93 protein-coding genes and 2 tRNA genes are annotated in these 102,589 nt (G+C 70.3%); 37 read left to right on the top strand and 58 right to left on the bottom strand.

Going from position 1 to position 102,589, the window contains the following annotated elements; all coding sequences use genetic code 11:
- Together A3G1_RS0112120 and A3G1_RS40500 are read left to right on the top strand one after the other, a co-directional pair.
- Positions 1-233, top strand: a 233-nt coding sequence (locus A3G1_RS0112120) for a transposase family protein (RefSeq protein ID WP_018349739.1), incomplete at its 5' end; no start/stop codon positions are given.
- Between the two features lie 270 nt (positions 234-503).
- The gene (locus tag A3G1_RS40500) at positions 504-674 is read left to right on the top strand and encodes a hypothetical protein (protein WP_157641082.1); all 171 of its coding nucleotides are present in this window, start codon (positions 504-506) and stop codon (positions 672-674) included.
- Between the two features lie 18 nt (positions 675-692).
- Here A3G1_RS40500 and A3G1_RS0112130 read toward each other — a convergent pair whose 3' ends face one another.
- Positions 693-1,982, bottom strand: a complete 1,290-nt coding sequence (locus tag A3G1_RS0112130; RefSeq protein WP_018349741.1) for a DUF4434 domain-containing protein — start codon at positions 1,980-1,982, stop codon at positions 693-695.
- A 359-nt stretch (positions 1,983-2,341) separates the two neighbouring features.
- Between A3G1_RS0112130 and A3G1_RS0112135 the strand changes: the two genes are divergently transcribed.
- Positions 2,342-2,824: a hypothetical protein gene (locus A3G1_RS0112135; protein WP_157641084.1), complete on the top strand. Its 483-nt coding sequence runs from the start codon at positions 2,342-2,344 to the stop codon at positions 2,822-2,824.
- Positions 2,825-3,119: 295 nt separating this feature from the next.
- Here the strand turns inward: A3G1_RS0112135 and A3G1_RS0112140 are convergent, their stop codons facing one another.
- The 6 genes from A3G1_RS0112140 to A3G1_RS0112165 form a co-directional block, all read right to left on the bottom strand.
- The gene (locus A3G1_RS0112140; protein ID WP_018349743.1) at positions 3,120-3,530 is read right to left on the bottom strand and encodes a hypothetical protein; all 411 of its coding nucleotides are present in this window, start codon (positions 3,528-3,530) and stop codon (positions 3,120-3,122) included.
- 271 nt (positions 3,531-3,801) lie between these two features.
- Positions 3,802-4,161, bottom strand: a complete 360-nt coding sequence (locus A3G1_RS34500) for a P-loop NTPase family protein (protein ID WP_169437568.1) — start codon at positions 4,159-4,161, stop codon at positions 3,802-3,804.
- A 148-nt stretch (positions 4,162-4,309) separates the two neighbouring features.
- Complete coding sequence (locus A3G1_RS40505; protein ID WP_157641085.1) at positions 4,310-4,525, bottom strand: hypothetical protein; 216 nt, start codon at positions 4,523-4,525, stop codon at positions 4,310-4,312.
- A 63-nt stretch (positions 4,526-4,588) separates the two neighbouring features.
- Complete coding sequence (locus A3G1_RS34505; RefSeq protein ID WP_018349746.1) at positions 4,589-6,742, bottom strand: peptidase domain-containing ABC transporter; 2,154 nt, start codon at positions 6,740-6,742, stop codon at positions 4,589-4,591.
- Positions 6,736-8,802 carry a type 2 lanthipeptide synthetase LanM gene (gene lanM, locus A3G1_RS0112160; RefSeq protein ID WP_083936888.1) on the bottom strand — a complete coding sequence of 689 codons (2,067 nt, stop codon included), beginning with the start codon at positions 8,800-8,802 and terminating at the stop codon, positions 6,736-6,738. The genes A3G1_RS34505 and lanM overlap by 7 nt, the downstream gene beginning before the upstream one ends.
- Positions 8,720-10,006, bottom strand: coding sequence for a recombinase family protein (locus A3G1_RS0112165; RefSeq protein WP_083936889.1), 1,287 nt, complete (start codon positions 10,004-10,006; stop codon positions 8,720-8,722). The genes lanM and A3G1_RS0112165 overlap by 83 nt, the downstream gene beginning before the upstream one ends.
- 155 nt (positions 10,007-10,161) lie before the next feature.
- On the opposite strand from A3G1_RS0112165, the gene A3G1_RS40510 reads away from it, so the two are divergent.
- The 5 genes from A3G1_RS40510 to A3G1_RS0112185 all read left to right on the top strand — a co-directional run bounded on the left by A3G1_RS40510 (position 10,162) and on the right by A3G1_RS0112185 (position 14,152).
- Positions 10,162-10,242 (top strand) — tRNA-Tyr (locus tag A3G1_RS40510).
- Between the two features lie 5 nt (positions 10,243-10,247).
- A tRNA-Arg gene (locus A3G1_RS0112170) sits at positions 10,248-10,320 on the top strand.
- A gap of 180 nt (positions 10,321-10,500) precedes the next feature.
- Positions 10,501-11,598 carry an epoxide hydrolase family protein gene (locus A3G1_RS0112175; RefSeq protein WP_018349749.1) on the top strand — a complete coding sequence of 366 codons (1,098 nt, stop codon included), beginning with the start codon at positions 10,501-10,503 and terminating at the stop codon, positions 11,596-11,598.
- A 236-nt stretch (positions 11,599-11,834) separates the two neighbouring features.
- Positions 11,835-12,206 (top strand): hypothetical protein, encoded by a 372-nt coding sequence (locus A3G1_RS34510; RefSeq protein WP_157641086.1) that lies wholly within the window; start codon positions 11,835-11,837, stop codon positions 12,204-12,206.
- Positions 12,203-14,152: an ABC transporter ATP-binding protein gene (locus A3G1_RS0112185; protein ID WP_018349751.1), complete on the top strand. Its 1,950-nt coding sequence runs from the start codon at positions 12,203-12,205 to the stop codon at positions 14,150-14,152. The genes A3G1_RS34510 and A3G1_RS0112185 overlap by 4 nt, the downstream gene beginning before the upstream one ends.
- Positions 14,153-14,264: 112 nt before the next feature.
- Here A3G1_RS0112185 and A3G1_RS38465 read toward each other — a convergent pair whose 3' ends face one another.
- The 7 genes from A3G1_RS38465 to A3G1_RS0112220 form a co-directional block, all read right to left on the bottom strand.
- Positions 14,265-14,810 carry an EF-hand domain-containing protein gene (locus A3G1_RS38465; protein WP_018349752.1) on the bottom strand — a complete coding sequence of 182 codons (546 nt, stop codon included), beginning with the start codon at positions 14,808-14,810 and terminating at the stop codon, positions 14,265-14,267.
- Between the two features lie 107 nt (positions 14,811-14,917).
- Positions 14,918-15,766, bottom strand: a complete 849-nt coding sequence (locus A3G1_RS0112195) for a geranyl diphosphate 2-C-methyltransferase (RefSeq protein ID WP_018349753.1) — start codon at positions 15,764-15,766, stop codon at positions 14,918-14,920.
- 23 nt (positions 15,767-15,789) lie between these two features.
- Entirely contained in the window at positions 15,790-16,779 is a 990-nt protein-coding gene (locus tag A3G1_RS0112200; protein ID WP_018349754.1) for a family 2 encapsulin nanocompartment cargo protein terpene cyclase, read from the bottom strand.
- 21 nt (positions 16,780-16,800) lie between these two features.
- A complete protein-coding gene (locus A3G1_RS0112205; RefSeq protein WP_211216293.1) occupies positions 16,801-17,733 on the bottom strand; it encodes a 4-hydroxy-3-methylbut-2-enyl diphosphate reductase in 933 nt (310 codons plus the stop codon).
- A gap of 8 nt (positions 17,734-17,741) precedes the next feature.
- Positions 17,742-18,806 carry a polyprenyl synthetase family protein gene (locus A3G1_RS0112210; protein WP_018349756.1) on the bottom strand — a complete coding sequence of 355 codons (1,065 nt, stop codon included), beginning with the start codon at positions 18,804-18,806 and terminating at the stop codon, positions 17,742-17,744.
- On the bottom strand, positions 18,803-19,936 hold the full coding sequence (gene ispG / locus A3G1_RS0112215; RefSeq protein WP_018349757.1) for a flavodoxin-dependent (E)-4-hydroxy-3-methylbut-2-enyl-diphosphate synthase: 1,134 nt from the start codon (positions 19,934-19,936) through the stop codon (positions 18,803-18,805). The genes A3G1_RS0112210 and ispG overlap by 4 nt, the downstream gene beginning before the upstream one ends.
- Positions 19,933-21,732 carry a 1-deoxy-D-xylulose-5-phosphate synthase gene (locus A3G1_RS0112220; protein WP_211216295.1) on the bottom strand — a complete coding sequence of 600 codons (1,800 nt, stop codon included), beginning with the start codon at positions 21,730-21,732 and terminating at the stop codon, positions 19,933-19,935. Before A3G1_RS0112220 ends, ispG begins: the two co-directional genes overlap by 4 nt.
- Before the next feature lie 323 nt (positions 21,733-22,055).
- Between A3G1_RS0112220 and A3G1_RS0112225 the strand changes: the two genes are divergently transcribed.
- A complete protein-coding gene (locus A3G1_RS0112225; RefSeq protein WP_018349759.1) occupies positions 22,056-23,423 on the top strand; it encodes an NsdA family TPR-like regulatory protein in 1,368 nt (455 codons plus the stop codon).
- 12 nt (positions 23,424-23,435) lie between these two features.
- On the opposite strand, the gene dxr is transcribed toward A3G1_RS0112225, so the two are convergent.
- Positions 23,436-24,608 (bottom strand): 1-deoxy-D-xylulose-5-phosphate reductoisomerase, encoded by a 1,173-nt coding sequence (gene dxr, locus A3G1_RS0112230; RefSeq protein ID WP_040478219.1) that lies wholly within the window; start codon positions 24,606-24,608, stop codon positions 23,436-23,438.
- A gap of 270 nt (positions 24,609-24,878) precedes the next feature.
- Between dxr and A3G1_RS38470 the strand changes: the two genes are divergently transcribed.
- A complete protein-coding gene (locus A3G1_RS38470; RefSeq protein WP_018349761.1) occupies positions 24,879-26,165 on the top strand; it encodes a hypothetical protein in 1,287 nt (428 codons plus the stop codon).
- A gap of 3 nt (positions 26,166-26,168) precedes the next feature.
- Here A3G1_RS38470 and A3G1_RS0112240 read toward each other — a convergent pair whose 3' ends face one another.
- The 12 genes from A3G1_RS0112240 to A3G1_RS39585 all read right to left on the bottom strand — a co-directional run bounded on the left by A3G1_RS0112240 (position 26,169) and on the right by A3G1_RS39585 (position 39,662).
- The gene (locus A3G1_RS0112240) at positions 26,169-27,527 is read right to left on the bottom strand and encodes an NsdA family TPR-like regulatory protein (RefSeq protein ID WP_018349762.1); all 1,359 of its coding nucleotides are present in this window, start codon (positions 27,525-27,527) and stop codon (positions 26,169-26,171) included.
- 135 nt (positions 27,528-27,662) lie between these two features.
- Entirely contained in the window at positions 27,663-28,871 is a 1,209-nt protein-coding gene (locus A3G1_RS0112245; protein ID WP_018349763.1) for a cytochrome P450, read from the bottom strand.
- A 12-nt stretch (positions 28,872-28,883) separates the two neighbouring features.
- Positions 28,884-29,900: a terpene synthase family protein gene (locus tag A3G1_RS0112250; RefSeq protein ID WP_018349764.1), complete on the bottom strand. Its 1,017-nt coding sequence runs from the start codon at positions 29,898-29,900 to the stop codon at positions 28,884-28,886.
- A gap of 16 nt (positions 29,901-29,916) precedes the next feature.
- Positions 29,917-30,648: a polyprenyl diphosphate synthase gene (gene uppS / locus A3G1_RS0112255; RefSeq protein WP_083936899.1), complete on the bottom strand. Its 732-nt coding sequence runs from the start codon at positions 30,646-30,648 to the stop codon at positions 29,917-29,919.
- 103 nt (positions 30,649-30,751) lie between these two features.
- The gene (locus A3G1_RS34525) at positions 30,752-31,120 is read right to left on the bottom strand and encodes a response regulator transcription factor (protein WP_018349766.1); all 369 of its coding nucleotides are present in this window, start codon (positions 31,118-31,120) and stop codon (positions 30,752-30,754) included.
- Positions 31,121-31,141: 21 nt separating this feature from the next.
- A complete protein-coding gene (locus A3G1_RS34530; RefSeq protein WP_018349767.1) occupies positions 31,142-32,239 on the bottom strand; it encodes an endonuclease/exonuclease/phosphatase family protein in 1,098 nt (365 codons plus the stop codon).
- Positions 32,240-33,439: an endonuclease/exonuclease/phosphatase family protein gene (locus A3G1_RS0112270; RefSeq protein ID WP_018349768.1), complete on the bottom strand. Its 1,200-nt coding sequence runs from the start codon at positions 33,437-33,439 to the stop codon at positions 32,240-32,242.
- Entirely contained in the window at positions 33,436-34,443 is a 1,008-nt protein-coding gene (locus A3G1_RS0112275) for a glycosyltransferase family 2 protein (RefSeq protein ID WP_018349769.1), read from the bottom strand. Before A3G1_RS0112275 ends, A3G1_RS0112270 begins: the two co-directional genes overlap by 4 nt.
- A gap of 12 nt (positions 34,444-34,455) precedes the next feature.
- A complete protein-coding gene (locus A3G1_RS0112280) occupies positions 34,456-35,370 on the bottom strand; it encodes a UbiA prenyltransferase family protein (RefSeq protein ID WP_018349770.1) in 915 nt (304 codons plus the stop codon).
- The gene (locus tag A3G1_RS0112285; RefSeq protein WP_018349771.1) at positions 35,370-36,416 is read right to left on the bottom strand and encodes an NAD-dependent epimerase/dehydratase family protein; all 1,047 of its coding nucleotides are present in this window, start codon (positions 36,414-36,416) and stop codon (positions 35,370-35,372) included. Before A3G1_RS0112285 ends, A3G1_RS0112280 begins: the two co-directional genes overlap by 1 nt.
- Entirely contained in the window at positions 36,410-37,723 is a 1,314-nt protein-coding gene (locus A3G1_RS0112290) for an aminotransferase class III-fold pyridoxal phosphate-dependent enzyme (protein ID WP_083936900.1), read from the bottom strand. The genes A3G1_RS0112285 and A3G1_RS0112290 overlap by 7 nt, the downstream gene beginning before the upstream one ends.
- A gap of 76 nt (positions 37,724-37,799) precedes the next feature.
- On the bottom strand, positions 37,800-39,662 hold the full coding sequence (locus tag A3G1_RS39585; RefSeq protein WP_157641087.1) for a glycosyltransferase family 2 protein: 1,863 nt from the start codon (positions 39,660-39,662) through the stop codon (positions 37,800-37,802).
- 131 nt (positions 39,663-39,793) lie between these two features.
- Between A3G1_RS39585 and pdxR the strand changes: the two genes are divergently transcribed.
- Complete coding sequence (gene pdxR, locus A3G1_RS0112300) at positions 39,794-41,182, top strand: MocR-like pyridoxine biosynthesis transcription factor PdxR (RefSeq protein WP_018349774.1); 1,389 nt, start codon at positions 39,794-39,796, stop codon at positions 41,180-41,182.
- A 193-nt stretch (positions 41,183-41,375) separates the two neighbouring features.
- Here the strand turns inward: pdxR and A3G1_RS0112305 are convergent, their stop codons facing one another.
- Positions 41,376-42,224, bottom strand: a complete 849-nt coding sequence (locus tag A3G1_RS0112305) for a LuxR C-terminal-related transcriptional regulator (RefSeq protein ID WP_018349775.1) — start codon at positions 42,222-42,224, stop codon at positions 41,376-41,378.
- Positions 42,225-42,347: 123 nt separating this feature from the next.
- On the opposite strand from A3G1_RS0112305, the gene A3G1_RS34540 reads away from it, so the two are divergent.
- From A3G1_RS34540 to A3G1_RS34545, 4 genes are all read left to right on the top strand, one after another.
- Positions 42,348-42,866, top strand: a complete 519-nt coding sequence (locus A3G1_RS34540) for a ricin-type beta-trefoil lectin domain protein (protein WP_018349776.1) — start codon at positions 42,348-42,350, stop codon at positions 42,864-42,866.
- Between the two features lie 428 nt (positions 42,867-43,294).
- On the top strand, positions 43,295-43,576 hold the full coding sequence (locus A3G1_RS0112320; protein ID WP_018349778.1) for a DNA gyrase inhibitor YacG: 282 nt from the start codon (positions 43,295-43,297) through the stop codon (positions 43,574-43,576).
- Between the two features lie 399 nt (positions 43,577-43,975).
- Positions 43,976-44,458: a cation:proton antiporter regulatory subunit gene (locus A3G1_RS0112325; RefSeq protein ID WP_018349779.1), complete on the top strand. Its 483-nt coding sequence runs from the start codon at positions 43,976-43,978 to the stop codon at positions 44,456-44,458.
- 34 nt (positions 44,459-44,492) lie between these two features.
- Positions 44,493-45,668 carry a cation:proton antiporter gene (locus A3G1_RS34545; protein ID WP_018349780.1) on the top strand — a complete coding sequence of 392 codons (1,176 nt, stop codon included), beginning with the start codon at positions 44,493-44,495 and terminating at the stop codon, positions 45,666-45,668.
- A 179-nt stretch (positions 45,669-45,847) separates the two neighbouring features.
- Here the strand turns inward: A3G1_RS34545 and A3G1_RS0112335 are convergent, their stop codons facing one another.
- Entirely contained in the window at positions 45,848-46,792 is a 945-nt protein-coding gene (locus tag A3G1_RS0112335; protein ID WP_157641088.1) for a phosphotransferase, read from the bottom strand.
- 229 nt (positions 46,793-47,021) lie between these two features.
- On the opposite strand from A3G1_RS0112335, the gene A3G1_RS34550 reads away from it, so the two are divergent.
- Positions 47,022-47,264, top strand: a complete 243-nt coding sequence (locus A3G1_RS34550; RefSeq protein ID WP_245563488.1) for a MarR family winged helix-turn-helix transcriptional regulator — start codon at positions 47,022-47,024, stop codon at positions 47,262-47,264.
- Positions 47,265-47,536: 272 nt separating this feature from the next.
- The gene (locus tag A3G1_RS34555) at positions 47,537-48,052 is read left to right on the top strand and encodes a hypothetical protein (RefSeq protein WP_018349783.1); all 516 of its coding nucleotides are present in this window, start codon (positions 47,537-47,539) and stop codon (positions 48,050-48,052) included.
- A gap of 322 nt (positions 48,053-48,374) precedes the next feature.
- On the opposite strand, the gene A3G1_RS39590 is transcribed toward A3G1_RS34555, so the two are convergent.
- Positions 48,375-51,164: an AfsR/SARP family transcriptional regulator gene (locus tag A3G1_RS39590; RefSeq protein ID WP_083936894.1), complete on the bottom strand. Its 2,790-nt coding sequence runs from the start codon at positions 51,162-51,164 to the stop codon at positions 48,375-48,377.
- Between the two features lie 313 nt (positions 51,165-51,477).
- Here A3G1_RS39590 and A3G1_RS40515 point away from each other — a divergent pair, with 313 nt between their 5' ends.
- Complete coding sequence (locus A3G1_RS40515; RefSeq protein WP_245563489.1) at positions 51,478-52,068, top strand: hypothetical protein; 591 nt, start codon at positions 51,478-51,480, stop codon at positions 52,066-52,068.
- Between the two features lie 37 nt (positions 52,069-52,105).
- Here A3G1_RS40515 and A3G1_RS0112365 read toward each other — a convergent pair whose 3' ends face one another.
- A complete protein-coding gene (locus A3G1_RS0112365) occupies positions 52,106-54,988 on the bottom strand; it encodes an AfsR/SARP family transcriptional regulator (protein ID WP_018349787.1) in 2,883 nt (960 codons plus the stop codon).
- 80 nt (positions 54,989-55,068) lie between these two features.
- On the opposite strand from A3G1_RS0112365, the gene A3G1_RS0112370 reads away from it, so the two are divergent.
- The 5 genes from A3G1_RS0112370 (at position 55,069) to helR (ending at position 59,866) form a co-directional block, all read left to right on the top strand.
- Positions 55,069-55,614, top strand: a complete 546-nt coding sequence (locus A3G1_RS0112370) for a carboxymuconolactone decarboxylase family protein (protein WP_018349788.1) — start codon at positions 55,069-55,071, stop codon at positions 55,612-55,614.
- 27 nt (positions 55,615-55,641) lie between these two features.
- Positions 55,642-56,616: a GNAT family N-acetyltransferase gene (locus A3G1_RS0112375; RefSeq protein ID WP_018349789.1), complete on the top strand. Its 975-nt coding sequence runs from the start codon at positions 55,642-55,644 to the stop codon at positions 56,614-56,616.
- 22 nt (positions 56,617-56,638) lie between these two features.
- Entirely contained in the window at positions 56,639-57,193 is a 555-nt protein-coding gene (locus tag A3G1_RS0112380; RefSeq protein ID WP_018349790.1) for a dihydrofolate reductase family protein, read from the top strand.
- Positions 57,194-57,217: 24 nt separating this feature from the next.
- Positions 57,218-57,592 carry a cupin domain-containing protein gene (locus tag A3G1_RS0112385; RefSeq protein ID WP_018349791.1) on the top strand — a complete coding sequence of 125 codons (375 nt, stop codon included), beginning with the start codon at positions 57,218-57,220 and terminating at the stop codon, positions 57,590-57,592.
- A gap of 141 nt (positions 57,593-57,733) precedes the next feature.
- On the top strand, positions 57,734-59,866 hold the full coding sequence (gene helR / locus A3G1_RS0112390) for an RNA polymerase recycling motor ATPase HelR (RefSeq protein ID WP_018349792.1): 2,133 nt from the start codon (positions 57,734-57,736) through the stop codon (positions 59,864-59,866).
- 213 nt (positions 59,867-60,079) lie between these two features.
- Here helR and A3G1_RS0112395 read toward each other — a convergent pair whose 3' ends face one another.
- Complete coding sequence (locus A3G1_RS0112395) at positions 60,080-61,024, bottom strand: alpha/beta hydrolase (RefSeq protein WP_211216294.1); 945 nt, start codon at positions 61,022-61,024, stop codon at positions 60,080-60,082.
- 87 nt (positions 61,025-61,111) lie between these two features.
- On the opposite strand from A3G1_RS0112395, the gene A3G1_RS34565 reads away from it, so the two are divergent.
- Complete coding sequence (locus A3G1_RS34565; protein ID WP_018349794.1) at positions 61,112-62,602, top strand: DUF4419 domain-containing protein; 1,491 nt, start codon at positions 61,112-61,114, stop codon at positions 62,600-62,602.
- A 130-nt stretch (positions 62,603-62,732) separates the two neighbouring features.
- Here A3G1_RS34565 and A3G1_RS0112405 read toward each other — a convergent pair whose 3' ends face one another.
- Complete coding sequence (locus A3G1_RS0112405) at positions 62,733-64,040, bottom strand: PKD domain-containing protein (protein ID WP_018349795.1); 1,308 nt, start codon at positions 64,038-64,040, stop codon at positions 62,733-62,735.
- A 144-nt stretch (positions 64,041-64,184) separates the two neighbouring features.
- A complete protein-coding gene (locus A3G1_RS0112410) occupies positions 64,185-65,819 on the bottom strand; it encodes a transthyretin-like family protein (protein ID WP_083936896.1) in 1,635 nt (544 codons plus the stop codon).
- Positions 65,820-65,920: 101 nt separating this feature from the next.
- Here A3G1_RS0112410 and A3G1_RS34570 point away from each other — a divergent pair, with 101 nt between their 5' ends.
- Together A3G1_RS34570 and A3G1_RS0112420 are read left to right on the top strand one after the other, a co-directional pair.
- Positions 65,921-66,892, top strand: coding sequence for a LysR family transcriptional regulator (locus tag A3G1_RS34570; protein WP_083936897.1), 972 nt, complete (start codon positions 65,921-65,923; stop codon positions 66,890-66,892).
- Positions 66,893-67,004: 112 nt separating this feature from the next.
- Complete coding sequence (locus A3G1_RS0112420; protein WP_018349798.1) at positions 67,005-67,742, top strand: hypothetical protein; 738 nt, start codon at positions 67,005-67,007, stop codon at positions 67,740-67,742.
- Between the two features lie 52 nt (positions 67,743-67,794).
- On the opposite strand, the gene A3G1_RS0112425 is transcribed toward A3G1_RS0112420, so the two are convergent.
- Positions 67,795-68,031, bottom strand: coding sequence for a DUF6289 family protein (locus A3G1_RS0112425; protein WP_018349799.1), 237 nt, complete (start codon positions 68,029-68,031; stop codon positions 67,795-67,797).
- 222 nt (positions 68,032-68,253) lie between these two features.
- Between A3G1_RS0112425 and A3G1_RS0112430 the strand changes: the two genes are divergently transcribed.
- The gene (locus tag A3G1_RS0112430; RefSeq protein WP_018349800.1) at positions 68,254-68,862 is read left to right on the top strand and encodes a pyridoxamine 5'-phosphate oxidase family protein; all 609 of its coding nucleotides are present in this window, start codon (positions 68,254-68,256) and stop codon (positions 68,860-68,862) included.
- Positions 68,863-68,886: 24 nt separating this feature from the next.
- On the opposite strand, the gene A3G1_RS0112435 is transcribed toward A3G1_RS0112430, so the two are convergent.
- Complete coding sequence (locus tag A3G1_RS0112435; protein ID WP_018349801.1) at positions 68,887-70,104, bottom strand: trypsin-like serine peptidase; 1,218 nt, start codon at positions 70,102-70,104, stop codon at positions 68,887-68,889.
- A 154-nt stretch (positions 70,105-70,258) separates the two neighbouring features.
- On the opposite strand from A3G1_RS0112435, the gene A3G1_RS0112440 reads away from it, so the two are divergent.
- The gene (locus A3G1_RS0112440) at positions 70,259-70,819 is read left to right on the top strand and encodes a GNAT family N-acetyltransferase (RefSeq protein ID WP_018349802.1); all 561 of its coding nucleotides are present in this window, start codon (positions 70,259-70,261) and stop codon (positions 70,817-70,819) included.
- A gap of 13 nt (positions 70,820-70,832) precedes the next feature.
- Here A3G1_RS0112440 and A3G1_RS34575 read toward each other — a convergent pair whose 3' ends face one another.
- Positions 70,833-71,417 (bottom strand): TIGR03086 family metal-binding protein, encoded by a 585-nt coding sequence (locus A3G1_RS34575; protein WP_018349803.1) that lies wholly within the window; start codon positions 71,415-71,417, stop codon positions 70,833-70,835.
- A 195-nt stretch (positions 71,418-71,612) separates the two neighbouring features.
- Between A3G1_RS34575 and A3G1_RS41140 the strand changes: the two genes are divergently transcribed.
- A complete protein-coding gene (locus A3G1_RS41140; RefSeq protein ID WP_018349804.1) occupies positions 71,613-71,765 on the top strand; it encodes a hypothetical protein in 153 nt (50 codons plus the stop codon).
- Between the two features lie 100 nt (positions 71,766-71,865).
- Here A3G1_RS41140 and A3G1_RS0112455 read toward each other — a convergent pair whose 3' ends face one another.
- The 12 genes from A3G1_RS0112455 to A3G1_RS0112505 form a co-directional block, all read right to left on the bottom strand.
- Positions 71,866-74,772, bottom strand: coding sequence for a M48 family metalloprotease (locus A3G1_RS0112455; RefSeq protein WP_018349805.1), 2,907 nt, complete (start codon positions 74,770-74,772; stop codon positions 71,866-71,868).
- Entirely contained in the window at positions 74,769-75,260 is a 492-nt protein-coding gene (locus tag A3G1_RS38485; RefSeq protein WP_018349806.1) for a hypothetical protein, read from the bottom strand. Before A3G1_RS38485 ends, A3G1_RS0112455 begins: the two co-directional genes overlap by 4 nt.
- Before the next feature lie 105 nt (positions 75,261-75,365).
- Positions 75,366-76,280, bottom strand: coding sequence for an SCO2523 family variant P-loop protein (locus A3G1_RS0112465; protein WP_026212080.1), 915 nt, complete (start codon positions 76,278-76,280; stop codon positions 75,366-75,368).
- A 1-nt stretch (position 76,281) separates the two neighbouring features.
- On the bottom strand, positions 76,282-78,102 hold the full coding sequence (locus tag A3G1_RS0112470; protein ID WP_018349808.1) for an SCO2524 family protein: 1,821 nt from the start codon (positions 78,100-78,102) through the stop codon (positions 76,282-76,284).
- The gene (locus A3G1_RS34585) at positions 78,099-79,235 is read right to left on the bottom strand and encodes a caspase family protein (RefSeq protein WP_018349809.1); all 1,137 of its coding nucleotides are present in this window, start codon (positions 79,233-79,235) and stop codon (positions 78,099-78,101) included. Before A3G1_RS34585 ends, A3G1_RS0112470 begins: the two co-directional genes overlap by 4 nt.
- Before the next feature lie 126 nt (positions 79,236-79,361).
- Entirely contained in the window at positions 79,362-79,484 is a 123-nt protein-coding gene (locus A3G1_RS42320) for a dienelactone hydrolase family protein (RefSeq protein WP_157641098.1), read from the bottom strand.
- A gap of 44 nt (positions 79,485-79,528) precedes the next feature.
- Positions 79,529-80,191 (bottom strand): SMI1/KNR4 family protein, encoded by a 663-nt coding sequence (locus tag A3G1_RS0112480; RefSeq protein ID WP_157641090.1) that lies wholly within the window; start codon positions 80,189-80,191, stop codon positions 79,529-79,531.
- A 53-nt stretch (positions 80,192-80,244) separates the two neighbouring features.
- Complete coding sequence (locus A3G1_RS0112485; RefSeq protein WP_169437570.1) at positions 80,245-81,159, bottom strand: phytanoyl-CoA dioxygenase family protein; 915 nt, start codon at positions 81,157-81,159, stop codon at positions 80,245-80,247.
- A gap of 77 nt (positions 81,160-81,236) precedes the next feature.
- Positions 81,237-81,473 carry a hypothetical protein gene (locus tag A3G1_RS0112490; protein ID WP_018349812.1) on the bottom strand — a complete coding sequence of 79 codons (237 nt, stop codon included), beginning with the start codon at positions 81,471-81,473 and terminating at the stop codon, positions 81,237-81,239.
- Positions 81,470-82,006 (bottom strand): RNA polymerase sigma factor, encoded by a 537-nt coding sequence (locus tag A3G1_RS0112495; RefSeq protein ID WP_018349813.1) that lies wholly within the window; start codon positions 82,004-82,006, stop codon positions 81,470-81,472. The genes A3G1_RS0112490 and A3G1_RS0112495 overlap by 4 nt, the downstream gene beginning before the upstream one ends.
- 163 nt (positions 82,007-82,169) lie before the next feature.
- Complete coding sequence (locus A3G1_RS0112500) at positions 82,170-83,387, bottom strand: hypothetical protein (RefSeq protein ID WP_018349814.1); 1,218 nt, start codon at positions 83,385-83,387, stop codon at positions 82,170-82,172.
- Positions 83,384-84,895, bottom strand: a complete 1,512-nt coding sequence (locus tag A3G1_RS0112505; RefSeq protein WP_018349815.1) for an alkaline phosphatase D family protein — start codon at positions 84,893-84,895, stop codon at positions 83,384-83,386. Before A3G1_RS0112505 ends, A3G1_RS0112500 begins: the two co-directional genes overlap by 4 nt.
- A gap of 167 nt (positions 84,896-85,062) precedes the next feature.
- Between A3G1_RS0112505 and A3G1_RS34590 the strand changes: the two genes are divergently transcribed.
- Positions 85,063-85,773, top strand: coding sequence for an HAD family hydrolase (locus A3G1_RS34590; RefSeq protein WP_018349816.1), 711 nt, complete (start codon positions 85,063-85,065; stop codon positions 85,771-85,773).
- Complete coding sequence (locus A3G1_RS0112515) at positions 85,760-86,374, top strand: ribonuclease FAU-1 family protein (protein WP_018349817.1); 615 nt, start codon at positions 85,760-85,762, stop codon at positions 86,372-86,374. Before A3G1_RS34590 ends, A3G1_RS0112515 begins: the two co-directional genes overlap by 14 nt.
- Here A3G1_RS0112515 and A3G1_RS34595 read toward each other — a convergent pair.
- From A3G1_RS34595 to A3G1_RS38490, 3 genes are all read right to left on the bottom strand, one after another.
- Positions 86,339-88,279 carry a glycosyl hydrolase gene (locus A3G1_RS34595; RefSeq protein ID WP_018349818.1) on the bottom strand — a complete coding sequence of 647 codons (1,941 nt, stop codon included), beginning with the start codon at positions 88,277-88,279 and terminating at the stop codon, positions 86,339-86,341. The two genes, A3G1_RS0112515 and A3G1_RS34595, sit on opposite strands and share 36 nt — an antisense overlap.
- A gap of 98 nt (positions 88,280-88,377) precedes the next feature.
- Entirely contained in the window at positions 88,378-89,136 is a 759-nt protein-coding gene (locus A3G1_RS0112525) for a hypothetical protein (protein ID WP_157641091.1), read from the bottom strand.
- A gap of 41 nt (positions 89,137-89,177) precedes the next feature.
- Positions 89,178-92,249, bottom strand: a complete 3,072-nt coding sequence (locus tag A3G1_RS38490) for an Hsp70 family protein (RefSeq protein WP_018349820.1) — start codon at positions 92,247-92,249, stop codon at positions 89,178-89,180.
- Positions 92,250-92,399: 150 nt separating this feature from the next.
- On the opposite strand from A3G1_RS38490, the gene A3G1_RS34605 reads away from it, so the two are divergent.
- The gene (locus tag A3G1_RS34605) at positions 92,400-94,271 is read left to right on the top strand and encodes a Xaa-Pro dipeptidyl-peptidase (protein WP_018349821.1); all 1,872 of its coding nucleotides are present in this window, start codon (positions 92,400-92,402) and stop codon (positions 94,269-94,271) included.
- Positions 94,272-94,312: 41 nt separating this feature from the next.
- Here A3G1_RS34605 and A3G1_RS0112540 read toward each other — a convergent pair whose 3' ends face one another.
- Positions 94,313-94,909 carry a hypothetical protein gene (locus A3G1_RS0112540; RefSeq protein ID WP_018349822.1) on the bottom strand — a complete coding sequence of 199 codons (597 nt, stop codon included), beginning with the start codon at positions 94,907-94,909 and terminating at the stop codon, positions 94,313-94,315.
- Between the two features lie 177 nt (positions 94,910-95,086).
- Complete coding sequence (locus A3G1_RS0112545) at positions 95,087-96,469, bottom strand: GH25 family lysozyme (protein ID WP_157641092.1); 1,383 nt, start codon at positions 96,467-96,469, stop codon at positions 95,087-95,089.
- 248 nt (positions 96,470-96,717) lie between these two features.
- Here A3G1_RS0112545 and A3G1_RS34610 point away from each other — a divergent pair, with 248 nt between their 5' ends.
- Positions 96,718-97,473 (top strand): class I SAM-dependent methyltransferase, encoded by a 756-nt coding sequence (locus tag A3G1_RS34610; RefSeq protein ID WP_018349823.1) that lies wholly within the window; start codon positions 96,718-96,720, stop codon positions 97,471-97,473.
- 9 nt (positions 97,474-97,482) lie between these two features.
- Here the strand turns inward: A3G1_RS34610 and A3G1_RS0112555 are convergent, their stop codons facing one another.
- Together A3G1_RS0112555 and A3G1_RS0112560 are read right to left on the bottom strand one after the other, a co-directional pair.
- Positions 97,483-98,493: a type III polyketide synthase gene (locus tag A3G1_RS0112555; protein ID WP_018349824.1), complete on the bottom strand. Its 1,011-nt coding sequence runs from the start codon at positions 98,491-98,493 to the stop codon at positions 97,483-97,485.
- 4 nt (positions 98,494-98,497) lie between these two features.
- On the bottom strand, positions 98,498-99,178 hold the full coding sequence (locus tag A3G1_RS0112560) for a methyltransferase domain-containing protein (protein ID WP_245563490.1): 681 nt from the start codon (positions 99,176-99,178) through the stop codon (positions 98,498-98,500).
- 46 nt (positions 99,179-99,224) lie between these two features.
- Here A3G1_RS0112560 and A3G1_RS0112565 point away from each other — a divergent pair, with 46 nt between their 5' ends.
- Complete coding sequence (locus tag A3G1_RS0112565) at positions 99,225-100,070, top strand: UbiA family prenyltransferase (RefSeq protein ID WP_018349826.1); 846 nt, start codon at positions 99,225-99,227, stop codon at positions 100,068-100,070.
- A gap of 18 nt (positions 100,071-100,088) precedes the next feature.
- Here A3G1_RS0112565 and A3G1_RS34615 read toward each other — a convergent pair whose 3' ends face one another.
- Positions 100,089-100,619, bottom strand: coding sequence for an NIPSNAP family protein (locus A3G1_RS34615; protein ID WP_018349827.1), 531 nt, complete (start codon positions 100,617-100,619; stop codon positions 100,089-100,091).
- A gap of 110 nt (positions 100,620-100,729) precedes the next feature.
- On the opposite strand from A3G1_RS34615, the gene A3G1_RS0112575 reads away from it, so the two are divergent.
- From A3G1_RS0112575 to A3G1_RS0112585, 3 genes are read left to right on the top strand one after another with little or no spacing between them, the layout of a single operon-like run.
- Positions 100,730-101,536, top strand: a complete 807-nt coding sequence (locus A3G1_RS0112575; protein ID WP_157641093.1) for a metallophosphoesterase — start codon at positions 100,730-100,732, stop codon at positions 101,534-101,536.
- A gap of 12 nt (positions 101,537-101,548) precedes the next feature.
- The gene (locus A3G1_RS40525; protein WP_018349829.1) at positions 101,549-101,710 is read left to right on the top strand and encodes a hypothetical protein; all 162 of its coding nucleotides are present in this window, start codon (positions 101,549-101,551) and stop codon (positions 101,708-101,710) included.
- A gap of 18 nt (positions 101,711-101,728) precedes the next feature.
- Positions 101,729-102,301: a class IV adenylate cyclase gene (locus A3G1_RS0112585; protein WP_018349830.1), complete on the top strand. Its 573-nt coding sequence runs from the start codon at positions 101,729-101,731 to the stop codon at positions 102,299-102,301.
- Positions 102,302-102,305: 4 nt separating this feature from the next.
- Here the strand turns inward: A3G1_RS0112585 and A3G1_RS0112590 are convergent.
- The coding region (locus A3G1_RS0112590) for an integrase core domain-containing protein (RefSeq protein WP_018349831.1) at positions 102,306-102,589 on the bottom strand (284 nt) is incomplete at its 5' end.

Here is a 102,589-nt window from a genome sequence, read left to right on the forward strand (position 1 = left end):
CCTATCACGGCACCGGCGCGATCATCCCGCACCGCCGCCGCGCAGGCCGCGCCCTGCTGCCCGCCCAAGAGTCCGACAACACCGCCCACCGCAAGGTCAGAGCACGCATCGAGCACGTCATCGGCCGCCTCAAAGACTGGAAAATCCTCCGCGACTGCCGCCTCAAACACGACGGCCTCTGGCACGCGATACGCGCCATCGCACACATGCACAACCTCGCAGCCACCACCTGAAACACATCCGGGACGCCTTGCAGCGCAAGACATCCCGGAGTTATGAAACATCTTTTAGCGCGGAAACCGCAAGAATAGCCAGCATGAATATGCGCTCCGGCCACCCGCTGCCCATGGAGATTCCCAGCACTCCGATCAAAGCAAAGACTAGGGGTGGCGAAGCGGTGATCATGTTCCATCCCCATGACCGCCAGACCTGATTCTTCATGATCCTCCGTTCGCCGGCTTGCCAGGTCGATCGCTGGCAAGCCGGCCGCCTGGGCTAGCAGCGTGCGGCCCCTCGCCGGATTTTCTGGCGAGGGGCCGCACGCCGTTCGTGCCACCCGGGTGTTCATGGCTGTCGTCGTCGGCCGTCCGTCCTTCGTCTGGGTCGAGCTCGGCGGCCAGGCCCGCCGGATGGTGACGTTCATCAGGCTCTCGGAGGTGAGCGGGAGACGGTAGGACCTGTTCGCGGCCAGCCTAGCTAGTGCAGTTCGTGGCGGTGCCGGATCGGTTGCCGATGGTGTCGACGGCTTCGATCTTGACGCAGGGCTGGTTCGTGTCGAAGGTGAGCTTGTCGTAGACGAGGTCGAGGAGGACGTTGCCGGAGGTGGAGATCCGGTAGTGGGACAGGGCGTTGCCTGGGGCTGGTTGTGACGGCTGCCAGGACACTCCGGTGCTGGTGGTGGTCAGCCCGGGCGGGGTCTGCACGGGGGCCGCGGGCAGGGTGCCGGTGGTGTTCCACGTGACGAACGGCCGGTGGTAGATCCCCTTGTTCGTGCTGTTCGGGCTGGTCTGGTGGGTGAAGCTCCAGGAGGTGTAGCCGGTGACGTCGTTGCGGATGGTTTCGACCACCGAGGCGATGTCGCCGATGGGCTTGGGCCAGCCGGTGGAGTTGTAGAACTCCAGGTCAGCCCAGAGGACGGTGGCGTCGGGCTTGCCCGTCACGCCTCGGCTGGCGTTCGCCTTGTCGATCGCGGCCCGGGTCGCCTGGTATTTCGTCTCCAGGTGCCGGCGTTCCTCCGCGGGCGTGAGCAGGATCGGTTTGCCCTTCTCGTCGATCACGTCGCCGGTGCCGTCCTGCAGGGCGACCACGTCGACCGTCGCTGCGGTCAGCGCGGGGACCCACAGGTCTCGCCACAGGTCCGGGCTGGGGAGGGCGTGGACGTTGTAGAACGGCGCGATCATCGTCCGCTGCGTCAGTGTCAGCGTCCGGGCCGTGCCGGTGAGGTCCTTGTAGTACTGGGTGAGCGCAGCCCTCGCCGTCCAGAACCACGCCCAGTGCGAGGAGATCTCCGACGACAGGTACCAGCCTCGGACCACGTCCTTGTAGGAGCCGTACTTCCTGTCGAGTTCGCCCATCACCGTCTGGGTGATCGCCTGGTTGGCTTTGGCCCGGGAGGCACCGGTCTTGTCGTCGTAGGTGAACCAGCTCTTGCCGTCGGTGTAGGTGCCCAGCCAGACCTTCATCCCGTACTTGCGGGCCTGGCGCAGCGTGAGAGCGACGACATCGACAGGCGTGCCGTCTGGCCCGGTGGCGCGGGTGACGTTAGCGATCCCTGCCGGGTAGTAGGCGGTGGTGGTGCCGGTCGCGTCGTTCTTCGTCAGCGCCGAGGACAAGACGAGTTCGGTGAGCCCGGCCTCCTGGAGGTAGCGGAACTCCGACTCCCACGTCTCGGGCTTCCAGCTGGCGGCCGCGGCGACGTCCACGATCGTCGAGCCGACCCTGACCGTCGCGGCCGCCGGCGCGGCACCCGCCGCCGTCGGCACAGCAGCGCCTATTAGTGAAAATCCGAGCAAAAACGACATCACTGTACGTGCACGGGTCATTGCCGAGTCCTCCGATTCCAGCCCCGGCTGACCGCCTGAGGCCCCGGGCGCGCGGTCCGGGCGATGCGACCTGACGCAGACCGCATCCGGCCACGATATCCCCCAGCTCAAGACCGCGCGGACGCTTTCGCCGATGTCATCGGGTTCGGAGCCGGATTCGGCATCGGCGGCGCGTTCATCGGGAAAATAGTCACCCAGGACATCGGCAAGGGTGCCGGGTGGGTACTCAAGGGACAGGGTTTCGCGTCCTGCACAACCATGACCGCCGGCCAGGCAAAGGCTCACTATTATGGGAGACCGTGCAGATGGGAACCAGAATCAGGTTTCTCTACCGGAAGAAAACCATGATCGCCGTATCGCTGTTCGCCGTGCTCTGCCTTGCCCTCGGCGGATTGATCATCCGGGAGAACCTCAGCCCCCTGGACCGTGCCGGCCTCGGGTTCGGGGTGGCCATCATCCTTCCGTCCCTGTACTTGCTGCTCAGAGTGGCGCGACTGGGAGTGGGCGTGTATCCCCGGGGGATCATCATCCGCAACTATCTGAGTTCCCCTCGCATACCTTGGGGCGACATTGAGACCTTCGGGCCTTCTGGTCAAACCGGCGTCCAGGAAGGACTGCGCGTTCAGCTCGTCTCTGGCCGCGTTCTCCGCTGCAGAGGTCTCACCCAGACCATCATCGAAGACCCGAGCAAGGTCGACACCTATGGGACCGCGCTGAATCGCTATCTCCATCTCGCCCGCGAGAACGACGGAATCCTCGACCACGGATCGCTGAAAGGATGAAACTCGCGACAGTCACCCGCCGAAACAGCGAACCTCGCCTGAGCTTGCCCCGGGCTGCCTGCCTGCAGGGAATCTTCCGCCGCCGAAGATACGGCTGCACGGTCAGGAATCCCGCTGCGACACCCAACCCGGACCTGGTGAACCGCCAGTTCAATGGCCGACCGCCCAGACCGGCTCTGGGCCCGCGACATCACCCAGCACCGCACGAAGGAGGGTTGGGTCTACTGCGCGGCCGTGTTGGATGCTTTCAGCCGCGGCGTCGCCGGATGGTCAATCGCCGATTTACCGAGGGGTGCTACGGGGTCGCGGCCTCGGCCGGGCGGATGGTCCCGTCATCGAAGCACACGCTCACCCTCCACCTCACGGCGCCGACGATGCTGGCTGTGACCTGCGGCGACGTGCCCGCGCCGTGCAGGGCGGCTACGCCGGGGCGTTCGTGCGGGCCTGGCCGGCGGTAGCCGCGTAGTTGCAGAGGGACGCCGTCGAGGTCGATGCGGGCGGGCAGCCGCTCCCACCAGGTGTCGGGGTGCAAGCGGTATTGGGCGTAGAGCCAGGTGAGCATCGGCTCGAACAGCGGGCACACCCAGATCCGGGTCTTGTTCAGGTCCGCTGCGGCCAGGCCCCCGAGAAGGAACAGCGCGCCCTCGCTGGTCTGCAGGTCAAGGACCCAGGTGTGCTCCGGCCCCCAGCCGCGGCCGGCGAGCAAGGGCCGGGACTCCTCAGGCAGCACCGACCGGTGGGCCCACTCGTCATGGGTATGCGGAGGCAGCCGGGCGCAGGATGCTGATTCTGCCCGGCGACACCACCACCTCCGTCGACGACCGCGACACCGCCGACCTGGCTGCACTCGCCGCGGCGCACGGGCTCGACGAGGTGCGCGTCGTACCGGCGGTCGGGTTCTGGGCGGGCGTGTACATCGACGGGCCAGTTCCGGACGCTGCGCGTCGCGTGGCGGCTGGGCGGGTGGTTCGTTTGTCTTACCCACCGGCAGCTTTGGCCGCGCGCAGCCGGGTCTCGATGCCCTCGGCAAGGCCGTGGATCTGGGTGGCTCGGGCCAGGGGGAGGGCCTGGTAGGCCAGGGCGTCGAAGTAGGGGCGCAACTCATCGCCCCAGCCCATGACGGCCCCGGAGAGTACCCAGCTGGGGCGGGGAAGGAAGATCTGCCGCATCAGGGAGATCCGCTCGGCCTCGGGGTGTTTCGTGGTGTAGGGCGGTGTACTGGGTTCCCAGAAGTCGGCATCCGCGTGGGGTACCGACCACTGGTCGGCGATGGCTTGTCCCAGGCATGTGGTGCCGGTGCCGCTGGCGCCTGTGATGTGCAGACGGCATGCTCGCACAGACCAGCCCCCCTCGGACCAGATAACAGGCACCATGCTCGGCTTCACTGTCAGGCGGTGCCGTTGACGGTCATCGGACGCCTGTCAGTGCCTGATCGCCTACGTCAGCAGCGCTACGGAGCAGAACAGCGAGCAGGCGTTCCTGGCTTCATTCGCCGGCTCGGCGGGAGAAGATTCTCACGCCTAGCAGGATCACGCACACCACGATGGCGGCGGTAATGATCGATGCGGCGATGTTCCGCGTTGACCCGGTCAGCTGCACGCTGACCGCGCCCAGCGCCACCGTCAGCATTGCCAGCCCGACGACAAGGCCTTGTACCGATCCGGACCTGCCCGACCGTCCGCTCATGCGTTCCATTGTCATGCCTCCTGCTCGGTGGACGTTGAAATTCGCTGAAAGTCATCCGGTGTTTCCTGGGCTGGCCGATCAGTAGCTCGGGCTGCTGGAGAAGATCTGGGAGTCGAACAGCGTCCGGTAGTGGCCTTCTGCTTCCATGAGTTCGCGGTGTGTGCCGCGTTCGGCGATGTGGCCGGCGTCCAGTACGAGGATCTGGTCTGCGTCGAGGACGGTGGTGAGCCGGTGGGCGATGACGATCCGGGTGCAGGATTGGCGGCTGAGGTATTCGGAGATCAGGGTTTCGTTCATGAGGTCAAGGGAACTGGTCGCTTCGTCCAGTACCAGGATCCGTGGTTTCTTGAGGATGGCGCGTGCGAGTGCGAGCCGCTGGCGCTGGCCGCCGGAGAAGTTGGCCCCGAGTTCTGACACGAGTGTCTGGTAGCCCATGGGCATGCGCGTGATCTCGTCGTGGATCTGGGCTGCCTGGGCTGCTGCGGCGACGTCGTCGTCCGTGGCGTCCCGGTCCATTTTGATGTTGTCGAGCACGCTCCTGTTTTCCAGGGCGATCTCCTGCGGTACGTATCCGATCTGGTCGTAGAGAGACGAGCGATGGTAGGCCTGCAGCGGGACGCCGTCCAGGAGCAGCGAGCCGGACGTAGGCTCGTACAAGCCGGTGAGGATCTTGCCGAGTGTGCTCTTCCCGCAGCCTGAGGTGCCGACGACGGCAATTTTCTGCCCTGGTGTCACGTCGAAGCTGATGTTGCTGAGCACGTCGGGGCTGTCTTTCGTGTACGAGAAGCTCAGGGAGCGGACTGTGACGGCGCCCGCGAGGGGGGCGCGGACGCCGTCTTCGCGTTCTGGTAGCGGTTCGGCCTGGACGATGTCGTCGAGGCGTTCCAGGTAGGACTCGGCCAGAAGGAACTGGGTGTAGGAGCCGAAGATGGACGACGCGAGCCCGAAGAACGTCGCGGCCACGCCCTGGAACGCCACAACGGTGCCGATCGACGTTGATCCGGATCGGACCAGGTACAGGCCGTAGAACAGGATCAGGACTGGGCCTGCTGTCTGGATCACTGTCACGATCGCGCTGATGCGGCCCTGGAGCAGGCTGCGCCGGGACAACCGCGACAGGCTCCGGTCGAAGGTGCGCTGCCAGCGCTGGAAGAAATGGTCTTCGGTACCCGACAGCTTCAGGGCTGCGATGGACACGATCGCCTCAAGCTGCATTGACTGCGATTTGCTGAGCTCGGTGAGCTCGTTGTGGATAGCCTCGGCGACCGCCCGCCGGTGGGCCAGGAGCACGCCGCAGATCGCAAGGAACAACACCAGCACCAGGACCGACAGCTGCGGGGAGGTGACAGCCATGTACACGGCAAGGCACAGCAGCATCCCGATGTCGAGAATCCCGCCGACGAGCTGGCTGGACAGCAAATCCCGGATCGCGTTGACACTGCTCAGCCGGTAGATCAGCTCGCCGGGTGGCCGGAGGCTGAAGTAACGGTAGGGCAGGCGCAGGAGATGCTGGAAAGTGCTGCCCATGAGCTCGCGGCCCACGCGGACCGTGAGGTGGGTGACGACTTGCACCCGGGCGAGATTCAGCACGTAGTAGACCAGCGCCCCGCCTGCCAGCGCGAGGAAGAACAGGAATCCGATACCTGTGGCTCCGGGGCGCAGCTGGCTGTCGAGGGCGCGGGCGGTGAGGATCGGGGTTCCGATGGTCACCAGGTACAGCAGAAGGGAGACCAGTACGATGGCCGCGATCCACGGCTTGGAGCGGGCCAGCGGTGCCAGGAAGTACCGCCACGGACTGCGGCGCGGCGCGGTGGACCTGTCGATGTCGGCAGTGGGTTCGATGTCTAGCGCGATTCGGGAGAACGAACGGGTGAACTCCTCCGGGGCGAGCTTGCGGCGCCCGACCGCAGGGTCGTTGAGCAGCACCTCCCGGTTAGTGATCTTCTCCACCACCACGTAGTGGTAGTTCTCCCAGAAGGCGATGAAGGGACGCCCGAGGCGGCGGAGCCCGGCGAGATTGGCCCGGTAGAGACGGGTCTGGAATCCTCGCTCACGGAACACCCCGGCGATGGCGTCGAGGCTGGCGCCGTCACGGCCGACATCGAGCTTGTCTCGCAACGCGAAGCTGGTCTCTTTCACACCGTGGTACGCCAGCAGCATCTGGGTGCACGACAGCCCGCATTCCGTCTGGGTGAGCTGGAGGAATTGCGGCACCCGGCGGCGGGTCAGCACGGCTCGCCCTGCAGGGACAGCAGGAGCGCCGACGGCGTGCCTGCTGGTGCGAGGAGCGCGTGGCCGACCCCGGTCAGCCCGAGCATGAAGGTGGTCAGGCCGGCGCTGTGTGCGAGCCCGCCGCGGTACCCGTGCACCCGCACGTCCCGCAGGGTGCGCATAAGCCTCTCGTGCGCCCGATGTGCCCCGTCCTCGTCGCCGATCAGCCGGCAGGCGTCTGCGAGGGCCCTTGCGTCACCGGCTTCGCCGTGGCACAAGCTGAGATCGCCGTCGGCGCGCAGAGGAGCGCTCAGCGCAGCCTCGATGGGGGCGTGCAGCAGCGTACGCGCGTCCTCCGTGCTGGCACCGAGGTCGGACAGGATGCGGGCGGTGGCCTGGATGGCACCGGTCGAGCCCCAGCACCAGTTCTGATCGGCGGCGAACAGCTGCCCTGCAACGAGCAGCCGGTGCAGCTGGTCCTCGGCCTGGCCCAGCAGTCCGCTGTCGCCCAGCGCGGCGCCGGCCCGGCTGAGCGCGAGCAAAGGTCCGAGTTGGCCATGGGCGAGGTGCACAGCAGGCAGCTCGCCGGCTCGCTCCAGGAGCACGCTGGCCACCTTGCTCAGCAGCGGGCTGGCCGGTCCATCAGGATCGTCTATGGTCAGGTTGGCCAGCAGCACGGTCAGCCCTGCGAGCCCGCCGACATAATCAGTGACCTCGGCCGTGGCGAAGTCGATCTCGCCGAGCCTGGACAGGTATTCATCCCGAGCGGCGAGAAGTTTTCCGGAACCGGGCAGACGGCCCAGCCGCGACAGCAGATAGATCGGTGAACCAGCTCCGGAGAAGACCGACACGTCCGCCTTGGCTGGATCAAGGGCGGGCCAGCGGGCTGGGTCGGGGATGCCGGCCCGGGCAAGCTTGGCGTATTTCGCCTCCCCGGTCACTGCGGCCAGCTCGGCGAGGAACAGCAGCATGCCGCCGCCCTCGTACACCGTGAAGTTGGGCAGATCCAGGACGAGGTTGTCCGCATCGGCGAGCAGGGGTGTGATCCAGCCGCATTCGGTCCGCTCGGCGTTCCACAATGCACTGTCGTACAGGAAGTCCCCGATTCTGCGGGCGGCGGCGATCGCGTCTGAGGGTTCCAGAAGCTCCGCGAGGCACGACGACCGTGTGTCGCGATCCGCTGCAGCCCAGCTGTCGGTGACAGTGGTCAGCAGCGACATGCCGATCAGGTATTCGTTTTCGGCAGTCGGTGCGCCGATGACCCGGGCCATCCTCGAGCCGGCCTGTTGACGGAGTGCCGCGGGGTAGACAGCAGGTAGTTCGGCTGCCTGGTTTGCGGTGAGCCCGCTCCCGCCGAAGTCCGAGGTGAAGTACGGCACGTCGCCTGCGATCATCGCAGCCACCTCATGCCCGTGGACCCAGCTGGCGTTCTCCTCTGACAGCCCGGCCCAGTAGCCGAGCTTGCCGAACAGTGTCGCGCGGGCCTGAGGATCGGAAAGGTAGGCCGGGTGGGTCGCTGCCTCGAGGAACCTGCCGTACACCGCGGTGGGACGCAGGACCTGGCGGACTGGCAGGCCGGCCCAATACTCGTCGTGGATCAGGCCCATGACCTCCCGCTTGCGATGGCGCAGCGCCGACACCCCCGCCCGGAAACCCGCACGGATATCGTCGCCGTACCTGACCGGATCGACCGCCGTTCCCCGCAGGGTGGCCAGGTTCGCACCCGCCGGGATGGCCGCACTTTTCTTCTCGAAGCGCAGCTCGTCGGTGCCGGCCCCGACGAGCTGATAGTTAGGCCATTTCTCCGAGGACTGGGATGTGCGGTTACCCAGGCCGGAGATGTCCACGTCGAACACCGCGAGGGCTGTCTTAGCTGGCATCAGCATCGTGTTCAGCACACTCGCTGACACCCGGTCGAAGAACACCTCGTGCAAGGTGCGCGGGCTGGCTTCAGGCGGGATGCGCTGCACGAGTGTTTCCAAGTCGATGAACATCGGCTCAGGCCCCGCCGCTATTCCACTGCTGAAGCTGGGCACGCACCTCAGCAGCCTCCTCGCCAGCACGAAACGCTTCATGATCATCGGGCCGGACCAGCCAGTCAAGGGCGGCAGGATCACTCAGCCGCTCGATCAGCACAGCCTCCACATAGGCATCCAGCCGCTCCACCCTGATCGACGTGCACCTGCCAGCTTTACAGTTGTACTGCATATAGCCGCCCGCGCCACCGTCAGACGCCTTCCGGCCACCCCTGCCAATTCCCAGCGGGGCTCCGCAAACGCACACAGCGAGATACGACAGCAGGTACTTAGCCCTGCAGTCACGCGATGTCCGGCGCCGGGGATCCTTGAGCCTGCGGACCGCGGCTTCATGCAGCCCGTCGGACACCAGCGCCGGCCACACGCCCCGCCGCGCTTTCTGCCCCCTCAGCACCCGCCAGCCTGCATACGTGGGGTTCAACGCCAGCAGGCGGATATGCCGGGCAGTCCATAGCCCATCCCGGAACCCCAGAACCCCGGCATGGTTGAGTGCCCGCATCAGCCGGTGACACGAATCGCCCCCAGCGATCCGCTTGATCACATACGCGGCAACCATCGCCTTCGAATAGGTGAACCGCTGTCCATCCGCGCTCACTGCCCAGCGAGGCTCAAGATCCGGCTGCTGGGCAACGAACTCCCGAGTATGCGGATCATAGAGCCGCACATACCCATACGGCGCCGGGCCGCCGTGCGGCAGGCCCGCCCGGGCCGCCTTCGTGATCCCCTTACGTACCCGGGCGCTCAGCAGGTCCACCTCACGCTCGGCGAGCACGATGTCCAGCGCGGTGCGGAAACGGTCGTCGTAGTTGTCGAGATCGAACAGCGTGCCGTTGTAAAACCAGCGCACCCCCAGCTCCCGCGAGGTCTTACGCAGCTCCGCGTACAGCGCCAGATCCCGGGTCGAGCGTGAGGCTTCCCAGTAGGCGACGATGTCGCACTCACCCCGCCGTATCCGCCCGACCATCGCCTCAAACTCCGGACGCTCCTTCGTTGCGTACGGGCTCGCGGAGAGGTTGTTGTCCATGAAGATCGCCCGGACGTACCAGCCCCTCCGGGCAGCATCGGCGAACTGATCCTCGATCTGGCTCTCAACGCTACGGCCGTACCCCTGCACGCGATCATCTTTAGATGCACGGGCATACAGGAACGCAACAGGCTGCCCGCTGCCGCATGGCGGCTGGCTGCTGACAAGGCGGTCTGCGAGTTCACGAAGCCCTCGCGCAAGGTCGATGCGGGCCGGGTTCGTCATCGTTGCTCCTCCGTCCTCAGAGATCAATCATGGCGGCTGCTGTCGATCGCTGCCGCTAAGCGACTGGCTCAATGGAGATGGTCCGGGTTCGATTCCCGGGCAGGGGCTTTCCACTGGCGCCTGATGGCCGGTTCGATTCCCCGTGGACACCCCATGCGAGCGCGCCGACGATGGAGCGCCGGGCCTGGCTGTAACCCAGGTGCATTGCTGAGCAGGTTCGAATCCTGTCGCTCGCACGCACGCCCTTGTAGCTCAGCGGAGAGAGCAGGCGCTTCCGAGGCGTCAGGCCGCCCGTTCGAATCGGGCCTTGGGCACCGCCTTCGGGCAGGCTTCGAATGCCGTTCGCTGTGAGTTTCTTGATATGGGAGAACATGGGCGCTGTTACTGCGGGTCGGTCCCGCTGAGTGCAGGGTTGTTGCCTCGCCCGGCTTTGCGCGGTGCCGATGGCCGGTTACCGTCGTGGGGACTCTGACCCGCCGGACGATTGCTGGAGCATGCGCCCCTTCCGGATCGACGTACCCGAGCAGGTGCTCGCTGACCTGCGGGAGCGCCTGTCGCGTTCCCGGTTCACCACTGCCACGGACAGCACACGGTGGAAGGCCGGGGCTGACCCGTCGGACCTGCGTGCGCTGGTGGAGTACTGGGCTGGTGGCTTCGACTGGCGCGGGGTGGAAGCGAGGCTGAACGAGTATCCGCAGTATGTGGCGGAGATCGAGGGCCAGCGGGTCCACTTCGTGCACCTGAGGTCACCGCGGCCTGGTGCGCTTCCGCTGGTCCTCACGCATGGCTGGCCGAGCTGTTTCGCCGAGATGCTGGCCTTGGCGGGCCGGCTGGTGGCTGACTTCGACGTGGTCGTGCCGTCGCTGCCGGGTTTCGCGTTTTCTGAGGCGCCGCGCGGGCCTTTCACCGGGCGCGCGGTCGCCGGGACGTGGCAGCATCTGATGACGACGACTCTCGGGTATGAGCGTTACGGCGCGTTCGGCGGGGACATCGGCGGCAGCGTCACGCAGTGGCTCGGTGCCCTGTATCCGGCGAGCGTGGCCGGCATCCACATGACTTCCGGCAGCCTCACCTCTGGCGTCGACCCTGCGGTGCTGGATGCGGCCGGACTGGCCTATCTGGACGCCCAGGGGGCTTATGACGCCCAGGACGGCGGTTACAGCGAGATCATGCGAACCCGTCCGGACACCATCGCCGCCGCGCTGGCCGATTCACCGGCGGGGCTGCTGGCCTGGATCGCGGACAAGTACCGTGACTGGAGCGACTGCGGCGGGGACCTCGCGAGCCGGTGGGGTGCGGATGACCTCCTCACGGTTGCCACCATCTACTGGGCCACGGGCACTATCGGCACGTCGTTCCGCGCCTACTACGACCATCCGCACTCCGGGCCGCGCCCGCCGATCACTGTGCCGACCGGAATCACACTCAGCCACGAACCCCTCATGGAAGGCTTCCCGGAAAGCCTGGCCCGCCGCGCGTTCCCTGGCCTGAGCCACTTCACCCGGCCCGCCAGCGGCGGCCACTTCATGGCCCACGAGGAGCCGGACTATCTGGCAGGGCAACTCCGCACCTTCTTCGGCCCGCTGACCTGAACCAGCAACCGCCGGCGCGGCGAACCCGCCACGACGAGGACTGCGCTGGCGCAGTCCTCGCAGTCTTTGGCTGGTAGGCGAAAAAGGACTGTCCGGATTGGCCGGTCCGTCCGGCAGATCCTCGTGGCCGGAGCCTGGTGAGCGTGCAGATAGAGCACATGCCATTGCGGGCGGGCGCCGGACTTCGTTAGTACGGGTGTTCGCTGATCAGGCCGGAGCGGGGAAGGGATCACGCCGTGACAGGTACCGGACAGGCAAGCGGGCTGGATGTGGAGACCACAAGGGAGGTTCTGGCTGATCTCCTGGCGGAGCGTTACGCGCAGCACGCGATCTGGGGAGACCAGTCGCGGCTGCCCGACGGTACCGGAGGGGAGGCCCGTGCCGCGCGCGCTGATCGGGCCCGGGCGGACTGCCAGGCGGCCGGGGACGGGCTCACGTTCCGGCACCTGGTGGAAGAGGAGATCTGCGAGGCGTACGCGGAGACCGAACCCGAGGCGTTGTGCGGGGAGCTGCGGCAGGCGGGTGCGCTGATCGTGCAGTGGATGGCCGCGATCCGCCGGCGCGCTGCAGTAGGCGGCCCGGCTGCGGGGACGGGAGCGCACCAGTGACCACCTCACACGAGCGCACGGTCCTGCCGCCCAGCGAGCCCGCCAGCACCAGCGAGGCCGGTGAGCAGGATTCGCACGATCTGCTGATCGAGTTCGAGGCCGACAACCACTGGCACAAGTTCACTGCCGACATGGTCGACACCCGCTTCGTTACCGTCCTCGCCCGGCTGCCGAAATTGATGCGCCTGGCGTTCGGGATGGCGTGGAAGGCGTCGCGGTCGAACACCATCGCCACCGTTGTCCTGCAGATCGCGTCCGGGCTGTTCACCGCGTTCGGGCTTCTGGCCACGCAGAACGTGCTGACGCACCTGTTCGCCAGCGGCCTCACCAAAGACAAAGTCACCGCCGCACTCCCGTCACTGCTGCTGGTGATGGCCGCCGCTGTCGCCAGGGGAACGCTGTCCACGGCGGCTGGCTACGCCCAGGCCCGGCTCAAGCCCCGGGTCCGCAACGCCGCCGAGCACCACCTGCTGTCGGTGACGAGCAATGTGCAGCTGTCGGCGTACGACACCGATTCCTACGCTGACGCCCTCGACCGTGCCCGTAACCGGGGCCTGCACGCCGTCGAGGAACTCGTCAACGCCAGCATCGACCTGATCACCAACACCGCCCGGTTCCTCGCTGTCGCAGTGACACTCCTGGCGATTCACCCGCTGCTGCTCCCGGTGCTGATCCTTGCCGCGCTCCCCGAAGGATGGGGCGCCGTCCGCGCCGCACGAGCCGAATACGAGGCGTCGAACCGGTGGCTGGCCCGGGCGCGCTGGTCATGGACGCTCGGCCACCAGCTCGCCTACCGCCGCCACGCCCCCGAGGTCCGCGCTTACAACCTGCGTGGCTACCTCCTCGGAAGGTTCAAGCGACTCCTCGACCAGATTGAGGCCACCGAACTGCAGGTCGCCCGCGAGCAGACGGTTGCCCGCATCATCGGCGGCAGCCTCGCGGGCATCGGCACAGCGGGCGTCTACGCCCTTCTCGCCGTCCTCCTCATCGGAGGGCGATTGCCGCTCGCCGCAGCCGTCACCGCTGTCTTCGCGCTGCAGACCGGTGGCAGTGCGCTGCGGAACCTGATCTACAACGTCAACACAACTTTCGAGTCCGGGCTGTATGTCGGCGACATCCAGAACACTGAGCAGACCACCCTCGCCCGCCAGGAACGCACCGGCAGGACCACCCCCGCGGCACCTGCCGAGATCCGCCTGGAGAACATCTCCCTCACCTACGAAGGTGCTGGCAAACCGGCCCTGGAAGACGTCACCCTGACGATCACACGCGGGCAGACCCTCGCGCTGGTCGGAGAGAACGGCTCCGGCAAGTCCACGCTCGCCAAAATCATCGGCGCGCTCTACGAACCGACCGCAGGCGTGATGCTGTGGGACGGTGCCGACACCCAGCAGATGGCCCCCGAAGCGATGCGGGAGCACATCGCCACCGTCAGCCAGGACTTCGCCCGCTGGCCGTTCACCGCCCGCGAAACCATCCGCATCGGTGCCGAAACGCGCCCAGCGACCCAGGCTGACATCGAGAGTTCCGCCCGGGCGGCCGAAGCCCACGACATGATTCTCGGCCTTCCCGACGGTTACACCACTCTCCTCGACACCGCGTTCAAAGGCGGCCATGACCCTTCCCAGGGCCAGTGGCAGCGCCTCGCCGCAGCTCGTGGATTCCACCGCGACGCGCCTGTCGTCATCTGTGACGAACCATCAGCGGCCCTCGACCCCCGTGCCGAGCACGCCCTCTTCCAGTACCTGCGCAAAGGCACAGCTGAACGGATCACCGTCCTGATCACACACCGGCTCGCCAACGTCCGCGACGCCGACCAGATCATCGTGCTCGGCCACGGGCGGATCATCGAACACGGCGACCACGAGCAGCTGATGGCCAAGGGCGGCGTGTACGCGGAACTCTTCCAGCTCCAGGCGGCCGGATACCTGACTGCGCGGAACTGAGGCAGTGCCCGCAGACTCGTCCGGCACTGAGCCAGCCAGGGAACACCGGCCGGACAGGACGGGCGCTTCTGCGGGCTCCGGTGGAGAAGGCGCGGGCCCGGTGGGTCCAGGGCTACGGAACGCCGAGGATCCAGTTGCCGGGGGCGTCGGGGTCGTTCGAGCGGTAGAACTCCTCGGCCATGGTCATCAGGTCCTCGGCCGTGATCTTGCCGTCGCCGTCCCGGTCGACCCTGCGCAGGGTTTCGGTGATGGCGCCGGGCCCGATGCCGTTGCCGCGTAGCCAGGCCGAGAACTCGTCGGCGCTGAGTATGCCGTCGCGGTCCAGGTCGAAGCCTGTGAGTACCGCGTTCACGGTCGGGAGGATGACCCAGTCGAAGCCGCTGCCGGAGTCCAGGCTGGCCACGCAGGCGGCGACGAAATCGTCCCGGGCGACGCGGTCGTCTGTGCTGGTGCCGGTGGCCGCGCACAGCCGATGCCAGCCATCCCGGTAGACCTCGCTGATCTCGGCGGCGCGCGCCGGGTCCTCGGCCGAGCCGCTGGCGGCGATCATCCGGCGGCCGAGGGACCCGAAGTCCGACTCTTGGACGTAGCCGTCGCCGTCCAGGTCCAGCAGCCGGAACCGCCGGGTGTACTTCTGCCGCTGAAAATCGGTAGACATAGGGGCAAATCTAGCCGAGCTGGGTGGTCGAGAGGGGCAGATTCGAAGGCCTGCCCCTCCCAATGGGCAGCGCCCGGCCGGGACACCCGGCCGGGCGCTGCTCGTGCTCACACCCGGTCGGCGGCGATCAGCAGGTACTGGAAGCTGCCGTTCTTGTACGCCTCGAGGAACGCGTCCTCGATCCCGGTGACCAGCGAGGGCACCTTCGCCCGCATCTCCCAGTACGGGATCGTGTCGGCCGTCAGGTCCACGACCTCGATCGGGACCAGCCGGTTGGCGGCCATCTCGCGGAAGTAGAAGCTGCGCGGGTGGATGTCGCAGATGTAGTGCGCGTTGATCTGGCTGACGGCGCGCGACGGCAGGCCGTACGCGTCGTTGTAGCAGCCGGTGATCGTGACGTAGCGCCCGCCCCGGCGCAGCTGCCGGGCGTGCTCGGCGAACAGCAGGCCGAGCTCGACGTACATGGTGCTCTCGTTGTTCCAGATGGCCTGGTAGGCGCCCGTCTCGAAGCCGGTGTCGAGCATGTTCTTCAGGTGGAACTGCACCTTGTCGGACACGCCGCGCTTGGCGGCCTGCTTGTTGGCGAAGTCAACCTGCGTATCCGAGATCGAGATCCCGTCGACGTAGCAGCCGTGTACCAGGTTCGTCAGGATGCTGGAGCCGCCGCGCCCGCAGCCGGCGTCGAGGACCCGGTCTTCGGGGCTGATCTGGCCGAGGTGCTTCAGGAGGAACTCCGCCTGGGCCGACTCGAGCCGGTGCAGCTCGGCGATGACACGCTCCTCCCGGCCCTCCTCCGGTCCCTCGAGCACCGACCAGTCGGGGTCGCCGATCCCGTAGTGGTGGTGGTAGAGCCCGTCCACGTCGCCGAGGCGCAGGTTGACGGGGTTCTTCTCGGCGTTCCAGTAGTCGGCGACGGAGCGCTGGTAGTGGCTCGTCGCGGGGCGTGCAGAGGACATCAGTTTCTCCTTAGTGGGGGGTGTCACTGCTGGTAGCGCGGGCTGGTGCTGTGCCATTCGAAACCGCCGCCCATCCAGTCGCGGGCGCCGCGCAGGAAGCGGTGCAGTTCCGGGCACGGCTCGTCGGCGAGGTCGCGGCAGCTGGCCTCGAAATCGCGGACGAACTGGTTGTGGAGCTCGACGCAGGCGACGATGGCGTCGTCGAGCGGGCAGCCGCGGTCGGCGGCGATCAGGAGAGCCAGGTTGCTGTCGGGCAGCTCGTCGGCGGCTTCCCTGGCCAGGGAGTGCAGGTCGTTGACGATGACGGAGGCCGTGCCTGCCCGCATCAGCGCGTGGTGGAACCGCCGGTCGGCGAACAGGTCGGGCGGCAGCTCGTACCCGCCCACGATGTCGATCAGCGTCATCGACGTGTAGAAGCTGTCGTGCTGGCGTGCGCCGAGGTACCGCCACGCGCTGGGCAGCCGGCCGGAGCGCCGCCACGCGACGTACGCGTTCCAGCTCACGTACATCTGCGACGTGATGTTGCAGACGCGCATCACCTGTGCCCGGCTGGCGCGCCCGGTCAGGTACTCGGTGGCCGAGCGCAGCGCCATGAGCACCGGGCTGGACGTGATGGCCCGTTCCAGCGGCGCGGTGTGCTCACCGGCTGGCGGCGGCGGGTCCATCGCCGACATGACGAGCGCGAGCTGGCCCGGTGTCTCGTCGGGGTTGGCGCCCAGCGAGGTCTCGTCGGCGAAGTAGTCGTCGCTGGCCCACCAGCCGGCGTTGAGCATGGCAGAGATGAGGATCATGTCGGGGTCGTCGGAGTCGGGGTGGGCGAGGGTAGCCAGCCGCCCGAACCCCGTGTCGCGGAACTTGTCGATCCGGTCGGGGTAGATGCCGGTCTCCTCGGCCCAGACCACGAGGCGCTTGTTCACTTCCTCGGCGAGGGCGTCGTCGACGCGGGGTGTCGGCGGGCAGTACAGCGGCGGGAACCGGCCGTCTCCCCAGGGACGATCGATGTAGTCGGGCACTCTGTTCTCTCTCCAGTGTGGTCAGTGCATGGGTGGCAGGGTGAAGACGAGGTCTTCCTCGCCGGAGGAAACGGGCTCCACAGTGGTGAATCCCTGGCTGGCCAGCCAGGCCAGCACGTCGGTGACCAGTACCTCGGGGGCCGAGGCGCCGGAGGAGACGCCGACAGTGTCCACGCCGTCCAGCCAGCCGGGGACGATGTCGGCGGCCGCGTCGATCAGGTACGCCTGCCGGGCGCCGGCCGCCTGTGCGACCTCGACCAGCCGGACGGAGTTCGACGAGTTCGGTGAGCCGATCACGAGCAGGAGGTCGCAGTCGGGGGCGATGAGCTTGACGGCGCGCTGCCGGTTCTGGCTGGCGTAGCAGATGTCGTCGCTCGGCGGGTCGGCCAGGTGCGGGGCCCTCGCGCGGAGCCGGGCGGCCGTCTCGGCCACGTCGTCCACGGCCAGCGTGGTCTGCGAGAGCCACACGAGCTGCTCGTCGCCGCCGATCGGCAGGGAAGCCAGATCGGTGTGCTCGTCCACGAGCCGCACGGCGTCCGGCGCCTCACCGAGCACGCCCTCGACTTCCTCATGGCCGGCGTGGCCGATCAGCAGAACCTGAAAACCCTCCTTCGTGTACCGGCGCACCTCCGCGTGCACCTTCGCGACCAGCGGGCACGTGGCGTCGATCGTGTTCAGCCCTCGACCGGCGGCCTCGGTGCGGACGGCTGGCGACACTCCGTGGGCGGAATAGACGACGATCGCGCCCTCCGGTACCGCGTCGAGTTCTTCGACGAAGACCGCGCCGCGCGCACTGAGATCGGCGACCACGTGGGTGTTGTGGACGATCTGCTTGCGCACGTAGACGGGCGGGCCGTACCGGGCGAGCGCCGCCTCGACGGTGCCGATCGCCCGGTCCACCCCCGCGCAGAACCCTCGGGGCGCCGCGAGCAGCACCTTCTTCGGTTTGGACACGATGCTCCTCACAGCTCGCGGCGGGTCGTGGTGGTGATCAGGCCGTCCAGGACCGCACGGGCCACGGGGTCAGCTGGTGCCCCGGCGAGCGCGTCGCGTGCGGCCTGGGCCCGTTCCTCGATGAGCTTCTCGACCTCGTCGCGGGCCCCGGACTCGGTGATGATCTGGCGCAGGCGGGCCGCGCCAGCCTCGGTGAGCTGCGGGTCACCGAACAGGGCCTCGATCTCCGGTACTTGCCGTGGCCGGGCGTTGAGCCTGGTCAGGGCGATCAGCACTGTCGGCTTGCCCTCGCGGAGATCGTCGATGTTGGGCTTCCCGGTCACCGCCGGGTCGCCGAACACGCCGAGTACGTCATCGCGGAGCTGGAACGCCTCACCGAGCGGCAGCCCGACCGCGTCCAGCGCGGCGACCACCTTGTCGCCGGCCCCGGCCATCGCGGCGCCCATCCGCAGCGGGCCGCGCACGGTGTAGGAGGCCGTCTTGTAGCGGATGACGCGCATGGCGCCTTCCAGCGTCCCGCCGGCGGCCTGTTCGTGCAGGTCCAGAAACTGCCCGCCCAGGACCTCCGTGCGCATCGAGGTCAGATGGGGGTACCCGGCGGCGATCCGCGCAGCGCCCAGCCCGCAGGACCGGTACATCTCGTCGGACCACGCCAGGAGCTGTGCGCCGCAGAGGATCGCCGTGCTGACCCCGAATCCGGCCGCGTTCCCGAGCCAGCCGTGCCGCCTGTGGATGGATTCGAGGGTGCGGTGCAGGGCTGGGCGGCCACGCCGTTCGTCGGAGCCGTCGATGATGTCGTCGTGCGCGATCAGGGAGGCGTGCAGCAGTTCCAGCGAGGCTGCGGCAGTCGTGATCGCCTGGCAGTCCTCGCGGCCGGCGGCACGCCAGCCCCAGTAGCAGAAGGCCGGCCGGATGCGCTTTCCCGGTGCGAGCACGTACTCGCGGAGTTCGCTGGAGACCAGCCGGCTGGACTGCCCGGGCCACAACGGCGTGACCCGGTCGAGGAAGGTGGCGAGTTCGGCGTCGATCCTGCTCCGCAGCTGTACGGGGTCAGCGGTGCCTGTGAGGGTCATGACGTCTCCTCCTCGGCTGTCAGGCGCAGCGCCTCTTCGATGAGCCGTTCGACGATCTGGGACTCCGGTACGGTCGCCACGACCTGGCCCCGGACGAAGATCTGGCCTTTGCCGTTGCCGGAGGCCACCCCGATGTCGGCCTCGCGGGCCTCGCCGGGCCCGTTGACGACGCAGCCCATGACGGCGACGCGGATCGGGTACGGGAACTCGTCGAAGGCCGCGGCCACCCGCTCGGTCAGCGACAGCACGTCGACCTGTGCCCGGCCGCACGAGGGGCACGAGACGATCTCCAGCCCCGGCGCGCGCAGCCCGAGTGAGGTGAGGATGTGCTGGCCTGCCTTGACTTCCTCGACCGGGTTGGCGGTGAGGGACACCCGGATGGTGTCGCCGATGCCCTCGCTGAGCAGCTGCGTGAACGCGACGGCCGACTTGACGCTGCCCTGGAGCAGCGGCCCGGCCTCGGTGACGCCGAGGTGCAGCGGGTAGTCACACCGGGCGGCGAGCAGCCGGTACGCGGAAACCATGATCTGCGGATCGTGGTGCTTGACCGAGATCTTGAGGTCGGTGAAGCCGTGCACCTCGAAGAGCGAGCACTCCCACAGCGCCGACTCCACAAGCGCCTCCGGGGTCGCGCGGCCGTACCGGGCCAGCAGCCGCGCGTCGAGCGAACCGGCGTTCACCCCGATCCGGATCGGCACCCCGGCGGCCCCGGCGGCCCGCGCGATCTCGCCGACCCGGTCGTCGAACTTCTTGATGTTGCCCGGGTTGACCCGCACGGCGGCACAGCCGGCGTCGATCGCGGCGAACACGTACTTCGGCTGGAAATGGATGTCGGCGATCACCGGGATCTGGGACTGGCGGGCGATGCGGGACAGCGCGTCCGCGTCGTCCTGCGACGGCACCGCCACCCGGACGAGCTGGCAGCCCGCCGCCGTCAGCGCGGCGATCTGCTGGAGCGTGGCATCCACATCGGCCGTGAGCGTCGTGGTCATGGACTGCACCGAAACCGGTGCCCCGCCGCCGACCAGCACGGCGTTGCGGCCGGAGCCGATGGTGAGCTGCCGGGTGTGCCGGCGCGGCGGGAGCACGCTCTGCCGGGCCTGCGGCATCCCGAGTGCCACGGTTGTCATGCGATCCTCCCGCTGGGCACAATCTCGCCGGCCGGGCTGGCCAGGACGAGCCGGCTGATCGTGGTCGCGATGCCGTGCGCGTCGAGCCCGCACTGGCGAAGGATGTCGGGCCGTTCGCCGTGCGCCAGGAACTGGGCGGGCAACCCGAGGTTGTGTACCGGCGTCCGCACGCCGGCGGCCATGCACGCCTGCGCGATCGCGGAGCCGGCACCGCCGGACACCACGCCGTCCTCGGCGGTGACCACGAGCTGGTGCCGGTCGGCCAGGTGCACCACGGTCGGGTGGACCGGCAGGATCCACCGCGGGTCGACCACGGTCACGCCGATGCCCTCGGTACTGAGCTGGGACGCGGCCTCGACAGCCGCCTCGGCGGTCACGCCGGTCGCGACGAGCAGCACGTCCAGCGGCAGCCTGCCGCCACGGTGCAGGATGTCGATGCCGTCCATCCTGGCCACCGCCGGGAGGTCGGCTCCCGCCGTCGCCTTGGGGAAGCGGATCACGGTCGGGGCCGAGGACTCGCCGACCGCCTCGCGGAGCAGTTCCCGCAGGCGGGCGGGGTCACGCGGGGCCGCCATCCGCAGGCCGGGCACCATCGCCAGCATGCTCGTGTCCCACATCCCGTGGTGCGAGGGGCCGTCGGGTCCGGTGACGCCGGCCCGGTCGAGCACGAAGGTGACGCCGAGGCCGTGCAGCGCGACATCCATGAGTACCTGGTCGAAGGCCCGGTTCAGGAACGTCGCGTACACGCAGACCACAGGGTGCAGCCCGCCCATCGCCAGCCCGGCCGCCGAGCACACCGCGTGCTGCTCGGCGATTCCCACGTCGAAGACCCGCTCCGGGTACCGGGTGGCGAACTTCTTCAGCCCGACCGGCTGGAGCATCGCCGCCGTCAGGCACACCACGCCGGGCACGTCCGCGCCGACCTCCGCGATCTCGTCGGCGAAGACGTGTGTCCACGATGGACGGCCAGGTGCGTCCGGCTGGCCGGTGACCGGGTCGATGACCCCGCAGGCGTGCATCCTGTCGGCGTCGTCGGCTTCGGCGTGCCGGTACCCGTGCCCCTTGGCCGTGACAGCGTGTACGACCACTGGCCGCCACATCGCGGCTGCCTCGCGCAGCGCTTCCTCCAGCTCCGCGACGTCGTGGCCGTCGACCGGGCCGACGTAGGCGAAGCCGAGTTCCTCGAAGTACGCCCGGTGCCCGTCAGCCGACCGGAGCCCGCTCAGGTGCCTGGCCAGGCCGCCGATGGTCGGGTCGTAGGAACGGCCGTTGTCGTTGAGGACGACGATCACGGGCCGGTCAGGGGCTCCGCCGAGGTTGTTCAGCCCTTCCCAGGCCAGGCCGCCCGTCATGGCGCCGTCACCGATGACGGCGACGACCCGCCGGGCCGGCTCGTCCGGGCCGGTCGTGAGCTGGACGGCCTTGGCGATGCCGTCGGCGTAGGACAGCGCCGTCGAGGCGTGGGAGTTCTCCACCCAGTCGTGACCGGACTCGGCCCGCGACGGGTAGCCGGCGATGCCGCCGGCCTGCCTGAGCCCGGCGAACTCCCCGGCGCGCCCAGTAAGGATCTTGTGGACGTAGCTCTGGTGGCCGGTGTCGAACACCAGGGCGTCCCGAGGTGAGTCGAAGACCCGGTGCAGGGCGATGGTCAGCTCCACCACCCCGAGATTCGCGCCCAGGTGCCCGCCTGTCCGGCACACCTTCGCGACGAGGAACTCACGGATGCGCTCCGCCAGCCCCGGCAGGTCACCTGCCGGGAACTCGCGCACCGCCGCCGGGCCGGTCAGAGCCTCCAGCGGTACGAGCGAGGCCCTGGCGGGTGCGGATTCCTCCTCGCCGTCGACGTTCTGAAGGGCGGCACCCCGATATCCGGGCACGGGTCATCACCTGCTCACTGCGTGGGTACTTGCTTCTGGGGACTGGCGAATGCCACATCCCATTGACATGCGTTTCGGGGTTGGCCGGTAGGGGTAAGACGTACCGGAGGTGTCTCACATCTCCCGCTGTCGCGTGCCCGGGACCGGCCAGCGGAACGGGGATTGACATGGGGCTATGCCGGCTGGATCCTTCAAGTGCGTGGCCGGTGGAACACCACACTCGAACCGGAACAGGGGGCAGCGTGCGAACCGGGCGCCAACCCAACGAACGTCTGCGGAGACTGCTGACCGAGGCCGGATGGGCAGGACAGGATCTGGCCACGGCCGTCAACACCGCAGCCGCCGAGAGCGGGCTCTCGCTGACCTACGACCGCAAGTCCGTCTCCCACTGGCTGTCGGGCATGCGGCCACGCGCTCCCGTGCCCGCTCTCGTCGTGGAGGCGCTGTCGCGCCGGCTCCAGCGGCCGGTGAGCCTCGCGGAGGCTGGGCTCTCCGCGCAGCCAGCGCCCGCTGCCGTCGCCGATGCCCAGCCCGGCCGGCCGCAGCAGCTCGACTGGGACGAGTCCGATGTGGTGATCTTCCGGGGCCAGCAGCCGGTGACCAGGAGGAAGCGTGCCACTGACCTGTCCTCTGTGTACAGTGTCGCCGCGCTCGCCGTGCCCGGCTGGCCACAGGCCCAGGCGCTGGTCAGGTCGGCGCCGGCCGAATGGTTCGACGAGGCCGGCCGGGTCGGTACCCCGCACGCCGAGGCGGCGGAGGCCCTGCTCGAACTGTTCCACCACAGCGACATCCGGTCGGGCGGTGGCCTGGCCCGCCGGGCGTTGTCCGCGTACCTCGCCGCCGACCTGCTGCCCCGGCTCCGGGCGCCGATGCAGGGCCGGCTGCGGCACCGGGTACTGCGCGTGGCGACCCGGCTGACATACCTGTGCGCGTTCATGTGCTTCGACGACGAGCAGCACGGGCTGGCCCAGCGGTACTACCGGGCGGCGCTGCGGTTCGCGGCGGAGAACGACGACCCGGGCAGCTACGCGATCACGATGCGCGGCATGTCGGTACAGGCCCGCCTGCTCGGGCACTACGCCGAGGCCGTCGAGCTGGGCGAGGCCGCGATCAACGCCAACCGGTACGGTGAGCCCTCCCGGATGGCGTTCATCCAGGGCCAGCTCGCCGTCGCGCACGCGGCAGCCCAGGAACGCGGGCCGGCCCTGTCGTGCCTGTCGGCGGCCCAGCGGTCGCTTGACCGGTCCACATCGGGCGCTCCGGTGGGGGCGTACCACCTGGCGTCCCTCGCGCACCAGCAGGCGGCGGTACAGGCGATCCTGGGTGACCGCAGGCGGGCCATCGCCGCGCTGGCCGAGTCGATCCGCCACCGGCCGGCCGCGGAGCGCAGGTCCCGGGCGATCCTCCTGGCCCGCCTCGCGGAACTCCAGCTCCAGCACGGTCACCTTGAGGAGGCTGTGGCCAGCTGGAACGACTTCCTGGACCTGTACCCGAGCCTGCGCTCCGGCCGGGTGCTCTCCGCCCTCAAAGCGCTGCGTGCCCGCATCAGGTCGTACCCGACCCACCCTGCGGCCCGGATACTGCTGCGCCGCGCGACCGGCCTGGCGTGACGGTGGTGATGGTCAGTACGTGCGCTCGATGAGCTCGCGGGCGGCGGAGCGCGCCGCCCGGTCGGCGGCCATGACGTCGGCCAGCTCGTGTGGCTCCTCGTCCGGGTAGTCCATGAGAACACCGGCGATGGTCTCGGTGATCGCCGTGAACGGGATCCGGCCGGCGAGGAACGCCGCGACGGCGATCTCGTTGGCGGCGTTGAAGACCGCCGGTGCCGTACCGCCCCGCTCGCCGGCCAGGCGGGCCAGCCCGATCGCGGGGAAGGTCTCGTGGTCGACCGGCTCGAAGTGCCAGGCCCGTGACCGGGACCAGTCGAAGCCGGGCGCGGCGCCGGCCAGCCGGTCCGGCCAGGACAGTCCCAGGGCGATGGGCAGGCGCATGTCCGGCGGCGAGGCCTGGGCGATGGCCGAGCCATCGGTGAACTCGACCATGGAGTGCACGGCGGACTCGGGATGGATCACCACGTCGATGTCGTGGATGTCCACGCCGAACAGCAGGTGTGCCTCCAGGATCTCCAGGCCCTTGTTGACCAGGGTCGCGGAGTTCACCGTGACGAGCGGCCCCATCGTCCATGTCGGATGCTTCAGTGCCTGGGCCGGCGTGACGGAGGCCAGGCTGGCCGGTGACCAGCCCCGGAACGGGCCGCCGCTGGCGGTCAGGATCAGCCGCCGTACCTCCGACGGCCGCCCCGACCGCAGGCACTGCGCGAGCGCCGAGTGCTCGGAGTCCACCGGCGTGATCTGGCCCGGCTCGGCCAGCGCCGACACCAGGGGGCCGCCGATGATCAGGGATTCCTTGTTGGCCAGTGCGAGCCGCCGTCCCGCTCGCAGGGCCGCGATGGTCGCAGGCAGTCCAGCGGCGCCCTCGATGCCGTTGAGCACGACGTCCGCTGGCCAGGCCGCTGCGGTTCGCACGGCTTCTTCCCCGGTCAGTACCTCCGGCATCGGGCGGCTGCGGGGGCCTGCCGCTTCGGCGTAGGCCGCGCTGAAGGCGCTCAGGGCCGTCGCGTCGGCGAGCGCCACGAACTCGACCTCCCAGTCGAGTGCCTGCTGGGCCAGCAGGTCCGGCCGGCTGCCGCCAGCGGCGAGGGCCACGACCCGCATGCCGCCGGCCCTGGCGACCTGGAGTCCCTGGGTGCCGATCGATCCGGTCGAGCCGAGGACCGACAAACGTGTCTCAGGCATCTGCCCACCCCTTCCGATCTGCGCATCTGCGCACGCCGTCCGGCCTCCACGAGACCACCGCCGGGCCGGGGGGCTGCATCGGCCGTGAGGGTTCCTCGTGTTGCGCCTTGTCGTACTCCGCCGCGATGTTGCGCGTGACCCGTCTCCTAGCACGACTCCTGGCCGGCCATCCAGAAATATGCCAATACCCTCAAATCTCATATTTGACGCATTAGATTTTCAATGCTGCCGGGACGTACCGCGGCCCGGCAGGTAGCGGGGGTGTTGCTTATGAATCGCACGAAACTCGAGCAGTGGATTCCGTCGGACGCCAGCCCGTCCAGTGGCGAGGTGCTGGTGGCGACCCAGATCGAACATCCGGTACGCGGCCAGATGGCCTGCCCGGCCGCTGACCTGGTCGGGGCCAGCCTGCGCAGGCACGGGCTCTCGGTCAGCTACGGCGCGATCGTGGCTGGCGGACCAGGCGGACCTGGTGCGGAGGCCGGGATCGTGTCCTATCTCGACCGGGACGGCTCGCCCTCCGGCCTGGGAGCGGTGCCCTGCCCGGGCGACCCGCACAGCCGCCGGCTGGTCGCAGAGGTGATGAACGGCTGGTCAGCCGTGTTACGGACCCGGCGCCTGATCCTCGACACCACGCCAGCCGTGTGCACGGGGCAGCAGGAGGTCCTGCGGCTCGTCGACGAGGTCGCAGCCCCGGGCACGTACGTCGCCGGGCCGTCCGGCACCGACCCCGGCACACAGGACGACCTGCAGCGGCAGGGTGTGGTCTTCGGCGCGGACCCCGGCGACGTGCCGGCCGGGGCGACCCTGGTGATCCCGGCATCCGGGATCGACCCGGGCTCCGCCGAACGGGCCGCGCGCCGTGGCCTGCGGATCGTGGACGGCACGTGCCCGTGGGTGCGGCGGGCGCAGGACGAGGTCCGGTTCCGGCACGCCGACCACGACGAGCTGATCGTCGTCATCGGGCCGGAGGACGTGCGGTGCCGTTCGTCGATCCTGTCCCAGGCGGCCCGCACGGTCCCCGTGTCGCGGCCCGCCGACGTCGCCGGCCTCCGGCCAGCCGATCCGGCCGCCGTGTCCTATGTGGTCACACCGGGATGCTCCGTCGAGGCGATCCTCCCCGTGATCGCGGCTCTCCGGGCCCGCTTCCCGGCCCTGCGCGGCCCGCATCCGGACGGCTGGTGTTACGCGGCCACGGACCGGTTGCTGGCGATCAGGGCCGCGGTGGCCTTTGCCGATCTTGTGCTGGTGTGCGGGGCTGCCGGCTCGGCCGACGCCCAGCGGGTGGCACGCGTGGCGGGGGAGCGGGGTGCCCGCGTCGAGCTGATCAGCGCGGCCGGGGACATCCGGCCGGAGTGGCTGGCCGGAGCGTCCACGGTGGCCATCCTCCGCTCGGTGTCGGCGAGTCCGGGCCTGCCGGAGGCTGTGTGCGCGGCACTGCACGGCCTGGGCCCGGCCAGTACGGTACGCCGGGGCGTGGCCAGCATGCCCGGCCCGGCCGGTCGCCTGCCCGCCCAGCCGCTCAACGTCATGCCAGCCCGGACGGTGTGCGGGTAACGCCTACCGGTGCCGGTTCCCCGCTCGTACCCGGATCGCCTCCGCCAGCAGGGAAGCGGCGGCAGGCTCACCCGGATACGAGCGGAGTCCGGCGATCACCGACCCGATGGCCTTGCCGACGCGTCCCGAGGACAGGCCAGCTGCCGTGCCGAGCAGGTCGCGCCACGTTCCGATGGCCTGCTGGAACTGGCCGTCGGCCAGGTACTGGCTGCCGAGTTCCGCCTGGATCAGCGCTCGCGACCGCCGTTCGGCTGCGGGCCGTCCGGCCAGGGCGGCCCGCAGCGCCGTGATGGCCGCCCGCCGCTCGCCGAGTTCCGAGTGGACCTTGGCCTCGGCGAGCGCGAGGGCCTGGGCGTGGAACTGGCCCACCGGGCCGGCCTGGCTCGCCGCGTGCCCCAGCCCGGCCCGCGCGGACCGCAGGGCGGACTCCGCGCCGTGGCGGTCCCCGGTAGCGGCCGTGGCGACGGCGAGCTGACTGCCGAGGAAAGCGCGGTCGGCCGGCGTGAGCTTGCCGCTGGCCGCCGACACTGCCGCCTCAGCGAGGTCCCGAGCCTGCCGGTGGTACCGCAGATGGTGTGCCTGCACCGACAGCGCCCGCAGCGTGATCGCCCGCGTACGGAGGTCACCCGACTCGCCGGCGAGCCGCAGCGCGACGAGGAAGTACCGCTCAGCCAGCGAGTGCTGCTCGTCGTCGAAGCACGCGAAGCCCGCCAGGTACGAGGCCTGGGCTGCCAGGTGCTGGATCCGGGCCCGGATGCGCGGAGGGGCGGTGGCGCGCAGCATCGGCCGCAGGTGACCGGCGAGGTACCCCGAGATCGCCGCGCGCACGTGACCGCCGCCGAAGCAGGCCTCGCTCGCCGACAGTACCGAGATCATCTGCTCGGCGGCCGCCACCTCCTCCCGGCCGGCCCGCGGCTGGCCAGCGCCTCCCGGCCGGCGCGGCGGGCCGTAGTCTCCCGTACCAGCGGCGGCGGTGAGCGCGCCGAGGTCGAAGCTCGCGGCCGGTGCGTGCCTGGCACGCCGCGCGGCCTGGCTGCCCAGCGCGGCCAGCTGTTCGGAAGGGTCGGCGGCCAGCAGGCTCACGGGCGCTGGTGCCAGCTGGACCGCCGGTGCCAGCCCGGCGTCGGCTGGCGTGACCGTGCGGCCCAGCCGCCGGGTCAGCACCTCGGCCACGATGTCGGCGGCGGGCTGGCGCGGGCGGCGGCCTGCCAGCCAGTGGGACACGGACGTGCGGTCGTAGCTCATCGGCTGGCCCGACTCCCGCGCACAGGCGTTGACGGCCCGGGCGAACGTCTCGCCCGTCCAGCCCGCTTCGCGGAGCAGGTTCCGCAAGGCGGGGTTGGGCACCCGCTTGCCAGCCATCACTCCTCCGATCGAACGGCAACCATCACTATGTCAGGCGGTGTCGCGGGAGGAAAGAGCGCGCCGTGATCAGCGCTGATGTCTGCTCGGATGGTGATAGGCCTCGATGCCGTTGCTGGCGGCCCCCGTGGTCGTCTACCACGTGACGGGCAGCGACCGCAGGCCGTAGATGCTGGAGAAACCGCGGAACTCGACCTCGTGGAACGGTGTCGCGAGCCTCAGTGCGGGGAATCGGCGGAGCAGCGCTGGTATGGCGACGCGCAGCTCGTGCCGGGCGAGCGCGGCGCCGAGGCAGAAGTGAATGCCGTGGCCGAAACCGAGGTGATGCTCGGTGTCACGGGTGATGTCGAACCGGTCCGGGTCCTGGTAGAGACTCTCGTCGCGGTTGGCGGTGGACATCGACATCATCACGTGCTCGCCGGCTTTGATGAGCTGGCCGCCGAGCAGTACGTCCTCGGTGGCCGTGCGGACCAGCCCGGTCTGCACGACGGACAGGTAGCGCAGCATTTCCTCCACGGCGTTGTCCACAGTGGCCGGATCGTCGCGGACGGCTGCGAGGGCCGGCGGGTGGCGCAGCAGGAGCAGCGTGCCCAGCGCGATCGTGCTGGCCGACGTGTCCTGGCCCGCGATGAGCAGCCCGTTGACGAGCCCGATCAGCTCCCGGTCGGTCAGCTCTCCGCCGTGGTCGCGTACCAGGGTGCCGAGCACGGTGTCGTCCGGATCCTCGCGCTGGCTGGCGGCGAGCCGCGCGGTGTAGTCCCACATCGTGGTGAACGCGCTGGCGAGCTCCTCACCGCTGAGGGTGCGGTCGAACGCCCGGTACGCGAGGTGCTGGAAGTCGTCGAGATCCTCGGCGGGGACGCCGATCAGCGCGCAGAGAGCCAGCGTGGCCACTGGCTGGGCGTAGGAGACAACGAGATCAGCTGGCGGGCCGGAGCGCTCCATTGTGTCCAGGCAGCCGTCCACGATCCGGGAGACGCGGGTACGGAGCTGTGCCATCCTCCGGGCGGAGAAGGCCGGGCCGATCATCCGCCGCAGCCGGGTGTGTTCCGGAGGGTCGTTGCCGGGCAGGCTTCCCGGCTGCCGGGTCGGGCTCGCGATGGCCGCCCGGCCCGTGGAGTGCGGCCGGGTGACAGTGGGCGGCGTGAGGGCTGTGCTGAACCTGCGGTCACTGAGCACCTGCCTGACCTCGGCATGCCGGACTACCAGCCAGACCGGCTCGCCGTTCGGGGCGAGCTGCCTGGTCGGCGCGGTCAGCGCTCTCAGGCCGAGCAGCTCCTGCGCCGGATCGAACGGGCAGCTGGCGGCATGCCGGTAGGCCAACGGCAACCAGGTACCGGCCACGGAACGCTCCTCTCAGGTCAGTGTCCGGGCGGCGTGCACGATCCGCCGGTCAGGATCGGCGTACCGGCGGCCCACGGTGTGCCAGGCGTGCACGGCCGCCGGCCAGCACGACGACGCCTCGGCCTGCTCCAGCAACGAGGGCGGCTGGCCGGCCAGCTCCCGGATGGCGTCGACGAGCCGGTCCCGCTGATGCCGGAGGGTCTCCACGACCGCCATGCCCATCCGGCACCCGGTGACCAGGGGAACCGAGTGCTCGCTGGCCAGCACGAAGGCGATGTTCCTGACCTCGGGGTACGCCAGGTCCTCCTGGACGCGCGCGAGGTCGTTGTTCAGCGCGCACAGCTTCAGGTCGATCATGCCGATCTCGGCCAGCAGCGCACCCGCGACACCGGAGGGCAGGCCCTGTCCCGCGTACCACTGGTGGATGGTCATCAGCCCGTACACGGCGAAGGAATGCGCGCGCAGGTCCAGGTACTCCGCCAGCGGCGGCAGCCGGTCCTCCGCGATCACGTCCCGTTCGTGCTGGTCCGCGTGCAGGTTCGCGGCGAACCGGTCGGCCAGCACGGGGATGATGTCGGCGGCGCCCAGCCGGAGCAGGTGCTCGCGCATCCCGCCGAACGTACGGGCCGTGGGCGTCGGCCTGGCCGCCGAGCCGGTACGCAGCGCGCGGTCGGCGGTCGCCGTGATCTCCGCGATGCTGACCCCGTGGTCGAGCATCCCGTCGTCGATCGCGGTGGTCCACGCGAAGAACATCGCGACGGGCATCCGGATCTCCGGGGGAGTACCGGGCATGCACATGCGGACCATGCGCCCGCACTCCAGCATGGCCAGCTCGTCGGCGTTGCTCTCGTCGTACACGCCGGCGTCCAGCGCCCACTGGTCCACTTCGTCGTCGAACGGCTCGCGGACGGGTACTGGCGTGATGGGCGGGTACGCCGCATCCAGGCGCGAGCGGATCCACGGCATCAGCTCGCCGACGGCGCCGGACTCCTTCTGGCAGCGGGCAACCAGCTCACCCAGCTGTGACATGGGGAAGGTCCCTTCGTCAGGCGCCGAGCCGCCGCTGGCGGCTGGCGTAGGCCCGCACCGCGTCGGTGAGGTCCTCGCGGGTGAAGTCCGGCCACAGCCGGGGACAGAAGTACAGCTCGGCGAGCGCCGCCTGCCACAGCAGGAACCCGGAGGTCCGCAGCTCGCCGGACGTGCGGATGATCAGGTCGGGGTCGGGCTGCCCTGCCGTGGACAGCTGCCCGGAGACGTGTTCCTCGGTCACCTCGGTGATCCGGCCCGCACGCAGGGCGTCGGCCAGGGCGCGCACCGCGTGGAGCAGATCGCTGCGCCCGCCGTACGCCAGCGCGAGATTGACGGACATGCCGCCGTTCCCGCACGTCGCGCGTTCGGCGGTGTGGAGCAGCTCGGCGAGTGTGCCGGGCAGCAGCTCGGTGCGGCCGATGGCGCGCAGCCGCCATCGGCCGTCGCTGGCGAGCTTGTTCACCACCTCGGCGTCGATCGTGTAGAGATCCTGGAGCTCGGCGGCGGACCGGTGGGCGACGTTGTCGTCGGAGAGCATCCACACCGTGACGAACCGGATGCCCAGTTCCTCACACCAGGACAGCACCTCGGGGATCTTCCCGAACCCGGCCCGGTGCCCGTGCCCGGCGGTGGCCAGGCCGTGCGCCCGCGCCCAGCGCCGGTTGCCGTCGAGGATGATGCCGACATGCTCCGGCACCTGGGCTGATGCTGGGGCCGATCCGGGAGCGGCCTGGGGAGACGTCGTCATGCTGGCTCCCTGTGATGACAGGAACACAGTAAGTATGTCCTCAGTGAACACGACGCGCTTGATCATGTCCAGATGAATCATCACCAATACCGCTGTACTGTCCTTAAAGGAACAAGTGCACGCGGCAGGGGCTCGATTTCTGGTACGTGTGCGCCAGTATCCGGGCCGTGGTCTTCGTCAGGCCGGGTGGACGAGGTGGCTCTCGCTTGGCCAGGATTCTCCCCAGGTGGGACTTCACGGTCGCCTCCGCCAGGTGCAGGGTGGCCGCGATCTCGGCGTTGGACCGGCCGCGACCCACCTCGGTCAGCACCTCGCGTTCCTGGGCGCTGAGGCGGTTCAGCCGTTCCTGATGTTCTGCGCCACCGTCGCCTGGCACGTGAGGGCGGAGGTTCTCCAGGAGCCGCCGGGTGATCTGCGGCGAGACCACCGCGTCGCCGGCGGCCAGGGTGCGGATCGCGGCGAGAAACTCCACGGGGGTGTCGGCGTCTGCTGGTCACCGATCCGCCTGACCGTCTCCCGGGGGCTCAGCCGGCAAGGAGACGGTGAGGGACTGGCCCAAGTGGTCGGAGAGCGTTTCGGGGGAGACCAGGCGGTAGCTGTGGGTGCGGAGGGTGGCGGACGTGAAGGCCCAGTCGAGGCGCCATAGCGGTGCGCTGGCCGGCCAGGTCGCCGGGTAGGCCGAGGGGCTGGCCGCGACGGCGTCCCTGAGCCGGTCCGAGATGTCCGTGAGCTCGGGCATGGCTGGGCTGGTGTTGAAGTCACCGGCGAGCAGAACTGGATGAGGGTTGGCCGCCAGATCCTGCGCCAGGCCCCGGTACTGGGCACGGCGCTGCGGGTCCGCGCGCCGGACGAAGGCATAGCACGCCCGGGACAACGGGTTCACCAGCTTGAGCTGCACCGCGATGTGCACGTTGTACACCGAGAGGATCCGTTCACCGACGCGCAGGTCGGTACGCAGTACCTTGGCGTCGCGGAACTGGGTCTCGAAGTCGCCCGAGCCGTGGTCGGGGGCCACGGCCGGCTGGGCGGCGATCGGGTACCGGGAGAGGGTGAGCAGCTCGCCCCGGACGGCGATCTGGTAGTCCGGGAACTCCCTGCGCAGCCGGGCAAGGTCGTCGACCGGCCGCTGCCCGTCGATCGGATCGGCGAGGTCCCAGCCCAGGTACTCCTGGAGGAGGTACACGTCAGCGCGCTGGGCCCGCAGGTACCGGTAGAAGTGTTCTGGATCTTCGTCCTGGTCCCAGTACTCGGTGTTCCAGGCGAACACGCGGATCGCGCCGGCCGGGACGAACGACTCCCCGGCGAGCGGGAACCGCAGGCCACTTCGCGGCGCGCCGAGCGCCAGGCAGGCCACGAGCGCGCCGGCCAGCCAGCGGTTGGCCTGCCGGCCGAGGACAGCGAGCATCAGCAGCAGTACCGGAATCGCCACCAGCAGGACCGGGGGCAGGCTCGCTGGAATCTGCCAGAACCACCAGCGGCCCGACAGTGCCAGGTGGGCGAGCAGGAACGCCGCCCATCCGGCCGTCGCCCAGATCAGCGCCCGGCCCGGCCTGGTCCGGACCTGCGCGGTCTCCGCGACCACGAGCCCCATTCAGCGCACCGAGAGCCACATGTCCTGGGCGGCGTGGTCGGACAGCCGCTCGGACGACGTGATCGTGAGCCGGTGCACCGTCACCGGTCCCCGGGTGAAAGCCCAGTCGAGCCGCCACAGCGGAACCCTGATCCCGTCGTCCGTCGCGAACTCCCTGGGTCCGGGCATCCGCCAGGTCAGCGGGACCAGCTGCCGGCTGGCGTGGCTGGCGTCGGTGGCGACCGCGCGCAGCGCGTCGGCGCTTCCCGCCGAGGCGCTGGCGTTGAAGTCGCCCGCGATCACCGACGGGTTCGGGTTGGCTTTCAGGTCGGCGGCCACCGCGCCGATCTCCGCGGCCCGCCAGTCGAACTTGCGCCGGAAGTAGGAGTCGAGATCCTTGTCGCGGGGGAGCCGGGGGTCGAGGTAGTTCAGGTCCTTGGCCACCGGTACCGAGAAGTGCACGTTGTAGGTGGACAGGACACGGCCGTTGACGTCGATGTCGGCCCGCAGCACCTTGTCGCGGAGGAACTTCTGCCCGAACGAGGCGTCCTGCGGTACCTGCGTGACCGGACCGAACCGTGGCGTCGCCACGATGGGGTACTTCGAGATGGTGGTCAGCTCGCTGCCCCGGGCGATGTGGTACCCGGGGAACAGCGTGCGCAGTTTCTCGTCGTCCTCGACCGGGACGTAGGACTCCTCGGCCGTGCCCTGTACCCAGATGGCGGACTCCTGGAGCATGTACACGTCCGCGCGCTGGGCGACCAGGAAGCGGTACATCGCCTCGGGGTCGGCGTTGTTGTCGCCCCACACGTTGGTGTTCCAGACGAACACGTGTACCGCGCCGGGCGGGATCCGGTGCTCGTCCCAGAACCGCAGCGCGTGCCAGTTGACCCCGGTCTGGTCGATCCCGGGCAGCAGACCCAGCACCACAACGAGCGCCGCCCAACGCCGGCGCCGTCCACATGCGAGTGCGCTGGCGGCCAGGAGCAGGATCGGGATGACCAGCAGCAGGATCGACGGGACGGCGTCGAGCAGGGTGGCCCAGTGCCAGCGGCCGGTGGTGGCACGGCGCACCAGGCTGTAGGCGAGCCAGAGCGCGGCGAAAACGATCAGGACCCTGCCGTACCACAGGCGGGCCACGCGGGCGATCCGCCGCCACCGTGGCGGGGTCTCGGCCGGCAACTCCGCCTCGGTGTCCTCGGGCGTCGTGGTGAGGGTCATGGCCGGGTCCTTTCTGGACGGTACATGCGGCGGAACCGCCCGCTGACGGCCCACTGGGCGAGCCCGCAGCCCAGCCCGGCCGCCACTGAGGCGTTCATCAGCAGGTGCACCAGGGTGAAGACGACGGTGAACGGCACGCCGCGTTCTGCCCGGACGAAGCGGTACTGGCCGGGGTCGAGGGCCATGAACGCGGCGAGCAGGCCCAGCGAGCCGAGCGCGGACCACGGGCTGAGTGCGATCCCGGCCACCGACAGCAGGGTCAGGCCGGCCAGTACCGTGGCGAAGGCCCGGCCCGGTGTTTCCACGCCCTGCATCGCACGGCCGCGGTCCAGGTAGAACGGCACGCGGAGCCGGCTGCGGACGAACGCCTTCCGCAGGATCGGCCACAGCCGGGTCTCGTCGGACAGCTGGCCGCTGACCTGGCTGGTCAGCAGCATCCGGTGCTGCCGGGACAGCCGCTCGGCGTGGTCGATCTCCTCGGTCTGGCGCAGTGCGGGGTTGAACCAGCCGGCGTCGTCGAAGGCCCGGCGGGTGACAGCCCCGAGCGCGTAGAAGCCGCCGCTCACCTCGCCTTCGGCGCTGCGCCGCCAGTAGTGGTACTGGAGGATCCGGTACTGGCAGATGAGGCCTTCGTCGAACAGCGGCACCTTGTCGGGCACGCCGAACACCGCGCCGTAGGGTCCCAGGAGCGCGACGGCGTTCGCGATGGCGTCCGGGTACATGGTCATGTCCGCGTCGATGAAGAAGATGATCTCGCCGCTGGCGTGCTGCACGCCCAGGTTGCGCGACGCGCCCGGGCCACCGTTGCACACTGCCGTCACGAGCTTGCACGGGTGCCTGGCCGCGAGCAGCGCACTGTCGTCCGTGCTCGCGTCGTCCACCACGATCACCTCGTACGGGTGGTAGCTCTGCCCGGAGATCGAGTGCAGGCACAGGTCGATGGTGTGGCTGTCGTTGTACATCGGCACCACGACCGAGACGAGCGGCCGGTCCTCCGCGGTCACTGATGGCTCCTCTCAGGAGTAGCGATGGACTATCTCGAAGCCGGCCAGGAGCACGAACCAGATCGCGGCGTTGATCACCATGAGGCGATCGCGGAGCAGAATCCGCACCGGGTTGTCGCCACCGGCATGCACCAGCACCACCTGCAGATACCGGAAGACCGCGAACAGCGCGCACAGCACCGACACCAGCGCCGCTTTGGGCAGCTGTATCTCGACACGCAGGTAGACCAGGTAGGAGACCAGAATGAGCCCGGCGCACAGCACCAGTAACTGGTCAATGAAACCTGTGGTGTACCCGCGCAGGGCCGGGCGCAGCCGGGCACCCAGCGCGGCCAGCTCCTGCCGGCGCTTGCCGAGCACGAGCAGCAGGCACGCGCCGAGCACGCACAGGCCGAGGCTGTCGGATACCGTGTCGCCCGTCGCCAGGTAACCCTGGGTGACCCGGAGCACGAAGCCGCAGGCCACCACGAACAGGTCGAGCAGCGGTACCCGCTTGAGCCAGGCGCTGTAGCCGGCGTTCAGCGCGAGGTAGGCCAGCAGCGGCCACCAGCCGATCACCGGCCAGGCGAGCACCATCGCCACGATCGCCCCGGCGAGGGCCGTGGCGAGCAGGGCGGCCGGGCGTACCCCGATCCGGCCGGCGGCGATCGGGCGGTGCCGCTTCACCGGGTGCAGCCGGTCGGTGCGCCGGTCTGCGATGTCGTTGATGACGTACACGGTCGCGGAGGCGAGGGTGAACGCGGCGATCGCCCACAGGGTACGGAGCAGGATCCCGGCGGTCCACGCTGGAGCGTCGAGCAGCGGCAGCGGTACTACCAGGATGTTCTTCGCCCACTGCCCGGGGCGGAGTAAGGACAGGTAGCCGCGCAGTTCCGTGCGGCTCCTGGTCAGCTCCGGCAGGGTGTCCTGGCTGTCGACAGCGGCCATCAGAAGAACACCTTCGCGGCCCCGAGTACCCCTTGCCGCCACGGATCGCGGCTGGTGCGGCCGCTGGCAGCCGGGGCGGGGCCGGCCGTGCGGCGATGCGCGAGCCACCAGTCGAAGGTCCGCAGGATGGCATCGCGGTTGGACAGCTTCGGCGCGAAACCGAGCCGCCGCTGGGCTCTGGCGACGCTGACGTAGGAGTCGGCCATCAGCTTGTGCAGCAGACGGCCGTACACGGGGGACAGGCCGGCCCGGCGCAGCAGGTCCAGGGCTGCCAAGGCAGGCCGGGCCGGCAGGGAGATCACCCGCTTGCCGTGACCTGCCGCGTCCAGCACGGCCTGGAAGTCCTCGCGTAGCGTGCCGAAGTCCGTCGCGGCCAGGTTGTAGGTGTCGTTCGCGATCTCGCCGGGCGCTTCGAGCACGGTCACCACCGCGTCGACGAGGTCCTCGACGGCGAACATCTGGATCTTCACGTCGCCCCGGCCGAGCACGGGGAAGTTCCGGCCCTCCGCCGCCCATTCGAACAGCATCGAGAACAGGCCCATCCGGCCGGGGCCGAGGAAGGTCTTGGGGCGGAGGATGGGCACGCACAGCCCCTCCGCCCGATGTGCCTCGGCGACCTCCTCAGCCGCGCTCTTCGCCGCGCTGTACGGGTCCACCGGCTCGCGGGGATGGTCTTCTGTGGTAAGTACGACCGAAGGCAGCCCGTACACGGCCGTGGACGACACGTGCACCGCCCGGTGCACCCCGGCTGCTGCGGCGGCACCGAGTACCGAACGCGCACCGTCCACAATGATCGACCGGATCTCGGCTTCGGGGTAGCTCGGCAGCGCCGAGGCGCAGTGCACCAGCACATCGCCGGAGGACAGTACCCGCCGGAGCGCGCCGGTGTCCCGGATGTCGGCCGTCGACCAGGTCAGGCCGCGCGGCATGGCTTCGGGCTCGCGCACGTCGACGCCGTGCACCTCGTACCCGCCGGCCAGGAGCCGCTCGGTGAGGCGCCAGCCGAGCATGCCGGCGGCGCCCGTGATGACCGCCCTGGTTACCACAGGTTACTCACCTTCTCTCGGAGGAATCTGGCCACCAGCCGGCCGAGCCCGTGCGACAGCACCTGGTCGAGAGCGTCAACTGCGCCCTCTGCCTCGGCGGGCTCCGTGATCAGCGAGGGCGCGATCACCAGCGGGTTCAGGCCGTTGAGGGTGTAGTACGTGAAGATGTCGTGATCGTGGTAGAGGGCGTTGATCACGGCGCAGGTGACGAGCTTGGTCTTGAACCGGGGGTCCCGGGCCATCCCGCCCGGTGCCAGCTTGGCCACGAGGTCGAGTACCTTCGGCCCGCCGTCGATGAACACGCCCCACAGCGCGCCCGAGCCCTCGGCCCGGCCGATCGCCTCGGGGTGCTGCTTGGCCAGCCGGTCCAGCGCCGGCCCGAGTACCAGTTCCAGGGCGCGCGCCCTGGCCGGGTAGTCGTCCTCGACCGCCACGTTGATCGCCTCGATCGCGGTGGCGCACTCCTCGCCGAAGCCGTAGTAGGTGGTGCTGGTGCTCTGCAGCAGCGCGTCGCCGAGGCTGTCGTAGGCCTTGCGGTAGACGGGTTCCCTGGCGACGTATGCCGAGACCGAGGACTTGCCGCCGCCGAAGGACTTCGAGGTGGTCAGGACGTCCGGCACCAGGCCCGGATAGCGCGTGAAGTAGAACAGGCTGCCGGTCTTGCCCCAGCCGGTGTAGATCTCGTCGAAGATCAGGATGATGTCGTGCTCGGTGCACAGCTTGCGGACCCCGCGGAGGAACTCCTCTGAGCAGTACTGGATCGTCGAGGCGCTGAATGGCTCGATCAGCAGCGCGTACACGTCGCCCCGGTGCTGCTCCACCAACGCGCGCACCGAGTCCAGGTCGCCGTAGCGGAACGTCGCGATGCCCGGAATGGTGGGGAACTGGAAGGCCTGGCCGGCGCCGGTCAGCCCGCCGCTGCCGAGCAGCTTGCCGTGGAAGCTGATGTCGGCCCGGAGCACGGTGTGCCGCTTACCGCCGTGGTACTTGTAGGCCAGCTTCACCGCGCCCTCCACGGCCTCGGCCCCGGAGTTCGGCAGGAAGGACATGTTCAGGTCGCCGGGCAGTACCGCCGCGAGGTTGTGCGAGAGCGCGGCCAGGTATGGCGAGAAGTAGGTCTTGTGTACCTCCATCCGGCGCTCCCGGGCGAAGCGTTCCCGGACGGCCAGGATCCGGGGGTGGTTGTGCCCGTGGTTGAGCACGCCGACCCCGCCGGTCAGGTCCAGGATCCGCCGGCCGTCGCGCTGGTACAGGTACGCGCCCTCGGCCCGCTCGACCAGCTCACGGCCGAAGCCGAACGAGGTCATCAGGCTGACCTGGCTCTTGTTGACGTACCGCCGGTACAGGTCCTGGACCTCGCCGGCCCCGAACCGCTCGCATTCCTCAACGCTGTACAGCTTGGACACTCTCGACTCTCCGACTCGTGCGTGCCGTGGCCAGGACAGCCAGGGACAGGAGGACTTCCACAACGACGCAGACCACGCGGCTGCTGATCGCGACGGCGCCGGCGGTACCCCAGGGCAGGACGGTCGCGAGCGCGGTCATGATGACCACCTCGCGGACCCCCCAGCCGTCCGGCACGATGAACGCCAGGCTGCCGCTCACCGTGGCGAGCGCGAAGCCGCCCATCGCCGGCAGCAGGGCGAGGCCGGGATCGGCGCCGAGGGCTGCGGCCAGCGCCCACAGGTGCAGGCCGCTCACCAGCCACGAGACCAGCGCCAGTACCGCCGACCGCCGGATCGCGCCCCGGCTGGGCAGCTCGATCCGCCGCCGGTACCGGCCGGCCAGGCTGACCAGCGGGCGGAGCGCTGCCTCTGGCCAGCCGGCGAAGAGCAGCAGGGCGGCGACGGGCACGGCCAGCCAGCCGGCCTGCCGGCCCAGAGCCGCAGGCGCGACCAGCAGGCCAGCGACCGAGCCGGTGAGGATGGTCAGCAGGATGCTCAGGAAGTACGCGCTGGTCATCCGCCCGGCCGAGATGCCCCGGTCGCGGCCGTGCTGGACGTGGGTCACCACGCCCCAGATCCGGCCGGGCAGGTACTTGCCCAGCTGGCCCAGGAAGAACACCTTCGCCGCCGCCGCGCCCGGCAACCGGGCCCGGTCGGTGTCCAGGAGCCTGTGCCAGGCGAGCACGCCGAGGCCCAGCCCGGCGGCGTTGGCCAGCAGTGCCGCCGCAAGCCAGGGCAGCGCCCGGGGCTGAGCCAGTGCCGCGACCGCGCTGGCGCCATCCCGCCGCAGAGCCAGCCCGAGCGCGGTGATCGCGGCCAGGACGGTCGCAGCGGTGAGGATCTGACGGAATCTCCACCGGAGGAGACCGACCGCTGCCCCCGCGACCAGCGCCACGTGGGTGAGCAGGTGGACGCCGATGAAGAAGAGCGCGAACGCCGCGCCCTTCCGGCTGGCCGCGAAACGGAGCAGGCCGGCGTTCACGCCGCAGAAGAACAGGAGCAGGGCCACCGGCACGGCGAGCCATGCCGCCGAGACCAGGCCCAGCGGAAGGCTCGCCAGGGAGCCGGCCACCGCCAGGATGCCGAGCGGCCGGTTGGCGGTCAGCGATGCCCTGCCCTTCCGCCGCGCGCCCAGCACAGTCCGGGCCAGCAGCTGGGACCGGCGGAACTGCTCGCGGAGCAGCGGCACCAGCCGGTCGGCCTCGTCGTGCCGGGCCACCACCTGGTCGGTGAGCAGGATCGGCCGGGGTGCGAGCCGGTCGCTGTACTCCAGGTCTTCGGAGTCGCGGAGGGTCTCGTCGAAGGGGCCCACCGCGTCGAACACGGCCCTGGGCATCGCGGTCTGGGCGAAGAACGCTGTCCGGACTGGACCGACGGCGGCCTGGCGCCACCAGTAGGCGTGCAGGGTCTTGTACCACTCGACCGGGCCGTCGTCGATCAGCGGCTCGGCGGCGATGATCCCGTGTACACAGTCGTAGCCATCGGCGAGCAGCCGCACCGCGTTCTCGATGGCATCGGGTTCGAGCGCCTCGTCCGCGTCGAGGAAGAACAGGATCTCACCGGTACTGGCCGCCACGCCGGCGTTCCGGGCCGCCGACACCCCTTGGTTGACCGGCAGCTCGATCAGGTGGCACGGGTACCCGGAGGCGATCTCCCGTGACTGGTCAGCGCTGCGGTCGTCGACAACAAGAATCTCATGAATCTTTAAAGTTTGCGAACAGATAGAGTCCAGGCAGGCGCCCAGCGTCTTTTCCGCGTTGAAGCAGGGCACGATCACCGACACGGGGGGTGGGTTCGACATGCGCTCGATTCCTCATCGATCGACGACCCTCAACGTTCGCGCAACGTCGCGCACCTCCTTTCTATGGCCTCGGCCCGCCGGGCGCCCGTACCAATTCCCGCCCGGGAATCCGTGCCAATTCGGAGCTGTCGATGCTGCTGAACCTCGATGAACAGACCGGCCCCAGGCACGCCCGCGTCGCGTCGGCACTGCGCGCCGCGATCCGCCAGGGCCGGCTCAGCCCCGGCGCCAGCCTGCCGCCGAGCCGGCAGCTCGCCGCGGAACTCGGGTACTCCCGATGGGTGGTGACCGAGGCCTACGCCCAGCTGACGGCCGAGGGGTACCTGGAAGCCCGCACCGGCTCGGCGACCCGCGTCAGCACACTGTGGACGGACCAGGCGCCCATGCTTGTCCAGCCCGCGCCGCCCCCTTCGCCAGCCGAGCCCCGGTATGACCTGCTGCCCGGCATGCCCGACCTCCGCGCCTTCCCCCGGGCCCGCTGGACCGAGGCGCTCCGGGAGGCTTCCCGGACCATGACCCACCACGACCTCGGCTACCCGGTCCTGGCCGACGGCGGGCTGCCCGAGGTCCGCCGGATCCTGACGGAGTACCTGGTCCGCAACCGGGGCGTCACCACGGCCGGTACCGAACTGCGGATCACCAGCGGGGTCTGCGACGGGCTCAGCCAGGTGTTCCGGGCCCTGTATCGCAGCGGCATCCGCTCGGTGGCGGTGGAGGACCCGAGCTGGCAGCGCCCGGTGCGCGCCGCCCGCCAATGTGGACTGACCGTGGTACCGATCGGAGTGGACGACGAGGGCATCCTCGTCGAGGAGCTGTTCGGCCGCCCGGAGGTCCGCGCGGTGCTGGCCACCCCGGCTCACCAGTTCCCGATGGGCGTCGTGCTCAGCAAGAGACGGCGCAAGGCGCTCCTCGACTGGCTGCGGCAGGTGGGCGGGGTGCTGCTGGAGGACGACTACGACACCGAGTTCCGGTACGACCGTTCGCCGCCGCCGGCGACGCAGACCCTGGATCCGGAGCGGGTCTTCCTGTTCGGCTCGACCAGCAAGACCCTGGCCCCGGCCGTCGGCGTCGGCTGGATGCTCCACCCGGCCGCGTGGTCCGAGGCGCTGCGCGAGGCGAACCCGGTGGTGGCCAGCCCCTCTGCGCTCGCGCAGACCGCCTTCGGGCACCTGGTGACCACCGGCGCGTTCGACCGTCACCTGCGGGACAGCCGGCGCAGGTTACGCCGGCGGCGCGACACCCTGGTCCAAGCGCTCACCGAACAGCTCCCCAGGCACCGGCTGTCCGGCATCGCGGCCGGCCTGCACATCGTCGTGCACCTCGACGGCAGCTCGCCGGTCGACGTGCCGGCCATCGTCAGCGAGACGCGCGCCCAGGGCATCCGCCTGTGCGACCTCGACACCTTCCGCAGCGAGCCGGACCCGGAGCGGCCAGGACTGGTCCTCGGCTACGGCAACCTGGCCGACGCCGTGGTCACGGAGGCCGTCACCCGGCTGGCCGGCCACCTCGCCTCGCGGTGATCACCGGCAGGGCGGGCGTTTGCTGTCCCATGTGCTGCGCGCCGTTCCTGGCCCAGTCTTCACATGGCCCACCCCGACGGTCAGCGCACCGCGGCAAGCGCACGAGGTAACAGAAGAGCAAGATCTTGATCTGGTACGCCGTGATCGCCCCGGGCGGGACGGGTCTGGGCGGTGCGGGCAGGGCCGTCCGCGCTCAGTCCGCACGGAAGTCCCGGGCCAGGATGTGGCCGAGCTGCAGCCGCCCGGTGGCCCGGTAGCGGTCCATCAGGGTGCGGACCTCGGCCGCGATCGTGCGCCTGCTCAGATCGAGCCGCCGGGCGACGCCCTCGTCGGTGTGGCCGGCGACGAGCATCGCGACGATCGCCTGCTGCCGGTCGGTGAGCCTGACGTCGGGCTCGGCGTCGGTCCAGTGCCATTCGAAGAGGGCCTGCAGTGCCTCGACGAGCACCGGGTCGGTGACCGGGACCTGCCGGCCGGCCATGACGAACGCGGCGAACCTGCGGTCGACCACCATCAGAGTGCCGGGCAGCTGCCGTGTCCTGCGGTGCCCGGCGAGAATCTCGGCGTCGGCCGCCGGCGGCGCGAATTCACCCCCGGCCAGGCTGATGCCGCGGACCGCGACGCCCCGGCCCCACGCGCCGAGCAGGCCCGGGACGCGTCGCTCGACATCGGGGAGGCCGGTCGTCACCACGTCGCACATGAGCAGGATCTCGGCGCGGGCCTGGTCGAGCACGCCGCCCGGTGGCGCCGCCACGCCACCAGCGGCCGGAGGCAGGGGCGACGCGGGCCGTGACGTCAGGTGGCGCAGGACCGGCCGGTGCGGGCGGGCCGCCCACAGCGGCCCCTGGATCGCAGCGACCACCACGGCGAGATCGTGCGCGCCGAGCGCCTCGACGGCGGGGCGGACCCGGGAGGAGTGCAGGCCGAGCAGCCGGCTGAGGTCCTGCTCGGCGGCCGGTCCGGAGTGGACGAGGGTGCGGTACACCAGATCGGCGTCGGGGGACAGGCCATGCCGGGTCAAAACGGGGATCGGATCCGTCATGGGTCCAGGTTCGCACAAATGCGCAGTGAGGGGCATCAATGTCTGGCGTGTCGGTTCCGGCCGGGACACGCTGTCGACCGGCGGGCCACCGCCCGCCGGGACCACCACGACGAAGGAGTTCTCATGGCGAAGAAACTGCGCAGGGCCCTGGCCGGAATCGCCGGGGCGCTCGCCCTGTTCGGGAGCCTGGCCGTCTCGGCTCCGGCCACAGCGGCCCCCGCGAACACGGATCCGGCCCCCGCGAGCACGAGTCAGGCCCTCGCGACCTGGAACCTGCACACCGCTCTGAACGGCAAGTGCCTGGACGTGCTCGGCCTCAACAACAACAACGGCGCGCCCGCCGGCGTGTGGGACTGCTGGGGCGGATCGAACCAGAGCTGGTACTGGGACAACGGCCGGATCCGCAGCAGCTTCAACCACAAGTGCCTGGACCTGCTCGGCTTCAACAACAACAACGCCGCCCCGGTCGGCATGTGGGACTGCAACTGGGCCTCCAACCAGCAATGGTCCTGGTACGGCTCGATGATCCGCAGCGGCATGAACGGCAAGTGCCTGGACGTGCAGAACTTCAGCAACGCCAACGGCGCGCGGGTCGTCATGTACCCGTGCTACAACACCGCCAACCAGCGCTGGTACCACTAACCGCATCGGGGTTCCGCACCGCCCGGCGCGGAGCCCCGCCCCCTCCGGCACGCCGCGCCCGATGACTGCCGCCGAAAGACCGGGGTTCGGCGGCAGTGCCGGGGCGCCAGCGAGTCACCAGACGATAACGATATCCGCCGTCGCACGCTGAGGAAGCGGATCGGGCGGCAGCAACGACCCGATCCGGGGCAGGCAGCTTCGGGGCAGGCCGAAACTCGTCGGTTCACGACCGCGCATCCCCCATGGTTCTACGGGAGCGTGTATGTCCAGATCGGACACGAGGATCAGAAGACGCGGCCCGCCGAGGCCCGCAACGCCCGTTGTAGGCTCGGGACCGGCTTGAAGCGGGTCAGGCTCACCGGCGAGCGTGACGAGGCCACGAACCGGCAGGCGAGCAGGTCCCTGACGGAGGCTTCTAGAATGCCCTGATGTCCGCCGGCCTCGTTCCTCACACCTGCCCGGGCTGCGGTCAGTCGAGTCAGATGCTGCCCGAGCTCCGGTTCAGGCCGTGTCGGCGGTGCACCGCGATCGAGCTCTGGCCACGGATCCCGCCGTCGGTTCAACGGGAATTCCTTGAACAGGTGGCCGCCGGGAGGTTCGTGCATGCGATGGGCAAGCTCTGGCAGGCGGACCTGGCCGAGAGGCCGGAGATTCCGGTACTGCACGAACTGATCGACCTGGCCGGCAGCGGGGAGATTATCGCCACCTAGCTCAGAGGGCGGCCCCAGCGATGAGGTTCGCCGCCGAGCGACGCGCCGGCTCAGAGGTGCCAGACCGACAAGCACAGCGGTATCAATGCTCCGATGTGGTTGGTGTGTCTTTGCTGGGTTCCTGCCGGCCGGTAGGGTCATTGCCGGTGTGCCGGGAAGCCTGGTCGGCTCCGTGACCGTGTGGTCGCGTGGAAGCTGACCGGAGGTCTGTGATGCGCGCGCTCGTCTCGGTCCCTGTCCGGCTCATCGCGGCCCCGGCCGGCCAGCTGTCCTCTGCGGCATGTCGCCGGTCATCGGCGCCCGCCACCGGCATGCCTGGAGCGTGGCGGAGAGGTGTCAAACAAGCCGGGCAGGATGGTTGGATGGGTAACCCACTGGCTGTCGAGAGGGCAGGGAGTTATGGACACTGAGCGCACGTCGTTGCCGGGTATCGGGTTCCAGCACGTGTTCACCACCGCGCGCAACCGGCGGATCGGGGTGGTGTCGCACCGCAGTGGCCGACGCGACCTGGTGATCTACGACAAGGAAGATCCCGACAGCGCCCTGGTCAGCGTGGAGTTGAGCGTCGATGAGGCCAACGGGCTGGCGGAGCTGATCGGCACGCCCCGGGTGACCGAGCGCCTGGCGGAGCTGCGCCGTCAGGTCGACGGGCTGGCCACCGCGCAGCTGGCGATCACCGACGGCTCTCCGTTCGACGGCAACACTCTGGGCGACACCCAGGCCCGGTCCCGTACGGGCGCGTCGATCGTCGCGGTGGTGCGCGGCCACGAGGTGGTGGCCAGCCCGCGCCCGGACTTCACGTTCCACGGCGGCGACATCGTCGTCGTCGTCGGTACCGAAGAAGGTGTGGCCGCGGTCGCGACCATCCTCACCAGCGGATAGACCCCACTTACCCCTCACGGCGGAAGGACCCTTCGTGCACGGAAGCATCCTGCTGGTCGAACTCGGCGCCGTCATCCTCGGACTGGGCCTGCTCGGAGCGCTGTCTGTGCGCTTCTCGATCTCCCCGATCCCGTTATACCTGCTGGCGGGGCTGGCGTTCGGTCAGGGCGGGGTGCTACCGCTGGCGACCAGCGAGGTGTTCATTTCCACCGGCGCCGAGATCGGCGTCATCCTGCTGCTGTTCACCCTGGGCCTGGAGTACACCGCCGGTGAACTCGTCTCCACCCTGCGCACCTCGGCGCCGGCCGGCCTCGTCGACCTGGTCCTCAACGCCGCACCCGGCGTGGCCGTCGCCCTGATCCTCGACTGGGGGCTGGTCGCCGCCGTCGCCATGGGCGGCATCACCTACGTCACCTCCTCCGGGATCACCGCGAAGGTGATGGGCGACCTCGGATGGCTGGGTAACCGCGAAACCCCCGTCGTTCTGTCACTGCTGGTGTTCGAGGACCTCGCCATGGCCTTGTACCTGCCGATCCTCACGGCACTGCTCGCCGGCGTCGGCCTCCTCGGCGGGGCCGCGACCCTGGGCATCGCCGCGGTCACCATCACCGTCATCCTGATCATCGCTTTGCGCTACGGCCGCCAGGTCGAAAAGCTGGTCGCCTCGCCCAGCGACGAGGTACTGCTCCTGAAGGTCCTCGGGTTGGTCCTGCTGGTCGCGGGCATCGCCCAGCAGCTGCAGGTCTCCGCCGCCGTCGGGGCGTTCCTCGTCGGCATCGCCTTGTCCGGGCCCCTGGCCCACACAGCCCGGCAGATCCTCACCCCGCTGCGGGACCTGTTCGCCGCCGTGTTCTTCGTCTTCTTCGGCCTCAACACCAACCCCGCCGACCTGCCTCCCGTCGCCGGCATCGCCGCACTGCTAGCCGTCGCCGGCATCGGGACGAAGCTGGCCACCGGCTGGTGGGCCGGCCGCCGCGCCGGCATCGCCACCACCGGCAGGCTCCGCGCCGGCGCGGCGCTGCTGCCGCGCGGCGAATTCAACATCGTGATCGCGGGCCTTGCGGTAGCCGCCGGCGTCAACCCGCGCCTCGGCCCGCTGGCCGCCGCCTACGTCCTCATCCTCGCAGTCACCGGCCCGCTGCTCGCCCGCGCCGCCGAACCCCTCGCCCGCCGCCTCCGCCGACCCCCCGCACCCGCGCCAAGCCCATGACCACGGCGCCGCACTACGACCACGGCACCCTCCACCCCGACTGCCGGCGGCCCTGCACCGCGCCCTGTTCGTCAACGCCGACAGCCGGGGTGGCAGCAGCCCCACGCCGGAGCGCAGTGGCGAAGCAGCACGGTGCTGAGTACGGGTGGCGTGCCGCTGAGGGCTTCACGCCGGGTCTCTTATGGCCTCTGTGAGCCGGTGCCAGCACGACGGAGGCGCTCGCGGGCCTCATTCTCCGACAGGGAGGTGATGGGCTGCCCGACGGCATGCTGATGTTTGGCGTCGAAGGCCCTGGTCCAGACGCCTGCCGCCCACGACCGTTCACGTTCGTCGGCGCTGAACTCCCGGCCACGCGCCTGGCAATACGCGACGAGAAACCGCTCGGTGTCCTCGACGGTGGCGAGTTCGTCCACGCTGACGGTCGAATACAGCGCGGCAGCAAAGCCGGCCAGGACGGGTTCACTTTCAGCGATCACGCTGTCCCAGTCGTGCACTACCAGCAGCGCGTCTGCGCTCCAGCGCAGGTTGCCGGCAAGCCAGTCACAGTGGCCGATCACGGCGCCGGACTCGCTGGCTCGCAGCCGGTCGCGGGCGCGGCGCCCGGCATCGTCGATCCATTCTGCGCCGGCCACCTCGTTGAGGTTGACACCGGGATCCTCCTCCGGGCACGGCCACAGACCATCCCCGGCATGGTTCCAGGCCGCCCACGACGGTGCCGGGTCGAGCGTGGACACCTCGACTGGCCGGGGAGCTAGCCGGATCAGTCTCGCGAACGCCTCAGCGGAGGCCACGACCGCGTGGTCCGTGCTCGGGAGCATCGCACCGCCGGGGACGTAGGTCTCTGCGGTTGCGACGTCGCCGCCGAAGGCAGCAGGGCCGGTGAGCGGCCGGGGACACGGATAGCCGGCCTGGAACATGCGGCGCTGGACTTCGACGCATGCCGCTATCCGCAGCGAGTACGGGCGAACCTTGACCACGACCTCACGGCCGTCAGTCAGCCGGAGCCCGACAACGGCAGACAGGTACCCGGACCTGAACAGCTCCTCGGATGGCGGGCTGCCCAGATGCTCCAGGCACCACCGAGCAAGGTTGCCAGGATCGACGGCACGCCCGCGAGGTGACATCTGAGCATCTTCCCATGCGCTCATGGCCCTGGGCGGGCACCAACACCACGATCGCCCGGCCGCAACCTCTCCAAACCGGTCAGGTCACCCGCCTGGCAAATTACCGAAATGCCGAACCCGTGCCTGGCGACCCCGACGCCGGCTGATGCTTCGTGCAGCCGCTGCCCACTCAGCCTGGTTACTGCTGGCGCCGGGCGGCCGGGCGGTTACGGGCGCAGCAGGCACCGCCATGACAATGCCCGCCGCCGAGCGGCTCGGCCTGGAGATCAAACGGGCCGAGCAGGAACTGATGAGCGCCAAGCAGGCAGCCCTGCGGGAGGCGGGGCTGACCGTGGGGCAGTACGCGGCGCTGTTCGCCCTCGCTGAGCAGCCCGGTATCTCCGGCGCGGCCCTGGCCAGGGCCTGCCTGGTCACCCCGCAGAACATGGCGGCGGTGCTCAAGGTCCTCGGCTGCGCCTGCCACTCCGAGTAATCGAGAAACGTGGATGAAACTGTGGTCGCTGCCGAAGGTGCCGACCCTCAGCGGCCTCGCAAATGCCCTACAGGATGGAAGGGTCGCGCGCCTGGTAAGTACATTCTCGTCTTTTGTGGCATGTGGGAGCTGGGTCACTGCTGGGCTGAAGCCGGGAGGGGCTGCGGACGGCGCGCTGCTGCTTTATCGTGCCTTGATCGCCGCCGCCTGAGCTGACCGCACCGCGACCGCCCCGGCGGGCGGCACCCCACCCCCGAGAAGACGGGACACCGATGAACGTCCGCACCAAGCTGGCCGTGCTGCTGGGCGCCCTCGCGCTGGCTGCAGCCGGCACGGCCGCCCCGGCCCAGGCCGCCGAACCCACCTCGGCCTTCACCGTCCAGCACAAGCACGCAGCCTCGGGCGCGCTGGCGGTCGGCGCGAAGGGCACCATCGTCTGGTACAACCGCTCGATCGACGTCACCGGCCTCAAGCTCTACGTCCAGGACGGCGAGTGCGAGTACGGGTGGCAGAACGCGGCTATGGTCGCCTTCGACGCGGACGGCAACGTCATCGAGAAGCGCATGCTGTTCTGCTACCCCCAGAACGGATCCACCTGGCACAGCCTCCCCACCTGGTCTGTCGAGGCGGGCACGATCTACGGCGGGGTCCGCCGGGTCGAGGTCTGCGTCTTCGACAACGAACACGGCCAGGAGACACCGATCTCCTGGAACGCCTACAACCGGCCGGGCCTCAGCGGCCACGGCGCCTCCCAGCCCTGCAACGGCGCCCGGCCCTGGGGCTGGTGACCGCTGTGAACACTGCCGGCGGGTAGCCGCCGACTACCGCGCCGCACACGGCGTGTCCGGCCAGGAGAGTCCAGGCAATGCTCGGTCCAGCGAAAAGGCCCCGCGTCATGCCCGCGCTTCACGGCTGCTTGCCGGCGGAGGGGCTGCAGCGCAACGCCGCAGCCCCTCTTCGCAACGGCCAGACGAAACTGAATCGCCCCATGTCGCGGCTCGATCCTCTGAGACTGCTGACAGGTTAGGGGAGACCGGAATGCCCCAGTGCCTTGCTGACCATGTCGTCGATCGTCAGACGGCGTTGAAACGCTGCGGTTAAGACAGGCTCTCAGTGGTTCTGGAAGATTTCCGGCGGCTCGGGTACCGGTGAGGCCAAGAGAGTCTCAGCCTCCTCCGCTGTCATGACACCCATCTCACACAACAGGTCCGCGGACTGCCGCTGCAGAACTCGCGCCTCGGCATGCGTCCCGAGGTCGTGGTGGGCTGCGCCGAGGAACCACAGCGCCTCAGACAGGACGTCGATGGCGCTGGCCCGCCGGGCGACACCGATCGCTTCCGTGAAGAACTCGACCGCCTGCCAGGTATCGCCTGTGCCCCGGTGATGCTCGGCGAGGTTGGTGAGGGTGCCGGCGAGGTAGTAGTCGTTACCCAGTTCGCGGCTGAGCGCGACGCATCGGGAGAACACTGTGGCCGCCTCCCGCATCTGGCCCATCGTCTGCTGGGCCAGGGCCATGAGGTTGAGCAGGTAGATCTGAGTGGCAGGATGCCCAGATGACTGGTTGGCGGCGATGGCCCGCTCCAGGAGTTCGACGGCTGGGCCCAGGTCTCCGCGCATGTGGGCGAGCGCACCGAGCGTGCCGAGAATCGCGCCTTCGAGGCGGCTTGGACCGCGCTGGCAGCTCTCCAGTGCGAGCCGCAGTTCTTGTTCAGCGGCCTCGTAGTCCCCGAGCTTCCTCAGCGCACATCCCATGTCGTACCGGAACAGGGTTTCCAGTTCACTCGACTGCCCGGCACGCAGCGCCAGCGAAGCTACCGTGACCAGTTCCGCCTGACGGCCCCGGTTCGACCATGCGATCTGCACCATCGACGCGAGACCGGTGAGAACCGGTGCCCCGTCGCCGGGCAGGGTGGCGGCGCGGCGGGCTGCGGTGATGAGGTTGGCGGTCTCCGCTTCGATCCAGTCTCCAGCTTGGGCAGCGTCAGCGAAGGACCGCCCGGGCAGGACGAGGCTGCCGGTGGGCACGCCGAACCGGTCGCGGTTCGTGCCGGCCTGGATCAGCTCGGCAGCCGATCGGACAGCGCCCAGATACCAGTGCAGGGCCCGGCGGATGGCATCGTGGGCTGTGGCCGGTGCCAGCCGTGCTCCCCGTTCCCTGGCGAACAGCCGTACCAGGTCGTGTGGTGCGTAGCGGCTCGCGGAACTGGCCGGTACGAGCTGTGCCCTTGCCAGTGCTTCGAGATCACGCCGGGCCTCGGCTTCGGTGGCACCGGCGAGCGCAGCGGCCACTGGCACGGTCACATCCGGCATGTCGAGACAGCCGAGCAGCGCGAACAGGTTCGCGGGGCCCTCGGCGAGCTGCCCGAACCCGACTTCGAGGCTGGCCCGGACGCACAGGTCGGCGTGTTCCAGCTCGTCGAGGCGGTTGTGCTCATTGCGGAGCAGTTCGGCGAGCGTACCCAGCGGCCACTGCGGATGTGCTGTGAGCCGTGCGCCCGCCACCCGCACGGCCAGCGGCAGATGACCACACAGCGCTACGATTTCGCTCGCTGCACGCGGGTCGGCGGCAACGCGGCCGGCCCCGCTTGTGCCAGCGAGCAACGCCACTGCCTCGGTCTCGCTCAGCAGGCCGAGATGCACGTGGCGGGCACCATCCAGAGTGGACAGTATCTGGCGGCTGGTGAGGAGCACGGCACCGCCGGCCGGTATGAGCGCGCGAACCTGTTCCGCCGACGCGGCATCGTCGAGAACCACGAGCACACGGCGTCCAGCCGTCACCGAACGAAACCGCGCAGCGGCCTCGTGTTCCGTGTGGGGAATCTGCCCGGCGGGTACACCCATGCTGGTCAGGAAGGCGCGGAGCACAGTGACAGGCGTCAGCGGAACCATGCCTGGCGTCGCCCCGTGCAGGTTTACATGGAGCTGCCCGTCCGGGAAATGCTCGGAGAGCATATGCCCGGCCCGTACCGCGAGAGCTGACTTGCCAGCTCCCGCAGGGCCGTCCACGGAGGCTAGGGGCACGATGCCTGGTGCTGGTGGCGTGGACAGCAGGGTGGCGATGGCGGAGAGTTCGCTCTCCCGGCCGACAAAGCCCTCTACCAGTGCGGGAAGTTCGCTGGGCGCACGTCTGGGCACGTCAGGCGGGCGCTGCCCGTCCGACGGGAGACCAGCCGGTGGTTCACCGCGCAGGATCGCCCGATGCGCGTCGCGCAGCTCCGCACCGGGCTCGATCCCGAGTTCGTCGACGAGGTGTTCCCGGCAGCGCTGATACACCTCGAGTGCCTCGGCAGTGCGGCCCGACCGGTGCAGGGCGTGCAAACGCAGCGCGGTAAGCCGTTCACGCAGTGGGTACCGGTCGGTGAGTACCGCGAGTTCACTGATGACGGCCGTGTGCCTGCCGAGTTCCAGATCGGCCTCGATCCGCATCTCCCAGCAGGCGAGCCTCTGCTCCTCCCAGTGCCCAGCCTGCGACGCCAGGAACTGGCCGCCGAGGCCGCCCAGCGCCGGGCCTCGCCACAGGTCCAGCGCGGCGGACAGCAGCGCAGCCCGGTCACGTGGGCCCGCGGTGCGGGCACGAGATACCAGCTGCGTGAACTCCATGGTGTCGAGCTGCCCGGCCTCGACGTTCAGGACGTAACCATCAGGCACAGCGGTGATCGGATCGACACCAGAGGCAGCCAGCCGGCGCCGGATCCCAGCTACGCTGTTGCGAACCTGTGACCGGGCGGTCTTCGGTGGGTCCTCGCCCCATAGCGCGTTAGCCAGGGTGGCAGTGGGCACGGTGTGCCCGGCGTTCAAGAGAAGTACGGCGAGCAGCTTCAGTTCACGAGGGCGTCCGACCTGCAGCGACCTGCCATCGGACCAGACCTCTACCGCTCCCAGAAGCCCGAAAGTCAACACGTTCAGCAGTCTAGAGGCGACTGTGGACGATGGTGCAGAGCCAACGGCCGCCGTCGAGGCTTCGGCCCGCGTGCCGCGTTAGGTGCCCGAGCTTTTCGCTCCCGGTGGCCACCTCTACGGATGAGGAAAGCTGAATGAAATGGCGGAGGCAGCTCGCCGGCCGGCTCCCGCTTCGCGCGGTTCGCACCTTGCGGGCTGTGAACGTCCCTCGGGTGGGGGAGGTGTTTCCGTCCGGTGAGGGACGCGCCGGCCCGGCCGGGCTGCGATCTTGTGGTGGCGGGTCACGACGGCCCGCGAGATCGGAGAGCGCACCATGATCACCTTTCTGGCCAGGCTGCACGGCCGCCCGGCTCGGGGCGTGCCTCGCTGGGCACTGTGGACCGCCTATGTGACCGCGCTGACCACGCTGCCGTCGTCGGTCTGGCGGATCGTCGCGTTCGTGTTCGGCGGGCCGCTGGTCGAGCGGTACGACGCGCCGCCGGCCGGGCACGGGCCGATCGTCTTCGACGGCTGGTGGTACGTCATCGTGCTGAGCCTGGCGAGTGAGGTAGCGGCGTTTGCCACCCTCGGGCTGGTCTGCGAGTGGGGCGAGCGCTGGCCGAGGTGGATTCCAGGGCTCGGGAGCCGGCGGGTGCCGGTGCTCGCGGCGGTCGTCCCGGCCGGGCTCGGCGCGACGTTCCTGATGATCTTCCCGTACGCGACGGTGATGATGTTCTCCGGCAGGATGGTGAACGGGGCCCCGGAGCGGGCGCTGACCCAGGGCTGGGACACCCTGATCTTCTGGCTGTGCTATGGACCGCTGGTCCTGTGGGGGCCACTGCTCGGCGTACTGACCGTCCACTACTACCGCCGGCGCACCCGGATGATCACCGCGCTCGAAGCCCCGGTAGCCCTGGCACGCTGACCCGGGAAAGCGCTGAGGCCGTGAGCCGGGGAATGTGTCACTGCGGGAGGTCGCTGAGAAGGGCGCGTACCTCGCCGGCTTCGGGGACGCCGAGAGCTGTGTACAGGTCGAGGGCGTGGCGGGCGTGGTCGCGGGCGAGTCCGATGTGGCCGAGGTCGCGGTGGGTGCGGGCGAGGCCGTTGTGGGCGCGGGCTTGCTCGGGGCGGTAGCTGACCTCGACGGCGATGGCGAGGGCCGCGCTGTGGTCGTCTGCGGCCTGGCTGAGCTCACCCATGGACCGGGCGGTTTCGGCGAGCCCGTTGAGTGACTCGGCCTCATCGCCGGGGAAGCCGTGGGCGCGGCACAGGCGCAGCGCGTCGCGATGGTGCTGGCGGGCCTGGTCGTAGTGGCCCTGCCGCTGGTACACCAGTCCCAGGTTGTTCAGGACGACGGTTTCACCGATCCGGGATCCGGTCTCACGGTGGATGTGCAGCGCCTGGCGGTGGTGGTCGTGAGCTTCTTCGTAGCGGCCCTGGTGTTCGTGGACGGTGCCGAGGCTGGTCAGGGTGCGGGCTTCGCCGGCGCGGTCGCCGAGTTCACGGAACAGCGCCAGGGCCTGCTGGTAGTGGCTGTGTGCCTGGTCGTGCTCGCGTTGCCGCTGGTGGCAGGTCGCGAGGTTCTGCAGCGCGCGGGCTTGGGCGCCGTGGTCGCCGATGTCGCTGGAGAGGCGCAGGGCGTGCCGGTAGTGGCTGGCTGCCTGCTCGTAGTGGCCATACCACCAGTAGTGCACTTCGCCGAGGTCCAGGAGTGTGCGTGCTTCGGCAGCCGTGTCGCCGCGTCGCTGGTTCGCTTCGAGCGCGAGTCCGTGGAGGGTCAGCGCGTCGGCCTGGTGGGCGTGGCCGAGCAGGTAGCGGTGCAGGGTGGCTGCGAGGTGGCTGGTGTGGGTGAGCCAGCCGTGGCGAGCCGTGTGGTGCCCGGCGGCGATGAGGTTCGCGCGTTCGGCGTTCAGCCAGGTGACCGCCTCGGCCTCGTCTCGTGGCAAGGAGACAGGCGTGCCGGGTGCCGGGATGTGGGGCCTGCGGTTCTTACCCGCCGGGTATAGGAGGTCCATAGCCGCGCTGGCGGCGTGGAGGTGGTGGTCGAACAGCCGGCTCAGGGCCTCGCGCTGCGCGTCCGGCGGCTCCTGTGCGTCCGCTGTGGCGAGGGCGTGTTCGCGCAGGAGGTCGTGGAAGGTGTAGCGGCCGGGCTGGTGCTGGGCCAGGACGTGGGCGTCGAGGAGGTCTTCCATGAGCTGCTCGGCCCGGTCGGGTGGAAGACCGGCGAGCGCCGCGGCCGCCTCGGGGCCGATGTCGCGGCCTGGCTGCAGGCCCAGGAGCCGGAACATGCGTTGCTGGCCGGGGTCCAGCTGCTGGTAGGACAGGGTGAACGCGGCCGCTACCCCTCGTTCGGACGTGGTCAGCTCGGACAGCCGGCGGCGCTGGTCGCGGAGCCGGCCAGCGAGGTACTCGACGGTCCAGCGGGGACGGTGGTGCAGCCGGGCGGCGGCGATGCGGACGGCCAGTGGCAGGAAGCCGCACAGCTGGAGTACGTCGAGGACCGCGACTGGTTTGGCGGTGGCCCGCTGCCCCACGATCGACGTGAACAGCTCTGCGGCGTCAGCAGCGGGCAGCACGTCCATCGACAGGGCGTGTGCGCCGTCGAGGTCGGTCAGCCGCCGCCGGCTGGTGATCAGGATGAGAGCGCTGGTCGTACCGGCCAGCAGAGGCCGGACATGATCTGCGCTCCGGGCGTTGTCCAGCACCGCCAGTACCCGGCGGCCGGACAGCTCGGCCCGCCACACCGCCGCGCGTTCGGCGGGTGACGCCGGGATGCGTTCCGGGGGTACGCCGAGCTGCCCCAGGAGGATCTCGAGTGCTGCGGAGGCGTCGAGGGGTTCCTGGCCGGCGGTGTGGGCCTGCAGGTCCACGAAGAGCTGCCCGTCGGGGAAGCGATCGGCGAGGCGGTGTCCGGCGTGGACTGCGAGCGCGGTCTTGCCGACCCCGGCCATGCCGTCGATCGCTGAGATCGTCACGACCCCGCCGTCGCCGCCCGTCTGCGCGCGGGTGAGCCTGCCGAGTTCTTCTTCCCGCCCGGTGAAGTCCGGGAGGTCGAAGGGCAGAAAGTTCACCCGTGGTGACGTCGCGGGCGCGGTGACCGCAGGCCGCAGGCTGGGGTCGTCCCGCAGGATCGCCTGTTCGAGAGTGCTGAACGCGTGGCCGGGATCCAGCCCCTGCTCCTCGGCGAGGGCCGCCCGGAACGTGCGCGCGGCCTGGAGCGCGTCCGGCTGGCGTCCGGCGCGGTGCAGGGCGAGCATGAGCTGGCCGCACAGCCGTTCGCGCGCCGGGTTGGCCGCGACGTGGATGGCGAGTTCGTCGATGAGGTCGCTGGAGTGGCCGAGGGACAGTTCCAGGTCGGCGAGGCGTTCGATGGCGGTCAGCCGCTGCCCGTTGAGCCGCGCCCTGGCGCCCTGGACGTAGTCGGCGGTGATACCCGCCAGCGGCTCGCCCCGCCACAGCGCCAGCGCCACCCGGATCTGGTCTGCCGCAGCCCGCTGGCCACCGGAAGAGCCCTGCGCCGCGCTGACCAGCGTGGTGAACTCGTCCAGGTCGAGCTGGCCGGGCTCGGGCGTGAGCTTGTACCCGGCGGGATGCGTGGTCAGCATGTGCCCGGCCCCCGACGCGCGCAGCATCCGCCGGATCGCGGCGACCGTGGTCTGGATCTGCGCGCGGGCGGAGTCCGGTGGCAGCGGCCCCCACATCGCGCCGATCAGCCGGTCGGTACTGATCACGACCCCGGCGTGCAGCAGGAGATAGGCGAGCACCGCCCGGTGCCGGGGTGCCAGCGGGGGTGGCTGCGTGCCGGGAGCCGCGGTCTCGACAGGGCCGAGGATCGTGAACCGCATGCCGTCACTCCCGGGGTCGCCAGCGCTTGCATCGAGATCGCATCGGAAACCTATCAAGATCCACCGGCAGGATCTCCGGCATGCAGGTACTTCACAACGTTGACCCGGAACTCGCCACCGGCGAGACAGCGCGGCTGCTCACCGCCACGCACCAGGACCTGGGGGTCGTCCCCAACCTGGCCAGGGTGATGGCCAGCAGCCCGGCTGTCCTGAAGGGCTATCTGGGAACCGTCCGTGCCCTGGGCGCGGAGGGAACCCTGCCCGGGGGCCTCGCCGAGCGCATCGCCCTGCTGGTCGCGCAGGAAAGCAGGTCCGACTACTGCCTGTCGATGCACTCGTTCCGCGGGACGAACGTGGCAGGGCTGCCCGCAGCCGAGGTCACCCGGGCGAGGAGAGGCGAGACCGGTGACCCGCAGGCCGCCGCCGTCCTGGCCCTGGCAGCTGCCGTGCTCCGGCACCACGGGGCCGTTTCCGCAGATCAGCTGGCCCTGGTCCGGCACGCCGGCCTGGCCGACGGGCAGATCGTCGAGATCATCGCCCATGTGGCACTGGGCGTCTTCACCAGCTACCTCGCCACGGCGGCGCGCTGCGACATCGACTGGCCGCTCGTCCGCCACACCGGATGACAGAGCGCTCTCACCAAGGAGTACGCGATGACAAGCATTTCCCCGATTTCCCAGCTGACGGCAGAGCAGGCGGACGCGTGGCACGGGGTGCTCGCCGCCTCACTGACCAGTGACCTGCCCGGCGAGCCCCCGCCTTCGCCCCAGCAGGTCCACGCCCAGCTCACCGCGGGGCTGGACAGCCGCAGGCTGGCCTGGATGGCCACCGGCGCGGACGGCGCGGTGACCGGCGTGGCGGGGCTGCGGCTGTTCACGTCCGCCGGGCAGGATCACCTGGCCGAGCTGGAACTGCACGTCCATCCGGAACACCGCCGGGCGGGCACCGGCTCGCGGCTGCTGGCTGCGGCCAGGCTCGCGGCGGAGGGGGAGGGACGCCGCAGCCTGATCGCCAGTACGGCAGGCGGCGGGCCGGGTGAGGTCTTCTGCGCAGCGCACGGGTTCCGCCGGGTGCTGACGCTGAACCATCTCCTGCTCGACGTCGCACAGGCCGACGACACCGCTGCCAGTGCCGAGCACCCCGGCTACACCCTGACCGGCTGGACCGGCACGGTCCCCGGCGAACTCGCCGCCGCCTTCGCCACGGCCAAGAACGCGATGAACGACATGCCCACCGGCGACATGGACTACGGCCACCAGGACTGGACAGCCGACCGGGTACACCGGATGGCTCAGGTGCTGGCTGACCGGGGCGACACGCTGCTGACCGTCGCCGCGCTCCGTGACGGCGAGATGGCCGGGTACACCGAGGTCGTCATCCGGGCCGGTGAGACCCGCCGGGCGCTGCAGTACGACACGGCTGTCGTGCCGGCTCACCGCGGCCGGGGCCTCGGCCTGTGGATCAAGGCCGCGATGCTGCGCGGGCTGCGGGCCAGCCATCCCGGTATCGGGGAGATCGAGACCGACATCGCCGAGGACAACACCCACATGCTCGCCGTCAACCAGCGGCTGGGCTTCCGCGCCCACCGCCGCACCTGCGAGTACCAGCTCGCCCTGACCACCGCCTGACCCGGTACGAGAAGAGGAACACATGCGCAAGCTGACCTACTACGTCGCCGCCACTCTCGACGGTTACATCGCCGGACCCGGCGGCCAGTTCGACTTCTTCCCCTTCGAGGGAGAAGGGGCTGCGGCGATCCTCGCCCAGTTCCCCGAGACCATGCCCACAGCCGCGCGTGGCCCCCTGGGCGTGGCCGGCCGGGCCGCCGAGCGCTTCGACACCGTGATCATGGGGCGCGCGACCTACGAGGTGGGATCGACGGCCAGCCCGTACGCCCATCTGCGGCAGTACGTGGTGTCCAGCACGCTGAGCAGCCCCGATCCACAGGTGACAGTCACCGCCGACCCCGAGGCGCTGGTCCGCCAGCTCAAGCAGGAGGACGGCATGGGGATCTGGCTGTGCGGCGGCGGCAAGCTCGCATCCGCACTCCGCGACGAGATCGACGAACTGATCATCAAGCGGCACCCGATCGTCATCGGGTCCGGCATCCCGATGTTCGACGGCCCCTTCACCCCGGGTCACTTCACCCCGGCGGGCAGCCAGGCCTTCGGCTCCGGACTCACGATCACCACCTACACCCGCTAGCGAACACCGAAGGACTGGTTTGCCATGACACTCATCCGTCTCGCCGACGCCCGCCGTACCGAAACCCCTTCCGCCGTCATGACCACCCTGGCATCGCCCTCGCAGGGCGGCGCCACGCGAGCCCTGTGGCGCGTGGAGATGCAGCCCGGGAGCCAAGGACCCGCCCACGTCATCGATGCTGAGCAGATCTGGACCATTCTGGCCGGTGAGGCGGCGGTCGAGCAGGACGGCGAGCAACTCTCCCTCGCCGAGGGCGACACGCTGATCCTGCCCGCAGGATCGACCCGCCAGGTGACCGCAGGCCCGGGCGGCTTCACCGCCATCGTCACGGCTCCGGCCGGCGCGCAGGCCGGCACCCCGGGCAGCCCGGATCGGGTCGTGCCGCCGTGGCTCGCCTGACAGCCTCCAGCCGAGCCGGGCTCCGGGGCCTCCGGCGAGCGAAGACCACAGGTCCCGCAGCCGGGAAGGCCAGCTAGCAGCGGCGCGGCGGACCCCTCAAGCCACACGAACGCTCCATCCACCCCACACCGGAGAAAACCAGTGACCACAAGCGTCTTCGACCTCCCCGGCCACCTCGCGGCCAAGGCCGGCCCGGCCCTGATCGCCCGCGACGAACAGCACTTCGCGGCCATCGCTCGCAGCCTTGAGGAGACCACGGCAGACCTGACCGGCCGGCTCGGCACCGCCCGCAAGGCGACCGGAGGCACCGGCCAGGCGGCGCTGGACCGCGACCTGGAGATCCACCGGCTGACCGCCCGCCTGCGGGCACTGCGCCGGTACGGCGTCGACCTGTGCCTCGGTCACATCGTCAGCGAAGACGGTGAGACCGTCTACATCGGACGGCTCGGGCTCACCGACAACGAGGGCCGCAGGCTGCTCCTCGACTGGCGTTCACCGGCGGCCGAGCCGTTCTTCGGCGCCACCCACGGCAGCCCGATGGGGCTGACCAGCCGCCGCAGGTACCGCTGGACCCGGGGCCTGATCACCGACTACTGGGACGAGGTGTTCACCTCCGGCGGCCTCGAACACCATGCCGCACTCGACGACCAGTCAGCCTTCATCGCCAGCCTGGCCAGCAACCGGTCGGCGAAGATGCGCGACGTGCTCGGCACGATCCAGGCCGACCAGGACGCGATCGTCCGCGCCGGCTCCCGCGGCGCCCTGGTCGTCGATGGCGGCCCGGGGACCGGCAAGACCGTCGTCGCCCTGCACCGCTCCGCCTACCTGCTGTACTCCGACCCCCGCCTCGGGCACCACAAGGGCGGCCTGCTGTTCGTCGGCCCGCACCAGCCGTACCTGGCATACGTCTCCGACGTCCTGCCCAGCCTGGGGGAGGAGGGCGTGCAGACGTGCACCGTGCGTGACCTCGTCGCCGAGGGAGCCACAGCCGTGCCGGAAACCGACCCGGCAGTGGCCAGCCTGAAGTCCTCAGCGGACCTGGTGCGGGCGGTCGAGCGGGCTGTGAGGTTCTACGAGGAGCCGCCGGCCAAGCCGATGACGGTCACGACGGGCTGGGCCGACGTCCGGCTGACCGCCACCGACTGGGCCGAGGCGTTCGCGGCCGCCGACCCCGGTACCCCGCACAACGAGGCACGCGAGCAGATCTGGGAGGAACTGCTCACGATCCTCACCGCCAAGCATGACGACGATGCCCCGGCCGGCCTGATCCGCACGTCGCTGCTCCGGAACAAGGAACTGGCCACCACCTTCAACCGCGCATGGCCGCTTCTCGAAGCCGCGGACATCGTCGGTGACCTGTGGACAGTGCCCGCCTACCTGCGCATGTGCGCCCCGTGGCTCACCCCTGACGAGGTCAAGGCGCTGCAGCGCGCCGACCCCCGGGCCTGGACGGTATCGGACCTGCCGTTCCTGGACGCGGCCCGGCAGAGGCTCGGTGACCCGGCGGCGGCCCGTCTCCAGCGCCAGCGCAACGCCGCCGTCGCCGCCGAACGCGAACGGGTGGCCAGGGTGGTCGATGACCTGCTGGCGGCCGAGTACGACAACGAAGGCGCCATGATCATGCTGAAGGGCAGGGACCTGCAGGGCGCCCTGATCGATGAGGACACGCTGCCCAGCTCCACCCCGGACCTGCTCGCGGGGCCGTTCGCGCACATCGTCGTGGACGAGGCCCAGGAACTCACCGACGCGGAATGGCAGATGCTGCTGCTGCGCTGCCCGTCGCGCAGCTTCACCATCGTCGGGGACCGAGCCCAGGCCCGGCACGGCTTCACCGAGTCCTGGCAGGAACGGCTCACACGGGCCGGGCTCGACCAGATCACCATGGCTGGCCTGACCGTCAACTACCGCACGCCGGAGGAGGTCATGGCGGAAGCCGAGCCGGTCATCAGAGCCGTGCTTCCCGATGCCAACGTGCCGGTCTCGATCCGCAGCAGCGGCATCCCCGTCGTACACGGTCATGTCCGTGACCTGGACTCGACCCTGGAGACCTGGCTCGCCGCGAACGCCGACGGCACCGCCTGTGTCATCGGCGACCCTGCCTTCCAGCCTGCGCCACGGGTGCGGTCGCTGACCCCGAGCCTGTCCAAGGGATTGGAGTTCGACCTGGTCGTTCTCGTCAACCCGGAGGAGTTCGGCACCGGCATCGCGGGAGCGGTGGACCGCTACGTCGCGATGACCCGCGCAACGCAGCGGCTCGTCATCCTCACCAGCTGACGGCGGCCCAGTTCTACCGCCGTAGTTCAGCCCCAGAAGCATGAAACCCATCGGCTCGTACGGGGAACGAGCCGATGGGTTCCGCGCCATGCTGTGCCGCCCAGCAGGCAGCGCCGGCCCCTTGTTCCAAGTGGCACGTGGTCACAGCCGCCACTGTGAAGCCGGGCAGCGGGCTCGTGCGGCGTTCGGGCTCGCGGATCCCGCTCTCCGGCTTCAGACGGTTGCTAGCCAGCCGCGGGCGTGGGCGTAGAACCGGGGTGCTGTCCGGTGCAGGTTGATGACGTGGCCGGTGTCGCGCACGACGTACGCCGCCAGTGGTGTGGCCGGGTCGTAGAACGGGCGTTCGCTGGCGAGCAGCGCGGCGGAGCTGGTGCAGGCCGTTGTCCCGCACAGCAGCTTGTCGTGCTCGCCGACGGCGACGAGCACCGGTACCCGGATCTGCTTGTTGAGCCCGACATCCCCGAAGCCGGGGTCAGCCGGGTACACGTCAGCTTCAGGGGTTGCCTCGTCAGCGGCGATCACAGCCCGGCTGGCGGTGCGCGGGTGGTAGAACCAGGCGGACTTCGCCCCGGGCCGGGTCGTGATGTACCCGGCGTCGGTGGCCAGCGGCTGGAAATCCGCCGACAGCCGCTCGAAGGCCGCCCAGTCCGGTGTGCTGGACTCCCCGGTCAGGATCAGCGCGTCTACCGATCCGGGATGGTTCACGGCCACCATCCTGGCCAGTGTGGACCCGAGCGAGTTGCCGACCAGGATGACCTTCCCGAACGACTTCCTCAGGTGCTGGACGACCTGGTACACGGAGTTCTGATGGGTGGCTGGCTGGTACTGCGAGCTGTGCGGGCGGGAGCTGCGCCCGGTACCGAGCCGGTCGATCGCCAGGGTGGCGTACCCGGCCCGGTTCATGTGATCCACATAGGACGGTGTGCCCGGGAAGTCCCAGTACTGGCGGCTGTAGCTCCCGCCGGCCAGCAGGAGCTGAACAGTTCCGGCCCCGCGCGGTACACACAAAGTTCCTGAAATGTGCTGGTCAGCGGGCTGACCGGGGGCCAGGCTCACGGGCACGTCGAGCGCCTGGCATCGAGCAGGCGCGGCGCTCGCCGGGGCTGGCGCGAGCGAGACGAGAGAGAACAGGGCGAGCGCGAGCGTTCGCTTCAACAAGGGGGCAACCTCCAGGTCCGGATAACTGAGTACAGTGTACCCACTTTCCGGGCGCCCGCGCGAACCCGTACGCGATACAGTCCGGCGATGATCGTCTTCCCTGTTGACGATGTCGTCCCCGCTGCCAGCCCGCTGCCCGTCGTCGCGCTGCGTGACCTCTACCCGGAGGCCCTGGCCATCAGCGGCGACCCGGATCTCGCGGTACTGGAAACCGACGGCGTGCACCCGCTGCTCAGCGCCGTCGCCCGCGCCTTCGCCGATCACCGTCCACTGGTGCTGTCGCCCGACGCGGTGTGGCTGACCATCGCCCAGGGCCTGGCCCAGCACGTCCGGCTGCACGTCGATGAACTCCGGCCGCACCTCGTGGGCCACGCTGGCCGCAAACGGCTCACGATCACCACCACCGGCACGGAATCGTGGGACACCTACATCGGCCAGTTCTGCGAACTCCTGGCCGCAGAGGTTCCCGCCGCCGGAGAGCTCGGCTGTGACTTCTCGACCAGCACGGACACCGACCGCCTCGCGGGCCAGATCGTGGTACTCGACGCCTACTCGCCGTACTTCAGCCTGTGGCTGGTGTGTATCTGCGGTATCCCGTCGATCACGCTGACCGGTACCACGGAGGACTGGCAGCGGATCCGGGACCGCATTGGCAACCTCGCCACCTTCGGCCTGGCTGAGTGGCAGCGCTCGCTGGAAGGCATCCTCGACCAGTTCGTGCGCGCGGCGAACGGCGATGTGGACACCGCGTTCTGGCGCAGGATCTACAACCCGGCCGACGCTTACGGCGGCGATGTCGTCACCGGCTGGATCACCCGTTTCTACCCGTACCTGAAAGGCGCGGGCGCCATCGACGTGCCCAACCCGATGCTGGCCCTGCCCCTGAACGAACCACGCGACCTCACCACAGAGAGGCGTACCTACAACGGCCCCGGCATCACGACCAGGCAGGTTCCGGCTGTGCTCTCCCAGGTCACAGTCAATATCGACGACCGGCCCGGCAGGAAGCTGCGCACTGTCGCCCTGCACGGCGGGCTGGCCGCCGTAGCCCAGGACCCCGATGGCGCGCTCCGCCCGGTCTCCGGCTGGCACCTCGGACCCGCTGTGACCCCCATCGACCCGGTACTCGACCGGATCGCCGCCGAGCACTCCACCACGCCATCGGCCGGACAAGAAACTGCCTTCGGCGGCGACGGCGAGCTGCTGGCAGTGGGCCGCAGGTTCGGCTCCGCTTCGCTGTTCGGCGGCGCCTGGCGGCTGCTGCCAGCGGACGAGCGGGGCAACGTCGTCGTCGACCAGGAGTCCTGGCGCACCATGACCAAGGCCTTCGCACTGGCAGATGGCCGGTTCGTCGCGGCGTACCAGGACTACGAGACCATGAGCACGTACTGGGTCGCCTGCCGGATCCGTGAGTTCGAAGAGGAACCGGGCTATCACGCCTTCGAACTGGCCGAGGACCCCGCCGGCGTCCCGGTCTACGGGACCTCGCTCGCCGACCTCCTCACCACGGCCCTCGACAACGGCGGCGACATCGAGAGCATGAAGACCGGCAACCTGGCCGACCTGCTCACTGACTGAACGCCGGCCAGCCGGGGTGCGTTCTACGATGGGCGGTCACGCGGGCACTGGTCCTGTTCAGGGCCAACCCGCTGCCAGATCCCAGGTCAGCTGCAGGCGACTGCTATCGGAGCATCAACGACTCGGAACCCTAGGGGATCGCGCGCAGCCGGGTCCTGCGGGCCCAGAGCCAGGCGCCCAGCAGGAGCAGGACACCGCCAGCCAGCACCCCGGCCCCGAGCCACGCGGCCAGCGACGCGGTCCCGCCGGTGCGCGGCAGCTGGGGTGGCGCGGTGGTGGTGGGTACGGAGGTGGGCTCGGCGGCCGGCGCGGCGGCGACCGTGAGTGTCACCGTCCGCGTCGCGGAGGAGGCGGTGCCTGCAGCCTTGACGGTGAAGGTGCTGGTCCCCGCCGTCGCGGGGGTGCCGGTGAGGGCCCCTGTTGCCGCGAGCGACAGCCCCGCCGGCAAGGTACCGCTGGTCAGGGTGAACACGATCCCGGAGTCGCCGGCGGCTGCGAACGTGAAGCTGTATGCCTGGCCGGCCACCGCGCCCGGCGGGTCAGCCGAGGTGAACACGACGGCCGGGTCGGCCACCACAAGGGTGGCTGGCGTGGTCGCGGTGAAGCCGTGCGCGTCGGTCACCTTGATGCTGAGGGTGTGTGTCCCGGCCCTGGCGGGGGTGCCCGACAGCACGCCGGCCGAGCTGAACGTGACCCCGATCGGCAGCCCGCCGCTGACCAGCGAGTACGTGTACGGGCTCGCGCCCCCGGTCACCGTGAAGGTGTGCGTGCGCGCCTGCCCGGTGTACCACGGTGAGGGCACGGTCCCCGAGGTGAAGGTGAGGACCGGGGCTGTGATGACGATGGTGACTGTCTTGTCCGCGCCGAAGCCGTGCGCGTCGGTCACCCTGACCGTGAACGTGTAGCTGCCCGGGGTGATCGGCGTACCCGACAGCAGCCCAGCCGAACTGAACGACACTCCGGCCGGCAACGCTCCGCTGACCAGTGAGTACGAGTAAGGCCCGGTGCCGCCGCCCGCCGTGAACATGTGGCTGACCGGGGTGTAGGCCACCACCGGAGACGGTACGGCTCCCGAGGTGAAGGTGATCGCCGGGGGCTGGACCACGATGGTCACCGGCTGGGTGGCCGTCCCGGCTGCGGCGTCGGTTACCTTGACGGTGAACGTGTAGCTGCCCGGGGTGGCCGGCGTACCCGACAGGAGCCCAGCCGAGCTGAGCGACACTCCGACCGGCAACGCTCCGCTGACCAGCGAATAGGTGTACGGCCCAGTGCCACCGCCCGCCGTGAACGTGTGGCTGATCGCGACGTACGCGGTGACCGGTGAGGCCGGTGCTGCGGACGTGAAGGCGACGGGTTCCGCCGCCACGGCGACCGCAGGGCTGAACAGCACGACGAGAGCGAAGCCCAGCAGTCCGGCGAGCTGACGCGCAGCGCCCATCACGAACCCCATCCACACAGGAGACACCCGAACAGTGGTGCTCGACATCGTAGTCCGTCGATGACCGGTACGGGACTGCCTGATCGGCCGGCGCACGGGCGTGCCCGCCCCGGCTGAGGGAGGCCGGGGCGGGCACGGGTCAGGTCAGTAGTCGATGGTGTTCTGGTAGAGGCAGGCCAGCGGCACGGCCCCGACGTCGAAGCCGTCATGGCCCCGGTGCTGCCAGTACTGCGAGAACGTGTTGGACACGTGCCCGAGGAACGTCGTCCACACCGGCCCGGTCTCCGGCTCCGAGCACTGGTCTGTGCCCTCGTTCGTGCTGTCCACCAGGTCGAGCAGCGAGCCGAGTACCCGGCCCTCGACCCGGTCACCGTTGTCCCAGTTGGCGGTGCCCCAGGTCGGGTCCTCCACGTTCAGCGAGGCGCCGTTCGGCCAGCGGAAGTAGGGATCGTCGAGCACGGCGACGGCGAACCACGTCGCGAAGCCCTCCGTCCACGCGCAGCCCGTCGAGCTGGTACGCGGGATGTAGTGCGGGCTGCACTTGGGCGCGCGGGGGAAGTCGTCCTCGTACACGTCGTCCATCATGTAGTGACCCCACTCGTGCAGGACCAGGTTCGGGGCCTTGGGGTCGTCGGCGGCCAGGTGCACGGCGTCCTGCTGGAGCGAGTAGTACGTGCCGTCGGTGGAGTCGGGGGCCCACTTCAGCAGGCCCTTGTGGCAGGTGGTGTCGCGGGCGTCCCAGCAGGAACCCGGCGTCCAGTTCCAGCCGGCGGCGACCTGGTCGAAGGCCTCGACTCCGCGCATGAGGGCCGGGTCGGACGGCTGGCGGCTGCCGGTACTGGTGGTGCTGCCGGTGGCCACGTTCGCGTAGACCTGCGTGTCGAAGGAGAACACGGTCGTGTTGGAAGTGCGCTGGACGGCCCAGTGCGCGTTGTCAGTACTGATCCGCACGTAGATGTCCTGCCCGCCGCCCTCCTCGTCGGCGTTGTCGAAGCAGAGCCGGAAGGCGCCGGCCCCGTCCGTGAGCCCGGTCGCGAGCAGGTCGTCACCGCCGCTGGCATCCCGGTCGTACACAGCTGCCGTGGCGTTGCCGCTCGCCCGCGCAGTCCCGTTGTGGTCGACGTAGCCCCAGGTCCCGGTCGCGCAGGTCGTCGCGCTGGGCGGAGCCGGGGGCGACTGCGCCGGACCGGCGGGCTTGAACGCGAGCGCTGACAAGCCAGGAGACGGCACCTCTGCCGTTCCGGTATCCACACTGGACATTCCGAAGCTGGCCGACCCGTCACTGATCGTGAGGAAGATGTCGTCCGAGCTGACGTCGGGCAGCGCGGTGGCCGAGGCCCTGATCTGCCCGGTACCGGCAGCCAGCGCCGTCACCGTGCCCCGGAACCGCAGCGGCTGCCCCGCGCGGACGGCCCGGTCCGCCCGGGCGGCCACGACCCGGCCCCGGTCCTCGGGTGCGGCGGAGGCGCGCGTGGCGACGGTGAGCCCGGCGGGCTGCGCCGCCCACGCCAGGTTGCCCGGCAGCTCGACCGCGATGGCGGCCTGCCGGTCGGCGGTGGACTCGACCGTGATGTCGAGTGTGGACGACGCGCCGACCGCCGGGGCGCTGGCCATGTTCAGCGTGATCCGCAGGCAGCCGGTGTTCCAGGTGTCGGCGGCGGACCGGTGTGCTGCGGGCAGTACCGCGCACTGGGCCGGGGCCGCCGACGCGGGGGCAGGGGCGGGCAGGAGCGCTGCGAACAGGCCGGCGAGCACCGGCCCGAGCGTGAGGGGTCTCATGCGCAGATGGTCACAGGGTGAGCACGGCCCGGCATACTCCCGGAAATCCATAACACTCAAAGGGTTCAGGCTGTGTCCGCACAGGACTACCGTGATCGTGCATGAGGCTTGAGGTTCGACACCTTAGAGTGCTCGCGGCGATCGCCCGGCACGGCAGCCTGACCCGGGCAGCCGTCACGCTCGGCCTGTCCCAGCCGGCCCTCACCGCGCAGCTCCACCGGATCGAGCGCATGCTCGGCGCCCCCGTCTTCGAACGCGGCCGGGCCGGTGCCAGCCCGACCCCGTTCGGCGAGTTCGTGCTCGGGCGGGTGCGGGGCGCGCTGGCCAGCATCGACGACCTGACCGCGGCGCAGCCGGTACCGGGCAGCGCCCGCCTCGGTGGTATCGAGAGCTGCATGCTCGCCGGCCTGCTGACCGGGCTGGACACGGTGGCGCCGGGGATCGCGGTGCGTACCGAGTACTCGACGCGGCTCCTGTTCGACCTGGTCTGCACCGGGCGGCTCGACGCGGCACTGCTGGGCGACTATCCGGGGCACGAGGTCGGGCCCGCGCCCGGTGTCGAGCACAGCACCCTGGTCGTCGAGCCGGTCTTCGCCGCCGTGCACAGCGGGCACCGGCTGGCCGCCGGGCCGAGCATCCGGCTGGCTGACCTGGCAGGGGAGGCGTGGATCGTGCAGCCGCCCGACGGTACCGGCTGGCCGGAGTACTTCCTCGCCGAGTGCCGGCGCAACGGCTTCGAACCGCAGGCCCGGCACCAGATCACGGAGACGCACCTGCAACGGCGGCTGATCTCGGCAGGTCAGGCTGTCTCACTGGTCCAGCCGACCTTCGCCCCGACCCCGGGCATCGCCGTCCGGCCACTGACCGGCGATCCACTGTGGATGCGGCACCTGCTCGCGTGGCGGGAGACCGGCCCGCTGGCCGGCCACGTGCCCCTGCTGACCGAACTGGCCCGCGCCGCGTACGAGACCACAGCTTTGTCCTGCCCCGCCTACGCCACCTGGCGGGACGACACCGGCACGGGAACCACGGTCAGCTCAGTCGCCGGACCCGGTCCCGGAGTGGCGGGGTGAGCCGCTCAGCTCCGGGACTGCGCCACGGGCGGGATTCTGGCAGGATCACCCAGCGTCACGGGGGAGGAGGTCCTCCGCGTACCTGCCAGCCCGACGATAGGAACACCGCGAGATGACCGCCGACATCCGGCTGGTACCCACCAGCGAACTCGACGCAGAGAAGATCTTCGCGGAGCTGTTCACCGAGCACTGGCCCGAGTTCGTCTTCCACGACCTCGGCGTCAAGCCCTACGTCGCGCGGCGGGCCGAGTACTTCGGCGATCTCGACTGCTTCCTGCTCGACGGCGACCGGGTGGTCGGCGCCGGCTGGGGAGTACCGCTGCGCTGGGACGGCACGATCAGTGACCTGCCGTCCGGGTACACCGGCGCGCTGGGCCGCTCGGTCGAAGGGCACGAGGCCGGCGTGGTCCCGGACACGTTCGTGGTGATGGGCGGGATGGTCCGTGCCGACGAGCAGGGCAAGGGCTGGGCCAGCGCCGTGGTGGCGGCGTTGCGCGACCTGGCCGTCTCGCGCGGCTGGGAGCGGGTGATCGCCCCGGTCCGGCCGACGAGGAAGAGCACGTATCCGCTGACCCCGATCGAGGAGTACGCCACGTGGCGGCGGCCAGACGGCCTGCCGTTCGACCCGTGGCTGCGGACGCACGAGCGGATGGGCGCGACGATCCTCGCACCAGCCCCGGACAGCCAGGTCATGACCGGTACCGTCTCCGAGTGGGAGAGCTGGACCGGCCTGGCGCTGCCCGGCTCCGGCGACTACGTGATCCCCGACGGGCTGTCAGTACTGCACGTCGACCGGGAAGCCGACACGGGCGTCTACCGCGAGCCGAACGTCTGGATGCGGCACCGCTGAGCCGGCAGCCGGACGGCCCGGGTCCCTTGTGGAGGGCCGGGCCGTCCGCGGATCAGCAGGGTGACTCCCGGAAGACGACATACCCGGTGCGCTGGCCCCAGGTGTAGACGGAGCCGTCGCACTCCTCGTACATGCCGCCGATGTGGTTGGTGTATGACGAGTCGCTGTACCAGGCCGTGGTGCAGAAGTGGTCGATCCGGCAGGCCCGGGCCTGGGCCGGAACGGCCGGCACCACAACGGCGATCAGAGCGGCGACGGCGAGCGCGCCGATGGTTACCCTTCTCTTCACGTCAAGCTCCTCAGGTAACAAGCAATTGACAGAACTCTATGGCCGCGTCGCATGCCGCCGGCATCGCCTGAACGGCCGCCCCGGCGCGCGACCATCGCCTCCTGGCCGGCTCCAGTGACCTGGCACACCCCGAGGAATGATCCACTCTCCTAATGCCTTGATATCGAGCAAGCACATTAGACAGTGAGTGCACCAGGCGGCATCCGTGATGGAGAGAAGGCCATGACCAGCAGGTTCGCGCAGCTCGCGTTCACACCCGGTGTCCAGGCGCAGCAGCAGGCCCACGGCAGCGACCGCGCCTACCGGCGGATGCTGGAAGGCCCGCAGGCCGCCGACCGGCTCGGGCCGGACGAGCGGTGGTTCATCGGCGAGCGCGAGAGCTTCTACCTGGGCACGGTGTCCGAGACCGGCTGGCCGTACATCCAGCACCGGGGCGGCCCGCCCGGATTCCTCAAGGTCCTGGACGACGCGACGCTCGGCTTCGCGGACTTCCGGGGCAACCGGCAGTACATCTCCACCGGCAACCTCGGCCACGACCCGCGCGTCTCCCTGTTCCTGATGGACTACGCCCGGCGCTCCCGGCTGAAGATCCTGGGCCGGGCGCGCGCCGTCGAAGGCGATGCCGGGCTGCTGTCCGAGCTGACCGTCCCCGGCTACAAGGCCACAGCGGAACGCGCGATCGTGATCGACGTCGAGGCCTACGACTGGAACTGCCCCCAGCACATCCCGGCCCTGTACCCGGTGGACGCGGTCCGGGAAACGATCACCCAGCTCCACGACCGGATCGCTGACCTCGAACGAGAGAACGCCCGGCTCCGCGCCACTGCCTGACGACGCGGAACCGGGCGTACCCGCTCAGCTGTTGACGATGTCGTTCTTGATGTCGTTGTAGATCAGGTGAATCTTCGCGCCCTGGTTGTTCGGGCAGCCGCCGAGGTGGTGCAGCGCGACGACCTTGTGGTTCGCGTTCAGCACCGGTGAGCCGGAGTTGCCGCCGGACGTGTCACACGAGTACGAGATGTTGTAGGTGTTGATGTTCGCGTTCTTGATCGTGCACTGCGTGCCGCCCTGGGTGTCCTCGTAGATGGACAGCCGCTTGGGGGAGCCGTCGCCGTGGCCGGGGATGTAGATCCGCTGGCCGGTCGCCGACGCGGTGGTCTCCAGCACCAGGTAGCCGAAGCTGCCGATGTTGGCGAAGTTGTTCACGGAGTACAGGGTGTAGTCGAGCTGGCTGGAGCTGCCGGGCGAGACCTTGATCAGGGTCGAGCCGCTCACCTTGGTGCCGGCGCCGGCCGTCGTGCCGGTGCACGTCGTGCACTGGTAGTTGAACTGGACCTCGCTGCTGGCGACCTGCGCCTGCGTGGAGAAGCAGTGCTTGTTGGTCAGCAGCCGGTTCGTGCTGCCGACCCGCCACGTGGTGCAGGAACCGCCGCCGCCGATCAGCAGCTTCGCGACCGCCCGTGAGCGGGAGTACTCGGTCGGGAAGCTGGTCTGGTAGCAGACGACGTTGCGGCGCGCGTCGGTCGCGCACACGCTGCGCGGCGACGGGTTGTTGGCGATGATCTCCTCTTCGGAGTACCCGCGCCAGTAGCCGTCGGTGAAGGCGCCGTAGCCGCGCTTGGTGAGCTGGTCCGCGGAGCGCTTGCCGGTCGCGTGCAGCGTGATCACCGCGACGTCACCGTCGATCGACATCGCCCCGAACCCGGCCCGGCCGTGCTGGGTGTGGTCGGCGTCGCCGTCGGTGCGCTTGCCGTGATAGGTGTGCACCTCGGTGCCCGCCGGGTTCGACACGGTCACGTAGTCGCCGGGCGCGAGGCGCAGCTGGCTGAAGTGGACCTTCACGTAGGCGGCGCCGGGATGGCGGATCTCCTGCCGTGACTGGCGGTCCGAGGTGTACAGCACGGCCACGCTGGCGGTCAGTTCCTCGCCGATCATGCGGGCCTGGGGCTCCGGGGCGGTGTCGGGGGCGGGCGCGGATGGCGAGGCAGGGATGGCCGCGGCGGCGGGACCGGTGGCCCAGCCGCCGAGGGCTGCGGCGAGGGTCACCGCTGCCAGGATCCGGCTCAGTTTCATGGGGTTCCTCCCAGGATTGGAGAGGTGGTGAACATTGAGTGCTGGCGACTGTCCCGCACCTGAACGCGCAGAGTCAAGGAAACGTATGGGAATGGCAGGTGTCGATGTCTATATCGTTTTCGCTCCGCTTCCGCCTGCTGGGAGGATGGGCGGCATGCTGACAGTTCGCGGGGTACGGGCGGACGAGTGGGCCGCCGCCAGGGCGTTCCGGCTCGACGCGCTGCGTGACCCGATCGCCGCCATCGCCTTCCTCGACACCTACGACAACGCCCTGACCCGGCCCGACGAGCAATGGCGGGATCGCACGGCCCGTGCGGCGGCCGGCGAGACGATGACGCAGTGCGTCGCGGTGGACGAGGACGGGACCTGGGCCGGGGTGGTGACCGCGTTCGTGGAGCGGGCCGGGGACGAGGAGACGTTCGGTGACACGCCGAAGGTCGACCAGGCGCACATCGTCGGCGTCTACGTCCGGCCGGACCACCGGGGTACCGGCCTGGCCGGTGAGCTGTTCGCCGCCGCGCTGGCCTGGGCCTTCGGGCTCGCCGAGCCGCGCGTCGAGCAGGTCAGGCTGTTCGTGCACGAGCACAACACCCGGGCACAGGGCCTGTACGCCAAGATGGGCTTCCGCCTCACCGGTGCGACCGTCCCGTTCGAGGGCGACCCGGAACAGTCCGAACTGGAGATGGCCGTACCCCGCCCCGCCGGCCTGGACTGAAACCTGCCGCACGTCACCGCGGGTCGCGGCCTCCGAACGCCGCGACCCGGTCGTACAGCGGCGCGTCTGCGGGGATCTCCACGGCGGGGGCGACGTGGCCGCCTGCCGCCTCGTCCGCGCGGTGCTCGGGCTTGAGGTTTTCGTGGCCCCACCGCAGCGCCAGCTCGCCCAGCTCCGGGTCGAGGTCGGCGGGCTGGCCGGTGGCCCTGGCGATGTCCCAGGAGTGGATCACCAGCTCGGCGATGTGCTGGCCGGCCGCCCACGAGGCGGGCATGTCCCCGAACGGCAGCCGGTGTGGCCGCGACAGCGCCCCCGGCTGCTGCCACGCGGCCAGCAGCCCGGCGGCGGCCACCCGGTAGGCGGCTGCCCAGTCGTCGCCGATCAGGTCGGTGCCGAGATGGTGGCGCGTGCCGCCGCTGGCGACCACCGCGAACTGGCCCACCTCGTCGACCACGTGGTTCACCAGCGCCCGCACATCCCAGGACCGGCAGGGGGTGGGCAGCGACGCCTGCTCCGGCCGGATCCGGGAGATCAGGTCGCCGGCCTGGTCCAGCGCACGCTCCAGCAGGGCGATGGGGTTGCTGTCCATGTCAGTCATCAGCTGCTCCTCGTCACACGGTTGCTTTACCTAGGCAGACTCGCGGACGGCCCGGAACTCATCGCAGCGCTCAGGAAATTCTCCGAGGAACCCGCTCGCCCCCGGCCGCGCCGCCGGTTTGCGCTGCCCGGCCGGCGGGTATCTGGAGAGAGTCGCAGTAACCGGGACGGGGGCTAACGTCAGGGGGCGAACAGGATGGTTGTCCTTGGGGTGATTCTGGCCCTCATCGGGTGGCTTGCCGGGATCAGTATCCTGCTGTGGCTGGGGGTCATCCTGGTCATAGTCGGCCTGGTCCTGAATCTCGGTGGCTTCGTCAAGTCCCCGTACGGCGGCGGGCGCTGGTACTGACGCCGCGGTGGCACGAAGGCCACTGGCAATCGACCGTGCCCGCCGGAATCTGTCCGGCGGGCACGGTGCTGTCCGCGGTCAGGAGCCCGCTGGGTCCGGCTCACGGGGGCTTGGGGCACTGGTCGCTCCGGCCGGCCCGCCGCCGGCCCCAGTCGCAGACCTCCCACGCGGCCTTCGCGACTGGGCCGAGGCCGCCCTTCAGCGCGTCTATCCGGGTACGGACCTCTGCTGTGGTGGTGGCGGCGAGCAGACCGGGACAGTGAGCGGCTGTCTGCCGCACGCCGCTGGCGAACCGTGCCCAGTGCCGGTCGGCTTCGGCGGCGAGCGCTGGCTGGTAGAGCCTGCCGATCGGCTCGGCGTTGAGGCCGATGTCGGTGAGGGCGGCGCACGCGCGCTGGAGCGGCGCGCGTACGAGAGCGAAGTCTGTGGCCTCCTCGGCGGCGGCGAGATCCCGATAGGCGCTGGCGATCCTGCGGAAGATGTCCGCGGTGTGGCGCATCCAGTCGGCGTCGGGGGACAGTCCTTTGTCGAGGATCGCCGTGGGGTGGACCTGGTAGGCGTAGAGCAGCGTCGGCCGGGGGAGCGGTGCTTCCATCGTGAGCGTCTGATGGAGAGTCGTGCCGCCCAGCAGGCACACCGCCAGGGTGTTGACCAGCGCTGTGCCCGCCCTGCGCTGCGCGAGCACAGATTCAAGATCTTCAGGTGTACCGCGATGCTTCCGCACAGCCCGCGCGCACGCACTGGCTGCCGCCCCGAGCAGCGCGGCGAGCACCAGCACCGGGCCAGCGACATAGCCGTAGGCGTACTCGGCCACCGGCAGGAACCGCGCGGGATGCCATCCGCACTGTGCCGTCAGCTCGTTCAGCGGGCCGAGGCAGCCGTCGAGCACGCCTTTGACCAGCTGCCCCGCGACACCGATCGTGGCGGTGAGCCCTGCCGCGATGAAGCTGGTGAGGACGGGGTACCGATCCCGGGGCGAGCAGCCGGCCACAGTGGCGCTGAGGGCGGTGGCCACGCCGGTGACGATCACGACCCAGCCGAGGGCTGCGATGCCGTTGACCTGCCAGCTGCCCAGGGCGTGCGCGCTCGCCACCGCCTCGGGCGCGGCCAGCAGGCCAGCCCAGGACAGTACCCCGCAGCCGGCGCCGACCAGCAGCACGCGTCTCAGCGGCGGAGCGCCGGACCGCAACGGGGGTGACGCTGGCCGGGCATCGTCCAGCCAGGAACGGCGGGACACCACAGCCCTGCGGTACCGCCACAGGGCGACAGCCGCCAGCCAGCCGAGCAGTACCAGCCCCAGGTACCCGGCGGGGCCTGAGTTGACCAGCCACAACGTGCCGCAGCAGTACGCGGCGAACACCAGCCCGACCAGCAGCAGCCACAGCAGCGGGTACCGCTCGGCGGCCCGCCGGGCGGCCTCACCCAGCCGGGCCGAGTCCCGGGGGAGCCGGGACAGCCACAGCTGGAGCGGGGCCAGCCACAGCAGCGGTACCGCCCACCACAGCCCAGCCAGGCTCAGATCGCTGCCGGGCAGCGCCGTCAGCGTCGCCGTGAACCGGAGCAGGAACGGCGCGCCCGACGCGGGCAGCCGCGCGCCAGTAAGCGCCTCGTCAGCGGAGAACGACCAGCCTTCGATCCACGCGTCCGCGTTCCACCACAGCAGGACGAACGCGAGCGCCAGCGCCGGCGGCACGAGCCCGCCCGCCATCGCGGTGTTGAGGGACTCGCCGCGATACGTACGGACGCGGAGCTCGGCGAACTGCGTGGTCCACGCCATCAGCAGCCCCGTGACGACGACGAGGAACGCGAGCGCGCACACCTGGCTGATCCGGAGCCGGCTGATGTCCAGGCCGTGCGCCGCCTGCCCGGCGGCCACACCGGAACCGAGCCAGATCCCCGCCACCCAGCCGGACGGCACCCGCCGCCCGGTCAGCACAGCGTGCACAGTGGACCGCCACAGCGCCACGCCGCCGATCCCGGCCACCAGGCCAGCGATCAGCAGGTACTGCGCCATCCGCACCCACGGGCCCGACGCCTCGAACGGCGCGGCCAGCTGGGTGGTAGCCATGCCGGCGGTCAGGCCCGTGACGAGCAGCCGCGCCCCGCTGACGGCGAACAGCGCGTCCGGCTCGACGAGCGACCGGGCTCTCATCCGCCACGAGGGATGCGTGCGCCACACCTCGGCCAGCCCGGCCAGCCGGTGCGGCGGGCGGGCCGCTGACGTGCCAGGTAGCAGCGCGCCGGGACGCAGCCGGCCGAGACGCGCGGCGGTCCGGTCCGCGTACAGCTCACGGGCCCGGAGAATGTCGGCGCGCGTGAGATACACCAGCGGTACCAGCAGCAGATGGGCGATCAGCCACCGCACGGGCACCACGCCTCCCGTGGCCCATCCGGCGGCGATCACCAGCAGTTCCGGTACGAGAACGCAGGCGATCAGGACCCGCCACAGCGCCACGGTCGCGTAGGTGATCCCGACGTCACCGTTGTGCACGTGCGCGAGTTCGTGCAGGACGATCGCACGGAACCGTCCGGGATGCGCCGCCCTGGTCACCAGGAGGCCCGCGTTGAGGCACACGACGGGCTGCTTGCCGGTACCGAAGACGAGCGCGCCGACCCCAGCGGCCGCCGGATCCACGACGAACTCCGGCACCACGGGAAGCCCGCTCAGCTTCACCAGCTCGTCCACCTCGCGGCTGAGCTGGCCGCCGTCCGTGATCCTGGCGAGCGGCACGAACCGGGCTCGTGTGGCCTTCCAGCGCGGCAGCCTGTAGTAGACGGCGACAGCGCAGGCCGCGACGGCCACGGTCGCCGCGAGGGTCAGGCCGGCCCGGGCCGCGCTGTTCCCGCCGGCCAGCTGACCCGCGAGGACATGGGCCGCGCCAGCCGTCACCGCGACGAACAGGACGAGCAGCAGGGCGAACCGCTGCGTCGTCCCCGCGCTGAGGACCCGCTCGTCGAGGCCCGGGCCGGCCGGTACCAGCGCCGGCTCGGGCCCGGCCGGGATCATTCCCCGCTCTGCTCGCCGGTGATCGCGAGCCGGCCGACCACGCTGTCGGCGAGCTGCTCGGCCCTGGCCCGCTTCATGCCTGCCCGCAGCGCCGACTCGACCACCCTGGCGTGGACCGCGCGCAGCTCCTCGTCACCGAACCGGGGCAGTGGCGCGGCAGCCGGCCGTTTCAGCACCCGGCGCAGCACCGCGCGCGCCCGGGTACCGAGGCGTTCCGCCGCCCGGCCGGCGGCCTGGTTCGCCACGTACTGCACGGCTCCCCACACGACCGGCGCCACCAGCACGGCGATCTCGCCCGCGCCGAAGCCCAGCGGGTCCTCACCCTTCGACCGGCGGAGCAGTACGCGGCCGATCTCCTCGTCGTCCAGGCCGCCCAGCGCCTCCAGTAACGGCAGCTCGGCGGGCGCGGCTTCCGCCACGACATCCCGGACGACGTCGAAGAGGCGCGGACCCGCCTCCACCGGATAGCCCGCACGTTCCGTGGCCATGCCTACCCCCGTTTCCCGTGGTACCGAGCCATCGACTGTGATCGGCAGTGTCTACATCGGATTCGACCACATCGCCACGACGAGCGCCATACCGGCAAACGCGACCTACAGCTGCTGCCAGTCCGCCGAGTCGGCGACCCTGCGGGCGAGGTCCTGGAAAGCGCTGATCGTTTCGGGGTTGGCGATCCTGGTGAGGTACAGGTCGTTGTCGGTGAGCACCTGCTCACGCCACTGCAGGACCGGGTCCAGCGGGATGGTCCCCGCGACGAGGGTTCGCCCGGCACCCAGCTGGCTGGCCAGTTCCTGGAGGTCCTGCTCGCACCGCCGCAGCCAGGCGAGCTGCTCGCCCCGCAGGTTCGCGAGGGTGTCGGAGCGGGGGTCGATGACAGCTGTGCGCACGAACCGGACAGCGTGCGTGTCCAGGTCGCGGTGGCCGAGCTGCTTGGCGTAGTCCAGCAGGCCGTTACGGCTGTAGACGAGGCCGTGGGCCGCGAGGATGTGCTGCCGGGTCCAGCGATGGAACACCAGCCAGCGGGTCAGTACGTCGCGCAGCTCCGGGCCGGCGGTGACGCGGAGCGCGAGCTCCATCGCGAAGGACCGGCCGGCGCTGAGGTCCACGACGACGAGGTCGTGCTCGTCCAGCAGGCGCAGCAGGAGCTGCACGCAGTGCCGCTCCACCTCGTGGTCGATGGGGAACTCGAAGCCGTCCCGGTCTCCCGGTACCAGCGTCAGCCTCCCCGCGCTCGCAGGCCGGGTCCGCAGCGCCGGCTGCTCCGACTCGGTCCACACGTCCAGGCGGGCGGGCGTGGCGATGTTCCCCCGCAGGTAGCTGTGCAGGCCGCCGGTGCCGGTGCCTCGGGTGGCGGCGGCGATGCTGAACAGTGCCCCGGCCGTCGGCGAGCCGAAGTCGAAGTCGGCGTAGCAGACGTCCATGCCCCGCAGCGCGCACTGGTAGGCGATGTTCACGCAGGTGATCGACCGGCCGGTGCCACCCTTGTCCGAGGCCGCGAACAACAGCACGTCAGTACCCTCCGCCCAGGTCCTCGCGGGCCGCTGCCCAGCCGTCGAGGTCACGCAGGACGGAGATGGCCAGCCCGGCCGCCGTGCCCGGACGGTAGGCGAGCACGTCACGGGCCCGGCGCAGCGTGACCCGGGCCGCCTCGAGTACCTGACGGGCGGCGGCGGGCCCCTCAGATCCGCCGGCCAGTACCTCGCAGTCGAAGACGTGCTCGGCCTCGCTCAGCAGGTCGGCGGCGTAGTCGGCCAGCCGGGGGCTGGTCACCGGGTTGCCGGTGATGGCCTGGGAGGCGGCGATAAGGCACTGCACCACCCGGTACGTATGCGCCCAGGACGGCCCGGTGAACTCGACTTCCAGCTGCGGGAAGACCCTGCCCGGCTGGTCCCACAGGCCAGCTCCGGCACCGGAGGCGATCCGGCGCTCCGTGAGGTGGTCCCAGATGCGGTCGGCCAGCTGGAGTGTTTCCGAGCGCAGCCCGGGCTCGCTGACCAGTCCGGCCAGCCGGAGGCTCTCCAGGAGCAGCCGGGAAGCCATGTCGGTGACAGTCCACGACAGGTCGGGGCCGTCGTGGGGCCAGAGAGTTTCCAGGGGGACGGTCAGCCCCGGGCTGTGCAGGGCGAGCGCCGGATCGTCGCCGGTCGCCCGCTGTGTGATCCTCGACCGCCGGGCCAGGTCGTCGAGGACCCGGCCCACCCGGGCGATGTCCACGTCGGAGGCCCGGCTGCGGCGCAGGTCGTGCGTGACGGTCGACGCGACCAGCAGGGTGAAGTAGTCGGACTCCACGTTGTCGGTCGTCCGCCAGGGGACGTCCTCCAGCGGCCAGCGCATCCGGCCGTGGGAGGCGATCGTCGACCAGTAGGAGTGGGTCACCTCCCACCGGGTCTGCAGTGCCCGGGCCAGCCGCTGCTGGTCGTCGTTGAGCAGGCCGAGTAGCTGGATGCGCTCGGAGAACAGCACGACGATGGCGTCGAGCGCTATGGCCGTGAAGTACAGGTCCGGAACGGGCTCGGCGTACCCCTCCGGCTGCCGGATCGAGGTCCAGGTCTCGACCTCGGGCGCCTCGTGGCACACTCCCCAGGTCCAGCCGCACTCGAACAGCATGCTGGTCGATGTCAGGTCGACCGGCGGGCCGGAGCCGATCGTGATGTCCCGGAGCGCCGCGGCGGGCTGCACCAGTGCCCGGCGGAGCCCCTCGACGAACAGGCGGTCGGGCTCCCCGTGCTGGTTGAGCATCGCGCACAGGTTCTGGCCGAACTCGTCGTCGGCGTTGAAGACATTGACGGCGTAGCTGCGTAACAGGCCCACCAGTGCGGCGGTCAGGCGGTCGCTGGCCAGGCTGGACAGTACTTCGAGTTCCGACCGCAGGTCCGTGCGCCGGACGGCCTGGCGGAAGTCGCGGGCGAAGTCGAGGATCGCGAGGGTCAGGGCCACGGAGACCGCGTAGGACTCGGTCAGGTCCATGCCGCGCTGCCCGGGGCTGGGCTCACCTCCGCCGGCCGACCGCAGCTGGGCGTTGCCGGTGAACTCCGGGGTGCCGTCCGGTGCCGCGTACCGGCGCAGGTAGTCGCTGGACAGCCTGACCAGCAGGTGCGGTATCTCGATCGCGTCCCCGAGCACCCGGAGCTTGCCGAGCACCTCGTCCTGGGTCAGGTCGGGGTTGCTGAGCCGGAAAGCCTGCATCTCGGTGGAGGGCGCCAGGAGGCACAGGAGCTGCTGGGCGTCGCTGATTGCGTCTCCGCCCCAGGTCCAGGTGCCGTCGGTCATGCTCGCCTGGCTGACGGACTGCCAGATCTGCAGCAGGTTCTGGCGAGGCTGGATTCTCACCGGTTACCGTCCTTCTCCGTCGCTGGGACGAGTTTCCAGAGGGCGGCGGCAGACAGCTGGCCCAGGTGATCCTGTGTCGTCAGCCGGAGGGTACGCCGGCCCTCCGCGAGCGAGCCGGTGTACTGCACAATGCCAGCCGGTCCGTCCACAGTGCACCGGACCGAGTCACCCGACAGCTGGTACGTGCCGGTCAGCAGCCCGGCAGCGCCAGGCCTCAGCCACCGCGCCACCTCAGCGGGCGGCGCGAAGCTCGCCAGCCACAGCACCTCACCCGACCGCAGGAACCGCAGGAACTGCGCGCCGGCCGGCCCGGTGCACATGTACGTCCCTGTCATGCGCGCCGGATCCCCGGCGACGGGCGGCGGCTCGACCGGCTGGGGCGGGCGGTAGGCCCGGTTGCGGCCGAGCGCGAGCCGGTCGGCCGTCCCGCTGTTGAGGGACTGCGGCTTGGGCAGGCCTTTCGCGGTCAGGCGGACCAGCAGCTGATCGTGGAGTTCCTTGAGCGTGAGCAGTTCCGGTGCGCCGGGCACTCCTGAGCGGAGAAGCGCCAGCAGCTCCCCGGTGAACGCGGTGTGCCGCATGCCAACCGGGGCGGCAGCCGTCGAGGTTCCCGGAGCCGACGCCAGGGTGTACGTGCCGCTGATCGGCAGCTGCCCGGCGACCAGCGCGGCGGGGCTGGACATCGCCTGCGTCGCACGGCCGGAGAAACAGCAGTCCAGGACGACGATGCGGTTACGGGCCGGTGCGTCGGCGAGTTCACGGCGCAGCCAGTCGTACGGGAAGGCGGTGTAGCGGATCCGCCCGGGGTCGGGATCGGTGCCGGCCGTGGCCAGGTGCAGCTCGCCCTGCGAGTCGAGGAGGCCGTGCCCGGAGAAGTACACGATCAGGGTGTCTTCCGTGGCCGGGGCCAGCTGTGACAGCGTCAGGCCGAGCTCGTGCGGTAACGCGGGATCTTCGACGACGTGGCAGCGATCCGGCGGGAGGATGCCATCCGCCTCGGAGGTCAGCGCCGCTGCCAGGTCAGCCAGGTTGTGGCTGACCGACGGCAGGTCCGGCAGCCCGGCCCGAGCGAAGCGGGCTGCGCCGACCAGGATCGCGCGGCTGGCCTGAGGCTCCGGCAGCCGGGCTGTCACCGGCGTGGTTCGCCCATGGTCAATGCCTTCACCCCGCTCCGTTGTGGACAGCGCATTCACCAGTGTGAACACCCCCGGGACCATCGTCAAACATCGGCGCCCGGTGCTGCCGCGGCCCAGAACGGATCAAGCCAGATACTGCCCGTACCAGGTCATCAGCTTCTCGTACGCCGCAGCCGCAGCCGTCGGGTTGTACCGGGCACCTGCGTCGTTGAAGAACGCGTGGCCGGCGTCGGGATCGTTACACAGGTTTTGCTCGTATTACAGGGCTTCCCGGCTGGTCACCGCCCGGGTCAGCCGTCCGCTCCGGCCGCCGTTCCGCCGCGCTCGCCGAACCGGAGCCCCGGCGAGCCCAGGCCCGGGATCCACACCGGTGGCTCGGCGGCAGCAAACGCGCCCGCCATCGTCGTGAACCACGCGGCGAACGACGGGAAGTCCGGCGTCGCGGACTCCGGGAACTCCCACTCACCACTGCCGGCGTACCGCGCACGGCCCTCGTAGTCGTCCTGGTGGTCGTAGTACACGGGATACTCCCCGTCCCCGCCCGGCTGCGTGACGTCGAAACACCACACCGCCTCGTACCCGGCCCCGGCGAACCCGACCAGATGATTCGTGGACAGATAGCGGCCATCGCCACGGCTCACGTGTCCGGGCAGGTGAACCAGGTCCGCAGTGAGTTCAACGAGCGCCACCTCGTCGGCGATGTCGAACTCGTAATCGACACCAGTGCCATTCACGTCGACTGTCCGGCCGCACCGCAGTCCGTTGTGGAGGGTGAGGAAGGCGCGGTAGCTCGGGGGTACCGTCCAGGTCACCGTGCCGAAATATGGTTCGAGACCGGACTCCCGCGCGCTGATGGCGCTGGCCGGCGCGGGGCCGGTGGCGGAGAGCTCGACGACACCGGCCGACTCCGCCTGCCGCAGCGCCGCCAGCGCGGCCCGGATCTCCTTGGTCACGTCCAATACCCATCCTCCACCGGCGCCCGACCAGACGACTCCATAGTGGACCGTCAGCTGGCGTTCCGCCAAGGCGTCAGGTCGAGGCCCGGGTAGCGCAGTGCCGTGCCCGCCAGGGTCTCCGGGGTCCAGTACGGGTGGCCGGGCGGCGGGAAGCCGAACGCCTGGAGCTGACGCGGGGTGGCGCGCTCCACGAAGCTGGTCCAGTTGTCCTCGTAGCTGCAGCTGGCCCAGCCGCGCCGCTGGCCCCAGCGGATGCCGTCGCGCTGGTAGCCGAGGTGCATGCTGTACCGGGCCCCGCGCGGTGCGGTCAGCGCGGTGCCCCGGTGGAAGGTGCCCGCCTCGAACGCGACGACCGTGCCGGCCGGGCCCGTGGCTGCCACCTCGGCCTCGTACAGGTGCGGGCTCCCGCTCGTGTCGAGGAAGCGGCCCTCGCCGTCGAGCCCCGGCCGGAGATGCCAGTTGGGCACTGCCGGCATGCCCTCGGTCACCGAGCGTGGCACGAGCCGGGGCGCGCCGAGTTCCACGGTGACGTCGGCGAGGTAGACGAACATCTCCAGCTGCCGGTACTCGGGGGCCGAGCTCGGCACAGCGAGCGTGTAGTTCAGGTAGTCGCGGTGCATGTCCTGGTCGTACTCGCAGGCTCCCGTGTACTTCGCCCACGCCTCGGCGGTGTGGATGTGCACGTCGTCGTCCCCGAGCAGCGCCCCGGCGAGGGCGATCAGCCGGGGGTGCACGGCGAGCAGGCTGAGTTCCGTGCTGGCGAAGGGAAAAGCGTCGATGCCGTCGAACTCGTCTGCGAGGAAGCGCTCGCGCCTCGGGTCCGTCTCGTCGTGGAAGCCCTCGGCGGACGGGAACATCAGGCCCAGCTCGCTCAGGGCCGGCTGGAGTTCCTCCGCTGGGATGAGACCGGGGAGAACCACGAAGCCCTGGTCGAGCCAGGTACGCGCCGCGTCATCGAAATTCATGATGCGCATCGTCCCCAGTGAACTCACGCCCCGCAACCGAATAGCGCTGAAGTCAGCCGGGCGATGCCCGGCTGACTTCAACCAGAGTGTGCCGGCCGTTCGAGCCGGCACACCCCGTCGTCGCAGCTCCGCTGCAGCCGGCGCAGGGACACCAGCTCGACGAGGCGCATCACCCAGCAGGCTGGGCAACCGCGCAGCGCGAGCATGCCGAGAGCGATCAGGAGGATGGTGGCCGGCCACCACACCCAGGCCATGACGACCGCGCCGGTCAGCGCGGCCAGGGCCAGTGCGCCCCGGATCAGGTGGCCTCTCACAGGCCCTCCGCCAGGGATGTCCTGACCGCGGCCCTGGCCCGGTGCAGCCGTGACTTCATCGCGGCGGTACTCAGGCCCATCGTCTCGGCGACCACGCTCCCGGGCAGGCCCTGCACGTCACGCATGATGAGCACGCGGCGCTGGTCGGCCGGGAGCGCGGCGATAGCGTCGGCGACCCTGGCCGCTTCGAGCCGTTCGATCACCTCGTCCTCCGCGGAGTGCGCCGGGTCGAGCGCCGGTTCCTCCACAGCGTCGACGCGGACCGCCCGGCGCAGGTGACGCAGGCACTCGTTGCGGACGATGCGGAACATCCACGACGCCAGCGCCCCGGTCGCCCGGAGTGTCCCGATCTTGCGGTACAGCGTGATCAGCGCTTCCTGGGCCGCGTCCTCGGCGTCCTCCGGCGTCGCGCACAGCGAGTACGCGAACCGGCGGACGTGCGGGTGCGAGCCGGAGACCAGGGCCGCGATCGAGTCGGCCTCGCCTCGCTGAGCCGCGGCTACGAGTACCGCGCCTGGCCAGCCGTCAGCCACGGGACTGGCTCCGCCGCCGTACCAGCACCACGCACGTGCAGACAGCCAGCGCGCCTGCCACCGCGGCAACGATCCACCACATCTTGATCCCCCTCCGGTTCCGCCGACCGTATCGCCGGCACGGGAATAGGAGGACGCGACCCCGGAAAAGGATTCAGGCCGGTCACCAGACGGTGTTGACGAGTCCCGTGCCCAGGTAAACCTGGTCGAAGCCGTTGCTGTCCTGGTCGTCGGTGAAAGCCGACACGATCTCTCCCCACGGCGACACCGCGAGGGCCGGCTCGTCCTGGCGGCCCGTGGCGGTGGCGTTGAGCCGGAGGACGAGGAGCCGTCCCGTGACCGTGCCGTCCGGGTTGAGGCCCTGGGCGTGCACGTCCGAGGCCGCCGTCCAGGAGACGACCGCGTAGCCCTGGTCGTCGATCCCGGCCTGCGGATCCGAGCCCGGCAGCAGGACGTCGGCCGACCTGGCCGTACCGGCAGCCGTGAACGACCGTGCCGCGTTCTGTGGCGTCCCGGTGTGGTCGGTCTCCCACGCGACCACGAAGTCCCCGTTCGCGTTCGCGGCGGCGGACGGGTGCCGCTGCTGCCCGCCGCCGTTGCTGTTCGCGACGCCCTGGGCGAGTTTCACGCCTCCGCCCGGGGTCAGGATCTTCAGCCCGATGTTGAAGAACGCGTTGCCGTCGCCGTCCTCGTCCCACGCGACGATCGCATTGCCTGCCGCTCCCATCGCGACGTCAGGCCGCTGGTGCGTGCCGCCGCTGGCGTGCACCTGAGCCTCGTACGTCTTCGTCGTGACCGTCGAGAACCCGGCGACCCGGACAGTCGGTGCCGTCGCCGTCTGCTTGTCCTCCCACACGACAGCGAACCCGCTTCCGTCCGGGTCGGCGGCGACAGCCGGGTTGAGCTGCTGCCCGGCCGAGCTCGCGTTCGCCGTCGCCGAGCCGGTGACCGTACCGGCGGCGCTCACCGTCCGCACGGTGATGTTGTAGACGCCGTTGCCGTCCGGATCCTCCGCCCACACCACGACCGCCGTGCCGTCCTCGCGGAGGGCGACGTCGGGCTGGACGTGCCGCCAGCTGCCCGTGCCACCGGCCGACAGCTTCTTCTCCCACAGCGGGGCGCGGTCCTTGTACAGCCGCAGGAACACCTCGCTGTGCACGGGATCTCCGGGGCTGGTGCTGTCCCGGTCGTCCTCCCACACCACGGCCGTGTACCCGGTCCGGGTCGCGGCCAGCGCCGCGTTGTCCTGGTCGCCGGTCGCCACGCTGTTCGCCACGGTCCACGTGATGTCGGCCGGGGTCGTGCCGTCGGCGTGCGCGGTACCGGGCACGGCGAGGATCGCGAGCCCCGCGACGCCCGCGAGAAGGGTCAGCTTCCTCATGGCGTCACCAGCCCGGGGTTGCCGGCCTCGATCGCGTAGCTCTGGATCGTCCGCACGGGATAGTCGCGGACAGTCACCTTGTCGACGACCCGGAAGTCGGCCAGCATCCGGGTGGAGTCCACATGGACCCTGACGTAGCCACGCAGGTTCTTGAAGAACTTCACGTGCGGGTTCAGGCTGCTCAGGCCGGTGTCGGCGGCGTTGCCGTCGCCGCCGGAGGTCACGGAGGTCGTGACCAGTTCCGTGCCAATGATCTTGTTCTGGGTGCTGTAGTCGAGCATCAGGTCGCTCGCCCACGAGCGGTGCACGTCACCGGTCAGCACGACGGTGCTCGTGTTGCCCCGGGCGTCCCAGCCGCGCTGGATGCGGTCACGGCTGGCTGTGTAACCGTCCCACGCGTCCATGCTCTTCGCGCCGTCGGCGCTCGCGAGCTTCTGGGCGAAGAAGACCTGCTGGCCGAGAATGTCCCACGTGCCGAGGCGCTGACCGAGCCCGTCGAGCAGCCAGGACTCCTGCGCTGCCCCGGTCAGGCTGCGGGCCGGGTCGCCGGCCGCCGCGCACACCTTGGTGCCGTCGCCGCACGCCTGGTCGTCGCGGTACTGCCGCGTGTCGAGCATGTGGAAGGTGGCGAGGCTGCCCCACCTCACCCTCCGGTACAACTGCATGTTCTCGTTCACCGGGATGGACGACGCCCGTAGCGGCATGTGCTCCCAGTAGGCCTTGTAGGCGGCAGCGCGCCTGGCGCGGAAGTCCCCGGCCGGGCTGGTGTCGCCCCGGACCAGATTCGCGTAGTTGTTCTCCACCTCGTGGTCGTCCCAGACCACCAGCCACGGCGCGGCCGCGTGCGCCGCCTGAAGATCAATATCTGTTTTGTACTGGGCGTGCCGCACCCGGTAGTCGGCGAGCGCCGTGATCTCGCTGACCGGCGCGTGCTTGCGCACGTTCGTGGTGGACGCTGTCCCCTCGTAGATGTAGTCACCCAGGTGGAGGATGACGTCGGGGCGCTCCTCGGCCATCCGGCGGTACGCGGTGAAGTAGCCGGCCTCGTAGTGCGAGCAGCTCGCGAACAGCATGGTGAACGCGGGGCTGGTCCCGGCCGCTGGCGTCGTCCGTGACCGCCCGGTCTGCGAGATGTGCCCTGCGGCCCTGAACCGGTAGTAGTACTCGCGGCCGGGCTGGAGCCCCGCCACCTCGACGTGGACGGTGTGCGCGCTGGCCTGGACAGCGGTGACGCTGCCGGTCCGCACGAGAGAGGTGAAGTACTCGTCGCTGGCGACCTGCCATTCCACTGTGACGCCGGCGCTGGACATGCCGCCCAGCCCGTCGGCGTTCAGGGGACTGGGTGCCAGCCTGGTCCAGAGGACGAAACCGTCGGGAGCCGGGTCGCCGGAAGCGACGCCGAGGGTGAAGGGGTAGCCGATCGCGTGCGCGGTACCGGAGGTCAGCACAGTCGCGCCGGCCCCGGCGAGCCCGCCGAGAATGAGCGTACGTCTGTTCACTGAGGACATGGCGTGAGTTCTACTCCTTGCCGGGTACCGGAACCAGGTCCCGTACGCGATATTCAGCTCGCTTTCGCCTGCCGTGCCCCAGCTAGAGGCTGATTGAGATCGCACTAGCAACCTAGGACGCTCTTAGGCGGTGTGATCTTGCGCCCGCCCGTGCGTTAGGCTCGGGAATGGCTTACCGCGGCGCAGTCTTCGACCTGTTCGGTACCCTCGTCCCGCCCTTCCCGGCCCGCGAGCACGAGGCCGCGGCTGCCGAAGCCGCAGCGATGCTCGGCGTCCCGGCCGCGACGCTCTCCGGCGTCATCCACGCCAAGTACCTCGACCGGATCACCGGGGGATACCGCGAGGTCGGTGACTACGTGACCGAGGCGGCTCCCGGGGCCACGCCCGATCAGGTCGCGGCGGCGGTGGCCCGGATGACGGAGTTCCTGCGCGCGGCCCTCGTCCCGGTACCGGGCGCGATCGAGACCCTCACGGCCCTGCGCGCCGCCGGCCTGCGCCTGGCCCTCGTGACCAACTGCGGCCCCGACGCGCCCGGCCTGTGGACGCAGACCCCGATGGCCGAGTTCTTCGAGGTCACGGCGTTCAGCTGCGAACTCGGGACAGCCAAGCCGGCCCCGGCCATCTACCAGCACGCCATCGATGGCCTTGATCTCCCGCCCGCCGAGCTCCTCTACGTCGGCGACGGCAGCGATCACGAGCTGACCGGCGCGGCAGCCCTGGGCCTGACCCCGGTACTGGTCACAGTGGACCTTTCCAACACCTTCGACACCGAGCGCGCCGACGTCGCGACGTGGACCGGCCTGCGCGTCGACGGCCTGCCGGGCGTCGTGCCGATCGCCACCGCCAGCCAGGGGGTGCTTGACCTTGCGGTTTCGTGAGGGTGAGGTCGTCGTCCGGCGGGGACTGCTGCCGGACGGGCGGATCAACCAGGTCGAGTGCGGGCTCGTGGTCAGCGACGACGAACGCGGGCTGCTCGTGTCGGTACCGGACGGCTCGGAAGCTGTCCGGCTGGGCCCGGACGGGCTGACGGTCGTGACGTGGCACGCGCCGAAGTCCCTGATGCTCGTGCCGCCCGGTGCCGCCTGCGCCGTGTGGTGGCGGTGGGACGAGGCGGGGGAGTTTCTCGGCTGGTACGTGAATCTGGAGACTCCGGCCGTGCGCTGGCACGACCAGGGTTACGGCATCGACGGCATGGACCAGGCTCTCGACGTGCTGATCGCGCCCGGCGGGTCGTGGGAGTGGAAGGACGAGGCCGAGTTCGAGTCGCTGACCGGCCGCCCGCTGTACTGGGACGACCGGTCAGCGGCGGCGATCCGCGCCGAGGGGGAGCGCATGGTGGCGCTGGCGGCCAGTGGCGCGTTCCCCTTCGACGGGACCTGGCAGGACTTCGAGCCGGATCCCGCCTGGGGGCCGCTGCGGATGCCCCCGTGGTGGGACCTGCCGTCACCAGGCGTTGACGGCGTCCAGATAGGTCGATGAGCCGCCGGAGGCTCCGGGCGCTGGCTGGAAGTAGACTCCCAGCTCCCGCACGTCCTCCAGGCCGGGCAGCCCGGTGAGGTTCACGCTCAGCGTGACGCCCGCTGACGTCACGAGCGTGCGTCCCGCGTCGCGCCACACCTCGCCGGCTCCGGTTTTCACATAGAGCTTCGCGGTGGTCCCGGCCGCATGGTCACCCCACGGCGCGACGCGGGCCACGACACTCAGAGAGGTGTACCCGCGCAGGTCCGCCGGCACCCTCGTCGCCAGCCCGCTCTCGCCCCGTCCGAGATCGACGTTGGACTTGAGCCCGTAGCCGCCCTGCGCCGCCCACTCGGTGAGCGCCCATGGCCCGCCGCTGACTCCGATCCCGTACCAGCCAGCCGCACTGCCGCCCTCGAACCCGGCGACAACCTTCGGCTCCCCGTACCCGGTGAGGTGGTCCACGTAGACTGCCGACTGACCCGTTGCCCCGGCCGCGTTCTCGAACCGCACGCCCACCTCCCGTACCGCCCCGAGGTCCGGGATGCCGCTGAGGTCGAGCCGCAGTTCCGCGCCGTCCGGCCCGACCGTGGTGCTCCCGTTGTCGCGCCAGTCCACAGCGGCCGTCCTGATGTACAGCTTCGCGGTCGTGCCGGTGCGGTGGCCGCCCCACGGCGCGGTGCGCGCGAACACGGACAGGGCTGTCCGGCCGCGCAGGTCGAGGGGGCCGGTGCTGAGGTAGTTCTCGGTGACGGCCAGGTCCACGTCGGCCTTGAACGACCGGCTGCCCTGCGCTGCCCACTCGGTGACCGGCCACGGCCCGTTCTTCACCTTGTACCCGCGCCAGCCTTCCGCCCCGCCCTCGAATCCGCTGAGGACGGTCGAGGGGCCGGATGGCCGATTGCCGGTCGCTGCTGTCCGGGCGCTCAGGCTGATCTCGCCGCGGTTGACGAGCCACGGGTCGGCGAACAGTGCCGCCGCGCCCTGGTTGCGCTGCGGGCTCCACTTGTCGTCCCAGGTCTGGAAGAACGCCGCCTGCGGGAACCGCTCGTGTAGCGCCGCAGCCCACAGCCCGTAGTCGAACGTGCCGGTCGCGGTGCCTTCCGGAGTCGTGCGCGGCCCGATCTCGGTGAAGCCGAACGGCTTGCCCAGCGCCAGCAGCTCCTCGTAGCCCTGCACGCCGGAGGGGTTGTCGCTGTAGGCGGACACGCCCACGACATCGGCGTACGCCCCGCCGGGGTAGTAGGTGGCCCGGTTGCCCCAGCCGGCGTCCGGTGCGTACACCCAGATCAGGTTGTCGAGGCCCCGTGCCGCCATGTACCCGGTCAGGTACCGCCAGACCCGCGTGAACTCGGCCGGATCCTGCCCGCTCCACCAGAACGACCCGCCGTTCATCTCGTGGAACGGGCGGAACAGCACCGGCACGCCTGCTGCCTTCAGGCCGGCCAGACCGGCCGCGACCTGGCCGAGGCTCGCGTGCCACCGGCTGCCGAGCGGGGACAGCGGATCGGTGATCGTGCCGAAGCCCTCAAGGCGGGTGTTGAGCCCGCCCGCCGGGTCGGGACTGGGCAGGTGCACGCTGACGGAGACCAGCCCGCCGTCCCTGCTCCAGGTCTCCAGGCCGGCGTTGCAGGAGTAGTCGATGCCGGTACCTGGCCCGAACGAGGCGTAGTCGCAGGCCAGCAGCCCCGGCCGCTGCCCGGTCATCGCGTGCAGCTGGCCGGCCTGCCCCAGCCCGAACGTGTTGCCGCTGTACCCGCCGAACTGGCCGGACAGCACCCGGTTACCGGCCCGGGCGGGCAGCGCGCCCAGCCAGTCCAGAACGGACTGCGCCCCGGGGCTCAGCGGGGCCCGGCCTTCGGCTGCCGGTACCGGGCCGGCGGGAACCACCACAATGGACAGTAGTACTCCGGCTGCGAGCAGCATCCGGGTTATGAGGCGGGATGGCACAGGCGCGCTCCTGGATCACGGGGACAGAACCGGGCCCATGATCACATCAATTCCGCTGTGCCGGCCACTGCACGTCACTGTCCCCGCTTCTGGCGGGACTGGGCGCGCAGCCCCGTCAGCAGCCGGTCGATGTCCGGGCTGGCCGCGCGCCGTGGCTCAAGATATGCCGTCACCAGGTCCCGCCAGTCGCGCCGGTGCCCTCCGGTCATCGCGGCGGCCAGCCGGGTCCGCAGCTGCCAGGGCAGGGTCTCCGGTTCGGCGGCTGCGCCGGCCAGGGTCCGCAGCAGGCTGGGCAGGCGGGGGTCGCCGGGGTCGGTGGCGGTACGCAGCACGGCCAGTGCCAGCAGCGCGACGGGGTCGGGGCCGCGCCAGGCCATCAGCTGCTCGGCCAGCACCGGAGCCTCGCCGCCGAGGGCCAGGCAGCTCGCGGCCAGCGGGGCGGCGTAGCTGGCGTTGTCGCCGTCGTCGTAGACGGAAGGGCTGATACACAGCAGGGTGCAGCAGAAGGCGAGGGCGAGAGGATCGGCGTTCGCGCGGGGCGGCCACTGGTACAGCCGCAGTGCCTCGCCCGGCTCGAACTCCAGCATCCGGGGCACCCGCCCCGACTTCCAGATCGCGGTGAGGATCCGGAGGTGCCCGGGTGCGCCGAACGGGTCCATGCCTGCGATGGCCAGCAGCTGCTCCTGGGTGATGCGTTCCCGGAGCCAGCCGAGCAGCGCGGACGCCGACTGCGGCCAGCCGGGCAGGTCGGGCACGTGCGCCCGCACCTGCTCCGGGCGCACCAGGGCCGGCTGACCCGGTGGGCCGCCCGGGCCGTGCTCCCGGCTGGCCATCGCCATCCCCTCCATTTCCAGCCTGGCTGGCCAGGTGCACGTCAGGTCACGCGGAACACCCGGAGGTGGCGGTCGGCCGTCATCACCACCACGTGGTTGGCGGCCAGGCCGACGTCCAGTGGCTGGTCGTCGCCGATGCTCGCGGCCTTGGTGGTCTTGTCGGAGCCGACCTCGCCGACGCTGACCTCCCACTGGCTGCCCATGCCGTTGTACCTGCGCTGCAGGAGCCGGTTACCGCTCGCCCCGGAGATCATGCCGTTGTCGATCCGGCGGAGTTCCTTACCGCTGGCCGGGTCGACGATGGACGCCGGGCTGCCGATGTAGCCGAAGCTGTTGGACCCGAACACGACGTGCTGGCCAGCCACGTACCAGCCGGGAGTGGTGACCGACGAGCCGATCGTCAGCTTCCACGCCTCGGCGCCGTCGCCGGTCTGGTACGCGACGAGCTGTTCCTTGCCGCCCTGCGGGGAGGTGACGGCCGCGCACACCAGGGTCGGCCCGCACGGCCGGAGGCCCTCGAAGCGGGTACCGGCGGCGAAGCTGACCTCCCACGCCTTGCCCAGCCCTGCCGTCCTGTACGCGGCGATCGCCGCCTTGTCCTTGGCCTGGCCGACGACCAGCCCGTTGTAGACGGTCCAGTTCTCGTTCTCGATCGGCAGCGCGCCGGTGGCCTTGTCCTTGCCGTCGGCGCCGATCACCCAGCCCTTGCTGCTGCCGCTGTCGAGCATGACGACCTCGCCCTGGCTGCCGAGGGTCTCGGCGAAGGACTGGTCGGCTGGCGGGGTGCTGACGCCCTCGTTCGGCCCCCAGGTCTGGGCGGCGTGCGCGAGCCGGTCGTTGATGATGAGCAGGTCGTTCTTGCGGCCGGGCCTGGTCCACTTGTCGGTGCCGGTGCGCAGGTCGACGCGGTAGACGGCCGGGTCCATGTCGCCGGTTTTCTCGACGAGGGCGTCGGTGCCCAGGTATGCGAGGTCGCGGCGGCCCTTCCAGTCCTTGGTCCACAGCTGCTTGCCGTCGGTGGCCTGGAGGACGGCGCGCCTGTCCGGCCGGGAACGCTTCGACGGGCCGCCGTCGAGGACGACGAGGTCGGCGACCAGGGTGAGGGTGATGTCGCTGGTGTTGACGGCGACGGTCTGCTTCCACTTCTCCGGACCGCCGCCGGCCGGGAGCGCGACGACCTCCGTGCCGCCGCCGGCCTTGACCGTGGCGTAGTAGACCAGCTCCCCGCCGATGGCCACGGCTGTCGCGCCGTCACCGGGGACGTTGATCTCCGTGGTCTGTTCCAGCTTGCCGAGGCCGCCACCGGAACCGGTCACGCCGTCGAGGCCGACACTGTCGGCGGCCTTCTCGCCGAGAGACGTGATCAGCTTGCGGATCTGCGGGGACACGGCGAAGCCGACGAGGAGCATGATGGCGAGCATCATGCCGATCCCCCGCAGGTACCGGAGCTTGAACGCTGGCCGGGCCGGCCGGGGCATCGGCGCGAAGTCGTCGCCGCCCTTGCCCGTCATAGGCGGTGGCGGGGGAGGCGGCGGGGTCACCTGCTCGTGCCCGAAGCCGTGCTGCCCGTGCCCTCCGTGCTGCCCGTGCCCCAGGTGCTGGGCCTGGAATCCCGAGTCGGTGTGCGGCGCGTATCCCGGCTGCTGGTACGCGGGCGGCGGGCCCTGCTGTCCAGGGTGGACACCGGGTGCGGAGCCCCAGCCCTGTGGCTGCCCCGGCACCGGCGGATAGCCGCCCTGCCCTGGCTGGCCGGTCACGGGCATCCCCGGAGCTGGCACGCCCGTGACGGGCACAGCGGACACCGGCATGCCGGACACGGGCACCGGCGGGTACCCGGAGGGCGCCGAAACCGCAGGCGGCCCGGTCACCGGTATTCCCGACACAGGAACACCCGACACCGGCACACCGGAAACCGGTACACCGGAAACAGGCCGGACCTGGCCACCAGCCGGCGGGAACGGCCCGGCCGGCGGCTGTCCCGGCCGGGGCACGACCGGCGGCGGGGGAGTACGGGGCTCGTCCGCCACCGGTACGGGATTGTCCATACTGGACGAAAGGCCGTACAGCAGGCCGCCGTGCGCGACCGGCAGCTCCGGCTGCTCCGGCACGGCGGGCGCGACACCGAGCCGGGTGTGCAGGCGGCTGGCGATCAGCGGAATCCGGCTGGAACCACCGACCAGGAACACCCCGGCCAGCTGGCCGGGCCCGATGCCGGTCCGCTGGAGTACCCGCCGGGTCTCGTCGACCGCGCGGTCGATCAGCGGCCCGGCGATCCGTTCCAGCTCCTCCCGCGTCAGGTGCAGGGCCTCGTCGCGGCCGGGCACCGACACCGGGGCGGTCGCGGCGCGCGACAGCATCTCCTTGGCCGAGCGCACCTCGTTCCAGAAGACGCGCCGGTCGCGCAGCTCCGCCGGGGTGCCTGGCGCGTGCAGCCGCCGCCAGGCCTGCGGGTCGCGCAGCTCCAGGAGCTGTCCCATGTGGCCGACGAGCGCCGCGTCGACGTCGAGCCCGCCGAGGTTGTCGAGGCCGCCGGTCGCGAGCACCTCCAGGGTCTCGGCCTCGCCGCGGCGGACGACTGTCACGTCGAGCGTCCCGCCGCCGAAGTCGAAGACCGCCAGGGCCTGGCCTGGGCCGACCTGCTGGCCGAGAACGTCCAGGCAGTACGTCGCGGCGGCCACCGGCTCCTCGACCAGCCGGATCTCGCCGAGCCCAGCCTCGCGGGCCGCGGCTCGCAGCACGTCACGCCGGGGCGTGCCCCAGTCGGCCGGGCAGGTGATCGTCATGCCGCCCGCCGGGTCGACGCCGGCGTGGCGTGCCTCGGAGGCGACCCGGCCCAGGATCGCGGCGAGCAGGGCCGTGACCGTGACCTCGCGGTCGCCGAGCAGGACGGAACCCGCGTCGACCTGGCGCTTGGGGTGCGGCTCGAACCTGTCCGGCCCGAGCTGGGCGAGCCGCTCGGCATCGCGGCCGACGAGCAGGTCGCCACCCGGATCCGCGTACACGCCGGAGGGCAGCAGTGGTGTGCCGTCGAACAGGAGGGCCCGGACGGGCTGGCCTTCGCGCCTGACCACAGCGACGGTGTGTGAGGTGCCGAGGTCCACGGCGAGCCGCACGGTGACTCCTTGATTGTGGCTGTAACGCGGCCGGAAATCTCTTGAAGCCGGCATCGTATCGGAGGCGTGTGACAAGTCTTCCCGAGACCTGTACACGACTCGGGCGCTCTGCCACCATGCATGCACCTACGTCGATATTTGAGGTGCCATATGCGCCGTGTTTCCCTCACCGGCCTGGTTCTTGTCATGTTCGCCGTACTCGCGCCACCGGCCCAGGCCGCCCCGCGCGCCCTCCAGACGGACCCGATCTACTCCTACGCCGACGCGATCCGCGAGACAGTCTGGGTCGAGTCCCCAGTGGACAACGACGGCAACGGCCAGCCGGACCGGATCACCGCCGACATCATCCGGCCGCGTGAGGCCACCCAGCGGGTACCGGTCATCATGGACGCCTCGCCGTACTACCACTGCTGCGGCCGTGGCAACGAGAGCGAGAAGAAGAGCTACGCCCCCGACGGCACGGTCACCAAGTTCCCGCTGTTCTACGACAACTACTTCGTGCCGCGCGGGTACGCCTTCATCGCCGCCGACCTGTCCGGCACGGCCCGCTCGACCGGCTGCGAGGACGTCGGCGGGCAGGCCGAGGTACTGGGCGCGAAAGCCGTCATCGACTGGCTGAACGGCACGGCCATCGCCCGGCGCGCCGACGGTACGCAGGCCTTCGCGACCTGGTCGACGGGGAAGGTCGGCATGATCGGCAAGTCGTGGGACGGCACCGTCGCCAACGGGGTGGCCGCGACCGGCGTGCCCGGCCTGGCGACGATCGTCCCGATCTCGGCGATCTCCAGCTGGTACGACTACAACCGGGTCAACGGCGCCGTGAACCCGAAGGTCAGCTCCGTCCCCAGCCTGCACACCCTCGTCAACAGCCGCCCGGCAGGCACCTGCGACGCGGTACGCAACGGGCTGACGTCCGGGTCGGACGCGGCCACCGCCAACTACAACGCCTTCTGGGCGGCCCGGGACTACGTGCCGCAGGCCAGCAACGTGAAGGCCAGCGTCTTCCTGGTACACGGAATGAATGATCTGAACGTCCAGGGCGCGCAGTACGGCAAGTGGTGGCAGGCGCTCGCCGCGAACAACGTGCCCCGCAAGCTGTGGCTGTCGCAGGAAGGGCACGTCGACCCGTTCGACTTCCGGCGCCCGGTGTGGGTGAGCACGCTGCACCGGTGGTTCGACTACTGGCTGATGGGCATCGACAACGGCATCATGAACGAGCCGCAGGCCACCGTCGAACGCGGCGCGAACGTCTGGTCGGACACCTCGGCCTGGCCGCCGGCCGGCACGGTGTCCACCGTGTACTCCCTGAAACCCGGCGCCGGCGCGGCAGGCGTCCTCAGCACCGCGCCCTCCGCCGCCGCCACCACCAGCATCAGCGACTCCCCGAACCTGTCGGAGTCCCAGGCGATCAGCTCACCGGCCAACAACAAGAACGGCCGCAAGGTGTACTGGACGGCCCCGCTCGCCGCCGACCTGCACCTGGCGGGCACCCCGCAGATCACGCTCCGGGTGAAGTCCAGCAAGAGCACGACGATCCTGTCGGCCCGGCTCGTGGACTACGGCACCGCGACCCGCGTCAACTACCGCTCGTCCGGCGAGGGCATCACCACGCTCGCCAACGAGACGTGCTGGGGATCGTCCACCGCTGCCGACGACGCCTGCTACAAGGAAACGTCGAAGGTGACCACGACGGCCGGCCAGGCCGTCCTCAGCCGGGGCTGGATCGACGGCGCGCACCGCGACTCCCTCAGCAGCCCGGCGCCGATGGCGGCAGGCACCTGGTACACGGTCGCGTGGAACCTCGCACCCACCGACCAGGTCATCCCGGCCGGGCACCGGCTCGGCCTCGTCCTGACCCTCAGCGACAGCGAGTTCGTCTCCCCGAAGTCCACCGGAGCCACGGTGGACGTCGACCTCGGCCGCAGCCTGATCCGGCTGCCCGTCGCCCCCGCCGCCCCGTACGGCGCCGGGCTCGGCATCGAGAACGCCGCCGAGCACACCGGCCCGCTGACCCTGGGATAGAGGAGGGGCGGGGCTCCACCCGGAGCCCCGCCCTCACCGCCCTACCCGATCTGGTAGATCTTCACCTCGGCGTTGTCGAGGTAGTAGTCGCGCTGTACCTCCCAGGTGGCGCTCAGCCCGTACGCCACCTCGAACGTCGCGCCGGCCTCCGGCTGGATGTAGGCGACGTGCGTGTACTTCGCCCAGCCCACCGGCCCGTCCGTCTGCCCGACAGAGGTGAAGTCCTCCTCGGCCGCGGGCGCCGTGCTGCCGATGTAGGCGAAGATCGGCCACGTGTTGAAGTTGCTCTGCTGCCCGGAGTAGACCCAGAAGGACACTTCCACCTTGTACTGCGCGGTGGTGTCCGGCCGGGCGAACTGCTTGCGCACCCACAGGGTGCCGTCGTCGTTGAGGCCGTCGAGATAGAACTTGAGGCCGTAACTGCCGTCCTGCGCCTGCGTCGCCGACCGGGTGACGTTGCCGTCCCGCAGGTTCGCGTCCTTGTACCAGGCCCAGCCGTCGAGCGAGGTCTCGTAGCTGCTGGTGTGGACGGAGTCCAGCCGCCAGGGGATGCCGACGTCCGCGGTGGCGGTACCGGCCGGACCAGCGACGAGGCTGGCCGCGATCGCGGCGGCCACGAAGAATCTGGTGATACGCACAGTAACTCTCCTTGTGGTAGGCGGAGTACGTGTTGCCCCGAGCCTATGCAGCCACCCGAGGGCCGGGCACCAGCCGCGCACTATGGCCATGATCACAAAAAGTCCACTGTGGATAGTGAAACGCCGCAGCACCCCGGCCTGGCACGGAACCAGGCCGGGGTGCCACCGGGCGGCCGGTCAGCGGTTGACCCGCCGGCCCATCCGCTCGGCCTCCATCGTCTCCAGCTTCCCGTGCAACTCCGCGATCTGGAGCTCCAGGGAGGAGAGCGCCTGCTTCAGGCCGTTGCGGGCACCGCCGCTCGCCTCGGCGTCGTCGTAGGACGCCGGGCTGCCACCGGCCCGGATCCACTCGTCGCGGGTGGGATCCCAGTTCGCCATCAGTACCCTCAGCCGGTAGTCCTGTCCGGGTGTCATGTCGTCCCCCTCTCCGGTCAGCGCAGCCCACACGGATGCGTCCCTGATCGCGGTCTTCGATACCTTGATGCTGCCGGCCCCCTCGACCGGGCCCACGGAGTACTGCAGCGCGGCGTAGTCACCCCAGCCGCCGTACCCGGCGTGCCAGTCCGGCGAGGAGTCCCCGGGGTAGCCGTCCAGGTAGCCGTTGTTCGGCGCCGCCCACAGGTACGGCGTCAGGTGGCCGCCCGTCCAGCCCTTGGGAACCCACCACCAGTCGCCGGTGTAGTTGATGATCGGCCTGCCGAGCCTGTCCTGCATGGCGTTGACGTAGTCCCGCCAGATCTCGAACGTCGCCGGGGAGTCGATGTCCTCGCAGTCGCACTGGTGGCCCATGCCCGCCGGGCCGCCGATCTCCAGCATGCCCCGGTAGGCGATGTCCGCCTGCTCCCGGCCCGATGCCGAGTTGTCCAGCCAGTGGTAGGTCATCAGGCCGAACCCGAGCGCACGGGCCCGGTCGGTGTACTCCCTCGCCCGGTCCCACGTGTACCAGTTGCCCTGCGTGGTCTTGATGTTGGCCAGCGTGAACCCGGCGTCGCGCACGGCGGCCAGGTCGATGCCCACCTGGTGCGAGGACAGGTCGAGCAGGTGCGAGGTGCCGGTCCACTGCACGCCCGACGAGTTCAGGGTGAGCGGCAGGCCCGCGCCCCATGCGTCCCTGGCCCGCGCCTCGATCCTGTCCATCAGCGCGGCCGACGTGGCCCAGTGGATGTGGTTGACGTGGTCGGCCTCGGCGTACGGCCCGCACCGTTCCTGGTCGCGGACGTACGTCAGGTGGTTGTTGTGCGGCTGGGTGTGGATCAGCTCGACCGTCAGATCCGGGAAGTGGTACCAGAGCCAGTCCGCCAGCAGGCCCATGTCCCACTGGTCTTTCGTGTCGTTGTCCTCCGACGGGTCGTCGTAGGCCCCGAAGTCGATCGCCGCGGTCGGTGAACCCGCGTAGTGCAGGTTGCCGTAGTGATGCGAGACGTTCCCGTGCGGCCCGTCCATCGCGGAGCTCACGTAGATCTCGTTCGCGTACGGATAGTACTTCTCGACCAGGGCGATCATCCGCTCACCGATCGGGCCGGTCTGTACCTGCGGCTGCCGGCGATATGGCGCGACCATGATGGCTGCCCCCTCGTTCGCGCACGTGGCGGCGGCTCCCCGCGGCGGCCGGCCGGTTGGCATTGGAATGCCCCCAATTTGGAGGCAAGGTCCGCTACACCCTTATTTTACCTTTCGGTACCCCAGCCGGATACCCTCCGGCCCGTACCCCGATCCGCCCTGCTTGTCCCCTCACGGAGCTGCGGTTGTACCCCTCGCGCGCTCGCGGATCCGATGTGGACGGCCCGCCGGCTGCTAGCCTCGGCGGCATGGGAAAGATCAACTATGACGCGCGGCTGCACACCGGTTACGTGGCCGGCCGGCAGCTGTCGCCGGACGCGCTCGGCACGTGGCTCGAGGCCTTCGCCCGGCACCTGCCGGACACCCGCCCGCTGTCCTGGCTGGACCTCGGCTCCGGTACCGGCCGCATGACCCCGCACCTCGCCGGAGCCTTCGGTGGCCCGGCGCACGGCGTCGAGCCCTCGGAGAAGATGCGCGCCCAGGCCGTGGCGGGCGCTGCCCACCCAGCCGTCACGTACGCGGCCGGGTCGGCGGAGAGCATCCCCCTGCCGGACGCCTCGGTGGACGCCGCGCTCCTGTTCTTCGTCTGGCACCACGTGGCAGGCCGGGAGACAGCGGCCCGCGAGCTGCGCCGGGTCGTGAAGCCGGGCGGCACGATCTTCGTGCAGACCAACTTCTCCGACCTGATGCCCGACGTCTGGTGGTTCCGTGCCGTACCCGAGTGGGGGAAGGCCGACTCCGCGCAGTTCCGGACCCAGGACGAGGTGATCGGCGACTTCACCGGGGCCGGCTGGACCCTCGCCGCCCGCGAGGAAGTCACCTGGCCACGCTCGGCGAGCCTGGCCGAGGACTACGAGCGGCTCAAGCGGCGTGCCGTCTCCTTCTTCGAGCTCGTGACCGAGGAACAGATCGAGGCGGGCTTCGCCAGGATCGAGGAGCTGCTGCCCTCCCTCGGCAGCGAACCGCAGTACGAGACCAGCCAGCTCCTCGTCTTCCGGCGCTGAGACCGTCAGTCAGGAGGTCAGCAGCGCCCCGTACAGCGTCAGCCCCGGCCCGAAAGCCAGAGCGGCCACTGTGGACGGTGGTACCTCCTGGGCGCGGAGCGAGTCGAGGACGAGCAGGACGGTCGCCGACGAGCAGTTGCCGTGCTCGGCGAGAGTACGGCGGGAAGCCGCCAGAGCGGACGGCGGCAGCCCGAGCTGCTCCTGGGTGACCTCCAGGATGCGGGGGCCGCCGGGGTGCACGGCCCAGCCGTCGACCGTGACCCCGGCCGTCAGCTCGGCGACCAGCGGCCCGACGTGCCGGGCGAGCACGCCGGGCACACGCGGCGACAGCCCCATCCGGAACCCGAGGTCGGTCACCTCCCACGTCATGTGGTCGGCGGTCGTTGCGTCGGTCCGGGCTGCCACACCCCGGATCTCGTACCCGGGGCCGGCCGGCGTCACCACCACGGCGGCGGCAGCGTCGGAGAACAGCGCGTGCGAGATGATCTGCCCGGTGTCCGTGGTCGGCGGCTGGCCGTGGAGGCTGGTCAGCTCGACGCACAGCAGCACGGCCGGCTTGCCGTGCGTGTCCACGTAGTCCGCCACGGCGCCCAGCCCCGGCAGCGCCGCGTAGCAGCCCATGTGCCCGATGACCAGCCGCCGCAGCGCCGGGTCGAAGCCGAGATCCCTGGCCAGCATCAGGTCGAGCCCCGGCGTCGCGTACCCGGTGCACGTCGCCACGGCCAGCAGCCCGACGTCGGCCACGCCCACCCCGGCGTCGGCCAGCGCGCCCAGCACCGCCTCCTTGCCGAGCGGGACGGCCTCCTCGACGTAGCGGCGCATCCGCTGCCCGGTACTCCAGCCCGACACGTCCTCCGTGAGCGGGTTGAGGACCGTGTGCCGGGTCGTCACCCCCGAGTTGCGGAACACCCGCTCGGCGATCGGCGCGCCGGCGAAGTGCCGGGAGAAGTAGCCCTCCCACAGTTCCGCCTGCGTGACCGGCGGCGGGAACGCTGTGCCTAGCCCAGCCAGCACGGCCACGTTGTCACCACGCTTTGACTCCTCTGCCCTGGTACAGGATGGCTGTGCTGAGACTCGGCACCATCCGGACCGCCCGGCGGCGCGCGAGCAGATCGAGCAGGCTGGGGCGCAGCCCGCGCACCCGCAGCCGGACCCCGTGCGCGGCGAACAGCGCCTTGAGGCGGGAGGGGGAGACCAGCAGCGCGGGGTCGTGCACACCGCGCGGAGCGAGCCCGAGCCGCTCGGCGAGCGTGATCGCCACGAACCGGCACAGCGCGGTGTCCGACAGCGTGTCGAGCACGACCAGCCCGCCCGGCCGCAGCACCCGGCACGCCTCGGCCACTGTGGACGGCAGGTCGTAGACGTGCTCCAGGATCTCGCCGGCGCTGACCACGTCGGCACAGCCACTGGCCAGCGGGAGCGCCGACACGTCGGCCCGCACGCCCGTCACGCCGTACTTCGCGGCGATGCCCAGGCTGCCGTGCACGATGTCGGCCCCGACGTGGTGGTAGCCCTTGCCCGCGACGTGCGGGGCGAGCAGCCCGCCGCCGCAGCCCAGGTCGACCAGGACAGCACCGGGGCGCTCAGCCGGCGGAATCAGCCTCGCCCGGGCGGCGGCCAGCCAGTGCAGCATCTTGAACACGCCGTCCTCGTCCCACCACTCAGCCGCGAGCTGCTCATACAAGGCGGGGTCATTGGGACGCATCATGTCAGGGTGGCACGAAACCGGATTTGCGGCCACACTTACCGGCGTGTTCGCACTTCGCCGGGCCTGTCGCCTGCGGGTCACCGCACTGCTGCGCGCCTGCCACCCCGAGCCGGCCCTCGCCGTGACCGCCGGCGGGACCCTCCTTGCGGCCGGAGCCGGGCAGCAGTGGAGCGGAGTCCTGGCCTCCGGAGCCGCGATCCTCGCCACCCAGCTCTCCGTCGGCTGGGGCAACGACTGGCTCGACGCCGACCGCGACGTCACCGCCGGCCGGCCGGACAAGCCCGTCGCCGCAGGACACGTCTCCCGCCCGGCCATCAGGACAGCTGCCATCGCCGCCGGGCTGGTCTCGCTGCCGCTGGCGCTCCTTTCCGGCGTACCGGCGGCGCTCGCCCTCCTGATCGGCCTGGCCTCGGCCTGGCTCTACAACATCCCTCTCAAGAGGACGGTCCTGTCCCCGCTCCCGTACGTCGTGTCGTTCGCGGCCCTGCCGGCCTTCGCGTACCTCGGCCTGCCCGGCGCGCCCCCGCCGCCCTGGTGGCTGCCCGTCGCCGGCGGCCTGCTCGGCTTCGGCGCCCACTTCGCCAACGCGCTGCCTGACCTGGCCGACGACGAGGCGACCGGCGTGCGGAGCGCGCCACTGCGAGCAGGCCCCGGCCTCTCCCGCGTACTGGCCGCCGCCGGCCTGGCCGCAGCCTCAGTGGTCCTCGCCGTAGGGATCCGCTCGTGGCCCGGGCTCGCCGTCGTCGCTGCCGCGGCCGTGATCCTCCCGGCCGGCCTGTGGCTCGGAAGCCGGCCGGGCTCCCGGGCCGCCTTCCGCGCCGTCCTCGTCGTGGCCCTGCTGGACGTCGCCCTGCTCGTCGCCGCCCCGTTCCTGAGTGGACAGACGTGAAGCCCGTCTGGCCGCTACTCAGTACACGCGGACACGCGAGATCAGGCCCTCGTCGGGTGCCTGGCCGAGCCGCTGGGCAAACCACACATACACGTCCTCACCCTCGCGGACCGGCAGCGCCGGAAACGTGTTCTCGGCGTGCTTCGTGACGTACCCGGTTCCGCCGGCGGTCAGGCTGGGTGCCTTGCTGCGCTCGTAGACGGAGATCTCCACAGTGGACCTTCCTGGCGGCGGGCTTCCCGGAGTGGCTGGCTCCAGCAGCAGCACGTTGTCCGAGTCGATCATCGTGGCGTTGGCCTCGTTCCGGTGCGCCTGCCACACGGGCCCGTAGTAGAACGCGTGCAGCATGTCCTTCCGGGACTCCATGTCGGGGAAAGTCCGCAGCCAGACGAAGCGGTCTGGGTCGTCCCAGTCGCGGAAGTGGCCCGGAATGCCCATCCCGGCCTCTTCCTGCCCCGCCACGAACAGCCTCTCGAACAGGTCGATCAGGACGTCGCGCTGGCCAGGATGGAGGGTGTACTGCCGGAGTTCCAGAACATGATCAGTCATGCGGCCCAGCGTGCGCGCCTGCCCGCCTCGCTCGCCAGGATTAAGACGCCGCTAAATCCGCTACCGGAGCGGGTTTGATCATCGACCCGGCCCGGCATAGCGTGGGCACGATGATCACTCCGCTGTACGCCGTCTCCGACGTCCACGGCCACCGCACCGCGATGCGGGCCGCCCTGCGCGACGCCGGGCTGGCCAGCGAGGACGGCCGCTGGACGGGTGGCGAGGCGCGGCTGTGGTTCCTCGGGGACTACGTCGATCGCGGGCCGGACGGCATCGGCGTGATCGACGACATCCGGCAGCTCGCCGAGGACGCGGCGGCCGAGGGCGGTCACGTCGGCGCGCTGCTCGGAAACCACGAGGCACAGCTGCTCGCCGCGCACCGGTTCCGCGACCAGCCGGTACCTGGCTGGGACGAGCCGGGCGGCTTCCTCGGCGCGTGGCGGCGCTGGGGCGGGCTCCAGGCGGACCTGGACCGGCTGTCCGCCGACCACCGGGCCTGGATCGGCGGTCTGCCGGCGATGGCCGTGGAGGACGGGTACCTGCTCGTGCACTCCGACACCGACGCCTACCTCCGGTACGGCTCTGCGGTCGGCGAGATCAACACCCGGGTGATGTTGGAGCTGGCCGGCGACGACCCGGAGGCGTTCCTGTACTTCGCGGGCGTGCTCAGCGACCGTGGCCCGTTCTACGGCAGCGACGGCGAACGACGGGCCCGCCACATGCTCCGCGAACTCGGCGCCGGCCACATCGTCCACGGCCACACCACGCTCCAGAACCTGTTCGGCCTGCCCTCCGAGCAGGTCACCGAGCCGATCCGGCACGCGGGCGGCCTGGCGACGGCGATCGACGGCGGAGCGTACAAGGGCGGCAAGATCCTGGTCGCCCGCCTGACCCCGCTGCCAGCGCCAGTCCACTAGGCAACGTCGCCCATGCGGGTGCACCTGTACGACGCGCTGCCCATCTGGCGGATGATCCGCCTGGACGAGATGCTGTACCTGTCAGCCTTCGATTCCCGCTGGGAAGGAGCGCTGCATGCCGCGTTCTCGCGCACGCTTCAAGAGATGATCGAGCTTTCTGAACACATCGTGTGACTGAAGGAGTGCCTCCGGATGCCGATCGAGGTTGAACGCACGGCGATCGTTCATGACGTGCAGCACGTCAGGACCAGGCTGAGCGCCTACACGTCAGGATCTGTCAGCACCTACCGGGACGTGTACTACGACTGGCCCGACAGGGCGCTGGAGCGCGACGGCAGGCGTGAGCTCCGGCTACGGGACATCGTCGAGGCGGATGGCGCGCGCCGGACGCTGCTCACCTACAAGGGTTCCGCGACCGACGGTGCTGTGATGCCCGAGTTCGAGACCGAGGTCGCAGACCCAGACATGATGGACATGATCCTTGCCGGGCTCGGGCTCGGCCACACGATCGCGTACCAGAAGCTCTGCGAGAACTTCCGGTTCGACGTCGCCGGACGGTCCATCCTGGCGACTGTGGTCCGGGTGCCGGAGCTGGAGCCGACGTTCATCGAAGTGGAGACCATCGTGGGGTCTCCGGGCGAAGATGTTCCGGAAGCGCTGGCGGCAGTCGACCGGGTACTCGCGGATCTCGGGATCCCGCCCGCCGACTTCACCACCGAGTTCTACATCGATCTCGTTACCGCCGAGCGGCACAGAGCTGGCTGAACACCTAGGTGTTCTGTCCCGTGAGGTTGGGGATGCGGCTGGCTGGTGGGTGGCCGCCGAGTGCGGTGTGTGCTCGGTGGTGATTGTAGGTGTGGAGGAAGCCGGCGAGGGCTGTCCGGCGTTCGGTTTCTGACTGGTAGGGGCGGGCGTAGGCCCATTCGTCGGCCAGGGTGCGGTGGAAGCGTTCGACTTTGCCGTTGGTTTGCGGCCGGTAGGGCCGGGTGCGTTTGTGCTGGATCCCGGCGGTGGCCAGAGCTTCGCGCCAGGACGTGGACCGGTAGGCGGAGC

Origin of the sequence: Longispora albida DSM 44784 (assembly GCF_000379825.1) — a bacterium.
Taxonomy (GTDB): domain Bacteria; phylum Actinomycetota; class Actinomycetes; order Mycobacteriales; family Micromonosporaceae; genus Longispora; species Longispora albida.

Excerpts from the sequence above, each read along its gene's own strand:
- A3G1_RS40505 (WP_157641085.1), bottom strand. The coding sequence starts at position 4,525 with ATGACAATGGAACGCATGAGCGGACGGTCGGGCAGGTCCGGATCGGTA.
- lanM (WP_083936888.1), bottom strand. The coding sequence starts at position 8,802 with ATGATCATGAAGCGTTTCGTGCTGGCGAGGAGGCTGCTGAGGTGCGTG.
- A3G1_RS0112165 (WP_083936889.1), bottom strand. The coding sequence starts at position 10,006 with ATGACGAACCCGGCCCGCATCGACCTTGCGCGAGGGCTTCGTGAACTC.
- A3G1_RS0112175 (WP_018349749.1), top strand. The coding sequence starts at position 10,501 with ATGCGCCCCTTCCGGATCGACGTACCCGAGCAGGTGCTCGCTGACCTG.
- A3G1_RS38465 (WP_018349752.1), bottom strand. The coding sequence starts at position 14,810 with ATGTCTACCGATTTTCAGCGGCAGAAGTACACCCGGCGGTTCCGGCTG.
- A3G1_RS0112195 (WP_018349753.1), bottom strand. The coding sequence starts at position 15,766 with ATGTCCTCTGCACGCCCCGCGACGAGCCACTACCAGCGCTCCGTCGCC.
- A3G1_RS0112210 (WP_018349756.1), bottom strand. The coding sequence starts at position 18,806 with ATGACCCTCACAGGCACCGCTGACCCCGTACAGCTGCGGAGCAGGATC.
- ispG (WP_018349757.1), bottom strand. The coding sequence starts at position 19,936 with ATGACAACCGTGGCACTCGGGATGCCGCAGGCCCGGCAGAGCGTGCTC.
- dxr (WP_040478219.1), bottom strand. The coding sequence starts at position 24,608 with ATGCCTGAGACACGTTTGTCGGTCCTCGGCTCGACCGGATCGATCGGC.
- A3G1_RS38470 (WP_018349761.1), top strand. The coding sequence starts at position 24,879 with ATGAATCGCACGAAACTCGAGCAGTGGATTCCGTCGGACGCCAGCCCG.
- A3G1_RS0112240 (WP_018349762.1), bottom strand. The coding sequence starts at position 27,527 with ATGGCTGGCAAGCGGGTGCCCAACCCCGCCTTGCGGAACCTGCTCCGC.
- A3G1_RS0112250 (WP_018349764.1), bottom strand. The coding sequence starts at position 29,900 with ATGTCACAGCTGGGTGAGCTGGTTGCCCGCTGCCAGAAGGAGTCCGGC.
- uppS (WP_083936899.1), bottom strand. The coding sequence starts at position 30,648 with ATGACGACGTCTCCCCAGGCCGCTCCCGGATCGGCCCCAGCATCAGCC.
- A3G1_RS34530 (WP_018349767.1), bottom strand. The coding sequence starts at position 32,239 with ATGGGGCTCGTGGTCGCGGAGACCGCGCAGGTCCGGACCAGGCCGGGC.
- A3G1_RS0112270 (WP_018349768.1), bottom strand. The coding sequence starts at position 33,439 with ATGACCCTCACCACGACGCCCGAGGACACCGAGGCGGAGTTGCCGGCC.
- A3G1_RS0112280 (WP_018349770.1), bottom strand. The coding sequence starts at position 35,370 with ATGGCCGCTGTCGACAGCCAGGACACCCTGCCGGAGCTGACCAGGAGC.
- A3G1_RS0112290 (WP_083936900.1), bottom strand. The coding sequence starts at position 37,723 with ATGACCTCGTTCGGCTTCGGCCGTGAGCTGGTCGAGCGGGCCGAGGGC.
- A3G1_RS39585 (WP_157641087.1), bottom strand. The coding sequence starts at position 39,662 with ATGTCGAACCCACCCCCCGTGTCGGTGATCGTGCCCTGCTTCAACGCG.
- pdxR (WP_018349774.1), top strand. The coding sequence starts at position 39,794 with ATGCTGCTGAACCTCGATGAACAGACCGGCCCCAGGCACGCCCGCGTC.
- A3G1_RS0112305 (WP_018349775.1), bottom strand. The coding sequence starts at position 42,224 with ATGACGGATCCGATCCCCGTTTTGACCCGGCATGGCCTGTCCCCCGAC.
- A3G1_RS34540 (WP_018349776.1), top strand. The coding sequence starts at position 42,348 with ATGGCGAAGAAACTGCGCAGGGCCCTGGCCGGAATCGCCGGGGCGCTC.
- A3G1_RS0112320 (WP_018349778.1), top strand. The coding sequence starts at position 43,295 with ATGTCCGCCGGCCTCGTTCCTCACACCTGCCCGGGCTGCGGTCAGTCG.
- A3G1_RS0112325 (WP_018349779.1), top strand. The coding sequence starts at position 43,976 with ATGGACACTGAGCGCACGTCGTTGCCGGGTATCGGGTTCCAGCACGTG.
- A3G1_RS0112335 (WP_157641088.1), bottom strand. The coding sequence starts at position 46,792 with ATGTCACCTCGCGGGCGTGCCGTCGATCCTGGCAACCTTGCTCGGTGG.
- A3G1_RS34550 (WP_245563488.1), top strand. The coding sequence starts at position 47,022 with ATGACAATGCCCGCCGCCGAGCGGCTCGGCCTGGAGATCAAACGGGCC.
- A3G1_RS34555 (WP_018349783.1), top strand. The coding sequence starts at position 47,537 with ATGAACGTCCGCACCAAGCTGGCCGTGCTGCTGGGCGCCCTCGCGCTG.
- A3G1_RS40515 (WP_245563489.1), top strand. The coding sequence starts at position 51,478 with ATGATCACCTTTCTGGCCAGGCTGCACGGCCGCCCGGCTCGGGGCGTG.
- A3G1_RS0112365 (WP_018349787.1), bottom strand. The coding sequence starts at position 54,988 with ATGCGGTTCACGATCCTCGGCCCTGTCGAGACCGCGGCTCCCGGCACG.
- A3G1_RS0112370 (WP_018349788.1), top strand. The coding sequence starts at position 55,069 with ATGCAGGTACTTCACAACGTTGACCCGGAACTCGCCACCGGCGAGACA.
- A3G1_RS0112375 (WP_018349789.1), top strand. The coding sequence starts at position 55,642 with ATGACAAGCATTTCCCCGATTTCCCAGCTGACGGCAGAGCAGGCGGAC.
- A3G1_RS0112380 (WP_018349790.1), top strand. The coding sequence starts at position 56,639 with ATGCGCAAGCTGACCTACTACGTCGCCGCCACTCTCGACGGTTACATC.
- A3G1_RS0112385 (WP_018349791.1), top strand. The coding sequence starts at position 57,218 with ATGACACTCATCCGTCTCGCCGACGCCCGCCGTACCGAAACCCCTTCC.
- A3G1_RS34565 (WP_018349794.1), top strand. The coding sequence starts at position 61,112 with ATGATCGTCTTCCCTGTTGACGATGTCGTCCCCGCTGCCAGCCCGCTG.
- A3G1_RS0112405 (WP_018349795.1), bottom strand. The coding sequence starts at position 64,040 with ATGGGCGCTGCGCGTCAGCTCGCCGGACTGCTGGGCTTCGCTCTCGTC.
- A3G1_RS0112410 (WP_083936896.1), bottom strand. The coding sequence starts at position 65,819 with ATGAGACCCCTCACGCTCGGGCCGGTGCTCGCCGGCCTGTTCGCAGCG.
- A3G1_RS34570 (WP_083936897.1), top strand. The coding sequence starts at position 65,921 with ATGAGGCTTGAGGTTCGACACCTTAGAGTGCTCGCGGCGATCGCCCGG.
- A3G1_RS0112420 (WP_018349798.1), top strand. The coding sequence starts at position 67,005 with ATGACCGCCGACATCCGGCTGGTACCCACCAGCGAACTCGACGCAGAG.
- A3G1_RS0112430 (WP_018349800.1), top strand. The coding sequence starts at position 68,254 with ATGACCAGCAGGTTCGCGCAGCTCGCGTTCACACCCGGTGTCCAGGCG.
- A3G1_RS0112435 (WP_018349801.1), bottom strand. The coding sequence starts at position 70,104 with ATGAAACTGAGCCGGATCCTGGCAGCGGTGACCCTCGCCGCAGCCCTC.
- A3G1_RS0112440 (WP_018349802.1), top strand. The coding sequence starts at position 70,259 with ATGCTGACAGTTCGCGGGGTACGGGCGGACGAGTGGGCCGCCGCCAGG.
- A3G1_RS34575 (WP_018349803.1), bottom strand. The coding sequence starts at position 71,417 with ATGACTGACATGGACAGCAACCCCATCGCCCTGCTGGAGCGTGCGCTG.
- A3G1_RS41140 (WP_018349804.1), top strand. The coding sequence starts at position 71,613 with ATGGTTGTCCTTGGGGTGATTCTGGCCCTCATCGGGTGGCTTGCCGGG.
- A3G1_RS0112455 (WP_018349805.1), bottom strand. The coding sequence starts at position 74,772 with ATGATCCCGGCCGGGCCCGAGCCGGCGCTGGTACCGGCCGGCCCGGGC.
- A3G1_RS38485 (WP_018349806.1), bottom strand. The coding sequence starts at position 75,260 with ATGGCCACGGAACGTGCGGGCTATCCGGTGGAGGCGGGTCCGCGCCTC.
- A3G1_RS0112485 (WP_169437570.1), bottom strand. The coding sequence starts at position 81,159 with ATGAATTTCGATGACGCGGCGCGTACCTGGCTCGACCAGGGCTTCGTG.
- A3G1_RS0112500 (WP_018349814.1), bottom strand. The coding sequence starts at position 83,387 with ATGAGGAAGCTGACCCTTCTCGCGGGCGTCGCGGGGCTCGCGATCCTC.
- A3G1_RS0112505 (WP_018349815.1), bottom strand. The coding sequence starts at position 84,895 with ATGTCCTCAGTGAACAGACGTACGCTCATTCTCGGCGGGCTCGCCGGG.
- A3G1_RS34590 (WP_018349816.1), top strand. The coding sequence starts at position 85,063 with ATGGCTTACCGCGGCGCAGTCTTCGACCTGTTCGGTACCCTCGTCCCG.
- A3G1_RS34595 (WP_018349818.1), bottom strand. The coding sequence starts at position 88,279 with ATGCTGCTCGCAGCCGGAGTACTACTGTCCATTGTGGTGGTTCCCGCC.
- A3G1_RS0112525 (WP_157641091.1), bottom strand. The coding sequence starts at position 89,136 with ATGGCCAGCCGGGAGCACGGCCCGGGCGGCCCACCGGGTCAGCCGGCC.
- A3G1_RS34605 (WP_018349821.1), top strand. The coding sequence starts at position 92,400 with ATGCGCCGTGTTTCCCTCACCGGCCTGGTTCTTGTCATGTTCGCCGTA.
- A3G1_RS0112545 (WP_157641092.1), bottom strand. The coding sequence starts at position 96,469 with ATGGTCGCGCCATATCGCCGGCAGCCGCAGGTACAGACCGGCCCGATC.
- A3G1_RS34610 (WP_018349823.1), top strand. The coding sequence starts at position 96,718 with ATGGGAAAGATCAACTATGACGCGCGGCTGCACACCGGTTACGTGGCC.
- A3G1_RS0112560 (WP_245563490.1), bottom strand. The coding sequence starts at position 99,178 with ATGCGTCCCAATGACCCCGCCTTGTATGAGCAGCTCGCGGCTGAGTGG.
- A3G1_RS34615 (WP_018349827.1), bottom strand. The coding sequence starts at position 100,619 with ATGACTGATCATGTTCTGGAACTCCGGCAGTACACCCTCCATCCTGGC.
- A3G1_RS0112575 (WP_157641093.1), top strand. The coding sequence starts at position 100,730 with ATGATCACTCCGCTGTACGCCGTCTCCGACGTCCACGGCCACCGCACC.
- A3G1_RS40525 (WP_018349829.1), top strand. The coding sequence starts at position 101,549 with ATGCGGGTGCACCTGTACGACGCGCTGCCCATCTGGCGGATGATCCGC.
- A3G1_RS0112585 (WP_018349830.1), top strand. The coding sequence starts at position 101,729 with ATGCCGATCGAGGTTGAACGCACGGCGATCGTTCATGACGTGCAGCAC.